At 58.4% G+C, this 115,343-nt stretch carries 100 protein-coding genes, 1 tRNA gene and 5 pseudogenes; 63 read left to right on the top strand and 43 right to left on the bottom strand.

The genetic code is table 11. From position 1 onward, the window contains the following. Positions 1-75: 75 nt before the first annotated feature. The 5 genes from FHX15_RS24655 to FHX15_RS24635 all read right to left on the bottom strand — a co-directional run bounded on the left by FHX15_RS24655 (position 76) and on the right by FHX15_RS24635 (position 5,034). Positions 76-1,143, bottom strand: coding sequence for an ABC transporter ATP-binding protein (locus tag FHX15_RS24655; RefSeq protein ID WP_184400995.1), 1,068 nt, complete (start codon positions 1,141-1,143; stop codon positions 76-78). Between the two features lie 11 nt (positions 1,144-1,154). Further along, on the bottom strand, positions 1,155-2,000 hold the full coding sequence (locus FHX15_RS24650; protein WP_184400994.1) for a carbohydrate ABC transporter permease: 846 nt from the start codon (positions 1,998-2,000) through the stop codon (positions 1,155-1,157). A gap of 3 nt (positions 2,001-2,003) precedes the next feature. Next, a complete protein-coding gene (locus FHX15_RS24645; protein ID WP_184400993.1) occupies positions 2,004-2,921 on the bottom strand; it encodes a carbohydrate ABC transporter permease in 918 nt (305 codons plus the stop codon). 67 nt (positions 2,922-2,988) lie between these two features. After that, complete coding sequence (locus FHX15_RS24640) at positions 2,989-4,230, bottom strand: ABC transporter substrate-binding protein (protein WP_210290835.1); 1,242 nt, start codon at positions 4,228-4,230, stop codon at positions 2,989-2,991. Between the two features lie 105 nt (positions 4,231-4,335). Further along, positions 4,336-5,034 carry a GntR family transcriptional regulator gene (locus tag FHX15_RS24635; protein ID WP_184400991.1) on the bottom strand — a complete coding sequence of 233 codons (699 nt, stop codon included), beginning with the start codon at positions 5,032-5,034 and terminating at the stop codon, positions 4,336-4,338. 62 nt (positions 5,035-5,096) lie between these two features. Between FHX15_RS24635 and FHX15_RS24630 the strand changes: the two genes are divergently transcribed. After that, on the top strand, positions 5,097-6,239 hold the full coding sequence (locus FHX15_RS24630) for a mandelate racemase/muconate lactonizing enzyme family protein (protein ID WP_184400990.1): 1,143 nt from the start codon (positions 5,097-5,099) through the stop codon (positions 6,237-6,239). 318 nt (positions 6,240-6,557) lie between these two features. Here the strand turns inward: FHX15_RS24630 and FHX15_RS24625 are convergent, their stop codons facing one another. Then, positions 6,558-7,718: a glycosyltransferase family 4 protein gene (locus tag FHX15_RS24625; protein ID WP_246779061.1), complete on the bottom strand. Its 1,161-nt coding sequence runs from the start codon at positions 7,716-7,718 to the stop codon at positions 6,558-6,560. A gap of 342 nt (positions 7,719-8,060) precedes the next feature. On the opposite strand from FHX15_RS24625, the gene FHX15_RS24620 reads away from it, so the two are divergent. Together FHX15_RS24620 and FHX15_RS24615 are read left to right on the top strand one after the other, a co-directional pair. Continuing rightward, positions 8,061-8,282, top strand: coding sequence for a hypothetical protein (locus FHX15_RS24620; protein WP_184400989.1), 222 nt, complete (start codon positions 8,061-8,063; stop codon positions 8,280-8,282). A 411-nt stretch (positions 8,283-8,693) separates the two neighbouring features. Then, on the top strand, positions 8,694-8,957 hold the full coding sequence (locus FHX15_RS24615; RefSeq protein ID WP_184400988.1) for a DUF982 domain-containing protein: 264 nt from the start codon (positions 8,694-8,696) through the stop codon (positions 8,955-8,957). Between the two features lie 62 nt (positions 8,958-9,019). Here the strand turns inward: FHX15_RS24615 and FHX15_RS24610 are convergent, their stop codons facing one another. Next, positions 9,020-9,625: a CGNR zinc finger domain-containing protein gene (locus FHX15_RS24610; RefSeq protein WP_184400987.1), complete on the bottom strand. Its 606-nt coding sequence runs from the start codon at positions 9,623-9,625 to the stop codon at positions 9,020-9,022. A gap of 79 nt (positions 9,626-9,704) precedes the next feature. Here FHX15_RS24610 and FHX15_RS24605 point away from each other — a divergent pair, with 79 nt between their 5' ends. Further along, a complete protein-coding gene (locus tag FHX15_RS24605) occupies positions 9,705-10,688 on the top strand; it encodes a DMT family transporter (RefSeq protein WP_184400986.1) in 984 nt (327 codons plus the stop codon). Positions 10,689-11,550: 862 nt separating this feature from the next. Further along, positions 11,551-13,143, top strand: a complete 1,593-nt coding sequence (locus FHX15_RS24600) for a gamma-glutamyltransferase family protein (protein ID WP_184400985.1) — start codon at positions 11,551-11,553, stop codon at positions 13,141-13,143. A 133-nt stretch (positions 13,144-13,276) separates the two neighbouring features. On the opposite strand, the gene FHX15_RS24595 is transcribed toward FHX15_RS24600, so the two are convergent. The 6 genes and pseudogenes from FHX15_RS24595 to FHX15_RS24570 all read right to left on the bottom strand — a co-directional run bounded on the left by FHX15_RS24595 (position 13,277) and on the right by FHX15_RS24570 (position 20,356). Next, positions 13,277-14,098, bottom strand: a complete 822-nt coding sequence (locus FHX15_RS24595) for an SDR family NAD(P)-dependent oxidoreductase (protein WP_246779072.1) — start codon at positions 14,096-14,098, stop codon at positions 13,277-13,279. Between the two features lie 340 nt (positions 14,099-14,438). Beyond that, positions 14,439-15,857: an MFS transporter gene (locus FHX15_RS24590; RefSeq protein WP_184400984.1), complete on the bottom strand. Its 1,419-nt coding sequence runs from the start codon at positions 15,855-15,857 to the stop codon at positions 14,439-14,441. 83 nt (positions 15,858-15,940) lie between these two features. Beyond that, positions 15,941-16,474, bottom strand: coding sequence for a TetR/AcrR family transcriptional regulator (locus tag FHX15_RS24585; RefSeq protein WP_312861900.1), 534 nt, complete (start codon positions 16,472-16,474; stop codon positions 15,941-15,943). Positions 16,475-17,579: 1,105 nt separating this feature from the next. Beyond that, positions 17,580-17,923, bottom strand: a pseudogene (locus FHX15_RS24580) (SfnB family sulfur acquisition oxidoreductase); the annotation flags it as partial. Between the two features lie 33 nt (positions 17,924-17,956). Continuing rightward, positions 17,957-18,694 (bottom strand): LuxR C-terminal-related transcriptional regulator, encoded by a 738-nt coding sequence (locus FHX15_RS24575; protein ID WP_409527032.1) that lies wholly within the window; start codon positions 18,692-18,694, stop codon positions 17,957-17,959. A 576-nt stretch (positions 18,695-19,270) separates the two neighbouring features. Continuing rightward, positions 19,271-20,356 carry a hypothetical protein gene (locus tag FHX15_RS24570; protein WP_184400983.1) on the bottom strand — a complete coding sequence of 362 codons (1,086 nt, stop codon included), beginning with the start codon at positions 20,354-20,356 and terminating at the stop codon, positions 19,271-19,273. A gap of 543 nt (positions 20,357-20,899) precedes the next feature. Here FHX15_RS24570 and FHX15_RS24565 point away from each other — a divergent pair. From FHX15_RS24565 to FHX15_RS24550, 4 genes and pseudogenes are all read left to right on the top strand, one after another. Further along, positions 20,900-21,472 (top strand): PE-PGRS family protein, encoded by a 573-nt coding sequence (locus tag FHX15_RS24565; protein ID WP_184400982.1) that lies wholly within the window; start codon positions 20,900-20,902, stop codon positions 21,470-21,472. A gap of 104 nt (positions 21,473-21,576) precedes the next feature. Beyond that, positions 21,577-23,292 (top strand): type I secretion system permease/ATPase, encoded by a 1,716-nt coding sequence (locus tag FHX15_RS24560; RefSeq protein ID WP_184400981.1) that lies wholly within the window; start codon positions 21,577-21,579, stop codon positions 23,290-23,292. Between the two features lie 14 nt (positions 23,293-23,306). After that, on the top strand, positions 23,307-24,752 hold the full coding sequence (locus FHX15_RS24555; RefSeq protein ID WP_184400980.1) for an HlyD family type I secretion periplasmic adaptor subunit: 1,446 nt from the start codon (positions 23,307-23,309) through the stop codon (positions 24,750-24,752). 7 nt (positions 24,753-24,759) lie between these two features. After that, positions 24,760-25,017: pseudogene (locus FHX15_RS24550) on the top strand (transposase); the annotation flags it as partial. Positions 25,018-25,660: 643 nt separating this feature from the next. On the opposite strand, the gene FHX15_RS24545 reads toward FHX15_RS24550, so the two are convergent. After that, positions 25,661-27,697, bottom strand: a complete 2,037-nt coding sequence (locus FHX15_RS24545; protein WP_246779059.1) for an autotransporter outer membrane beta-barrel domain-containing protein — start codon at positions 27,695-27,697, stop codon at positions 25,661-25,663. 459 nt (positions 27,698-28,156) lie between these two features. Further along, entirely contained in the window at positions 28,157-28,735 is a 579-nt protein-coding gene (locus FHX15_RS24540) for a hypothetical protein (protein WP_184400977.1), read from the bottom strand. Positions 28,736-28,949: 214 nt separating this feature from the next. Here FHX15_RS24540 and FHX15_RS24535 point away from each other — a divergent pair, with 214 nt between their 5' ends. Continuing rightward, on the top strand, positions 28,950-29,975 hold the full coding sequence (locus FHX15_RS24535) for an NAD-dependent epimerase/dehydratase family protein (protein WP_184400976.1): 1,026 nt from the start codon (positions 28,950-28,952) through the stop codon (positions 29,973-29,975). A gap of 14 nt (positions 29,976-29,989) precedes the next feature. On the opposite strand, the gene FHX15_RS24530 is transcribed toward FHX15_RS24535, so the two are convergent. After that, positions 29,990-30,604 carry a class I SAM-dependent methyltransferase gene (locus FHX15_RS24530; RefSeq protein WP_184400975.1) on the bottom strand — a complete coding sequence of 205 codons (615 nt, stop codon included), beginning with the start codon at positions 30,602-30,604 and terminating at the stop codon, positions 29,990-29,992. A 158-nt stretch (positions 30,605-30,762) separates the two neighbouring features. Between FHX15_RS24530 and FHX15_RS24525 the strand changes: the two genes are divergently transcribed. Both FHX15_RS24525 and FHX15_RS24520 read left to right on the top strand, forming a co-directional pair. Next, a tRNA-Val gene (locus FHX15_RS24525) sits at positions 30,763-30,838 on the top strand. A 179-nt stretch (positions 30,839-31,017) separates the two neighbouring features. Continuing rightward, positions 31,018-31,188 (top strand): hypothetical protein, encoded by a 171-nt coding sequence (locus FHX15_RS24520; RefSeq protein ID WP_210290834.1) that lies wholly within the window; start codon positions 31,018-31,020, stop codon positions 31,186-31,188. A 245-nt stretch (positions 31,189-31,433) separates the two neighbouring features. Here the strand turns inward: FHX15_RS24520 and FHX15_RS24515 are convergent, their stop codons facing one another. Further along, positions 31,434-32,753: a hypothetical protein gene (locus FHX15_RS24515; protein WP_184400973.1), complete on the bottom strand. Its 1,320-nt coding sequence runs from the start codon at positions 32,751-32,753 to the stop codon at positions 31,434-31,436. 635 nt (positions 32,754-33,388) lie between these two features. Between FHX15_RS24515 and FHX15_RS24510 the strand changes: the two genes are divergently transcribed. Continuing rightward, on the top strand, positions 33,389-34,102 hold the full coding sequence (locus FHX15_RS24510) for a class I SAM-dependent methyltransferase (RefSeq protein WP_184400972.1): 714 nt from the start codon (positions 33,389-33,391) through the stop codon (positions 34,100-34,102). A gap of 256 nt (positions 34,103-34,358) precedes the next feature. On the opposite strand, the gene FHX15_RS24505 is transcribed toward FHX15_RS24510, so the two are convergent. Continuing rightward, positions 34,359-35,495 (bottom strand): acyltransferase family protein, encoded by a 1,137-nt coding sequence (locus FHX15_RS24505; protein WP_184400971.1) that lies wholly within the window; start codon positions 35,493-35,495, stop codon positions 34,359-34,361. A gap of 535 nt (positions 35,496-36,030) precedes the next feature. Here FHX15_RS24505 and FHX15_RS24500 point away from each other — a divergent pair. From FHX15_RS24500 to FHX15_RS24425, 16 genes are read left to right on the top strand one after another with little or no spacing between them, the layout of a single operon-like run. After that, positions 36,031-37,014, top strand: a complete 984-nt coding sequence (locus FHX15_RS24500; protein WP_184401068.1) for a GDP-L-fucose synthase — start codon at positions 36,031-36,033, stop codon at positions 37,012-37,014. Continuing rightward, positions 37,011-38,129 carry a GDP-mannose 4,6-dehydratase gene (gene gmd, locus FHX15_RS24495; protein WP_184400970.1) on the top strand — a complete coding sequence of 373 codons (1,119 nt, stop codon included), beginning with the start codon at positions 37,011-37,013 and terminating at the stop codon, positions 38,127-38,129. The genes FHX15_RS24500 and gmd overlap by 4 nt, the downstream gene beginning before the upstream one ends. Before the next feature lie 32 nt (positions 38,130-38,161). Further along, the gene (locus tag FHX15_RS24490; RefSeq protein ID WP_184400969.1) at positions 38,162-39,226 is read left to right on the top strand and encodes a Gfo/Idh/MocA family protein; all 1,065 of its coding nucleotides are present in this window, start codon (positions 38,162-38,164) and stop codon (positions 39,224-39,226) included. Next, positions 39,223-39,714, top strand: coding sequence for an acyltransferase (locus FHX15_RS24485; RefSeq protein WP_184400968.1), 492 nt, complete (start codon positions 39,223-39,225; stop codon positions 39,712-39,714). The genes FHX15_RS24490 and FHX15_RS24485 overlap by 4 nt, the downstream gene beginning before the upstream one ends. A 46-nt stretch (positions 39,715-39,760) precedes the next feature. Next, on the top strand, positions 39,761-40,864 hold the full coding sequence (locus FHX15_RS24480) for a DegT/DnrJ/EryC1/StrS aminotransferase family protein (protein ID WP_184400967.1): 1,104 nt from the start codon (positions 39,761-39,763) through the stop codon (positions 40,862-40,864). Further along, on the top strand, positions 40,861-42,432 hold the full coding sequence (locus FHX15_RS24475) for an oligosaccharide flippase family protein (RefSeq protein ID WP_184400966.1): 1,572 nt from the start codon (positions 40,861-40,863) through the stop codon (positions 42,430-42,432). Before FHX15_RS24480 ends, FHX15_RS24475 begins: the two co-directional genes overlap by 4 nt. A gap of 23 nt (positions 42,433-42,455) precedes the next feature. Continuing rightward, complete coding sequence (gene hisH / locus FHX15_RS24470; protein WP_184400965.1) at positions 42,456-43,067, top strand: imidazole glycerol phosphate synthase subunit HisH; 612 nt, start codon at positions 42,456-42,458, stop codon at positions 43,065-43,067. Then, complete coding sequence (locus tag FHX15_RS24465; RefSeq protein ID WP_184400964.1) at positions 43,067-43,825, top strand: HisA/HisF-related TIM barrel protein; 759 nt, start codon at positions 43,067-43,069, stop codon at positions 43,823-43,825. Before hisH ends, FHX15_RS24465 begins: the two co-directional genes overlap by 1 nt. Continuing rightward, positions 43,818-44,981 (top strand): N-acetyl sugar amidotransferase, encoded by a 1,164-nt coding sequence (locus FHX15_RS24460; RefSeq protein WP_184400963.1) that lies wholly within the window; start codon positions 43,818-43,820, stop codon positions 44,979-44,981. The genes FHX15_RS24465 and FHX15_RS24460 overlap by 8 nt, the downstream gene beginning before the upstream one ends. Further along, positions 44,971-46,311, top strand: a complete 1,341-nt coding sequence (locus FHX15_RS24455; RefSeq protein ID WP_184400962.1) for an O-antigen polymerase — start codon at positions 44,971-44,973, stop codon at positions 46,309-46,311. Before FHX15_RS24460 ends, FHX15_RS24455 begins: the two co-directional genes overlap by 11 nt. A gap of 26 nt (positions 46,312-46,337) precedes the next feature. Beyond that, a complete protein-coding gene (locus tag FHX15_RS24450; RefSeq protein ID WP_184400961.1) occupies positions 46,338-47,429 on the top strand; it encodes a glycosyltransferase in 1,092 nt (363 codons plus the stop codon). Continuing rightward, positions 47,426-48,016 carry an acyltransferase gene (locus FHX15_RS24445; protein ID WP_184400960.1) on the top strand — a complete coding sequence of 197 codons (591 nt, stop codon included), beginning with the start codon at positions 47,426-47,428 and terminating at the stop codon, positions 48,014-48,016. The genes FHX15_RS24450 and FHX15_RS24445 overlap by 4 nt, the downstream gene beginning before the upstream one ends. After that, entirely contained in the window at positions 48,013-48,870 is an 858-nt protein-coding gene (locus FHX15_RS24440) for a class I SAM-dependent methyltransferase (RefSeq protein WP_409527031.1), read from the top strand. Before FHX15_RS24445 ends, FHX15_RS24440 begins: the two co-directional genes overlap by 4 nt. 3 nt (positions 48,871-48,873) lie before the next feature. Beyond that, positions 48,874-49,824 carry an NAD(P)-dependent oxidoreductase gene (locus FHX15_RS24435; RefSeq protein WP_184400959.1) on the top strand — a complete coding sequence of 317 codons (951 nt, stop codon included), beginning with the start codon at positions 48,874-48,876 and terminating at the stop codon, positions 49,822-49,824. After that, positions 49,821-50,993 carry a glycosyltransferase family 1 protein gene (locus tag FHX15_RS24430; RefSeq protein WP_184400958.1) on the top strand — a complete coding sequence of 391 codons (1,173 nt, stop codon included), beginning with the start codon at positions 49,821-49,823 and terminating at the stop codon, positions 50,991-50,993. Before FHX15_RS24435 ends, FHX15_RS24430 begins: the two co-directional genes overlap by 4 nt. A 56-nt stretch (positions 50,994-51,049) precedes the next feature. Continuing rightward, entirely contained in the window at positions 51,050-51,844 is a 795-nt protein-coding gene (locus FHX15_RS24425; protein ID WP_184400957.1) for a glycosyltransferase family 2 protein, read from the top strand. Between the two features lie 41 nt (positions 51,845-51,885). Here FHX15_RS24425 and FHX15_RS24420 read toward each other — a convergent pair whose 3' ends face one another. Together FHX15_RS24420 and msrA are read right to left on the bottom strand one after the other, a co-directional pair. Continuing rightward, on the bottom strand, positions 51,886-52,698 hold the full coding sequence (locus FHX15_RS24420; protein ID WP_184400956.1) for a Wzz/FepE/Etk N-terminal domain-containing protein: 813 nt from the start codon (positions 52,696-52,698) through the stop codon (positions 51,886-51,888). A gap of 247 nt (positions 52,699-52,945) precedes the next feature. Further along, a complete protein-coding gene (gene msrA, locus FHX15_RS24415) occupies positions 52,946-53,656 on the bottom strand; it encodes a peptide-methionine (S)-S-oxide reductase MsrA (RefSeq protein WP_184400955.1) in 711 nt (236 codons plus the stop codon). Between the two features lie 199 nt (positions 53,657-53,855). Between msrA and FHX15_RS24410 the strand changes: the two genes are divergently transcribed. The 5 genes from FHX15_RS24410 to cueR all read left to right on the top strand — a co-directional run bounded on the left by FHX15_RS24410 (position 53,856) and on the right by cueR (position 67,148). Then, positions 53,856-59,336: an alpha-2-macroglobulin family protein gene (locus FHX15_RS24410; RefSeq protein WP_184400954.1), complete on the top strand. Its 5,481-nt coding sequence runs from the start codon at positions 53,856-53,858 to the stop codon at positions 59,334-59,336. Continuing rightward, the gene (gene pbpC / locus FHX15_RS24405) at positions 59,333-61,414 is read left to right on the top strand and encodes a penicillin-binding protein 1C (RefSeq protein WP_184400953.1); all 2,082 of its coding nucleotides are present in this window, start codon (positions 59,333-59,335) and stop codon (positions 61,412-61,414) included. Before FHX15_RS24410 ends, pbpC begins: the two co-directional genes overlap by 4 nt. Before the next feature lie 60 nt (positions 61,415-61,474). Then, on the top strand, positions 61,475-64,084 hold the full coding sequence (gene treY / locus FHX15_RS24400) for a malto-oligosyltrehalose synthase (RefSeq protein WP_184400952.1): 2,610 nt from the start codon (positions 61,475-61,477) through the stop codon (positions 64,082-64,084). Positions 64,085-64,190: 106 nt separating this feature from the next. Then, on the top strand, positions 64,191-66,743 hold the full coding sequence (locus FHX15_RS24395; protein ID WP_184400951.1) for a heavy metal translocating P-type ATPase: 2,553 nt from the start codon (positions 64,191-64,193) through the stop codon (positions 66,741-66,743). A gap of 12 nt (positions 66,744-66,755) precedes the next feature. After that, positions 66,756-67,148 carry a Cu(I)-responsive transcriptional regulator gene (gene cueR / locus FHX15_RS24390; RefSeq protein WP_184400950.1) on the top strand — a complete coding sequence of 131 codons (393 nt, stop codon included), beginning with the start codon at positions 66,756-66,758 and terminating at the stop codon, positions 67,146-67,148. Between the two features lie 44 nt (positions 67,149-67,192). On the opposite strand, the gene FHX15_RS24385 is transcribed toward cueR, so the two are convergent. The 3 genes from FHX15_RS24385 to FHX15_RS24375 form a co-directional block, all read right to left on the bottom strand. Continuing rightward, positions 67,193-67,501 (bottom strand): hypothetical protein, encoded by a 309-nt coding sequence (locus FHX15_RS24385; RefSeq protein ID WP_184400949.1) that lies wholly within the window; start codon positions 67,499-67,501, stop codon positions 67,193-67,195. Between the two features lie 130 nt (positions 67,502-67,631). Beyond that, positions 67,632-68,327, bottom strand: a complete 696-nt coding sequence (locus tag FHX15_RS24380; RefSeq protein ID WP_184400948.1) for a dimethylsulfonioproprionate lyase family protein — start codon at positions 68,325-68,327, stop codon at positions 67,632-67,634. Between the two features lie 462 nt (positions 68,328-68,789). Then, a complete protein-coding gene (locus FHX15_RS24375) occupies positions 68,790-69,263 on the bottom strand; it encodes a DUF992 domain-containing protein (protein WP_246779057.1) in 474 nt (157 codons plus the stop codon). Positions 69,264-69,760: 497 nt separating this feature from the next. Here FHX15_RS24375 and FHX15_RS24370 point away from each other — a divergent pair, with 497 nt between their 5' ends. The 10 genes from FHX15_RS24370 to FHX15_RS24325 all read left to right on the top strand — a co-directional run bounded on the left by FHX15_RS24370 (position 69,761) and on the right by FHX15_RS24325 (position 82,750). After that, positions 69,761-70,594 (top strand): formate/nitrite transporter family protein, encoded by an 834-nt coding sequence (locus tag FHX15_RS24370; RefSeq protein WP_184400947.1) that lies wholly within the window; start codon positions 69,761-69,763, stop codon positions 70,592-70,594. Positions 70,595-70,602: 8 nt separating this feature from the next. Further along, the gene (locus FHX15_RS24365; RefSeq protein WP_184400946.1) at positions 70,603-71,745 is read left to right on the top strand and encodes an HlyD family secretion protein; all 1,143 of its coding nucleotides are present in this window, start codon (positions 70,603-70,605) and stop codon (positions 71,743-71,745) included. Continuing rightward, positions 71,742-73,358: an MFS transporter gene (locus tag FHX15_RS24360; RefSeq protein ID WP_184400945.1), complete on the top strand. Its 1,617-nt coding sequence runs from the start codon at positions 71,742-71,744 to the stop codon at positions 73,356-73,358. The genes FHX15_RS24365 and FHX15_RS24360 overlap by 4 nt, the downstream gene beginning before the upstream one ends. A gap of 324 nt (positions 73,359-73,682) precedes the next feature. Continuing rightward, a complete protein-coding gene (locus FHX15_RS24355) occupies positions 73,683-74,870 on the top strand; it encodes an efflux RND transporter periplasmic adaptor subunit (protein ID WP_184400944.1) in 1,188 nt (395 codons plus the stop codon). Between the two features lie 3 nt (positions 74,871-74,873). Next, a complete protein-coding gene (locus FHX15_RS24350) occupies positions 74,874-77,999 on the top strand; it encodes an efflux RND transporter permease subunit (protein ID WP_184400943.1) in 3,126 nt (1,041 codons plus the stop codon). A 29-nt stretch (positions 78,000-78,028) separates the two neighbouring features. Then, a complete protein-coding gene (locus FHX15_RS24345) occupies positions 78,029-79,279 on the top strand; it encodes an oxalate decarboxylase family bicupin (protein WP_184400942.1) in 1,251 nt (416 codons plus the stop codon). A 181-nt stretch (positions 79,280-79,460) separates the two neighbouring features. Beyond that, positions 79,461-80,000 (top strand): sigma-70 family RNA polymerase sigma factor, encoded by a 540-nt coding sequence (locus FHX15_RS24340; RefSeq protein ID WP_184400941.1) that lies wholly within the window; start codon positions 79,461-79,463, stop codon positions 79,998-80,000. Continuing rightward, positions 79,987-80,754 carry an anti-sigma factor gene (locus FHX15_RS24335; protein ID WP_184400940.1) on the top strand — a complete coding sequence of 256 codons (768 nt, stop codon included), beginning with the start codon at positions 79,987-79,989 and terminating at the stop codon, positions 80,752-80,754. The genes FHX15_RS24340 and FHX15_RS24335 overlap by 14 nt, the downstream gene beginning before the upstream one ends. A 21-nt stretch (positions 80,755-80,775) precedes the next feature. Continuing rightward, the gene (locus tag FHX15_RS24330; protein WP_184400939.1) at positions 80,776-81,492 is read left to right on the top strand and encodes a Bax inhibitor-1/YccA family protein; all 717 of its coding nucleotides are present in this window, start codon (positions 80,776-80,778) and stop codon (positions 81,490-81,492) included. A 316-nt stretch (positions 81,493-81,808) separates the two neighbouring features. After that, positions 81,809-82,750, top strand: a complete 942-nt coding sequence (locus FHX15_RS24325; protein ID WP_184400938.1) for a HEPN domain-containing protein — start codon at positions 81,809-81,811, stop codon at positions 82,748-82,750. Positions 82,751-82,853: 103 nt separating this feature from the next. Here the strand turns inward: FHX15_RS24325 and FHX15_RS24320 are convergent, their stop codons facing one another. The 7 genes from FHX15_RS24320 to FHX15_RS24290 all read right to left on the bottom strand — a co-directional run bounded on the left by FHX15_RS24320 (position 82,854) and on the right by FHX15_RS24290 (position 88,789). Beyond that, the gene (locus FHX15_RS24320) at positions 82,854-83,570 is read right to left on the bottom strand and encodes an amino acid ABC transporter permease (protein WP_210290832.1); all 717 of its coding nucleotides are present in this window, start codon (positions 83,568-83,570) and stop codon (positions 82,854-82,856) included. Further along, complete coding sequence (locus tag FHX15_RS24315; RefSeq protein WP_184400936.1) at positions 83,570-84,220, bottom strand: amino acid ABC transporter permease; 651 nt, start codon at positions 84,218-84,220, stop codon at positions 83,570-83,572. The genes FHX15_RS24320 and FHX15_RS24315 overlap by 1 nt, the downstream gene beginning before the upstream one ends. After that, positions 84,213-84,992, bottom strand: coding sequence for an amino acid ABC transporter ATP-binding protein (locus FHX15_RS24310; protein WP_184400935.1), 780 nt, complete (start codon positions 84,990-84,992; stop codon positions 84,213-84,215). Before FHX15_RS24310 ends, FHX15_RS24315 begins: the two co-directional genes overlap by 8 nt. Positions 84,993-85,053: 61 nt before the next feature. Continuing rightward, the gene (locus FHX15_RS24305; RefSeq protein ID WP_184400934.1) at positions 85,054-85,935 is read right to left on the bottom strand and encodes a transporter substrate-binding domain-containing protein; all 882 of its coding nucleotides are present in this window, start codon (positions 85,933-85,935) and stop codon (positions 85,054-85,056) included. Between the two features lie 27 nt (positions 85,936-85,962). Then, a complete protein-coding gene (locus FHX15_RS24300) occupies positions 85,963-87,114 on the bottom strand; it encodes an NAD(P)/FAD-dependent oxidoreductase (protein ID WP_184400933.1) in 1,152 nt (383 codons plus the stop codon). After that, positions 87,111-88,490, bottom strand: coding sequence for an NAD(P)/FAD-dependent oxidoreductase (locus tag FHX15_RS24295; protein WP_246779056.1), 1,380 nt, complete (start codon positions 88,488-88,490; stop codon positions 87,111-87,113). The genes FHX15_RS24300 and FHX15_RS24295 overlap by 4 nt, the downstream gene beginning before the upstream one ends. Then, entirely contained in the window at positions 88,487-88,789 is a 303-nt protein-coding gene (locus tag FHX15_RS24290; protein WP_184400932.1) for a (2Fe-2S)-binding protein, read from the bottom strand. Before FHX15_RS24290 ends, FHX15_RS24295 begins: the two co-directional genes overlap by 4 nt. A gap of 110 nt (positions 88,790-88,899) precedes the next feature. On the opposite strand from FHX15_RS24290, the gene FHX15_RS24285 reads away from it, so the two are divergent. Further along, the gene (locus FHX15_RS24285) at positions 88,900-90,270 is read left to right on the top strand and encodes an MmgE/PrpD family protein (protein WP_184400931.1); all 1,371 of its coding nucleotides are present in this window, start codon (positions 88,900-88,902) and stop codon (positions 90,268-90,270) included. A 289-nt stretch (positions 90,271-90,559) separates the two neighbouring features. Continuing rightward, the gene (locus FHX15_RS24280; RefSeq protein WP_184400930.1) at positions 90,560-91,390 is read left to right on the top strand and encodes an IclR family transcriptional regulator; all 831 of its coding nucleotides are present in this window, start codon (positions 90,560-90,562) and stop codon (positions 91,388-91,390) included. On the opposite strand, the gene FHX15_RS24275 is transcribed toward FHX15_RS24280, so the two are convergent. The 3 genes from FHX15_RS24275 to alr are packed head-to-tail and all read right to left on the bottom strand — an operon-like array spanning position 91,373 to position 94,183. Then, positions 91,373-92,242 carry a TIGR01459 family HAD-type hydrolase gene (locus tag FHX15_RS24275; RefSeq protein ID WP_184400929.1) on the bottom strand — a complete coding sequence of 290 codons (870 nt, stop codon included), beginning with the start codon at positions 92,240-92,242 and terminating at the stop codon, positions 91,373-91,375. The two genes, FHX15_RS24280 and FHX15_RS24275, sit on opposite strands and share 18 nt — an antisense overlap. Before the next feature lies 1 nt (position 92,243). Next, positions 92,244-93,104: a DMT family transporter gene (locus FHX15_RS24270; protein WP_184400928.1), complete on the bottom strand. Its 861-nt coding sequence runs from the start codon at positions 93,102-93,104 to the stop codon at positions 92,244-92,246. After that, positions 93,101-94,183, bottom strand: coding sequence for an alanine racemase (gene alr / locus FHX15_RS24265; RefSeq protein ID WP_184400927.1), 1,083 nt, complete (start codon positions 94,181-94,183; stop codon positions 93,101-93,103). The genes FHX15_RS24270 and alr overlap by 4 nt, the downstream gene beginning before the upstream one ends. 180 nt (positions 94,184-94,363) lie before the next feature. Here alr and FHX15_RS24260 point away from each other — a divergent pair, with 180 nt between their 5' ends. Beyond that, positions 94,364-95,479, top strand: coding sequence for a hypothetical protein (locus FHX15_RS24260; protein WP_312861893.1), 1,116 nt, complete (start codon positions 94,364-94,366; stop codon positions 95,477-95,479). Here FHX15_RS24260 and FHX15_RS24255 read toward each other — a convergent pair. After that, positions 95,476-96,504, bottom strand: coding sequence for a C45 family autoproteolytic acyltransferase/hydolase (locus FHX15_RS24255; RefSeq protein ID WP_184400925.1), 1,029 nt, complete (start codon positions 96,502-96,504; stop codon positions 95,476-95,478). The genes FHX15_RS24260 and FHX15_RS24255 overlap by 4 nt on opposite strands. 292 nt (positions 96,505-96,796) lie before the next feature. Here FHX15_RS24255 and FHX15_RS24250 point away from each other — a divergent pair, with 292 nt between their 5' ends. The 5 genes from FHX15_RS24250 (at position 96,797) to FHX15_RS24230 (ending at position 100,240) form a co-directional block, all read left to right on the top strand. Then, positions 96,797-97,525, top strand: coding sequence for a LuxR family transcriptional regulator (locus FHX15_RS24250; RefSeq protein WP_312861892.1), 729 nt, complete (start codon positions 96,797-96,799; stop codon positions 97,523-97,525). Positions 97,526-97,601: 76 nt separating this feature from the next. Next, a complete protein-coding gene (locus FHX15_RS24245; RefSeq protein WP_184400924.1) occupies positions 97,602-98,231 on the top strand; it encodes an acyl-homoserine-lactone synthase in 630 nt (209 codons plus the stop codon). 12 nt (positions 98,232-98,243) lie between these two features. Next, the gene (locus FHX15_RS24240; RefSeq protein ID WP_184400923.1) at positions 98,244-98,441 is read left to right on the top strand and encodes a hypothetical protein; all 198 of its coding nucleotides are present in this window, start codon (positions 98,244-98,246) and stop codon (positions 98,439-98,441) included. Between the two features lie 296 nt (positions 98,442-98,737). After that, entirely contained in the window at positions 98,738-99,184 is a 447-nt protein-coding gene (locus FHX15_RS24235; protein ID WP_184400922.1) for a helix-turn-helix domain-containing protein, read from the top strand. Positions 99,185-99,601: 417 nt separating this feature from the next. Next, positions 99,602-100,240 (top strand): hypothetical protein, encoded by a 639-nt coding sequence (locus FHX15_RS24230; protein ID WP_184400921.1) that lies wholly within the window; start codon positions 99,602-99,604, stop codon positions 100,238-100,240. A 292-nt stretch (positions 100,241-100,532) separates the two neighbouring features. Here the strand turns inward: FHX15_RS24230 and FHX15_RS24225 are convergent, their stop codons facing one another. The 5 genes from FHX15_RS24225 to FHX15_RS24205 all read right to left on the bottom strand — a co-directional run bounded on the left by FHX15_RS24225 (position 100,533) and on the right by FHX15_RS24205 (position 104,482). After that, positions 100,533-102,554, bottom strand: coding sequence for a relaxase/mobilization nuclease domain-containing protein (locus tag FHX15_RS24225; RefSeq protein ID WP_184400920.1), 2,022 nt, complete (start codon positions 102,552-102,554; stop codon positions 100,533-100,535). Then, positions 102,514-102,912 (bottom strand): hypothetical protein, encoded by a 399-nt coding sequence (locus tag FHX15_RS24220; RefSeq protein WP_184400919.1) that lies wholly within the window; start codon positions 102,910-102,912, stop codon positions 102,514-102,516. Before FHX15_RS24220 ends, FHX15_RS24225 begins: the two co-directional genes overlap by 41 nt. Positions 102,913-102,916: 4 nt before the next feature. Further along, positions 102,917-103,249: a hypothetical protein gene (locus FHX15_RS24215; protein WP_312861891.1), complete on the bottom strand. Its 333-nt coding sequence runs from the start codon at positions 103,247-103,249 to the stop codon at positions 102,917-102,919. Between the two features lie 77 nt (positions 103,250-103,326). Continuing rightward, positions 103,327-104,076, bottom strand: a complete 750-nt coding sequence (locus FHX15_RS24210; protein ID WP_184400917.1) for a ParA family protein — start codon at positions 104,074-104,076, stop codon at positions 103,327-103,329. A 7-nt stretch (positions 104,077-104,083) separates the two neighbouring features. Continuing rightward, positions 104,084-104,482 (bottom strand): hypothetical protein, encoded by a 399-nt coding sequence (locus tag FHX15_RS24205; RefSeq protein ID WP_184400916.1) that lies wholly within the window; start codon positions 104,480-104,482, stop codon positions 104,084-104,086. A gap of 127 nt (positions 104,483-104,609) precedes the next feature. On the opposite strand from FHX15_RS24205, the gene FHX15_RS24200 reads away from it, so the two are divergent. From FHX15_RS24200 to FHX15_RS24180, 5 genes are all read left to right on the top strand, one after another. Beyond that, a complete protein-coding gene (locus tag FHX15_RS24200; protein WP_184400915.1) occupies positions 104,610-105,290 on the top strand; it encodes a thermonuclease family protein in 681 nt (226 codons plus the stop codon). Positions 105,291-105,307: 17 nt separating this feature from the next. Continuing rightward, on the top strand, positions 105,308-105,940 hold the full coding sequence (locus tag FHX15_RS24195) for a thermonuclease family protein (RefSeq protein ID WP_184400914.1): 633 nt from the start codon (positions 105,308-105,310) through the stop codon (positions 105,938-105,940). After that, complete coding sequence (locus FHX15_RS24190; protein WP_184400913.1) at positions 105,937-106,560, top strand: thermonuclease family protein; 624 nt, start codon at positions 105,937-105,939, stop codon at positions 106,558-106,560. The genes FHX15_RS24195 and FHX15_RS24190 overlap by 4 nt, the downstream gene beginning before the upstream one ends. Continuing rightward, positions 106,561-106,872 carry a hypothetical protein gene (locus FHX15_RS24185; protein ID WP_184400912.1) on the top strand — a complete coding sequence of 104 codons (312 nt, stop codon included), beginning with the start codon at positions 106,561-106,563 and terminating at the stop codon, positions 106,870-106,872. Positions 106,873-106,964: 92 nt separating this feature from the next. Beyond that, complete coding sequence (locus FHX15_RS24180) at positions 106,965-107,510, top strand: hypothetical protein (RefSeq protein WP_184400911.1); 546 nt, start codon at positions 106,965-106,967, stop codon at positions 107,508-107,510. A 34-nt stretch (positions 107,511-107,544) separates the two neighbouring features. On the opposite strand, the gene FHX15_RS24175 is transcribed toward FHX15_RS24180, so the two are convergent. Further along, entirely contained in the window at positions 107,545-107,880 is a 336-nt protein-coding gene (locus FHX15_RS24175; RefSeq protein WP_184400910.1) for a helix-turn-helix domain-containing protein, read from the bottom strand. A gap of 27 nt (positions 107,881-107,907) precedes the next feature. On the opposite strand from FHX15_RS24175, the gene FHX15_RS31100 reads away from it, so the two are divergent. Next, complete coding sequence (locus tag FHX15_RS31100; RefSeq protein WP_246779054.1) at positions 107,908-108,567, top strand: hypothetical protein; 660 nt, start codon at positions 107,908-107,910, stop codon at positions 108,565-108,567. Positions 108,568-108,576: 9 nt separating this feature from the next. Next, complete coding sequence (locus tag FHX15_RS24165; protein WP_184400909.1) at positions 108,577-109,923, top strand: hypothetical protein; 1,347 nt, start codon at positions 108,577-108,579, stop codon at positions 109,921-109,923. Positions 109,924-110,317: 394 nt separating this feature from the next. Here the strand turns inward: FHX15_RS24165 and FHX15_RS24160 are convergent. From FHX15_RS24160 to FHX15_RS31095, 3 genes and pseudogenes are all read right to left on the bottom strand, one after another. Further along, positions 110,318-110,727, bottom strand: a pseudogene (locus FHX15_RS24160) (GNAT family N-acetyltransferase). Next, positions 110,724-111,002 (bottom strand): DUF1778 domain-containing protein, encoded by a 279-nt coding sequence (locus FHX15_RS24155; protein WP_184400908.1) that lies wholly within the window; start codon positions 111,000-111,002, stop codon positions 110,724-110,726. The pseudogene FHX15_RS24160 and the gene FHX15_RS24155 overlap by 4 nt, the downstream one beginning before the upstream one ends. A gap of 213 nt (positions 111,003-111,215) precedes the next feature. Continuing rightward, positions 111,216-111,523 (bottom strand): annotated as a pseudogene (locus FHX15_RS31095) (hypothetical protein); the annotation flags it as partial. Between the two features lie 2 nt (positions 111,524-111,525). Here FHX15_RS31095 and FHX15_RS24150 point away from each other — a divergent pair. From FHX15_RS24150 to FHX15_RS24135, 4 genes and pseudogenes are all read left to right on the top strand, one after another. After that, positions 111,526-112,608, top strand: a pseudogene (locus FHX15_RS24150) (ABC transporter substrate-binding protein); the annotation flags it as partial. A gap of 23 nt (positions 112,609-112,631) precedes the next feature. Further along, the gene (locus tag FHX15_RS24145) at positions 112,632-113,810 is read left to right on the top strand and encodes an LLM class flavin-dependent oxidoreductase (RefSeq protein WP_184400907.1); all 1,179 of its coding nucleotides are present in this window, start codon (positions 112,632-112,634) and stop codon (positions 113,808-113,810) included. A gap of 11 nt (positions 113,811-113,821) precedes the next feature. Further along, positions 113,822-114,859 carry an ABC transporter substrate-binding protein gene (locus FHX15_RS24140; protein WP_184400906.1) on the top strand — a complete coding sequence of 346 codons (1,038 nt, stop codon included), beginning with the start codon at positions 113,822-113,824 and terminating at the stop codon, positions 114,857-114,859. Positions 114,860-114,873: 14 nt separating this feature from the next. Then, positions 114,874-115,343, top strand: a 470-nt coding sequence (locus tag FHX15_RS24135; protein WP_184400905.1) for an acyl-CoA dehydrogenase family protein, incomplete at its 3' end; no start/stop codon positions are given.

Here is a 115,343-nt window from a genome sequence, read left to right as displayed (position 1 = left end):
CGTCGATCAGTTTTCTATCCGGGTTGGTGCTGGCGCGTCTCTTGCCACAAGGCGACGCTCCGCAGCAAGCCAGCGCTATAGCCTTAACTGCGTCTCTGCATCGAAGAGATTGACGCTCGATGCATCCACGGCAAAGGCAACAGGATCCCCCCTTTTTCCGGAAAAACGAGGTCCTACCCGGGCAATTACGGTTTGGCGGCCGATAACCGTCGTCAGGATCGTATCCGGTCCCGTGGGCTCGACCACGTCGATGACGCCACGAAAGGCGCCGTGCCCTTGTACAATCTTCAACTCCTCCGGACGAACACCGAGGATCAGGTCGCGCTCAGTCAATTCGCTTTTGCCGGCTTCAAGTTCCAGTCCAACGCCTTCGGCGCTAAACTGCCAGCCACGCTCGCTTTTGACGACGCGTCCCCGCAGGAAATTCATCGCCGGCGAACCAATGAAACTGGCGACGAACATATTAGCGGGGCGCTCGTAGACAGTTCGTGGATCGGCCAGTTGCTGAAGGTGACCACCCTTCATCACCGCCACCTTGGTAGCCAGTGTCATGGCTTCGATCTGGTCATGTGTCACGTAAACGATGCTGGTCCCGAGCCGCTCGTGGAGCCTCTTGATCTCGGTGCGCATCTCAACCCTGAGCTTAGCATCGAGATTGGAAAGCGGCTCGTCGAACAGAAACAAGTCCGGATTGCGGACAATTGCGCGCCCCATCGCCACACGCTGGCGCTGACCGCCCGACAGGTTCGCCGGTTTGCGATCGAGGAGATGGGCAACCTGCAGCATGTCGGCAGCCTGCGTCACGGCTTCGCGCCGCTGGTCCGCCGGCACCCCACGCATCTCCAGACCAAAACCGATGTTGCGTTCTACCGACATCGTCGGGTAGAGCGCATAGGACTGGAAGACCATCGCGATGTTGCGATCTTTCGGCGGCAGAGCCGATACCGAACGCCCTCCGATGGCGATATCGCCGCTCGAGGAATCGTCAAGGCCTGCGATGATGTTGAGCAAGGTTGACTTGCCGCACCCGGACGGTCCGAGCAGGACGAGGAAACCGCCATCCTCAAGCTCGACGTCTATGCCGTGGAGGACCTCAAGCGCACCGTAGGACTTTCGGATGTTTTTGAGTGACAGTGTAGCCATTATCTTCCCCTTCATCCCTTGATCGCACCGGCAGTCAGTCCCTGGACCATCGCCCGTTGGACGATCGCGAAAAGAAGCATGACCGGCAGAATGCTGAGAATGCCTCCGGCGGCCAGGACACCCCATGGCAGCTGGAATTCACCGACCATCAGTTGGAGCCCGACGGGCCATGTGCGCGATCCCTGTCCGGTGGTCAGCATGAGGGCGAAAATGAACTCGTTCCAGGCGGCGATGGCGATGAAGACCGAACTGGCGAGCAGACCGTTGCGTGCCAGCGGCAAGACGATGCGGACCATGGCGCCAAGCCGCGTCGATCCGTCAATGCGCGCGGCACTTTCAAGCTCCCTCGGCGCAGCGTCCAGAAAGCCCTTGAGCATCCACACGAAGAGCGGCAGCAGGAAACTCGTATAGGCAAGGGCAAGACCAAACCGGCTGTCCACCAGGCCCACGGTTTTCATCATCACATAAAGCGGGATGATCATCATCACCGCAGGGAACATGCGGATCAACAGGTAGCTGAGCATGAGGCTGTTGCGGCCGCGGAACGTCATCCGCGCGAACGCGTAGGCAGCCAATGTGCCGGCAACAACGCAGATGGCCACTGTGACGATGGTGACGACCAGACTGTTACTGATCAAGACCGGAAAGTTGGACTGCGTCCAGATCGCCACGTAATTCTGAAATGTCACGTGCCGGGGAATATACTGCATCTGCGAGGTGACGATGTCCGTTTCGCCCTTCAACGAGGTGAGGAACATCCAAAGGATCGGGCCAAGGCAAAATATGCCGAGCCCGCAGAGGACGATATAGGTGAGAAGGTCTGCTGCCAAGCGCCTGCTATGTTTGGTTCGCAACATCGATCATTCTTTGGTTATACGTGACAGGCGGATGTAGATCGTCGCAAAAATCATCAGGATCAGGAACATCACGACCGACAGGGCGCCGGCGTAGCCAAAATTGAAATCCCTGTGGGCCGTCTGAAACGCGTAGAGCGACAGCACTTGCGTTGCGTTTCCCGGGCCGCCGCCGGTCAGGACCAGCAGAAGATCGGGTGAATTGACAAGGCTTATGACGCGCAGGATGACCGCAGCGGCAATCACTGTTTTAAGCATCGGCACCGTGATCAACCGGAATTTCGTGAATGATCCGGCGCCGTCTACGGCGGCAGCCTTGTAAAGGTCTTCAGGAATGCCTTTCAGGCCAGCGAGAAACAACAGGGCGAAAAAGGGAAACCCGTGCCAGGCTTCGACGAGGATCGTGGCGGCAAGCGCGGTATTCGGGTCGGCGAACCATGCCTTGTAGGTATTAAGCAGGCCTATCCGGACGAGGATGTCATTGATGACGCCAAGCCGCGGGTCGAGAAGCAAGGCCCACATGTGTCCGGCGACCACATTCGGAAGGAAATAGGGCAGCAGGATCAGGATGCCGAAGATCTTCGTCCCGGGCAGATTTCGGTTCAGTGCGACGGCAGCGATGAAGCCGAGCGTCATCTCGACGGCAATCGCTGCCGTTACCCATATCGCGGTGTTCTTCAACGAGATCCAGAAGATCCGATCGGACATCATCGCCACATAGTGCTTCATCCCTACCCAGCCGTTGAGGCCGGGCCGGGTAAGGCGCATTTCCCGCGTACTGATGACGAAGCCGTAGATCGTTGGATAGGCGACGACGAGGAGGACAAGAAAGAGGCTCGGCAACAGCAGAAGATAGACCCAGGAACCTGTCTCCGAGAGTTCGCCAAGGCGGTGGAGCGGTCGGCGGTATGAGGTTGATGTCATTGAATATCGGCGATGGCGCCGTCCCTGATTAAGGCGCGCCCTGTTTGGACACCGCGCCTGAACGAGGTTAGCGAAGGGCGGCTTCGAGGCCTTCGATAAAGCGGTCCACGGCCTGTTCCGGCGTCAACTGCCCAGTCAGGACTGCCTGGAACGTCGGATTGACGACGTTCTCCGACCAACCGGCGGCACCGACAAAACTGTTGGGCAACCGGCCGAACTCCAGCGTTTGCGTTGCCGCGCCATAGATCGGGTTGCCCGTTATGCGTTCGTCCTTCAATGCTGCCGTGGAGGCCGGAAAATATCCCGTTGCCTCGAGAAGCGCGATAGCCGCATCCGTCTCGCCCCAGAAGCTGATCCACTTCCACGCGGCCTCGACATTGTCTTCCTTGAAGATCCCGTTGCCGGCATAGGCGACGCGGGCAATGTGGGCCTTGGGACCCGCAGGCATCGGCGCGGTCGCGAACTGTTCGCCTTGCTTGAGCGCTGCCGAGATTTCGATAAGCGAGCCGGTATGGTGCCAGACCATCGCCGTCTGACCGGTCCTGAAACCTTCCATAATCTGCCGGTAGCTATCATTCGGGGCGCTGGGCGGAACCACCTTCTCCTTGCGGAAAAGGTCGGCATAGAAAGTGATCGCCTCGACGGCTGCCGGCTTGTCGATGGCCGGTTGGCCATCTTTGACGAGCGGCGAGCCGAACGCTTCCATCACGTCGATAACATATTTGAAGGCGCCGGCGCCGCCGCGCATCCCGAACGCGTAGCGGTTCTTGGAAGGGTCCGTCAGCTTTCGGCAAGCGACTAGGAATTCCTCGAAGGTTTTCGGAGCGGAAAGCCCGGCTTCCTCGAAATAGTCTTTTCTGTAGTACATCCAGTCGACGAAGGCATAGGCTGGCACTGCATAGATGGCGCCGTCCTGCGACATTCCCGTCCAGCGGTTGTCGGGAAGGTTGGCCTTGCCGGCCCAGGTATTGACGCGTGCGCTGATATCAACAAGCGCTCCCATTGCCGTAAGATCGGCAAAACGCTCGGCGATCACCATGCCGGTATCGGGGCGCCCGCCGGCAACGACCGCCGACGAAACCTTGGCCATATATTCGGAATTGGGGATGCCCTCCTGCGTCACCGCCACATCCGGATTTGCGGCTGTAAAGAGCTGGATGATCTTTGCGAGACCAGCCATCTCCGACTGGCTGGCGAAATGGTGCCAGTAGTTGATGGCGGTGGCGGCGTTGGCGCTGCGAAGACCGGCCGCCAGGCTCAACGCGGCCGAAGCTATCAGAAATTCACGCTTACTGAGTTGCACTACCATCTCCTCCCGAGATATCAGATCATCAATCTGATCGATCAGACGGCAATATCATCGTTTTGGAGATCCCGCAACACGCTCGATCGAAGACAGCAAGCGTCGAAGGGATTAAACGAGACCGAGATTGCGTTGCACCGCTGCCTGGAAATGCGCGATCAGGGCCTTTTCGGCGGCATCCGGGTCCCTCGTACTGCATGCTTCGAGTATATCGAGGTGCTCCTTCAACGTGCGCACAAGGATCGGCACCGTGACCTTCCGCTCCAGCCGCAGAAGACGCAGATAGTTGTGCATGCGCCGGTAGGCACTGTCGATCAGCGGATTGCGCAGGGCCTTGATGATCTCAGCGTGAAGTTCCAGCTCGAGCGCGTCCGTCTCCAAAAGCTGCTCAGGCCCTATGCCGTTACGCTCGAGCTGGCGAACAAGCCTGGAATGCCTAATCTCCAGCGCATTCATCAGGCTCTCGTCGCCCTCCTCGGCAAACACCCTGATAGCCGCGCGCTCGACAATGGAGCGAAACTGATAGGTGGAGCGGGTGAGTTCCATGCCCGGCCGGACGAACTGAATGCCCGAGCGTGGATGGATGGTCAAAATGCCCTCCGCTTCCAGCACGCGCAGCGCGTCGCGCAAGGGTGCCACCGGAACACCAACGATTGCCGACAGCTCGTTCTGCGAGATGAATGCACCCACCGGTACCTTGCGTTCGAACAGGCTTTCGAGGACGCGCTCGTAGGCCAGGTCGCTGAGGCGGATCGCCGTCGCATCTCCAACCATCGACTTCGCGCCATGCAGCTCTTGCAGTTTCTTCATAGGTCCGATATCACCTTTCTGATCGATCAGATCAACATTTTAAACGATCAGCGAGCGCACTAATGTCTCTCTCCCGCTTCCGTATAACCCGATTTCAGTTTGCCCGCGACCGCGTAATCGGCGACAGCCAGGTTCGCGCTGACGAGACCAACGTGGCCGCGCTCGAACTGATCTCGGATACAGGCGAGGTGGGGCTCGGCTTCATCCAGACGCTTTTTTATCCGTTGCCGGATCAGGCCGAGATCGAGGCCGTTTTCGAGAACGAAGTCTGGCCAGCGATCAAGGGAGAAAAGGCGATCGGACTGGTTCATCGGGTGAACCGACCGCGCGGCGGCAATCAGCGCGCCTACTCCCTGCCGTTTCACGAAGCGCTGCAGGTGGCTCTTTGGGATCTTGCCGCCAAGCAGGCAGGCATGCCCTTGCACCGCCTCCTTGGAAGCCGACGCAACCGTGTGCGCGCTTATGCGAGCGGCCTCGACTTCCACCTGAGCGACGACGCCTTCAGCGCGCTGTTTGCGCATGCTGCGAGCGTCGGCTACACCGCCTTCAAGATCAAGGTCGGCCATCCTGATTTTGCCCGCGACCTTCGCCGCCTCGAACTCTTGAAGAAGGTCGTGCCGGAGGGGTCGCAGATCATGATCGATCCGAACGAAGCCTGGAATTCCAAGGAGGCCCTGGTCAAGCTGACGGCAATACGCGATGCAGGACATCATCTCCTCTGGGTGGAAGATCCCATTCTGCGCCACGATTTCGAGGGTTTGCGAACCCTGCGTCATGCCGTCAACTGGACCCAGATCAACAGCGGAGAATATCTCGATCTGTCCGGCAAGAGGATCCTGCTCGACCATCACGGCGCCGACATCCTGAATGTCCACGGGCAGGTAACGGATGTTATGCGCATCGGCTGGCTGGCTGCCGAACTTGGCATCCCGGTCAGCCTCGGCAATACCTTCCTGGAAATCGGGGTTCACATGGCTGTTGCCCTGCCGGAGGTCGAATGGCTGGAATATTCCTTCCAGAACTTTGACCACCTAGTCGAGACGCCAATCGAAATCCGCGACGGCTTCGCCTACGCACCCGACCGCTTGGGTCATGGCCTGGTGCTTTCGGAGGATGCGCGGCGCGAATGGGCGCGGCCATATCGGCTGGAGCGGTCCAAGCTTGGCCCGGCACCAACAAACAACCGGCTTCCTCGCCTAATGTGAGGTAAGTTCGCAGCATGCGCGCAGTGCCGTCCTAATCGGCCTCGCGGCCGCGATCACAGGCATTGCATTTGCCGATCAATCCGCACTCGCCGGTGCCGCCGATGCGCCACTGGCTCCTGGGGGAGTTCGAGGCTGGGTGGCGCGAGGAACGGTTGCGTTGTAACTCCCCAACACGTCCTTCATCGTCATCGTGCCATCAATCCCTACACATCGTCTGACGACACATTTGCCGATCAAGTTAAAAGTTTGCGAGTTCGAAAACGCGCTGGTCGACGATGGGTCTTCCGGCAAATCATGCTTAGCTATTGCAAACATATATCAGGGGCGCCTTGGTGGGGCATTCATCCGTGTGCCTTTTCTCGCAGCAACTTCGCGATAGAATTCGAGCACGTTTGCGATACCCGTCGACCGGGAAAAGGCACTCAGATCATATGCGAGGCGCCCTTGGCCCACGGTGCCGTGAGGCTTGAGGGCATCAGTCAGCGCCGCTGACATGTCATCGACGGAACCGGGTTGCACCAGAGTGACCGGATGGCGATGCAGATATTCCGAGGGTCCCTTCGTTGCTGTTGCGATAATGGGAAGCCCCTCACGCATCGCCTCAAGTATGGCCAGACCGAACGTTTCCTCGCGAGACGGAGAAACGAACAAGTCGAGATTACTCAGAAATCCAGGCACATTGTCTGTGTAGCCCGGCAAGCGAATTCGACCGTCGCCTGCCGCCATTTTTTCCAGTTCGCCGCGCTGCGGCCCCTCGCCGATTATGACCAGCGCCGCATTTTCTGGCGCAGATTGCCTGAAGGCTTCGATGAGGACGTCGTTTCCCTTGCTTGGATGCAGTCGCCCTACGGCGCCGACCAACCGCGTTTCACGGGGCAGATCCAATTCGGAACGCAAATCAACGGCCTCCTCGCCCGTTGCATCTGGCAGCCAGTTCGGAATCAAACCTGCTTGGCCGGCGTACCCGTTAAGGTGGGACAACTGATCGCGGTTTACGCAGATCACGCCGTCCATGCGCGCGTGTCGCTTCGGCCTGTAGCCGACGTGCAGGGTCGCAATCGTCGTCACGGCACTAGAAACGGTGGCAAGCGCTTTGCTGCCTGGGCTGTGGTGCGCATGCGCGACCTCGATTCCGGCTCTCGCAATCAACCGTCGCAATCGCATTCCTCGCAGAAGCGCTGTTGAGAACCCGTGAAAAATGACGTTGTCGCCGAGAAGCGGGATGATCGGCGAGCGGCGATATCCGGCAACGTGGACCTCATGCCCGAGAGCTGCCTGCCCGTTCGCAAGGTCGATACAGTGCCTCTCCGATCCTGCAATTTCGTCTGCGAAAAGCAGATGCAGGATGCGCAGCTTGCGCATCGCCGAAGATGAGACCTTCCCGTCAATGGAAGGTGACAACAAGTTTCTGCTTCTCGCACCGATGCGTTGCAAGTTAACAGGCATCAGACCCCCGTCTGCCAATTGATCTCTCTTCATGTCCCCGGCATGCTCCAGCCTAGTGGGTGATATATGAATGTTTGGTGGATTTAAACTCAAAGAGACCGGCGGAAGTGCCGCCAGTGCTTTCACGAAGCCTTGGCTTTGTCGGGATCACTTGGCGCGGCTTCGCTAACGATAAGGACACTCAGCGCGTCTCGATGTCATGGGGCATCGGACGACGCCGTTCCGCTGATGACGGTGGGATAGGGTCAGGCTCCGGTTGCGGGTGATTGACGGTCAAATATCAAAATCGTACGCGACGAGCCGCCACGATCACCCTGACGGAGTGGCGATCGGAGAGGCTTGGTCTGCCCGAGGGGTCGGGCCTCGGAGGAACCAATGAGCGCACGTCAAATAAGTCAGCGTGATCAGGCCTTGACGTCGGAAGACCTGGACGTCTGTCAGCAGGTCGTGGATGCCGCAAAGGCGGAATTCCAGCTCTTGGACGACGATGAGGAGACATCTCGAGCAGCCGCGGTTGCGATCGAACTTTATCGCCAGGGAGTGCGGAATATTGACCAACTGAAAGTTCTTGTTTTTGCCGCCAGAGGCAAGATTTGACGGGAACCTTTGAGGACCGGTGAAGTTTGGGCGGCATGGGTCCCGCGGCGGATCTACGCATGTGTCACCCTTCCTCAACTCCGCTGCGTGGGCCCTCCTTCCTCACTTAGGGTAGCCCGCTTCGGCAGGCTTCCTTTGCCCGTCATATTGGGGTTAGACCCGCGGACGCCATGCTCTTCGTATGGCAAACGGATGGCGTCTGTGAACTGGTTCGACGTGCTTTCAGATGACGGCACCCATGCCAATAATTTTCATCCACTCGAACAGCACGGTCCAGCGATCTGGTCCAGGATCAGGCCAAGGCGCCGCCCCGACACGCGCTGTCACGCGCTTTTCACGCGACAGTCTGCAACCTTCTGATTAGTTTTTCATCCAAAACGTGTTCGACCGTATCGCTTGGGGTACCGCGTAATGAAACTGGACCTGCCGACCGAGATTGATCAAGTCGTCCTCATCTTCAAAGACCCCAGCCGACGCTTGGTCGTTCGCACCGTCCACGAGGCTGCCAACGCTTTGATCAAAGAATGGCCTTCGGACGACGGAGAAGAATTCTTGTCAGCCGTTAAAGCCTGTCTCGACGTCATGATCGGCAAAGCCAGCAGCACCGAATTGAGAAGCGCTATCCTGCGGGCCGCCAACGAAGCTGGCGTGGCCGCGGTCGCCGTTCTTCATTGACATTCATACTCCGCGTGATGACGGAGACCGTCGCTTGACCCGTGGCGTCGGGACGCAAAGGATCATGTTTCCTTGCTTCGGAAGCGCTCCACGCGGCTGCGAGTGCCGCAACTTGCTTCGGAACACCACTTGCGCCGTCCGGCCTTTGAGTGATCGAGAAAGAGCCAACCGCAATTGTGTCCTTTGCATTCTCGCACCGGACGTCGCAGTTCTCTACCCGTCAACAGGTCGGCCGCGGCTATCGCAAACACGGCAAGGACATCTTCAGGCTCGTTTAACGGCAGGCTCCACGCCCATAAGCCATCGGTGAAGACTAGCCGCTGTCGCAAACGCGCCTTCTGCGCCTCGGCCTCGACCGTGGCAACGTCCCTGTTGTCAAAATCCTGAGCAGCAGTCTCTGCGATAAACAGCCGGTAGGCCGCCTCCCTGAGCTTTCGTGCTCGTCTTATGAACGATGCAGTGCCACCGGGATGTGAGGCAGCATCATGAAGTAAGCGACCGGCATCTGCGGGCGAAATCAGTCCAACTCGCTGCGCAAGCGTTGCAAGATCGGCGAAGGAGACCAAAAAATCAGGTCCTAAGCGCCCTCGCCTGCTGTCGACCGTATTTACGAAATCAAGGGCCGGATGTCCGCCGCTCAATCTCATATCAGCTGTTGAAGAGGCCATCTCTTGGGAACTCGACTTTGGCTGGCTCGTTGTAACGGTATATATGCACTTAAACCGTTACACGCCAGAGGTTAGTTCAATGGTTTCGTCGAACTTGCTAAAATTCCTTACACTCTGCCTCGTCTGGGGCCTCACATGGATAGGGGTCAAAGTCGGCATCAGCTCCGTCCCGCCCACGGTTTTTGCCGCGACACGGTTCATGGCTGCCGGATTGATACTTCTCGGATACACCTGCGTCATTCGAGGCTTGCCGGCATTCTTCATCGAGGACGCCCCCCGCCTGATGGTCGGCAGTCTACTGATGATCACCCTTTGCTATGGCCCGCTGTTTTGGGGCATGCAGTTCGTTTCGTCCGGTACGGCGGCCGTCGTTGAGATGTCGCTGACGCCGCTCGCCCTGCTTGGGTTCGGAATTTTGCTCGGTCAGGAGATATGGAGTTGGCGTCGCGCTTCTGCCATGGCCGTCGGCATCGCAGGCCTTTACCTGCTATTTGACCATCCAGTGGAAGAGACACAAACGGATGAACTCATCGGCTATCTTGCGGTGATCTTCGCTGCCTTGTCGTCTGCATACGGCTCGGTCATCGCAGGGCCACTGATCAGCCGTTACGGAAGCATTTTCGTGGCGGGATCGACGACCCTGATCGGCGGCACGATATTGCTTGGCTGCGCTTTTCTCGCCGGCGAAGGCCCAGTCCGTGCCTTTCCTATCTTTTGGAGATGGGAGGCATTGGCGGGTTGGGCGTTCCTTATCGTTTTCGGATCGCTCGTTGGATACAGTCTGTACCTGCAGCTGTTACGCGACGCGGGACCGGCACGGGCGGGAAGTTTTGCGTTCGTCTCACCAGCGATCGCGGTCGCGGTTGGGGTTTTGATCGGCGGAGAGACTGTCAGTGCCATAAATCTTCTCGGGATGGCGCTTATGTTGATCTCCGCCTCCGTTTGCCTTTACTCCGATCAGTCACTCCGGCCAACCGCGGGCGAACGGCAAGCGCCACCAATCCCAGTTGATACCCTCAGGACCGCTTGCAGCCCCTCAAGACCACCTGCTGACCCGCAATGACGCTCTTGCCTTTCGCGTCCGTAACCCACCATCTTACTGGTTTCGGATCGTTGACGGTCAAACAGGCAGAGATACGCTCGATTCCTTCCAAGCGATAAGCTGCCAATGCTGGACGATATGGGCCAAGCGGTTCTTGCTTGGCATCGGCGGATGATGACAGTAGCAATAAAACAGCCGCCACGGAAACAATTCTCAACCGTTTATTTGACGTAGTCGCCATCAATGCGCCTCAGACTTCATTGCCGCGGTCTAACGGGCGGTTCAGCGTCAAAGTACAGATGGGAAACGGCCGCCGGATTTCTAGTTGCGAACCGGCGATTTCCTTTTTCATTGGCGCCCTTCCCTCTCGCCCACGCTCGTCCGTGACATGCGTGATCAACTTTGTGTCTGGTCGTCAGATCACAATTCCTCGGGTAACTCCCTCTTCCTCTATTTTGCCCCTTGTGGAGAAACACGGCCTTGCTGGCGATTTCGCCTCCGCGCTTGAAAGGCTGAAGGTTTACCAAGAGCGAGAGATATCGGGTCATGTCCAGTCGGTCATGCCTGTGTTTCAGCGACGACCGAATGCACTCGGCAACACCCTCTCGTTGGCGACGTGGGTGGTCGCGGCATGATCGGCACGCTGGAACTCGTTCGTAACAAGTCCAGCAAGGAAGCCTTCGAAGCGATTGCGTTGCGATCCATACCGGCAAGCGTGCTCAGGCCCATGGCGTCATTACCCGTGCGCTTGGCGACACCTTCTCCTTCTGCCCGCTCATCATGATCGGGCCGGAAATTGACGAGATGTTCGATCGCTCGACCAGAGCGCTCGATGAAACATATAATTGGGCAAAGACCAGCAATCTCATCAGACGGGGAAAATATGCGCAATTTCGAACATCCTGGACGTTCGCTCGCCGTGGCGCGCAATGGTATGGCCGCCACCTCTCACCCTTTGGCGACTCTTGCGGCGATTGAAATCCTCAAGGCAGGCGGTGCGGCCATCGACGCGGCGGTGGCGGCCTGCGCCGTTCAATGCGTGGTCGAAGCCGGATCGACGGGCATCGGGGGCGATTGCTTTGCCCTATTGGCGGCAAACGGAGGCGGCAGGGTTTTTGCCTTCAATGGTTCCGGCCGCACGCCGGCGGCGGCCGACCTCTCGTGGTACAGGCAGGAAGGCATCACGGCGATCGATCGATCTTCTGCGCACGCCGTCACCATTCCGGGCGCCGTCGACGCCTGGACACGCCTTGTTGCTGACCACGGCCGCATGCCGATGTCCGACATTCTTTCGCAGGCCATTGCACTTGCGAGGGACGGGTACGGCATCACGCCCCGCGTCGCGTCGGACATTTCACACCAGAAGGCCCTGCTTATGCGGGAACCTTCGACGCGCCGTACGTTTCTTGTTGGCGACGCCACGCCGCCGGTCGGATCCGTGCAGTATCAGCCGGAACTTGCCGACACCCTCGAAGCGATCGGCCGGGAGGGTCGCGACGCTTTTTACCGCGGTGCCGTTGCCGAGGAAATGGTTTCCTACCTTGCTGCAAAGGGAGGCCTGCACACCAAGCAGGATTTCGCCGAGGCGGCAGGCGAATATGTCACGCCGATCAGTGCGGACTATCGCGGTTGGACCGTGCATGAATGCCCACCGAACGGGCAAGGCGTCATTGCGTTGATGATCCTGAAGATTCTGGAACGCCACAAACCCGCCGGAGATCCGCTCGATGCCGACAATCTCATAAGGGAGGTCGAAGCGGCACGGCTTGCCTATGCTGCCCGCGACAGATGGCTTGGCGATCCTTCGTCATCAGCCGTGCCGATTAAGTTCCTCTTGTCGGATGCGCTCGCTGACGACCTCGCCTCGAAGATCGACCTCAAGCGCCCGGTCGATGCTATAACGACGATCGGCGGGACCGCGCATGCCGACACGGTTTATATTTCGGTCGTCGATAAGGACCGAAATTGTGCAAGCTTTATCAACTCGATCTTCCATTCCTACGGCAGTGGCCTGATGACGCCGAAGTCGGGCGTGCTTTTCCACAACCGCGGCCAAAGCTTCGTGCTGCAAGAAGGGCATCCGAACGCGATCGGCCCCCGCAAGAGGCCGATGCACACGATCATTCCGGGCATGGTGACCAGAGACGGCAGGACCTGCCTGTCGTTCGGCGTTATGGGGGGACATTACCAGGCGATGGGCCACGCCCAGTTTCTGTCGAAGCTGTTTGACTACGGCATGGACATGCAGGCGGCAATCGACCTACCTCGCCTGTTTCCACTGCCGGGGACTTCCAAGGTGGAGATGGAAGAAAGGCTTCGTGTGACGGTCGGCGAGGTCTTCAAGGAACGCGGTTTCGCCGTACAGGCCGCCAATTGGGCAATAGGCGGCGCTCAAGCGATCTGGGTCGATTGGGATAACGGTACTTTGCTTGGCGCATCCGATCATCGCAAGGACGGTTGCGCGCTTGGATATTGATCGGCCCCGGATCTTTGCTGCTTCTCCGCATCCGGCCGGAATTTCAAGCAGTTCGATGTTCCGCAGACAGAGGCTTTAGAGGCGCAAAAGCCGGCATGAGATTTCCCTCGAGCACGTCAGTCTGCAGCAGCCCTCATAGCTTTGCTTGTTCAACCGCACTGAAGCGCAATGCCCTACCGTCCGCAGCAACTATGGCGTCCATGTCCTCTGCGAGCGCATCGCGGTCATCGATACCACGCAAGAGACGGCCGGCAAGGGTATCGAAACGCCCGGCGGCGATATCGGCAATCAAGAGCGCAGCGCGCGCCGGTTCGATGTCGACACTATCGTCGAAAAGCTTCTGAATACCGGGCAGGTAGGTCTTTCCCGCCTCCGATGAAAGCTGCATTTCGGTCATCGCAGTGCGAACAAGACCGGGATCGACGGCGAACGCGCGCACGTTGTTGCCAATGGTTGTGTCGTTCAGACACTCCGTGAAACGCATGATGGCGGCCTTGCTGGACGCGTAGCCAGAGCCATGCGGAAAGCTGTTGCCCGTTCCGCCACCAACAAGGTTTACGATCCGGCCACTGCCCCGCGCCAACATCACAGGGGCTGCCGTGCGGCAAGTGTTGAATGTGCCTCGAAGATTGATCTCGACATCCCGCCACCAAACAAGGGGATCGCAGTCCCAAATAGGACCAAAGCCCTGAAACGAGCCGTGGTTGTTGATGAGAATGTCGATTGGGCCTAATTCGCTCGCAACGCGAGCAAAGGCACTTTCAACGGCGGCAAGATCAATCAGGTCCGTCGAAACAGCGATCGCTTCACCGCCCGCTTCCTCAATGAGAGAGACTGTTTCCTCAATCTCGGTCACCGTGCGCGCCAGCACCGCGACCTTTGCCCCTTCCCTCGCCTGCTGTAGAGCGATTTCTCGACCTATTCCTCGGCCACCGCCAGTTACGACGGCGACCATGTTTGAAAGGCGGGCCATGCTTACTCCGTGTGGCATCGTCAGATTTTGATCTGCTTGGGGCACTATGGGTGCGGCAGTGACTGATGACAATGCCGCGCCGTATCTTTTTGGACTTCGAGCGAACACAATCGTCGTTCGACGCTATCTCCGTGCCTCGCTCGGGTAAAGGCAGACGATCCGCCCGCTTTGCGCTGCAGATACCGCGTGGGCTACCCAGGCTCCGGATATAACGTCTGCCCAATTGCCGCGGGAGAAACCCGCACGTGAGCATCGAAGGCGCAGAAAATCGTTTGACGCCGTCAACGGACGCATCGATGACTAACCCCACCAATGGTCGCGCTCATCGGTGGACCTCTCTGTTCGATGCAAGACCGGCGGAAAGCCATCCTGCAACGAGAAGGCAGAGTGCAATTGCGACTGCTGCAACGCTGTAGGCATGGCCGATGGATCCCACATCTGTTGACGGACCCAGGATCGAAAAAAACAATCCGCCGATAAGAGCTGTGGCTAAAGCGCCGCCTATCTGAAGCATCGAATTGACGAGGCCTGAAGCCAAACCGGACTGCGCCAGGTCAACACGCTGTACGACTGTCTTCACGAGATTTGGAAGTGCAACCCCCTGTCCGGCGCCAACGAGGAACAGTGCAGCGAATAGGAACTCTGGCACCCCTGATGAGATCAGGGCAGCAGTCCCCAACAATCCGGCAGCTTCCAAAGTCATGCCTGCGGCGGCGGAATACCGACCGAAGACGCGCAGAACGCGCCCACTCGCGAATGGCCCAAGAACGAAGCCGACTGCAGCGGGAAGGATTGCAACGCCGGCCTCGAAAGGTGTGCGACCAAGGCCGCCCTGCTGATAGACCGAGAATGTGAGCCAGAACGCCGCAAAGGCATAGAAGAACAGTGCGGCTAGCAGTCCGCGCTTCAATCCCGGATTTTGAAGCAGGCTCGGTGCGAAAATGGGATCTCTCCCCGTCGACTCCAATTTTTTCTCATGCCGCCAGAACAGGAGGAAAAACGGTCCGGAAGCGGCAAGCATCAGAAGTAACCAGATCGGCCACCCCTGCTCCCGGCCCTCGATCAGCGGCGCAAGCAGCGCAAAAAGCGCGAGCGCGATCAGCAATGCTCCGCTGAGATCCAATTTGCTTGGGTGCTCAGATCGGGTTTCCCGCAACATGATGAAGGCCGATGGCGCCGCGATCGCGATTACTGGAAGATTGATGAGGAAGATGGCTCTCCATCCAAGGCCGAGGATATTCAACGCAATCAGCGCTCCACCGAGAAACAGGCCGGCCATCGATGCCACCCCGAATGTCAGGGCGTAGAAGCTGAGTGCCTTTGATTTTTCGCGGTCGGGAAAAATTGCATTGATCGACGCCAAAGCCTGCGGTGCCATGATTGCCGCAGCAAAACCCTGGAGGACCCGGCCGACGATCAGTACCGATGGGGACCAGGCCGACCCGCACAACGCAGATGCGGCGGCAAACCCGACCATTCCGGCTAGGAAGACATTTCGTCGACCATAGAGGTCCCCAAGCCTGCCACCGGTGATCAGCATAGCCGCATAGGTCGTGGCGTAGCCTGAGATAATCAGCTGCATTGTGGATGCGGAGGCCTGGAAGTCCTCCCGGATCGACGGCAGCGCCACGTTGACGATGAAGAAATCGAGTGGTGGCAAAAATGCCCCGGCCAACAGGATGATCAGTGCAGTCCATCTACGCGGGTCAAGTGTATCATTGGGATCGTAGCTATGTCTCACGTTTGTCTCCAGACCGGCCGAGGAATTGGCCGACGACTTTTGTAACAATCTACATTTTGGAACTGTTTGGTTCCTAATTAAGGTCAGTCAAGCGTCCTTAGGGCAAGGTCGACCATGGCCCTCGTCTCCTCGCGGTCCGCTCCCGCTTTGCCCAGGACCCGCATGCCTTGGATCTGGCACACGAGGAACCTTGCAAGTGTCCGCTCATCCAGGCCGGGGTCGATTTCACCTAAGGCTTGAGCTCTTATGATCGCAGCCGCATAAAGATCTTGCAGCCGGCGAAACAGGCGGGAAATTCGGGCCGAAACCTCTTTATCCTCTGGAAGCATTTCCACTGCTGCCAAGACAACAAAGCACCCGCGTAATCCGTCCGTACCCGATGAAAGATCAACCTGTCGCGAAAATGCTTCGCGAAGTGCAGCTTTTGGCGAGGGGTTGGAATGCAGCGTTTCACCAACTGTGCGAATAGCATCCTCGATATAGGCATCAAGGGCACGTAGATAGGCGCCTCGCTTGTCCACGAAGGCTTTATAGAAACTGCCTCGGGACAGATCCATGCCTTCGAGCAGGTCCGGAAGAGACGCATCGTAATACCCACGGTTCCAAAACACGTCCATCGCCTTGCGAACTGCATCATCGAGTTCGAATTCGCGAGGGCGACCAACGGACGGGGATGTCTGGGTGCGTTTAACCATGCCGACCATATGGAACCATTCGGTTCCTATTGCAAGGAGTATTTCAGAATCAAAAGGACCGCCTTGAAAAGAGACGACCCTGAAGTATCCGGGACTCACTCTTCAGTCGAGCAGTTCCGCGCTGACCGCAGGCCAGCCTTTGCCGGATCCCAAGACGGGCGCCGGACTTCAACCGACACCCGGCACGTCGAGCGGAAAGAAGCTCGCATTTATGGACGGTAAGATGGAAACACACCTCGGCATTTTTAAAGAGAAGGATTCTTCGGCATTGCAATACTAAATAACGCACTGCAATATGGCTGTCACAAATCTGTGCAGTTAGGGTTCCGTGTGATGAGGATTTGTATCTATAAGTCGGAAAGAGCACCTGAGCTTACCCTCCTGCTGCGCGAAGGGTTGCCTCTCCCACGCGATACAAAGATAGACAAATGGACCAAAATCAAGGTGGTCACCGATGGGGAAATGAGAGCGGACCTTCTGATTGAGATTGGCGGGGCCGGGTATGCGGTAGTTCGGCTTGGCGCGATTAGACAACATTAGGCAGTAGCACCTCCCCTGCTGCCGCGTCATCACCGGACGACCGTCACATGGTGGGCTCTGTCCGCTGCAAACAGGCACACCCGGCACTCACGAACCAATTGGCCGCCAATTGTCCCTCTCGGATTGAAAGCACCCCTGTTGAGTTGATGGTCTTGGGATCCGAATTACGAGCCTTGAGCCGCTGTCCTCATTCGTTCGTCTTAGGGATAGGAGCGGACTACACGCTGCTCGAAAGAGCCTCCTCGGATGGTCCGCAAATGCAAGTGGTGCTAAAACTCAGGCAGAGCTTGCTGCGGCACTGATCGCCGACTACGCAGACGATGTCGCGGACATATCACCAGATTTCGTGCCCCCGATTTTAAGAATGAGACCTGAGAGGAAGGATCGCATTCTGATGTCACTAGCAAGACGATCGAGTAGCCGGAAACGGTGCCAAGATCTTGCTCTCGCCACCATATCTTCTGACTTTTGAAGCGCCCGTGGCGCCCTAGCTCCAGGGGTGCAGAGGCGGCTTCTCTCCATTGAGGACGTACTTACCGAGGATCGAATATTTCCATCGCACCGGATCGTGCAGGGTATGCGTCCGGGCATTGCGCCAGTGGCGGTCGAGATTGTGTTCGGCAAGCGTCGAGCCGGCCAATTCGAGTAGCTTATTGTTTGCCTCGATAGCGCTCTCAGTCGAGACAATCTTGGCCTCGGCCGTGAAGATCTGCGCTGCCGCAACAGGATCGGCATTGGGATCGGCAACCGCCCGATCGATGGCAAGCCGGCTTTGCCGAGCAGCGCCTGCACCGCATGCAGCCTGAGCTGGTGTCTCCCGACCGCCTGGATTATGGATCATCCCGGGCATGATCCATCCACCGCCTAATTCGCCGAAACGTCCTGTCCGCCGGCGGCTCTCTGGACCAGGCGAGCCACCACTTCAGTGCGGTTCTGCGCCTGCAGCTTGCGCATGATATGCTGCAAATGCATCTTTACCGTATGGCCCGACAAATTGAGTTTTCCGGCAATCACCTTGTTTGAAAAGCCGCATTGCAGCGCTGCGAGGACATCGGCCTCGCGTGGCGTGAAATCGGCAATCGCCAGGTATTGGGTCCTGTCCTCGAGGCGCTTTTCGGCCTCGCTTCTGGCTGGGATGTGCTCGCTTGAGCCGCTCGTGACGGCTCCGAGCAGTTGCGGGAAGAATGTTCCTCCTGCCAGAACGAGGCGAAGACCGGCAAGGGCGATGTCAATGCCAAGTGAAGTCGAGAAAAAGCCGCGTATGCCTATCTTCAGCGCCTGACGGGCTATGTCGACGTCATCACTATTTGAGAGGAACGTGATAGGAGCCTCAGGAAACCGTGCGGCAATTGCCGCAAGATCGTCGCGCAGGCTGATACTCTCAATATCTCTGCCGGCCAGATCCAATGCAATCAAACGCACCTCGGCACCGAGAGCTCTATCGAGAGTCTCGGTCGAGGCCATATCGATAAAATTCCACCCGATGAATTCGCGCTCGAGAAGCTTCACCACGGTGGTGCGGGCTAATGTAGAATGCTCTATGACGACGACAGTTGGTGCATTGCGCCCCGCGCGGCGCTTCGTTCCAGCATTGTTGGACACTGGCGTGCTCCTGAGAATTATGTGCAAACCCAACAGCGCTATATATTATTCCTGATCTTGCCTCATGTCATGACAAAAAACGAGTGTATTCTCGATATCTATAGCCTGACCTCTCATGATAATTCTTATAGTCTATAAGTTTACGGTGAGAGATAACCTGGACATGTAAAGTTCGTCGAAGAGCTTATTCCTGAGAACACGGGATTCCACTTGCCGCTCTAGACTTTCCAGTCTTCGCCGAACTAACGTCCGGCAAGCTGCTCAACAAAGCTTGCAAAGGCACTGAAAAGACAACCGATCTGTGCAAGATCCTTTCAGGTGAGCGGCCCCGGATATAGTGGGCTTCCGATCAGCTCCGCCTTGTTTCGTAGATCAATTCAAAGCAGTCGAAGGCGTCGACAGCAAAACAGCTGACGGGAAAAACAACAAAAGCGTGAGAGCGCTAATGACCCGTTATGATTAGTGAAAAACGCGCTCTAATCCCGCATTGATGCCACAGCTGGCATCGCTTTCGATCCCATAGCAGCCCACGGCACCGACGGATACCGGCTTATAATGAACGGGGGAACTTCTGCGCTAACTGTGCATGAAGCTTAGAATGTCGTCTACGAGAGCCGAATGGGCATCCGTGAGATTGCCCCCTCCGCCATGGCCCCCGATGCCGGCCAGCTGAAGCGCGTGTTGATCATAGAGAATATGATCGATCTGCTGGGCATCCGCCGTCCCGCCGGCGGGAACGGCAATGTTGATGGGATGGAAATAGCCCAAATTGATGTCGACCATGCTGCCGGTCGACAGCCCCGCCCCACCACCGCCGCCGGCATGGCTGCCGGTAAAAATCGTGTCCGATGACAGGTTGAAACCACCGCCATTGCCGCCGATGCCGGCGATCTGCACGGCGCCCTGATCGAAAATGACATTGTTCGTCTGATGAGCCTCCGCCGAGCCACCAGCCGCACCGATCGCGATGTTGATCGGCGAGAAGATGGCGATGCTGACGTCGACGATGCTGCCGACGAAATACCCGTTGCCGCCATGGCCGGCATAAAAATCGCCGGTCAATGTCAGCGCGGTTCCTTGTCCCAACGAGCCATGGGTTGCGGCGTTATGATCCCCACCCGAGCCGCCCATGCCGCCCATCTGGGTTGCGCCCTGCAGGAACAAGGCGTTGTTCGATTGGTCGGCATGAGCGGCTGTGCCGGGGCCTGCGGCCACAGCCATATTAACGGGGGCAAAGACTGCGGCCTCGGTGCTGACGAGCCCGCCGTAGAAGAGCCCGTTGCCTCCGGTGCCCGCATGATTGCCGCCTTCGCCGCCGCCGACGACGGCGTTGCCGTGGCCGCCATTCCCGCCTATCCCGGCCATTTCGGTGGAATGCTGATTGATGAGCGCATTATTGCCCTGAAGGGCGTCAGCCGTCGAATGCGGTCCGGCAATAGCGGTATTGGACGGCATGAAGACGGCCAGTGCATTGCTGCCGATCACGCCTTCGCTGATCCCGTCGCCGCCGCTGCCGGCTGAATTGGGGCTCGGACCGGAAGCGACATCCAGCGGAAGCCAGGTCGGCACAAGCGCCAAATGCCCTGCGGCCACGTTGTAGGCGGGGTTTTGGTCGGCACCCGCTTTGGGCAAATCTTCCAGCAAGGAACGCAGTTCCGTCATTACCGTCTCCATTCCGCGGCTATTTGCGCATCCACCGAATGCGTCACGCAGGCAGTCCGAAATGCCCAGCCCCTTAATTGTTCAACCGGCGGATTTCTCAACCATTGTGCCTGTGAACACGGGAAAAGCGGAGCCTGCAATTCGTCTACATCCGCTCGGCTAGGGTCTAGCCATTTGGCTGCCATCACCGCGGTATTGCGTTTATGCGGCTTCTCGGCGAGCAGATCCCACCCGCTTCCACCCGGCCCTTCCGGCAGAATGCAGGGGGATTTCAGACTAAACAGGCTTTCCCTGGTACCCGTTGCGTGGGACGGGGCTGCAGATCACGCCCTGCCTGCAGCCATAATAACGATAAACAATTGCTCAGAGCCTCCAAGTATACGCCCAAAGGAACGTCACCGAATATCTATATAGCTCGACGTTTAAATCGAAGGCAATATTCGGCCGCGGTTGTATTGGCTGGCGGCGACATTGAATAACTACGCCGTAAGGGGGACTCCGTACAATATTCACAGTCGAAACGAAGTAGAAGGAGCGACATCAATGCCTATTCCACAATTGTCTGACACGATCTATCTCCATAACCCTGATGCCGGCGACGCCAATGCTGGCAATGGCGGCGATGGCATCAATAATGGCAACATCAACTATAACCCGGTTGCCTATGTGGACCCCACGCAGACGGTCTACGGGGCTGATACCCATCTGCACAACGGCGATCACGTTTGGCAGACGGCAGATTGGGACGCCGGCGGCGGCGGAGCCGGTGGCTTCAGCCAGGCCCAGAACGGTTTCCTCGCATCGCTCACCAGCGGCGCTGGCGGCGCGGGCGGAGCAGCCCACTCCAACGGCGATCAAGGAAATACGAGCGGCGGCGACACAGCGACGGTGAATGCCGGCACGACTGCGACGCAATATACGCAGCTTGTGGCAGACCAGCATGCCACCATTCTTGCCGGCGTTGGCGGCAACGGCGGCAACGGCAACAACGCTCTCGGCGGCGATATCTCGTCAGCAGTGGTTCACACAAATCCGGAAACGACGACGGTGAACAATGCTCTCGATCATTTCATAAACGCCTTCGGCCATATCGATGTCAGCCATCTTGGCTCATGAACTCATCGCCCTTGGGGTCGCCGGTTTCGACTGGCGACCCCCAAGGGTTGCTGAACCAACCGGCAGCTTTTTCTTGTCAGTATCAAATGCAGCGAGATCTGATAATGGCAACGATTTCCTTAAAGCCATCGCGCCCGCAGACACATCTCGTTGTTGCGCTCAGGGCCTGTGTCGGAGCCTTCGGGCTCGTCTTCCTCTATAGCTGCGGCTACAATCTTTTTCTTCTGGCACCATCCATCTACCTCCTGCAGATCTACGACAGGGTCCTTTCAAGCCGAAGCGTCGACACGCTCCTGATGCTGACGATGATCATTGCTGTCGCCGTGCTCGTCGGATCCATGCTGGATATCCTGCGCAGGGCAGCTCTTTCGCGCATCGGCAGCTGGCTCGACCACAGGCTGCGGCCGATGGTGCTGACGGCATCGTTCGAATATGCCGCTTGCGCGGACGCCGGCGCCGCCACGGAGTGCTATCGGGACCTCGCCGTATTGCGTCAGTTTCTCGATTCGCCGGCCAGTTCGCTGTTTTTCGACGTGCCCTGGGCGCCGTTATTCCTGCTCCTGCTTTTTCTCGTCCATCCGCTGCTCGGGACCATCGGCCTCCTGAGCGCGCTTGCGCTTCTGCTGTTTGCCTTCCTGACGGAACTGGCAACGCAGGGGCCGCTTTGTCACGCCAATCTCGCGCTTTCGCGCAGCTATCTGCGATTTGCGACCGCGCTCAAGAACATTGAAGTCATCAGAGCAATGGGCATGCAGGATGGTGCCGCGCTGATGGTCTATCGCGATGCCGAAATGGCAAGAAAATCACAAGACGTCGCAATGCATCGCACCGAGATCATTCTTGGTTTCTCCAAATCGATCCGCACACTCGCCCAAATCCTCATGATGGGATCGGCAACATGGCTGGTGCTCGTCAACAGCGGCAGTCCCGGCATCATCTTCGTTGCAAGCCTGCTCCTCGGGCGTGGGCTCGCACCAATCGAGGGTGCAATAGGAGCATGGCGCTCCTTTACCTTTGCGCGCAATGCCTTCAACCGCCTGAACAATATGCTGATCACGGTCGCATCGGAACGCGACGCCCGCATCGTGCCGCTGCCGGAACCGAACGGCCTCGTTCTACACAATGTCAGCTATACCCTGCCTGTCGCCAACAGGCAGATATTGACCGATATCTCATTGCGCCTGGCGCCTGGCGATTGCGTCGCGCTCATCGGTCCGTCCGGATCGGGAAAGTCGACGCTCGGTCGCGTCATGGCTGGTGTGGTGCAGGCAACGAGCGGATGCGCTCTTCTCGGCGGGGTCGATATCTCTGCTTTGCGCCTTTGCGGGGGAACCCGTCACGTCGGATACCTGCCGCAGGATATCGAACTTTTCGGGGGCGCCATCAAGAATGTGATCGGCCGGCTCGATGGAGGAGATCCCGGCAAGGCGATCGATGCCGCAAAGCTGGTCGGGCTGCACGACGCGATCATGCGGCTGCCCCAGGGCTACGAGACCGACATCGGCGAAGGCGGGAACCTGCTTCTGCGCGCCCAGCGCCAGCAACTGGGCCTGGCGCGGGCGGCCTATGGAAGTCCGTCCCTGATCGTTCTCGACGATCCGAACTCGAGCCTGGATTATGACGGCGAACGCATGCTGTTTGCGGCAATCGAGCGCATGAAAGCCCGGCGGATGATCGTCGTCATCATAACGCACCGCATGGGCATCCTGCCGGTCACCAACAAGATCGCCATCATGCGCAACGGAACTGTGGCTGCCTTCGGCGACAGCGACCGGATTTATGACACCTATCTGCAGCCGCCGTCTCGGACAGGAACGTAGGGAAGGATGCGGCTATGACCCTTGTTCAACTGGACGCAAAGGTGGCGACATCTTCGAATTGGTCGAGGACCGTCCAGCGGTTTGCGCGGCGATCGCCAGCGCCGACAAGGCAGCCGAAGATCTATACGCCCGTCATAGAGGCGAACCAGCGCGGACCCGCTCCCCCCTCGCCCATGCCGGTGCTCAGCGGCGTCGTCTGGACGGGCAATCTGTTGCTCCTTGTCTTCGTCATCGGATTGGGGATCTGGTCGGTTTTCGCGCCGCTGAAAAGCGCTGCGGTCGCCTCTGGCGTCATCGAACCGGAGACCAGCCGCAAGACCATCCAGCATCTGGAAGGCGGCATTGTTAGGCGCATACTCGTCAAGAACGGCGATGCGGTCATGGCCGGGCAGATCGTCATCGAACTCGACGACACAAAATCTCGCGCGGAGCGCGACAGCATTCAGGGCCAGCTCTGGGACGCCGAAGGAAGCCGCGCCCGCCTGTTTGCGGAGCAGACCGGCGCCGACCATGTCGACTATCCTGACGATCTCAAGGCAGCCATGGCGACCTATCCCACGGTCGGCGCGATCCTGAATGGGCAACAGAAGATATTCGAGGCCCGCCGGCGCGTAATGCAGGCCGAAATCGGCATTACCAACGAGAAAATCGCTCAGGTGCGGCAAGAGATCGTCGGGCTTCGCGCACAGAAGGCATCATTAGCCGACAGGGCCGCAATTTCGAGCCAGGAACTCGATCAGGTGAGCGAACTCAATGCCAAGGGACTGGAAAAGAAGAGCAGGCTCCTCAACCTCCAGCGGGAAAAAGCCGATCTCGACGGCCAGCAGGGCGAAGTCGACGCCCAGATCTCCCGCGCCTTCCAGGTGATCAGCGAGGCCCAGGCCGATATCGCAAAGCTCGAGAGCGACCGGTTGAACGAGGTCGCCCAGGGCATGCGCGAGACGGAAAGCCAGATCATGCAATTGCGCCAGCGCCTGCGGGCGATCGACGACCAACTTGCACGAACCGATATCCGGGCTCCCGAAGCTGGAACGATCATGAACCTGCGCGTCCACACGGCAGGTGGGGTGATCGGCGCGGGCGAACCGCTCGTCGATCTCCTGCCCCGCTCCGACCGCCTCATCGTCTCCGTCCATGTCAGACCGGAAGACATGAACCTCGTCCGCGCCGGGCTTGAGGCGCAGGTTCACCTCCTGCCCTATAATCAGCGGCGCGTTCCGCTCCTGAAGGGTCGCGTAGAATACGTGTCGGCCGACCGTCTCACCGATCCGCAGAGCGGCCAGTCTTATTTTGCCGCAACGATACGCGTGACGGACGAGCGGCTGGCAAAAATGAGGGATGTCGAACTGATTGCGGGCATGCCGGCGCAGACACTGATCGAAACGGGCCAAAGCAGCGTAGCGTTTTATGCCATCAGACCACTGCTCGACAGTTTCAACAGAGCATTTCGCGAGGATTGAAGCGGTGATGGGCAAGCGAAAATTCGATGACGATCAGATTTCGGGCATTTTGAAGGAGCACCAGGCCGGGGTGACGGTGGCGGATGTTTGCCACAGGCACGGGATCAGCGAGCCTACCTTTTATCGGTGGCAATCCCGGCAGGGCCGAAATGTCGGTCTTGATGTAAAGAGGGTGAGAGCACTGGAGGAAGAAAACCAAAAGCTCAAGAAACTTTTGGCCGAAGCCATGCTGTCTGCCGCAACGCTGAGCGAGATGCTGGCGAAGACGTCGAAAGGGTAGAACTAAATCTCGAGACAGAGGGGTTGTCGTCCGTCCTCTGGTTCATCCACCCGCGGAGCCTCGTGTAAGGGTCGCGCCGATGGAAAGACCGCCTCGTCCGACAGATATATCATTTGGCCTGCTGATCGGGAATCTTCTGCCTGAATCATGGCAGAAATCCTCCGAGCGACCGTGTGCATTCTGGTTTGACGGCGGCGCCAGTGCAGACGTGACGCAAGCCGCGCGAGAAAGCATCGACTGATCGCCGAAACGTTGTTGGCTGGGGCCAACGTGTCAGCAACCGCACGTGCCGCGGGATTGGATCATCGCAACTTACGGGTGGCGTCGCAAAGCACTGTGGTCGGGTATGGTCACGCCTTCGGCGAAAGCCCTAAAGGAGGAGGTCAAGTTTTGCACGCGACGTGCGCGTCGCGAGCAACAGGGAGTCCCTTCGCTTCCGAATACCTCTGGCGGTCGGTAAGGCATGATCGATCCGGTGTCGTTGTTTGCATGTCGTGCCTGCTTGTCCGGCGGCCGGTCCTGATAGATTGAAGCCAACTGTGGCAAGATGAATCATGCAGCTAAACCGATCGGGGAGTGACGCTCGGAATTTGCGAGCGTCACCCCGCTCCCGCGAGATGGCGTGCCCCTACCACGTATAGCGCAGGCCGAAATCTCCGCGAACACCCTCGCGCCCGTGGCCGTCAGTGTCCCCGACCGCGAATTGATAGCCGGCCTGAGCATAAAAGTTCAGCCGGGCGTTGATCCTGGTCGTTACCCCGGCGCTCAGATCCACTCGCGTTCCTTCCTTCAGCAAAGGAACCCGATCGATGCTCGAGAACGTCGTGGTCGCTCGTGTACCCCAATCGTGCCAGAGGTTGGCGCGTACATAAGGTTGCCAAAGCTGCCCGCCATCGCTGATGATCGTCCAGCGGCCGCGCAGACCGAGCCGCCCGCTCGCCCCCGATGTCGAGCCGAGCGCGACGTCACCCAGGCCGTCATTGTCGTCGTCGAATGACACATGTTGCCAGACGATCTGGGCCTGCGGCTCCAGGACAAAGCCCGGCCCGAGCGCCAGCACGGGAATCGGATAGCCCGCTTCCAGCGAGGAGGCGAAACCCGCACCATTGGTCGAGAGGCTGGCTGACGTCGTCGATGCCGACCCCTCATAGGCAGTTGCCTGCACCACCGCATCGAGATACCAGCCGGTCGGACCATAATGTGTCCAATAGGCGCCGCCCGACCAGGCATTGAGATCGAGGCGCCCGGTTTTGCGCAGTGCATAGTTGGTCACCGCCTCGTTGGTGACGAGACCGGTCACGTCGACGTTGGCGTTGGCATAGGCGAAGTAGATGCCGGCAACGTCGCGATGACCGGGCAGCCATTCCCCGCGCAAGAGATCGATACCGCTCTGAAAGCCGCCTAGATAGCCGTCGGTGCGCGGGTCAGCGAAGGCGCGGTAATGCTGGTTTATCTGCTCGCCAAAACCGCGTGCCCAACCCGAATTGACCGGGTTCGCGCCGTCGTTCTCCGGAGCTCCGATCGCGAGCGTATCGCCGATGCGCTCATGCAAGGTGGCTAGCGTGGCGAGCCCAAGCAGCCGGGACGTTGGCTGTACCACGCCATAGGTCGCAATCTCCGGTCCGATGATTGGATAAACGCCAGGCGGCAATACTGACGGCAGATCCTCCGGCAGCGCCTCCGGTGGCAACTCGTCGGGCGGCGTGATCGGTCCGTTCCCGCCGTCACCATTGCCGTTGCCATCGCCGCCATTGCCTCCGTTGAAGCCCGAACGCAGGAACCAGTCATCCGGGTTGCTGCCGTCAAAACCGCCGCGGAACAGACGATAGTCAATGAATCCGCCGCGCACTTCGCCGGCAAGCGTGAAGGCGCCATCCGCTGTCGTGCCGCCGTTCGTCGAATCGATGACCAGGATGCCGTCTGCCACCGTGTAGGCTCCGGGACTGTTCGGACCAGGGGTAATGTTCAAGAATGTGGTGCCGGTGGCTTGGGCCGGACCATCGATAGTGGCCGTGCTGCCATCGATCGCCAGCCTGTCGGACGGCGAGCCGTCGCCCGCCAGATCCGTTCTGAGGTAGATGGCGCCCCCACTGCCATTATAAGGTCCGAAGACAGTCAGTTCGTTGCCTACGCTACTGGCGTTGCTGTTGGCGATGATGATCCTGCCGGCATTGTCAATCGCGCCCGCTGTCATCCCGGTTGTCGTCGAGCGGCCCGACATGTCAAAAATGCCATTCGAAGCGATCACGAACTTCGCCAGATCTCCGGTAGAGGCATTGTTGAATTTGATCGTGCCGCTGCCGACGCTGCCGACCTGGACGGTCGGCCTGTTGGCCGGAACGTCGATGACGAACCCGGCACCGTTGACGGTCAAGATGGTGCCGTTCTCCAGGCTCAACACATAGAGCGGGGCTGTGAAATTGAGTGTGCCGATCGACTGACTGTTTTGATCGCGGACCACTCTATTGCCTATCGTGGCGAGGCCAGTGAAATTCGCAATCACCAGCGGAACTGCATGTCCGCCCGACACCGTCGTCCAGTTGTTTTGATTGCTCCACTGATTTGTCCCCGTGCCACCGATCCACGTCGCGGGCTCGGAGGTCGTGCCGAGGGCCGTCTGTGCCACTGCCGGCGCGGAGATGCCGAGCGATGCGACCACAGGCATCACAAGCCACCACGATCGCCGCCATCTCGACAGCCCGTGACCGACCAGCAGCGGCCGATGTCCGCTGAAGATAGGTTCGTCATGGAAGCAGTGTGCTTCTGGACAAAATCCACGCATGTTCATCTGCCCCCGGATAGAGGTAACGGGAACATCACGAGCGCGTCTACGGCCGTGTCGTTCGGGCGCGCACCACACCACGCGCCGGACCCGATCGTCTGCGGCAGCAGGATTCGACATTCAGAGCCATCATATGTTAAGGACACGGGGATGCAATTTTCAAGTGCATTATAACCGCAAATCGCAATCAAGGTTCTGAACGGTTGTTGCTGTCGCGCCACGCGTATTTGGATAAGTGAGAAGCCGTTCTGTCGTCACGTGCCCTCAATGACGTGTGTCATGTAACTTCAGGTCACACGCCTCAGCTAATCCCTTACGATAGATAGCGTGTCTGCTTCGATTTCAGCTCACGCAGAGCTTCTTCAGCGCGCGCTCCACACCCTTGCGAAGGGCCTCCGAAATCTCCGGTTCGAATGTCGTGACAACGTCGCCAAATTCTCCTTTTGCCTCGATGATATCGATCGAGCTTGCGTTCATCACGCAGGTGGCGAGATTCGCCTGCAGGTGAATTCGAGCCTTTGCTGAAAATCCGCCCTGGAGAGGAGCATCATCCGAGGTCTTGCATGCAAGCGTGCCGATGGCGCTCGCCTCGGCCAAATCCCCGTTCACTCTGATCTCAACGGTGTCGACTTTGACGAAGTCGAGCTTGTCGATGCCCAACTCGACCTTCACGCCCAAGACCGACTGCTTGACCTTCAAAGGCTTGCAAGGCTGCGCGGCCTCGATCGCTCGTTCAAGAACATTGGCGGCAGATGCTGGCGAACTCAAAAACGGTGCGGCAACAGCGATCACGCTGGACGCTATGCATCGTAGGCGGTGCCCGCCGCCCCAGTATCTTATTACCTGACCCTTCATGGCGCCGCGTGAATCGGTCGAGCCAGACCCCGTCTGCGAACGAAATTCAATATAGTCGATACGCATACGCTTCCTCACGTCGAAGTGTGTGTGGCGACATCAGAATACAGCGTGCGCATGCAAAGGGAAGAATGTGTTGCATCAACTCCTTCCCTGCGATGTCTTTCCAGGTGAATCGACCGATCATTGTTGATCTTGGAAGCGCCTATCCGATAAGGGAAGCGATCTAATACGGATTCGGTTCTTTGCCATCGGCAGGAGAGCCAAGAAAAAGGTAGAAATGCGGTACTTCATTACGGGAACGGCAGGCTTCATTGGCTTCCATCTGGCTCGCCGGCTGTTGCAGGATGGGCATGAAGTCACCGGCTTCGACGGACTGACACCCTATTACAATGTCAGGCTGAAGGAGATGCGTCATGCGGCGCTGGCGCAATACCCTGCCTTCCGTCCCGTCGTGGCCATGCTCGAAGACAAAACAGCACTGGAAACCGCCGCCTCAGCTGCAAAACCCGACGTTCTTATTCATCTGGCCGCGCAAGCCGGGGTGCGCTACAGCATCGAAAATCCGCAAGCCTACCTGCGCTCGAACATAGAAGGTTCGTGGAACATCCTGGAGCTGGCAAGCCGCATCGAATTGCGCCATCTCATGCTCGCTTCGACGTCTTCCATTTACGGCGCCAATCCGACGGTTCCTTTCCGCGAAACCGACCGCGCCGACGAGCCACTGAGTTTCTATGCCGCCAGCAAGAAGTCCATGGAGCTGATGGCGCATAGCTATTCGCATCTCCACGAAATTCCGACGACTGCTTTCCGCTTCTTCACCGTCTACGGCCCGTGGGGCCGGCCCGACATGGCGCTCTTCAAGTTCGTCAAGAACATGATCGAGGACAAGCCGATCGAGATATATGGCGAAGGCAACATGAGCCGCGATTTCACGTATATCGACGATCTGGTCGAAGCGGTGGTCAGGCTATCGGGCGTCATCCCCTCGGAAATCAACCGCGTAGCCGATGCAAGAATTGAGACGCTTTCGCATCAGGCACCCTTCCGCATCGTCAATATCGGCGGCGGCCAACCGATCAGCCTCATGGACTTCGTCGAGAGTGTTGAGAATGCGATGGGGCACAAAGCAAAGCGCATCATGCTGCCGATGCAAAAAGGCGATGTTCCGCGCACCTTCGCAAGCCCCGATCTTCTTCTGGCCCTAACAGGCTACCAGCCGGACACTCCTTTGGATACGGGCGTGAGGGCCTTTGTCGAGTGGTATCTGGAAGCCAAGCGGGAACTTGGCACGATCAATACATAAGCTGCTAACGGCTATTACGATGCCCCAATGCGCTTGAGGCAGTATGAAAAATGCGCATCCGGCTCGAGTGTCAGAAACTCGAACCGCCAGCCATATTCGACGCAGAATTTATTGACCGCCTCGACAACCCCGTAGACCACGGGCTTGACCGTGTTTCCGGTGCAGAAATCATGCCCGGCGATCCTCCCATCCTGCTTCACTTTTCTGTTCGCGAGCAGTAGTTCGTCCCATGTCAGTGCAAAGGAGTGATCGGTATCGATGTAGATCCAATCGAAGGTCTCGTCATCGAACTGGGACAGCATATCGATCGAAGTGCCCTGCCGAACCACGACGCTGCCTCGAGCGATCTCGGACCGAAATTTGCTATTGATGATTTCCAGACCTTCGGAATAGCGGTCCATATTCCATGGGTCGATGAGATAGAGCTGCTCAGGCTGGTTGCGCGACAGAATCTGCTCACTGAATTCCCCCTCGGCAACGCCGAGTTCCACCACGATCCCGCCCTTGGGCAGATTGTCGAGAAGCTTTGCTCGGTCAGGCAGCAGTCTCGCCTGTTCCGTATGAGCGTATTCCAAAAAGGTCCGGGGCGTGCTCTGCCGCAGGGCCCCTCGCTGCTCTCGCGTCGTCATTTTCACTCCATTTCTTGCTGACGCACGTCTACAGAGAATGCTCGCGATGGGGAAGAGCGGCGTGCACAGGCAAATTGCTCGGAAATTTAAAAAGAGGCTTGCGGTTCTTTCGCAATATCGCTAGAGACGCTGCACCGAACGATGACATAGAGCATCGAGGGCGATTAGCTCAGTTGGTAGAGCGCCTCGTTTACACCGAGGATGTCGGGAGTTCGAGTCTCTCATCGCCCACCATTTTCCGTAATATCCCTTGGTGTGATCAGTGATTACAGTTGCGAGCACTTTTGCTTCGTCGAAACCTTAGGCTTGCGCACCCGGCCATAGGTTGACCCCATAGACAGGGGAGACGTTTTCTCTGTATGTTCCGCTCACTTCGGTCAGATCTGCCGGCTGTGAGCGGCGGAATTTTTGGCGTGTCGATCGATTACACCGAGATCGACACGGGCGAGGCCGACGAAGAAATCTTTGGCTTCGATTCGGCTGGGCCGACGAGTTCGCTACGCCTAGCTGATGAAGATCAGATCGCCCCTTCATTTGATCTCACCGGACGAGCGCACCGTCGCACGGCATGTCCGGCATGGTGATCACCGATAAGGCGCAATCTTCTCGCAAGCTTGGGGATTCGCTATAGCCCATTGACCGTTTGGTACCGCGCAGCGATCAATCCTACCGTTCCGCAACCGATCCTACTGGTTTCATGCTTCGTCAAAGGACAACCTCTGCAGGAAATATCTGCCGGCGCCACTCACCTGGCGGCCACGCACAGGTTTCAGCGAAGCGCTAAGAATTGGGGTTTTGATCGCTTTCATTAAAATCCAAAGCAATAGGATCAATGGACCTCGATGAGGCTTTTTCCCTCCTGCGCTGATGACGCAGCGCCAGCGAGGAAAAAGAGCGTGTAATTCAGAGCTATCCCTCCGGAGAGAAACGCCGCGCCGAAAACGAGCAAATACATGCCGACGATCGACTGCGCACCACGTGAACACTTCGGTTCCGAAAAAGAACGCCAGAACGGAAACAGAAGTACAAGCCCCAGAAGCAGAACAGCGACCGCACCGCCTTCATATCCCGCCTCTAGGATCCAGTTGTGGGGATAGACTTCGCCTTCGTGCGGCGCTGGAAGCCAGCCCGGATAAATGCCCGTCAGGTCAAGAGAATATGAGCCGAGACCGTGGCCGAAGATGAAACTTGCAGGATCAGCAAGCCAGCCTTTGAGGGCGAAGTCGAACAGGGTACGCCGAGACCAGGTGCGATGGTCGCCTCCATCTCCGGCATCGAACGCGCCGGCCGCATCATATGGATCTCCGCCATCGGTCTTGGGCCGGAATATCGCGCCCTGTGCGTATCGTTCGGCTTCGCCTTCCATGCGCTGGGCGACGGCGACATCACGGCCTAGAGGCGTATAAAACACCCCAGTGGCGAGCGCCACCGACAGGCCTAGAAGGACTACGGCGTGTGCGTGGCGCCCGGTGTGAAATAGCAGCGTCGTAAACACGAGAGGCAGCAGCAGGAAGATCGTCCGCGACCCTAACTCGGCAAGCAGAAGCGTTATCGCCAGGCCGAACACTATGGCCACTGCAGTACGCGTCCATGAGAGCAACCAAATAAAGACAGGGATTGCAGCAAGGGCGATGCCGTAGGCAACAAGCTGATAGTAGCTGTAATAAGGCACCCTACCTGGGATTTGCGGGATGCCAAGAATATTGCGGAAGTCGTCACCCTTCCACAGAGATCCATATTCGATCCACGCGACTGGCAGGGCAAGCAGCAGAGCACCACCGGCGATCAGGACAACGCAGATGACGCCAGCCGGTCGCCGCCCCGCCAAGACGCCGGCTCCTGCAAATGCAATCACCGTCAGCAGAAACTGACAGAGATAACGGATATTAAACTCCGGGCCGCGGAAAACAAAGTAACCCGCGAGTGTGTATCCACAGTAAGCGAAAACGATTACGCCCAACACCAGCAATCGGCGCGAATCGCGAAATGAAAAAATCGCGAAAGGCGCAGACACGACGATAAATCCGACAACCCAGAGCCGGCTACCTGAAAGCTGATACCATTTTAGAAAATAGAGATAGTTGAAAAACACCAGCGTCGCCGCCGAAAACGAGAATACAAGTCCCGCTTTTAACCTAATGCCCTGCATGCCTTGCCCCTTAGTTGCGAGACTAATTGCGCAGTCGGAAATCTTTGTCACCCCCAATAGGGTTCGCACTTAGGTTTTTCAACTGATGTTCGGGAGCGTCGCCCCGGTTTTCAAGACGGGGAGGAGGTATTCAATCGCCGAAGAGGCGGCAACTCTGCGTTGTACTGCTTGTCACGGGGACACTTATAAAAGGCTGTCGCAGTCGCACTTAACGTCTGCGTCCGAATCTCTCTATCAATCGGCGCGGCTTCCAGGCCTCGTTGCCCTTGCTGGGGATTCACCGGAACGGACGTGTTGGAGGGGTATTCGTCGGGACAATTGTTGGAGATGCCCGAGGTTCCCTCCGTATGGGGTAAGCGCGATTTTCCCCGCACCTTCTGCAATTGAGTGAGCTTTGGCATGTATCACGCGAGCTGGTGAGGTTCAAGGCAGGCCGCAATAAGGCTGGCCAGCGACGAGTTTGAGTTTGGTGAAGTGCCGAAAGATCACTCGACCGGCGTCATCAACAGCCTTGCTGTCCTGGTCTTCGTTGGAGAGTTGGGTGCGGTTGCGGATCAAACGGTCATGTTTTCAAGAAAATTCTAACTTGCTTATGCACGCCTGGTACGCATAATCCTCCCGGAGGAGGAACAGGGATGATCAGTAGTGCCGAAATAGTCGAGATGTATACCGACTACTATCTTAACCCAGAAGTTAACCAGAAGCGCGAAATCGCTGCAAAGCAATCAGTCGGCCACATCAAAGAGGTCGCTGCAAATCAAAAATTCCATTCGGTAATCGATATAGGGGCCGGAGAGGGGGCAGTTCTCGCGGAACTTGCCGAGAACGACTTTGCCAGTTGCTTAGCCGCGGTTGAGTTATCTCGGTCCGGTATCGACGCCATACGGGCGCGCCAGATCAAAAATCTTTCATCAGCAGACCATTTTGACGGATATACTATACCGCATCCGGATAAATCCTTCGACTTAGGTCTGGCCATTCATGTTCTCGAACATGTCGAACACGAACGCATGTTCTTGTACGAGGCCAAACGGATAAGTCGGAAGCTTTATATCGAAGTGCCGTTGGAATTGACACGGAATCTTGCGAAGTCCATCCGTCAGTCCGGACCGTATGGCCACATCAACTTCTACACGCCTGGCTCTTTCGAAAACATTCTGAAGACCTGTGGTCTGAGTGTCGAACGACTCACGGTTTTCGCCCATTGCCTCGAATACGAACAGTATCTCGCCGGGCGGGCAAAGGGTTGGCTCAAATACCAAATTCGCCGCAATCTATTAAGCGTGGCACCGACGTTTGCAGTCCGAAATATGGTCTATATGGCGGGAGCTCTGTGCGTAGCTGACTAGCGACGGCCGAGCTCGCTGCGGCACATTTTAACCGCTGTCAAGGCTGTTGCGGCCTCGCGATATAGAAGCTCGTTGGAAAGGTTTCCTGGCGGCAACTGCGCGTACCACCTAGCTCATTAAGTGGCGTCCAGCCGAACGAAGACTCGACAGGCTCGTAGCAGCTGTAGTGGCGCCCTCCCCGTAATCTGCGGAATTTCGCTTCAGTGTACTACAAAACTTTCCTCTGGAAACGGGTTGCAGGCCCTCCGACGAATTCTCAATAGCTCCATCTTCTGCCATAGTCCGTTAGAGGTCTCTCGAAAAAGCGGAAACTTGCATAAGACCATATGACAGACAGCCCGAGCGCCAACAAGGACAGGAGGACCGCGGTAGGACTGTCTAGTACTTCCGGCCGACCGGCTGCGATATACGTTGCTGACAATATGAGCGGGTGGAAAAGATAAAGCGTGTAGGATGTTCGTCCCAACTTACGCAGGCTGCCTTTCCTTAGCCAGCTAACATTCTGGGATCCGAGGGACCCTAGGATATGGACAAGCACAGAACCATAAAACAGTGTAAGATAGGTGTGGCCCCATGACGCGGTGGTAGAAGCAACATCATGGGCCATTCCGATCATCAGCGGTATGAAACCAAAGGCGAGCGCTTTGGTCAATTTGGACCAGATGACGATGTTTTGACGAAGCCAGCCTCTGAAACGATCGTCTCGCCAAAGAACAGCAATGATCCCGCCCTCCGCAAGCCCATCCAAGCGGCTGAGAGTGTGGACATACATCGTAAATACACTGCCAAATCCGAAATAGCCCACTGCCCGATATGTAATTGAAGCCACGGCCACGGCTCCAAGCATTGGAAGTAGTATTCGGCGCGGAAGGAGCAAGATCATTAAGGGAAAGACAAGGTAGAACTGCTCTTCAATCGCGACCGACCAAGTTACGGAGATACCGTCTGGACCCCATTTGTTGTGAGCGGCCATCCAAAGGTTTTGAGTAAATGTCAGATGGCGCCATAGCGGTGTGTCAGCGTTGAAAACAGCGCCTTTGGCGCCTGTATACACCGCTGCCCAGAATATTACGACCAGCAAAATGTAGGACGGAGCAATGCGCAAGAAGCGCCGAATATAGAAGTTCTTCAGAAATAACAGTGGCGACTGCTGCCGGTCCAGTATGATCCCAATGATGAGAAAACCGGAGAGAACGAAGAACAGATCTACGCCAGTTCGTCCGAGAATAGTCACGTCATAGAGAGCCTTAAATGCAAAGCCATGGCGCGATGGCAGCGAGGCGCCGACGAAATGCCAAATCAGCACTATAGCAACTGCAACACCTCTCAATCCATCGAGCTCAGCGAGCCGCGGCACTGTCGAAAGAGCAGAGCTTTTATTGATTTGAAGCATGCGATAGCGCCTGGATTATTTAGCTTCCTTCCCCTATTAAGGGGCGTGCCGCGCATTTAGCATCAAACCGCCACCCCCGCAAATCGTCATCGCTTTCCACCATCAGCTAGCGATGGAGCCGCGGCGTCAGGGCCATAGTCCATTTTGGGCTCGGTTCGTCCTAAAGGCAGGAGCACGTTTGTTGCAGCTCCTCGCCGCGCCGGCCTGCACAATAACGACAGTGATAAGGCTTGGCCTCGGATCTTTGCAGGCTGACTGCTCCACTCCATCCAGAGTCGGAGGTGGTGCATTTTTCGCGAACAAGATCACCTTGCCCTTGGCACTATTTTTGAAAACTCGGCAGCCGGCTCCGCGACCGCACGTGCGCCTTTTTTTAGAAGATAACCTAAACGTGTAAGAAGTGGACTGATTGACATTTTCGGAAAGAACACTCAATGAGGCTCATCCTGTAGAAAGCCAAGTCGTAAGACTAGGGAATTCTCAGTTGAAGAGCACACCAGCTCATAATTTAACCGGGAAAACATCACACTCAGTTATGGTCAATTTTCCGAAGATATTTGTAGCGGGACACAGGGGTATGGTCGGGTCGGCTATCGTACGACGTCTCCTGGCTAACGGGCATCCCGCGGATCGAATTATTGCGGCGACACATCAGGACCTCGATCTTGTTGAACAAGCCGGCGTGCGTCGCTTCTTCGAAAAGGAACGTCCCGACGAAGTTTACCTAGCTGCCGCAAAGGTTGGCGGCATCTACGCAAACAGTGTTTACCCAGCGGACTTCATCTATGATAATTTGATGATGGAGCTGAATGTCATCCACGCAGCGTTCAGAACCGGCGTTAAGAAGCTGCTGTTCCTTGGCTCGAGCTGCATTTATCCAAAGCTCGCAGATCAGCCTATTAAAGAAAGCGCACTTCTGACCGGTTCCTTGGAGCCGACCAATGAGCCCTATGCCATTGCAAAGATTGCAGGCATCAAACTCTGCGAGAGCTACAACCGTCAGTATGGGGACACGCATGAGGTTGATTACCGGGCAGTAATGCCGAGCAATCTCTACGGTGTCGGCGACTCATACCACCCCCAAAATTCACACGTTATCCCCGCACTCTTAAGGCGCTTCCACGAGGCGAAGGTGAGTGGAGTCGCAACGGTAACGCTATGGGGCAGCGGTAAGCCGCTCAGGGAATTTCTCTATGTCGACGATATGGCCGCAGCGAGCGTTCACATTATGAACCTACCTCATGAAGACTACAAAAGGCTGATGCCGAAGGGGAAGACGCACATCAATGTCGGGTACGGAAGCGACGTCACCATCCTTGAAGTTGCGACCATCATTAGTAAGATCGTTGGCTTCAACGGTGACATTGACTTCGATATAACCAAGCCCGACGGCACACCCCGGAAACTGATGGACAGTGAAGTCGCGAGAAATCTCGGCTGGTCGCCAAAAATCAACCTCGAGCAAGGCCTGAAGTTGGCTTACGAAGATTTCCTGTCCCGAGAGAAAGTCGCGTCATGAGCAAAGTTGCACTTATAACCGGCGTCACCGGCCAGGACGGTTCTTATCTTGCGGAATTCCTTCTTTCGAAAGGATACGAAGTCCACGGGATCAAGCGGCGCATGAGTTCGTTCAACACCCAGCGGATTGATCACATCTATGAGGATCCGCACAACGACAACATGCATTTCAAGCTGCATTACGGCGATTTGACGGATACGAGCAATCTCATCCGCATCATTCAGGACACACAACCTGACGAGATTTACAACCTTGGCGCGCAAAGCCATGTCGCCGTGAGCTTTGAAAGTCCCGAATATACCGGCGATACCGACGCCTTGGGAACGCTCCGACTGTTGGAGGCTATTCGGATTCTAGGCCTCGAAAAGAAGACGCGTTTCTATCAGGCAAGCACCAGCGAACTTTATGGGCTGGTCCAGGAGACCCCGCAGAAGGAAACGACCCCCTTCTATCCCCGCAGTCCTTATGCGGTCGCAAAGCTCTACGCTTACTGGATAACCGTGAATTATCGTGAATCCTACGGGCTGTATGCGTGCAACGGCATATTGTTCAATCATGAGAGCCCTCGCCGCGGCGAGACATTCGTGACGAGGAAGATTACACGCGGAATGGCGAATATCGCGCAGGGGCTCGAAAAGTGCCTTTACATGGGTAATCTTGATGCATTGCGGGATTGGGGACATGCAAAGGACTATGTCCGCATGCAGTGGATGATGCTTCAACAGAATAATCCACAGGATTTTGTCATCGCCACCGGCAAGCAATATAGCGTGCGCCAGTTCATCGAATGGGCAGCGGAGGATCTGGGCATTAAACTCCGCTTTGAGGGAAGCGGATTGGAGGAGCAAGGCATCGTGGAATCCGTCTCCGGGGATAGTGCGCCGGCGCTGAAGTCAGGCGATATCATTCTCAGGATCGATCCGCGATACTTCCGCCCGGCTGAGGTCGAGACCCTGCTTGGTGATCCCAGCAAGGCCCGCGAGTTGTTGGGATGGGTTCCGGAGATTTCCGCAAGAGAAATGTGCATAGAAATGGTCTCGCACGATCTCGTGGAGGCGCAGCGACACGCCCTCCTCAAACGTCACGGGTTTGACGTCAGGGTCAGCACCGAATAATAACGGCCCCCAAACTCAGCAGGGAAGAGATCGTGATAAATTTCGCTATTGTTGGTTGCGGGCGGATCGCAAAAAGACATTCGGAACTGCTTGGCCTTGAGCAGATCGCAGGCGCAAGATTAGCAGCGGTTTGCGATGTTGTTCTCGAAAAGGCAAAGGAATTCGGCGAACGTTTCGGCGTGCCTTATTACCAGTCGTTTGACGAGATGATGCAGAACGAGCGGATTGACGTCGTCTCGGTTTTAACGCCGAGCGGCATGCATGCTGAGCACGTGATCGCGTTGGCCAAGTATAAGCGCCATATCGTCGTCGAGAAGCCAATGGCACTAACGCTCACGGATGCGGAAGCCATGATCAAGGCCTGCGATGACAATGGGGTACGCCTGTTCGTTGTCAAGCAGAACCGCTTCAACGTCCCTGTAGTGAAGGCACGCGAGGCACTTGATGGCGGCCGTTTCGGCAAGCTCGTCCTTGGCACAGTCCGGGTCCGCTGGTGTCGCGACCAAAGCTATTACGATCAGGACAGCTGGCGCGGGACCTGGGCATATGACGGAGGTGTTCTTGCCAACCAGGCAAGCCATCACATCGACATGCTAAGCTGGTTTATGGGCGAAGTGGAGAGCGTACATGCCCGTGCCACCACAGCGCTCGTCAACATCGAAGCCGAGGATACGGCCGTTGCCACACTGAAATTCCGCAACGGTGCCCTGGGGATTATCGAGGCGACCTCGGCGACACGCCCCAAAGATATCGAGGGCTCGATCTCCATCCTTGGCGCCGGAGGGTCGGTCGAAATTGCAGGTTTTGCGGTCAACAAGATCAGGACCTGGCAATTCGGCGACAGTCATGTGGCCGATGCCGAGGTCATGGAAAAGTATTCGGTAAATCCGCCGAACGTCTATGGGTTCGGCCATCAGGCATATTATGAGCATGTCGTTGATTGCCTGACGAATAGCACCAAGGCTCTTGTCGACGGCCATGAAGGCCGACAAAGCCTGGAGCTCATTATGGCGCTCTATGAATCGATTGCATCCCAACAGGAAGTCAGTCTTCCCCTCGAGGTCAAGCGTTCCAAATTAGGAAGCCGATCCTCGTGACGGGTCGTTCGCCCACACTCTGGAAGGCGCAGGTCCGGGACGTAACCTGCGGCGATCGCGTGAAGATCGTGGAACCCGCCAACGTGTATGAATGTACCCTCTCCGACGACTGTTTCGTGGGGCCTTTCGTCGAGATCCAGAAGGGTGTCCTAATCGGTGCTCGTACCAAGGTACAGTCACATAGCTTCATCTGTGAGCTCGTTGAGATCGGTGAAGATTGCTTCATCGGCCATGGCGTGATGTTCATCAACGATCTTTTCTCCAATGGCGGACCGGCAAGAGGAAATCGGACACTGTGGAAAGAGACACGAATCGGAAATCGGGTATCCATCGGATCGAATGCTACAATCCTGCCGGTAAACATTTGTGACGATGTGGTCATCGGCGCCGGAGCGGTCGTGACCAGTGATATCGAAGTCTCGGGCATCTACGCAGGCAATCCAGCGCGGCTCATACGAAACGCGGGCTCGGCGTCTGCCGAGAATTGAACTAGAGCGGACGCATCAACATCAATCGACTATCGAGAGCGACATCATGAAAGTCCCCTTCGCCGATCTTCATCTGCAATATCTGTCGCTAAGGAACGAGATCGATGCCGCTATTGCTGCGGTCATCAAGTCCTCGGCATTTATCCGAGGTCCCTTCGTACAGAAGTTCGAAGATGAGTTTGCTGCCGCGGTGGGCGCCACACATTGCGTTTCCTGCGCGAATGGAACGGATTCCCTTTATATCGCCATGCATGCACTAGGCGTAAAGCCTGGCGACGAAATCATCACGACGGCGCATTCGTGGATTTCCACCAGCGAGACGATTACGCAAGCGGGGGGTAGGGTGGTCTTTTGTGACACCGATGCCACGACCTTCACGATAGATGCCACCAAGCTTGAAGAAAAGATTACCTCGCGTACTGTCGGCATCATCCCTGTCCACTTGTATGGTCAGCCAGCCGACATGAGCGCGATAATGGCAATCGCTCGAAAGCACGGCCTCTGGGTCATCGAAGACTGCGCCCAGGCACATTTGGCGGAAGTTGACGGACGTATGGTCGGAAGTTTCGGGGATGCGGCCTCCTATTCGTTCTATCCGGGGAAGAACCTGGGCGCGATGGGCGACGCCGGGGCGATCACTTGCAAGGACAAATCGCTCGCCGACAAAATGGCGATGTTTGCCCGTCATGGTGGTTTGACAAAGGGTGATCACCGCATCGAAGGCATCAACAGCCGGCTTGACGGGCTTCAAGCTGCCATTCTGTCAGTCAAACTTCCCCGCCTTCCCGAATGGACCGCAAAGCGGCAAGAGGTTGCGGCGCGCTATGCCGCGGCCCTCGGCAACGTCGGCGGGCTGGAACTGCCGGGAACTGCGCCCGGCAGGACGCACGTCTACCACCTTTTCGTCGTTAAGCATGAACGTCGGGACGCCCTCGCCGCTCACCTGAACGAACATGGCGTACAGACAGTCATAAACTATCCGGTCGCGCTGCCCTTTCTCGCCGCCTATGAACATCTGGGCCATCATGCGGAAGACTTTCCCAATGCCTTCCATAATCAATCGCGAATCCTATCGATTCCGATATTCCCCGAGATGACCGAAGATCAGCTCGCTTACGTGGCTGACGCCATCAGGGGATTTGCTGCGTGAGCAATCCGCAATCCGGCGACCGGGGAGAAGCACGCTCAAGCCTCCTCGGTAACTCGAGCTGGAATCTGGCTGCTTTCGTCTTCACGCTTATTGCGAATCTGGCCACGGTGCCTTTTGTCGTTCGCTGGATCGGGCTGCATGATTTCGGCAATGCAGGCATTGTCATCGCAGTCACCGCGCCCCTCACACTCATCGGTACCGTCCTCGGCCAGGCAACAGTCCGCGAGACATCGACGAGAGCAGGTCGCGGGGAATATAGCGCCGCATTTCACGTCGCAGCCGTTGCGTTGAAGGTCTGTCTGATCGCTTCGGCGATCGGGTGTATAGCCCTGGTCCTGACCGGACCATGGATCATGAGAAGCCTCGTAAATAACGAGGCCTCTAGCTCCCAGAACTTCACGGTTCCATTCTTGATCGCTGCAGCGGGCATTTTCGCCCAGCAGTTTTCACTGGTACTGCAGGCCATTTCCGTGGGGCGACAAAATTTCAAGAATGTCGCCAAGGCTTCCGCCTGGAGTTCTTTTGTCACGGTTTTCGTCACGTTGGGATTTACCTGGTTTATCCCAACGCTGAATGGCTATCTGTCCGGTTTCGCCGGAAGCCTCGTCCTGTCTGCGGCAGGATGGCTCCTTGTCACCCGTCATATCCTGCGCCGCGACGAACACGCAGGCTCAAAGGTCGGAGACGAACTAAACGCCCTGCTACATTTCGGGAAATGGCAAGGCCTATCGCAACTTGCAGGTATTTTCGGCAATCAGATGGATAGGTACGTACTTGCGTCCCTGGCCCCTGCCGCCGTGGTCGGACAATATAATATCTGCAACCGTGTACAGGAGGCCGGCTACATTGCGACGATCCGTGCATGCGAGGTGCTTTTTCCGCGCTTCGGCAGCATGTCCGCCAGTAGCGAGTCCGAACGATTTGATTTTTTCCTCGGTTCGTCATGGGTTAATGCTGCATTCGGCGCAATCATGCTGGCGCCGATCGCAATTCTCTCAAGACCCCTGCTCACGCTTTGGGTCGGGTCGGAAACGGCCGAGGCGGCCGGCCATTTGTTACAGGTTCTCATCCTTGGAGGCATGATAGGCTGCAGCTACAATGTGTTTTTCTACTATGCTGCGAGCATGGGGAAAAACGCGATCGTGACAATGGTCTCGCTGGCATATTCTATAATGACAGTCATCTTCTCGATTGTTTTCATAGGATATTTCGGCCCCGTTGCTGCAGGCAGTGGCCTGTTGGCTGCAACCATCATCCGGTTTGGCCTCACGCTCGTTGTGATCCGCCGCCGCTTCTTTGCGGCGTTCAGCGGTGAGCAGATGTTTGCGAGCACAGTTGGCCCGACTGTTGTTGGGTCCGTGCTCTCGCTCGTTTTCTATCAAGTCAAATTCCAGTGGATCGACAACTGGTTTCTGCTCGGCTTCGCCTACATCCTGTTCTTCGGCATCGTCGGAATGGCGATGGTACTTACCGCCATGTCGTCAAAAACCGGACGTATTATCTTGTCCCGGATTTATAGCTCCGTTAGAAGCACAATCGTAGATCGGTATTTCGGCCGGTTGGCCTGACGAAACATAAGAGAGGGCTTTGGGTGATCACTGTAGTGGACTACGGTGTCGGTAATATTGGTGCGATCATCAATATGGCGGACTATCTCGGGATCGATGCCGAGACAAGCAGCGATCCGGACAAGATCAGAAACGCCGCCAAGCTCATTCTTCCAGGCGTCGGCGCGTTCGACAAAGCCATGCTGACCCTGCAGAAGAAGGGACTGATTGACCCGCTCAACGAAGCGGCACTAAAGCGGCAAATTCCCGTTCTGGGCATCTGCCTTGGCATGCAGTTGCTGGCGCGCAGAAGCGACGAAGGCGTTCAGGCCGGCTTGGGCTGGGTCGCGGCGGATGTACTTAGGATCACCTTGCCGCCTGAATCCCCCCTTAAGGTGCCGCATATCGGCTGGCTTGAGGTGAAGCCGGCACGCACAAGCGCCCTTTTCGATCCGGCGGTACATGACGAGCGCTTTTATTTCGATCATGGCTATTATGTGCAATGCGACAACCCTCAGGACGTGGCGGCGACTATCGATTACGGCAGCGAGATCTGCTGCGCCGTGAGCTCCGGGAATGTAAGCGGGGTGCAGTTCCACCCGGAAAAGAGCCACCGCTTCGGCATGCGCGTGCTTGAGGCTTTCGGGAAGATTTGATGAGAAAAAGGCTTATCCCTGTTCTGCTGGTCGACGAAAAACATAGGCTCGTCAAAACTGTTGAATTCGGCGAGCGCACGTATATCGGCGATCCCTTCAATGTCGTGCGGCTTTTCAACGAGAAGGAAGTCGATGAGATATGTATCCTCGATATCGATGCCGCCAGGAAGGGTCGGGGGCCTGATATCGGCTTCATGCGTGAACTGGCAACCGAATGTTTCATGCCGCTGGCTTATGGCGGTGGAATAAGCCGACTGCAGGAGTGCGAAGACCTTAATCGCTTCGGCGTCGAAAAATTCGTCCTAGGAACGAGGGCGGGCGACCTGCAGTTACTCAAGGCGATTGCCGCAGATATGGGAAGCCAGGCGCTCGTTGCCTGCGTCGACGTCAAAGGACGAGGTTCTGCGGCAACTTGTGTCCAGCTGAGTTCTGATGTGCCGCAGGATCCGGTGGAGTTTTGCCTCCAGCTTCAAGATTTGGGTGTCGGTGAAATCATCCTTCAGTCTGTAACGCTCGATGGAAGACGATCAGGTTACGATCTCGAACTTATCAAGGCTGTTACGAGCCGGTTAAGTGTACCAGTCGTCGCGCTCGGCGGCGCAGGAAACTATGATCACTTGACCGAAGGTTTGCGCGCAGGCGCCTCGGCCGCGGCATCAGGAAGCACATTTACCTTTATTGGCCGGTTGCGCGCGGTTCTGGTCAACTATCCCGATCCGGAAATGCTTGAGGGTATGGAGCGCGAAGGCCATGCGTGAAACCCAAAGGATTTGTTCCTTCTGCATTATGGATGATTCCAATCCGGCAATCGAGTTCGACACCAACGGACAGTGCAATTGTTGCCGCGATGCACTCGCCAGGAAATCGCACGAATGGTGGCCCGGCCGCGAGGGCGATTTGAGGATGCAACGGCTTGTCGCCATGCTGAAGCGGGAAGGCAAAGATAAGCCCTATGATGCGATGGTGGGGCTCAGTGGAGGTATTGATAGCGCTTTCCTCGCCCACGTCGCCGCTCGGAATCATGGCCTCCGCTTGCTCGCCGTCCACATCGATGGCGGCTGGAATTCCGAGCCTGCCGTTCACAACATCGAAAGATTGGTGCGCAAGCTCGACCTCGACCTTCATACCTATGTCGTCGAATGGCAGGAAATGCGGGATCTTCAGGTCTCATTCCTGAAAGCATCCGTGCTCAATCAGGACATCCCGCAGGATCACGCGTTTTTCTCGACCCTCTATAGGACCGCGGCCAAGTTCGGTATTCGGCATTTTCTAAGTGGCGTCAACTTCGCGTCCGAGTCCGTCGTCCCTCCCGGCTTCGGCTACCCTTCCATTGACGGCACGCATGCCCGCGCCATTCAAAAGCGCTTCGGCTCCATGACGCTTGCCACCTATCCCTTCATGAGCTTTCCAGAATATATCTGGATGACACGAGTACGAAAGCAGCTGACAATTCATCGCCCGCTGAACTATTTCGATTACGACAAGGAGAAAGCACAACAAGAACTGCGTCGAGAATACGGCTGGCGTGACTATGGCAGCAAGCACAGCGAATCTCGTTTCACGAAATTTTACCAGGACATATACCTGCCGGCGAAGTTTAACTTCGACAAAAGGAGGCTGCATTTCTCGAGCCTGATCGTGGCTGGACAAATGACACGTGATGACGCATTGGCAGAAATTTCAAAGCCAATTATTCTCGAAAGAGATGCGCGCAGGGAAACCAGATTTGTCGCTAAAAAGCTGGGGCTGACCGAGCAACAGCTCCAATCTTATACCCTAGCGCCGCCAGTCCCTCATACTGATTATCCCAACGGTATGATGCTGCACAAGACACTGATGCAGTTGCGTCGTTGGGCCCGCAAAATGGTGCTGGCCCGCCATCGCGTGACTGCAAGGCCAGAAAATGTGGACTAGCCTCGTCTTTTCGATCGCGGTCGCTCTGTCCGCAGTCTTTTATTTCCGGCGCATCGGGGTAAATTTTACCATTTCCTCGCTGCTACTTGGGCTGATGCTCGTTCTGCATGGCCCTCTTTATCTCTACTATACGCGCGTATGGGGCCCGAAAACCGCATTCTTTGAAAAGATACTGTCTTCCGCTCCCGAAGGTCAGGTCATACCTGCTCTGGACCTCGCTTTGGCGCTATGTTTTGGATGCATATGCGCCGGAATGGCCCTCTCGGATGGCGTCTTTGGCATCAGTCGGTCGCAAATGCGAGCTGCCATCAGTAACTGGAACCTTCAAAATGTTCGAGTGTCGAGGGGATTTTCGGAGAGGCTTGCAGTTATCGCGGCGATTGGTGTGCTGGTTCTCACGTTTTTTATCGTGATCGAAAACAGTATCCCACATGTAATTGACTACTTCCGATCGGAAGCAGGTGAGATGGAAAAGATAGCAATGCGCCGCGAATTTGGCGGCAGCCGCTTTTATTTACTGAATCTCTTCAACTCAAACCTGCTCCCGTTTTTAGCATTTTCCTGTTTCATCGCATTGCGGGAGCGGTCCATCTGGCTCCGGCCCGTAGCCTCGGCGTTTATTGTCATCGTGCTTTTCGAAAAGGCGGCAACATTGAGCAAGGCACCGCTGGCGATCTTCATTTTGCAGCTGATGGTTGTTGAGTACCTTCGGCGATCACTCCAGGTACGCCTTGGGGCAGCTGTCGGCTTTGTCGTCATTTGCGTTTTGTTGTTCGGAGCGATGACGGCGGTCGCCATCCGAGAAGTGAGCGGAATCACGGAAACGTTAGATTTTCTATTTTATCGCGTTTTCATGATCGTTAATGAAAGTCTGCTAGAATATTTTGCGGCGATTCCAAACGTTATTCCGCATAGCTGGGGTAGTCAGTTCAGCTGGCTCGTTAACTTGCTGCAATCGGAGTCATCTCCGCCAACCTATCTGCTTGTGGGTGCGGTGCATCGCGGAGTGATGGGATCAACCACAACAGCGATGTTCATCGCTGATGCCTGGGCAGACTTTTCGTGGGCTGGCGTCCTTATCTTCTCACTTTTCGCGGGCTTTTTCGTGCGATGGCTCGATACAGAGCTGATCATAAAGCGCGGAAAGACGGCAGCGACAATTTCCGGTCTGACGCTCGGCCATTATGGGGTATTTGTCATGCTATCCACGGCGTTGCAAACAGCCATGGTTACAGGGGGATTGATCTTGGTTGTCCCATTGACCATCGCAATGTCATGCGCCTTCAAATGGCAACCGATCAACCGATATCTAGCGGCGCCCACAGTATAGCCGGACTAGAGCAGATGTAGAATGAAATGCGTATTTTTCAGAACTCAGGTGTTTATGCATCCTATCTGCCTCGCCTCGATCGCCTTGCACACCAGGCGGTAGAGTTCCGGAAGCGGTTGCGGGTCTTTTTGGATGACTCCTACGGGGCATGTCATATCCTCAAGCCGCCGACCGAACTAGCTGCCGAGGTATTCTTCACAAACGGCGACGATAAGAAGCTTCAGAAATACTGGGCAGCAGAACACGGTCTGCCAAGCTCGAGCAGCATGGAAGAGATCTTGCTCTGTCAGATAGAGCACCATCGAACCGAGATCTTTTACAACATGGACCCGATGCGCTACGGCAGCGAATTTCTGCGCAAACTACCCGGTAGCGTTCGAAAATCCATCATGTGGAGGGCCGCGCCATCCGGTAACGTTGATTTCGGGGCTTATGACCTTATCGTTTGCAACTTTCCGCTCATTTTGGAAAGTTACCGCAAGCATGGATGGCGAGCGGAGTATTTTGCGCCGGCACATGATCCTGCAATGGATAACTACGCCGCCAACGGCAACCGGCCGGTGGACGTTTTATTTGTTGGGGGCTACAGCCGCCACCATCGCAGGCGTGCCGAGATCCTGGAGGCGGTCTCTGAGCTCGGCAAGGAATTTCGGGTTGTATATCACCTCGACAGATCCCGCCTCACCCGCCTCGCGGAAAGCCGGATTGGCTGGCTCCTGCCTCTTCGTGAGCATAAACGGCCCAAGAGCATCCGAGCAGTTTCCCAGGCACCGGTTTTTGGGCGCGACCTTTATAGCGCGATATCGCAGGCAAAAATCGTGTTGAACGGTGCCGTCGACATGGCCGGTCCCGATCGGGGTAATATGCGGTGTTGGGAAGCACTTGGTTGTGGCGCAGCCATGGTATCCGATGCTGGGTATTACCCAAAGGGCATGGTGGATGGCGTGAATATATTAACTTATGATAACGCTCGAACTGCAGTATCGACCATACGCGAGCTGCTTACTGACCGACATCGACTACAAGAAATTGCAGCCCAGGGTCATAATATGATCAGGACGCTCTACAACAAAGATGCTCAATGGCAGCAATTTAATCGGCTGGTCGAGATCGCATGAAGTTCAGTCCATGGGCACTAGTTAATACCCTAACCGGAATCCTTGTGAGAAAGAGGAGTCGGTTTGTCGTGGGGTCACAGAGTTCGGTTCGCTGGCTGGCACTGCGCTCCATCCGCGGCGGCACTGTTCGGATTGGCAACGATTGCATCATAAACTGCGTCATCAATTTCGATGATCCGAAAGGACATGTTTCGATTGGGGATCGATCGTATGTGGGATCAAGCCATCTCGTTTGCCATTCGAATATTGAGATTGGCGATGATGTTATCATCTCGTGGGGTGTGACAATTGTAGACCACGACTCTCACTCATTAGACTGGGATATTAGACAGAACGATGTCCGGGACTGGCGCATGGGCCAAAAGAACTGGTCTGGAGTCGCTATCAAACCCGTTCGAATCCAAGATAAGGTGTGGATTGGCTTTGGCGCCAGTATCCTGAAGGGCGTGACAGTTGGCGAGGGTGCCGTTATTGGAGCGCAGGCCGTTGTAACGAAAGATGTAGCGCCCTACACAGTGGTCGCGGGTAACCCGGCTCGCATTATTCGACACTTAACACCGGAACCGATCTTAAACCAGGATAGATGATGACTTCGCAGCATCTGGATACGTGGGAACAAGCAGTCCAATGGCTCCGGGAACAACCCGACCAGCAGAAACTCGTCATCGATGCTTACTACGACGATCCTCTCTCCAAGGCAGCTGAACGCTATTGGCGTAGCGATGAATGGCAAGCAATACGGACCTTTCTTCCTGCACAACGTGGGAGTGCTGTCGATATCGGCGCGGGTAGAGGCATTGCGAGTTTTGCTCTCGCCAAAGAAGGCTTTAAGGTCATTGCGCTTGAGCCGGACAAAAGTGACCTTGTAGGCTCAGGTGCGATCAAAAATCTTGCCGCCGAAACGAAACTCCCGATCCAAGCGGTTGAAGAGTTTTCTGAAAAATTGCCGTTCCCTGACCAGGTGTTCGACGTTGTCTTCGCAAGAGCCGTTTTGCACCATACTTCGGATTTGGCAGCGGCATGCCGGGAGTTCTTTCGGGTTCTAAAACCCGGTGGCCGGCTGATTGCCGTGCGAGAACACGTCATTTCTTCAACGAGTGACCTTGCCGTGTTCCTCGACCAGCATCCGCTTCACAAGCTCTACGGTGGCGAGAATGCCTTCTTGTTGGCAGATTACCAGAATGCCATTGCTTCCGCTGGATTCGGCATCGACAAAGTTCTGGCCCCCCTTGAAAGCGAGATAAATTACGCGCCCTACACCAGAAACGAATTAAAAACTGAAATCGGAGCACGCATCAGCGCCAAGCTACCGTTGATCGGTGGCGCCGCTTCCGCGATGTTGGGCTTCGGCCCGATCTGGGCCGTCCTGGCGCGGATCGCACAGAGTTTCGACAACCGACCTGGACGGCTTTACTCCTTCATTGCCACAAGGCCCAGATAGAGAATGGCTCGAATACTTATCACTGGCGCCCACGGTTTTATCGGAAGACATTTGGCGCGGCATCTTTCGCAGAACGGGCATGTCGTGCTCGGTCTTGGTCACGGCATTTGGCCTCCTCTGCATGCGGAACAATGGGGTCTTACGCTTTGGCACAACGGTGAAATTGATGGCCCTAATCTTCGCCTGATACAGCGACAGTCGGGCACACCAGATATTGTATATCACCTTGGCGGTGGTTCTTCGGTCGGCGTCGCGATAGCAAATCCCCGCGAGGATTTTCACCGTACCGTGAATTCGACTGCCGAACTCCTGGAGTGGCTGCGGCTGGAAGCGCCTGACTGCCGACTGGTGGCCATTTCCAGCGCTGCGGTGTATGGCGCCAACCTGCAGGGTCCAATCTCTGAGACGGTGGCCAAGAACCCGTTTTCTCCTTATGGCCATCACAAAAGCATAATGGAATATCTTTGTCAGTCTTATTGCGACGCATATGGCTTGAAGGTGGTTATTGCTCGACTGTTTTCGGTTTATGGTCAGGGGCTGCGTAAGCAGTTGCTATGGGACGTGTGTTCGCAACTTGAGAAAAATCCGGATTACCTTCGACTTGGCGGAGGGGGTGGCGAACTTCGGGACTGGGTCGAAGTGGGCGACGTGGTGCGTGCACTGTCCTTGATCGAGGCACATGCTGACCAATCTCGAAAGGTCATAAATGTCGGCACGGGGATCGGCACGAACGTTCGCGCCGTTGTTCAGACGGTTGTCGATGCATGGTTCGAGAACGCCCCTTCTCGGCCGGAGATTGCTTTTTCAGGTGAGGCGCGAAAGGGCGATCCGCAAAGCCTCGTCGCGGATTCAACCTTTGTTAAATCACTTGGCTTTGAGCCGCGCATAGCGCTAAAGGACGGGCTTTTCGCCTATGTCGGCTGGTTTCGATCGGAAGCTGGCACGGCACGATGATCAATATCGGTTTTATCATGATCAGCGGTCGCAATTGGACCGGTGGCTATAATTATCTCCTGAACCTTGTCACGCTGCTGGCCCGTTACCGGAAAGATGAGATCCATCCGGTCGTTTTCTTTGGAACCGACGTCAGTGAAGATGAAGTAGCGCCATTTAGAAAGCTGAACGGAGTCACGGTTGTCTGCCACTCGCTGTTCGACAAATCTCGCAGCCTTCGCTCGCTGTTGCTGAGTGTCGCGACTGGTGCGGATAGAGGCATTCGGGCAGAGTTTAACAAACATGAGATCAATGTGGTATTTGAAGTCGCCCAATTTTTTGGCTTCAGGCTCGGCCTGCCTGCCATTGCGTGGTTTCCAGACTTCCAGCATCGTTATTTGCCACATCTCTTCAGCAAGTTTGGTTACTGGAAACGCGACATCGGGTTCTGGCTTCAGATTGGGGCTGATCGCTCGATTATGCTGAGCAGTGAAGATTCAAGACGCTCCTGCGAACATTTCTATCCGGCAGCTCGGGGGCGCACACACGTCGTCCGTTTTGCCGTGCCGCCAAAGGGTACAATAGACTACTCGGCCGCACGTGCAGTAGCAGATAAGTACCAATTGCCCGGGCGCTACGTTTTCCTGCCCAATCAATTCTGGAAGCATAAGAACCACCTTCTCGTCCTCGATGCATTGAAAATCCTGCGTGCGCGCGGCCTTGAGATCACCATCGCGGCCAGTGGCAATCAATCCGATCCTCGTGATCCGGCATATTTTCCAAGTCTTAAGGCGGGAATCGAAGACGCTGGCCTTGCCCGGAACTTCCGTCTGCTTGGGCTCATTCCCTATCAAGATCTCGCACCGCTAGGTCTGGCGAGCATGGCGCTTCTAAATCCTTCACTGTTCGAAGGATGGAGCACGACGGTGGAAGAAGCGCTCTCCTGGGGCGTGCCACTGATCCTGTCGGACCTAGATGTTAATCGAGAGCAAGCTGGCGAAGCCGCGAGCTATTTCGATCGCTACGACGCGCATTCGCTCGCGGATGCATTAGCCTCAGCTCGCCTGCGAGACCCCGCAGCGATCGAAACCGAGGGAGAGCTAGCACAGGCTATGGCCAATGAGCGGGTTCTGCGCTTCGTTTCCGACTTCACCTCACTTGTTCGCCACGCCAGCAATCAAGTGCAATAAGAATTTAGCGGCCGTGCGCTCGATATTCCTGGCTTGGTCGCCCACAGAGAACGCCAATGAATGAGCCCAAAATTTCCGTCATTACCGTTGTCTTCAACAATGAAGATACAATCGCCGATACTATCGAGTCTGTTGCTGCTCAGAATTATTCCAATCTTGAATATATTGTCATTGATGGCCTTTCGAATGATCGGACACTTGACAGGATCAAGGAGCGAAAAGAAATCGTCACCACGCTGGTCTCCGAAAAGGATGCGGGTATCTACGACGCGATGAACAAAGGTATCGCATTGGCGACGGGGGATATCATCGGCTTCATCAATGGCGACGATTTTTACATGCCAGGCACATTGGCGAAAGTCGCCAAGACATTCCAAGATGACCCTCACCTTGAAGCCTGCTACGGTGATTTATGCTACGTCAGACAAGATGACACTCAGATCATCGTTCGCCATTGGCGTTCTTCGCCCTTCGTCCCGACCTCTTTCGAAACGGGATGGGCCCCTCCCCATCCAACTTTCTTCGTGCGGCGCGACATCTATAAACGATTTGGCTCATTCGACCTCGGATACCGGATTGCGGCCGACGTCGAGCTGATGATGCGGTTCCTGGAACGCCATCGAATCCACGCACGATATGTACCAGGCGTGATGGTCAAAATGCGGATGGGTGGAACAACCAACCGCAGTCTCACGAACATTATCAAGCAGAACAAGGAAATTCTTCTTGCGCTTCGTAGCCACGGCTTGGACGCACGTCCGTTTCGCTTCCTGAGCAGAAAGGTTCTTTCGCGGGGCGCGCAGTTCGTCCGGGGGATTCTACATATGTCGACGACGGCAAAGGGAAAATAATGCTGGACGCGGCAAAAAATTAAGCAAGCTCCGACCGCAATTCATGCTTCGCGTTTGCGTAGCGAACCATATAGAGCCTGTGCCATAGCTCCCAGGATGCCAATAGCAAAGCCTCCGACGAGCCCGATAAGAATCCGCTTCAGGCGATTCGACGCGAGCGAAGGCGGCGCGGCATACACCGGAGATAAAAGCTTTGCTGGCTCATTCAACTGCAGCTGTGAATTGAGCTCAGTGATTTTCGTGCGAAGGAAATTGGATTCGTCCCGCGTAGCTAAATAGATCGCCTTTTGCCAATCCGTCCCCTGAGACGACTCCATGACTTTCAGATTGTCTGCAAGTTGCTTCTCACTTGCTGCAATCTCTGCCTTGACAGCGGATTCGCTTTGAGAGCTCAAGCTCGATTGCTGCTCCTGGATCAGCTGTACAACAGCAGTCACACAGCGCTCCGCAAGCTGCGCGCTCGATGCACTCGACGATATTGAAATCACGTCATCGGGCGTCGATGGAGCGGTGATTTTAATGCTTCGTGCCAATTGCTCGCGTGTAGCGGCGCCTTTTTCGAAACAACTAGAAGCGAGCTTCAGGTCAAATGCGGCCGGTGAACGCATTCGAAACAAAATACGATCTCGCGATTCAACCGGAACAACTAAGATGGTTCTGTCAGGTCCGGGCCTGCCGATCTTTGCTAGAGCCAATTGTGCCGAAGCCTCGAAAACCGGCGGCGCTTCACTACTGAAAACGCTTGCACCAATAAGGCCGATGATCGAGCACGCGCCAATCACCAGAATATGTTTCCTCACAAAGGAAGCTAAAACGAAGAGATTTATTTCTTCATCAAACCGCTTCTCGTGCATGCCGGCTCCCGATAAATTCCGCAAGTGGAACCCGAACGATACACCGCTCGTTCGAAGGCGTCAGAACCGCTTCAAGCCTATCCTCGCGCTTAAGTCAACGTTCAAAAGATCTCATCGCGCGTCGGTAGGGCCTTGTTCCCCCTGCCACACTTGACGGTTCCCTCGCTCACTGTTCGTTTAGGGCAGCTCTGGTCAAACAAACATAATCATCTGCTGCGCACACGCCGGCACGTCAGGCGTGAGCTTCTCAACCCTTGGCCTTCAGCACCAGAACAGGGTCCTTCCTGTAGTCCGCCGGGAAGATCTGCTTCAGGTTTTCGATCTTCGGTAGGTCGTTATAGACGATATAGGGATAGGACGGGTTCAGTGTCAGAAAGTCCTGATGATACTGCTCAGCTGGGTAAAAGCCGGTATAGTCGGTGACCTTGGTTACGATCGGCTGTTTGAAGACATGGGCCTTGTCGAGCTTGGCGATATAGGCTTCCGCGACCTTACGCTGCTCGGGCTCCGAGATGAACAGCGCCGAGCGATATTGGGTGCCTTCGTCCGGCCCCTGGAAATTGAGCTGCGTCGGGTTATGGGCGACCGAGAAGAAAATCTGAAGAAGCTTACCGTAGCTCACCTCTCTCGGATTGAAGGTCACCTGCACGGATTCGGCGTGGCCGGTCGTGCCCGTGCTGACGGTTTCGTACTGGGCGGTCGACGCTTCGCCGCCGGCGTAACCGGACACAGCGCTCTTGACGCCCTTCACATGCTGAAAAACGCCCTGGACGCCCCAAAAGCAGCCGCCGGCAAAGATGGCGGTTTCCGTGCTGGATTTTCCAGCCTCGTCGATGGTAGGTGCCGGAATAACCACGGCATCCTCAGCTGCTCGGCTGGCAACCGTACCACATCCTAGCGACAGGATTGCGGTTGCGAAAAAGGCTGCCAGGGCCTTGCTTGATGTGCGGATAGACATAAACGCTACTCCGGAGACGATGTGTCAGATCCTGACTGATCGACAAAAAAGCCGCAAATCAAAAGCCATTCACTCACGCCGATGTGACGATTGCACGAAAGCCAATGTGCGGAACTGAGACAGACCGCGAGGTGAGTTGACAATTTCCTGAGGAGTGAGGAGAGTGCCGCCGGTTCAGAGCCAGCATCCGGGGGGACCAATGTCTGTGCGCTCGTTCTTCGCTATTTTCGTCACCGTCTCATCTATCATTTTCTCGGGCCTGCCGGCTTTTGCCGCCGATGCCAAGCGCGATATCGTGACCGTCAAGGATGCCGATTATTTCGGCTTCGACCTGCGCACCGAGCAGAACCTGTCGCTCGACCAGTGCAAGGCTGCCTGCATCGGCGACAAGAGCTGCAAGGCCTTCACCTATAATCCCAAGGTGAAATGGTGCTTCCTGAAGTCCGATTTCAAGACGATGAACGCTGCCCCCGGCGCGATTGCCGGCCGGATCGTTGAAACGACCGCTGCCGCCACGCCAAAAGAGCCGGATATCGGTGCCGCCCCTCGCCTGCCTTTCCTGTCCAACGATCTCGTCCAGCAGGCCCGCGATTTTCGCAATGACCTCTCACTTGCCGACGACCAGCAGGGTCAGGGCGTTGATAGCCTGACGGCCGGTGCGCGTCTTGATCTGACCGGCGGCAATCTTGCCGACGCGCTGAAGGCCTTCCATGGCGCTCTGTCGATTACGCCTGACGACGGCGATCTCTGGATCGAAACGGCCCGTGCTGCCACCTCGCTCGGCGCACCCGACAGCGACGTTTTCGGCCAGGCGGTCATCGATGCGCTAAACGGCTATCAGCTCACGCGTACGACCAATAAGCGCGCCGATGCGCTCGCGGTACTTGCCAAGGCTTTGGAAAAGAATGCCAACTATCGCGAGGCGCTCAACGCTTACAAGGCAAGCCTGGCGCTCGTCAGCGCCAAGGATGTCCAGGCCGATTACCTGCAGCTTAAGGCGACGCAGGGCTTCCGCATTACCGAGCATACCGTCGATGCCGATAGCGCCACACCGCGCGCCTGCGTCACCTTCTCCGAAGCGTTGGTCAAGACGGTCGATTACGCGCCGTTCGTGACGCTGAACGGTGAAGCACCGAAGGCACTGGAAGCCAAGGACAAGCAGATCTGCGTCGAAGGCCTCACCCACGGCGAGACCTATAAGATCGGCTTCCGCACCGGCCTGCCTTCCTCCGTCGACGAGGTTCTGGAAGCGCCTGTGACGATCGATGTCTATATCAAAGACCGTAGCCAGATGGTCCGCTTCACCGGCGACAGTTTCGTGCTGCCGTCGACGGCGCGCCGCGGCATCCCGATCGTGACCGTCAATATGGCCTCGGCCAATCTGAAGCTCTACCGGATCGGCGATCGCGGTATTGCGCCACTCCTGACCGGTTCGCAGTTCCTGACGCAGCTTGATAGCTACAGCGCCCAGAACATCGAGGATCAGAGCGGCGAACTGGTCTGGCAAGGCTCGATCGACATCGCCAACGAGCTCAACAAGGACGTCGTGACCTCCTTCCCGGTCGACGAAGCGCTGCCCGAGCGCAAGCCCGGCATCTATGTGATGGTGGCAACCCCGGCGACCGGACCGGTGCAGGACTGGGATTCGCAGGCGACCGAATGGTTCCTCGTTTCCGATATCGGTATTTCCACCTATGCCGGCACCGACGGACTGAACGTCTTTGCCCGCTCGCTCGCTTCCGCCAAGCCCATGGCCGGCGTCGAGTTGCAGCTGCTTGCCAAGAACAATGAGGTGCTCGGCACGGCGACGACCGACCGGGACGGCCGCGCCACCTTTACCGCTGGTCTGATCCGGGGCACGGCAGCGCTCACTCCCGCCGTCATCACCGCCAAGAACGGCACGTCCGACTATGTCTTCCTCGACATGACACGGGCGGGTTTTGATCTTTCTGACCGCGGTGTCACTGGCCGAGCTGCGCCCGGCGCCATCGATGTCCTGCCCTGGACCGAGCGCGGCATCTACCGCGCCGGCGAGACGGTGCACGCCGCAGCCCTTGCCCGCGATACCGATGGCAAGGCGATCGAGAACCTGCCGCTTACCTTCATCTTCTCGCGCCCCGATGGCGTCGAAGACCGGCGCATCGTCAGCCAGACGAGCAATCTCGGCGGTTATCAGGTGGACTTGCAGACGCAGGAAACCACCATGCGCGGTACCTGGACGATGAATGTCTATACGGATCCGAAAGGTTCGCCGATCGCCACCAAGACGTTCCTCGTCGACGACTTCGTGCCGGATCGCACCGACATGGAGATCAAGACCAGCTCCAAGGAGATCGGCACGGATACGCCGGCAACGATCACCATCTCGGGCAAATATCTCTATGGCGCGCCTGCTGCCGGCCTCGCCATCGAGGGTGATGTCGTCGTCAAGCCGACGCGGACGAGTGCCGCCTACCCAGGCTATCAGTTCGGCCTCGTTGATGAAGAGGCGAGCGAGGATTCGCGCCAGCCGATCGACGGGCTGCCGGAGCTCGACGAGAACGGCGAGGCTTCGACCGATCTGACGATCGGTGAACTGCCAGCAACGACCCAGCTTTTGAATGCCACCGTCTATCTGCGCATGCAGGAGCCGGGCGGCCGCGCCATCGAGCGCTCGCTGGAGATTCCGGTCAAGACGGATGAGGCGGCGATCGGCATCAAGCCGGAATTCGACGGCGATCTGCCGGAAAATGCGCTCGCGAATTTCACGGTGATAGGCCTCGACTCCCAAGGCCAGAAGCAGGAGATGAAAGGCCTGCGGTGGAAGTTCTACAAGCTGCGCCGCGACTATCAGTGGTATCGCGAGGGAACGGCATGGAAATACGAGCCGACCTACACGCCGGAAGAAATTGCTTCGGGTTCGGTGGATGCGACGGCTGCCAACGGCGGCAAGATCCAGGCACCGGTCGAGTGGGGCCGCTACCGACTTGAGGTGGAAAGCCCTGATGCCGATGGTCCGACCTCCAGCGTCGAATTCGATGCCGGCTGGTTCGTCGCCTCGACCTCGACGGAAACGCCGGACGGCCTTGAGATCGCTCTCGACAAGGACAGCTATCATGTCGGTGAGACGGCCAAGCTGAAGGTGACGTCGCGTTATGGCGGCGAACTGATGATTACGGCCGGCACGGAAACACTGATTGCCGTGCAAAATGCTGCGATGGGTGAGACCGGCGGCGAGGTCGATATTCCCATTACTGCCGACTGGGGGGCAGGCGCCTATGTGACAGCCACCCTCTTCCGTCCGGGTGATTCCCTCGACACCCATATGCCGGCGCGTTCGATCGGCATCAAATGGCTGAAAGTCGATCCGGCCGAGCGCGCGCTGCAGGTCAAGATCGATACGCCGGAAAAGATGCTGCCGCGCGGGCCGCTCGATATCGGCCTCGAGGTTACCGGCGCCGGAGCGAACGAAGAGGCCTATGTCACGGTTGCCGCCGTCGATGTCGGCATCCTCAACCTGACCCGTTACGAGCCGCCGAACCCGGAGGACTGGTATTTCGGGCAACACCAGCTCGGCCTCGAAATCCGCGACCTCTACGGGCGGCTGATCGACGGTTCGCTCGGTGCAACCGGCAAGCTGCGCACTGGCGGCGACGGCGGCGCAATCGCCCTGCAGGCAAGCCCACCGACGCAAAAGCTCGTCGCCTTCTTCGCCGGCCCGGTCAAGCTCGATGCCGAGGGCAAGGCGAAGGTGAGCTTCGACGTTCCGCAATTCAACGGTACGGCCCGCGTCATGGCTCTCGCCTGGACAAAGACCGGCGTCGGCCATAGCGCCAGGGACGTCGTCATCCGAGATCCAGTCGTGGTGACCGCAAGCCTGCCGAAGTTCCTTGCCCCCGGGGACAAGGCCAATCTGAGGCTCGACATCGCCAATACCGATGCGCCGGCCGGCGACTACAAGCTGACGCTCAGCGGCAACAAGGCACTCACGATCGACGGGCCCGCCGAACGGACCCTGAAGCTTGCAGCCGGTGGCAAGTCCGACCTGACGCTGACCCTCGTCGGTGGCGAGCCGGGCGACGGCAGCGTGGCGATCAATCTATCCAATACTTCCGGCCTGTCTCTCGACCAGGTGGTCGATGTACCGGTCAGGCCATCGTCGCTGCCGGTCACCGTGCGGCGCGTCATTGCGCTCAAACCCGGCAAGAGCCTGACGATCGACAAGAACCTCCTGGCAGACAGCGTCCTTCCCGGAGCGTCGGTTGCCGTCAATGTCACACGCTCGGCAGCCTTCGACGTTCCGGCACTGCTGATGACGCTTGATCGCTACCCCTTCGGCTGCGCCGAACAGACGACGAGCCGTGCGCTGCCACTGCTTTATCTGGCTGAAGTCGCCAAGCAGGCCGGTATGGATGAGACGGATGACGACATCCACAAGCGTGTGCAGGACGCGATCTACCGCGTGCTTTCCTACCAGGCCTATGCGGGAAGCTTCGGCCTGTGGGGCCCGGATTCCGGCGACCTCTGGCTCGATTCCTACGTCACCGACTTCCTAACGCGGGCGCGCGAGCAGAAATATGACGTCCCGGATCGGGCGCTGGTGCAGGCGCTCGAAAATCTCCAAAATTCGCTCTCCTACACGACGGACGTCAAGGGCAAGGGCGATGAGATCGCCTATGCCCTCTATGTTCTCGCCCGCAACAAGAAGGCTGCCGTCAGCGACCTGCGCTACTATGCCGACACGATGATCAACGACTTCCCGACACCGCTCGCCAAGGCACATATCGCTGCAGCGCTCGCGCTCTATGGTGATGCAGCCCGTTCGAAGAACATCTTCGTCGATGCGCTGCAGATGTCGCAGCAGTCGATGGTGACCCGCGTGAACTTCTCGCGCACCGATTACGGCTCGGTGTTGCGCGATGGCGCGGCGATCCTGGCGCTTGCGGCCGAAAGCCGACCGGTCCCGCCCGTCATTCCCGACCTCGCCAAGGCTGTGGCGCGCGAATGGGACCGCAATAAATATACCAGCACCCAGGAGCAGGCATGGATGCTCTTGGCGGCGCGTGCCCTGCAGAACGGCGACGACGACCTGAACGTCAATGTCAACGGTGCCGAGCGGACCGGCGCCTATATGGCGAAGATGACAGGCGACGCGCTAATCGATCATCCGCTGACGTTGACGAGTGCTACCGGCGACACGGTCTCCGCCGTCGTTACGACCGTCGCCGCGCCGGTCAAGCCGCTTGCCGCCGGCGGCAATGGCTTTACCATCGAGCGGAGCTACTACACGCTCGATGGCGAGGAAGCCAGTGTCAGCGAGGCGCAGCAGAACGAACGCTATGTCGTTGTTCTGCATGTCACCGAGCAGAACGACTGGGCCTCACGCATCGTTGTTACCGACCTGCTGCCGGCCGGCTTCGAGATCGACAATCCGAACCTGGTCGACAGTGCCCAGATGACAAACTTCGACTGGCTCGGCGAAATGTCGGCTGCCCATACGGAGTTCCGCTACGACCGCTTCGTTGCAGCCTTCAACCGTGATGAGAGTTCGGCGCGCGATTTCAACGTCGCCTATGTGGTGCGCGCCGTCACCCCTGGCGTCTACGATCATCCGGCAGCAACGGTCGAGGACATGTACCGCCCCGACCTGTCTGCGCGCACGGCGACCGGCAAGATGGAGGTCGTTGCGGCTCAACAATGAGGCGGTGGCAGAAATTTGCGATCGGGACTGCGGCCGGCATTTTGATTGCCGGCGCAGCTCTCTTTGCGCTCGATGCCGCCGACCAGGCCTTTGCGCCGCCCCTTCAGATGGCAGAGATCGTCTCGCCGGAAGTGCTTGATGCTGACGGGCAATTGTTGCGCGCCTTCGCAACGCCGGAAGGACGCTGGCGGCTGAAAACGAACGTTTCCAACGTCGACCCGCAATTCATCCGCATGCTGGTCGCCTATGAGGATCAGCGTTTCTATGACCATCATGGCATCGATGTCTGGGCGCTCGGGCGCGCAGCACTGCAGTTCGTCAGCAATGGCCGCATCGTTTCCGGCGCTTCGACGCTGTCCATGCAGGTGGCAAGGCTGATCGAGCCGCGCGAGAGCCGGTCCTTTTCGGCAAAACTCCTGCAGATCGCCCGTGCCGTACAAATCGAACGGCGGCTTTCAAAAGAGCAGATCCTCGATCTCTATCTCACCCACGCGCCCTATGGCGGCAATCTTGAGGGAGTACGGGCCGCAAGCCTTGCCTATTTCGGCAAGGAGCCGAAGCGGCTAACGGTGGCGGAAGCAGCCCTTCTGGTCGCGCTGCCGCAATTGCCCGAAAAGCGCCGGCCGGACCGCAATCTGAAGGCTGCCGAAGCGGCGCGCAAACGCGTGCTCGACCGTATCGCGGTGGCCGAGGTCGTGGGTGATGGCGAGGCCGAGCGCGCCGAGGGTGTCGCCATTCCCGCCCGTCGTCTGCAGCTTCCGGCGCTTGCTGCCCATGTTGCGGAAGCTGCATTGCGCAAGGACCCGAAGGCCATTCAGCACCAGACGACGCTGAAGAAGCAGGTCCAGACCGGCCTTGAGTCCGTCGCGCGTGGGGCAACGATGAAGCTCGGACCGAAGCTTTCGCTCGCCATGGTGATGGCGGATGCTGAGAGTGGCGAGATCGTCGGGGAAGTCGGATCGGCCGATTATTTCGATGCCAGCCGCTCCGGCTGGATCGACATGACCCGCATCAGCCGGTCGCCCGGCTCCACCTTGAAGCCGTTCATCTACGGCCTCGCCTTCGAGCAGGGGCTCATCAGCCAGGAAACGATCATCGAGGACCGGCCGGCCGATTTCTTCGGCTATCGGCCGCGCAATTTCGACATGAGCTATCAGGGTGACGTGACCGTCCGCGAAGCCCTGCAGCTCTCCCTCAACGTACCGGCGGTCAAATTGCTCGATGCCGTCGGTCCCTCACGGCTGATGGTACGTTTCCGCCGCGCCGATGTTCGCCCCACCTTGCCGGAGAACGAGACACCGGGCCTGGCGATCGGCCTTGGCGGCGTCGGCATTACGCTCAAAGATCTCGTGCAGCTCTATACCGCACTTGCCAATCGCGGCCAGCCGGTCAGGATCGGCGATGGTGTCACGAATATGCCGGGCAAGATCGACGGCGAGCCGCTGCTGGAGCCGGTTGCCGTCTGGAATGTCGCTGACATACTCTCGGGCGTCATCCCCCCGGCAGGCGCGCCCCAGCGCGGTATCGCCTACAAGACCGGTACGAGCTACGGCTATCGCGATGCCTGGTCGGTCGGTTATGACGGACGCTATGTGCTTGGTGTGTGGGTCGGACGGCCCGACAACAGCGCCGTACCGGGATTGACGGGCTACGGCACCGCTGCCCCAATTCTTTTTGAGGCTTTGGCCAAGTCCGGCATCGCCACGACACCCCTGCCCCGTCCGCCGGCAGGCGCGGTGCGCATTGCCCAGACGGAGCTACCGATCAGCCAGCGGCGTTTTGCCCTGAATGCCAGCGGCCTGCTTGCCGCCTCCGGCCGGGAGGCGGCGCCGCAGATCGTCTATCCTCCCGAGGGCGCCCATGTCGATCTTGGCGCCAAGGAAGGAGACCTTTCGCCGCTGATGCTGAAGCTGCAGGGCGGCCGCGCTCCCTTCCGCTGGCTTGCCAATGGCAAGCCTTTGCCGGACCTTTCACGCCGGCGAACGCAGACCTGGATGCCCGACGGCGGCGGCTATTCCAAGCTGACGGTGATCGATTCCATGGGGCGTGCCGCAAGTGTGGGCGTCTTCATCGACTGAGGGAACAAAGGCCTTTTGCAACCGTTTGAAGGTACCCCTCCGAAACGGCAAAAAGGCCCCATGACGCTCCCCTCCGCCACCTACCGGATTCAGTTCCGCAACGGCATGACTTTCGATCGCGCCTGCGCGCTCGTCCCCTACCTGACGTCGCTCGGTATCAGCCATCTCTATGCCTCACCAATCTTTTCGGCGACGACAGGTTCGACGCATGGCTATGACGTCGTCGATGCCAATGAGATCGATCCGGCGCTTGGCGGCAGGGCCGGCTTCGACCGGCTGACAACGGCATTGTCGGAGGCCGGCATGGGGCTGATCCTCGACATCGTGCCGAACCACATGGCGGCGTCCACCGAAAATGCCTGGTGGCGAAGCGTACTCGAATTCGGAAAGCAAAGCCCCTTCGCGCACTATTTCGATATCGACTGGAGTGAACGGCTGACCCTGCCGCAGCTCGGCAAAAGCTTCGACGAGTGCCTGGCCGATGGTGAGCTGAAGATCGAGATCGATGAGGCGCAGGGTAATCTCGCCATCGGTTATTACGATACCCTTCTGCCGCTCAGCACGCAAAGCTACGGCCTGCTGGCGCAGCAGCTGGATGATCCGATCCTGAGTGGCATGAGCGAACTTGCGGACGCTTCCGATGGTGGTGATCTGCATCGCGGTTTTCGCGACCTGATCTTCGAAGCCGGTGATCTCGCTCGCCTGAAGGAGCGACTGGTGGCACTTTCACAGGACCATCAATTCATGCAAGAGCTGCACGAGGCGCAGCACTGGCAGCTCCTACCCTGGCAGGAGGCCGCCCGCCATCTGAGCTACCGTCGCTTCTTCGAGGTGACGGGGTTGGTCGGCCTCAGGGTCGAGGATCCTAGGGTTTTCGAGGCGAGCCACGCACTGGTGCTCGATCTGGTGCGAAAGGGCCAGGTGCAAGGCCTGCGCCTCGACCATATCGATGGGCTCGCCGAACCTGCAGCCTATCTGCAGCGGCTGCGGGGGGCCGTCGGTACCGACACCTATATCGTCGTCGAGAAGATCCTCGCCGCAGGTGAGAAATTGCCCGCGAGCTGGCCGGTAGAGGGAACGACGGGCTATGAATTCATTGCCGCCTTGAGCGGACTTTTCGTCGAAGGCAGCGGCCAGCAGGCACTGGATACGGCCTACCGTCATCTGGCAGACGGGAACGGAGATTTCGAGGAAGGGCGGCGCACGGCGAAGAAATTGATGGTCGAGCGCAATTTCGCGGGCGAGACGGCGCGCCTGACGCTGTTAGCAAAGGGCATCTTCCCGGAGTTCGCCGGCGAGAATATCGCGGACGTGATCCGAGAATTACTGATCGCCTTTCCCGTCTACCGGACTTACGGTGTGGATGGGCCGCTCGACGCCCGGGATAGAACGCTGCTGGAGACGGCCGTCGCCTCGGCCGGCGCACATGTGAATGATGCCGGCACGCTCGAACGTATCGCTGCGCTACTCGAAGGCCACGTTGACGGTAAGCCCGCGCGCGAATTCCGAATGCGCTTTCAGCAGCTCTCCGGGCCTGTCATGGCAAAGGCGATGGAGGATACGCTCTTTTACCGCTATAACCGGCTGCTTGCGACGAACGAGGTCGGCGGCGAGCCCGATCATGCGCCAGGCGGGGTCGATGCGTTTCACGCCGCGATGAGGGACCGTCAACGATCGCAGCCCTTTGGCCTTTCGGCAACATCGACCCATGATACCAAGCGCGGCGAGGATGCGCGCGCAAGGCTTTATGCTTTGAGCGAGGGCGCCGATGTCTTTGCCACCGCAGTCGAGCACTGGTGCAGGCTGAATGCTGGCTACCGCAAGGAGCTCTCGGACGGGACGGCACCTGAACTCAATCTCGAATGGATGCTCTACCAGGCGCTTGCCGGCGCCTGGCCGGAGGATTTCGACCGGCGCCATGCTGACCGCTTGCGCGACCGTTTCACCGCCTATGCCGAAAAAGCCGTCCGCGAGGCGAAGCTGCGCACCGACTGGACAGCGCCCGATAGCGACTATGAAGAGGCCGTCCGGTCTTATGCCGCAGCGCTCCTGTCGCCAGACAATGACGCCTTTCTCGAAGATTTCGCCCGCGTGACGCAGCCCTTCATCGAGGCTGGATATGTCAACAGTCTGTCGCAGACGCTAATCAAGCTGACGGCACCCGGCATTCCCGACATCTATCAGGGCGCTGAAGGCTTCGATTTCAACTTCGTCGATCCCGATAATCGCCGCGCGCCGGATTTCGACAGGCTCGTCGGCTGGCTTGCCGATGGCGGTCCGATCGCCTGGCTGCAAGCCGAGGCGCTGAAACAGCGCATCATTCAGATCGGCCTGACGCTTCGCCGGCAGCACGACGGACTGTTTGCGCACGGAGCTTACCTGCCACTTACCGTCAGCGGCACGAGGCGTGACCACGTCGTCGCCTTTGCCCGTGCGCAGGACGATGACTTTGCAATCACCGTCGTCCCGCGGCTGATGTTCGGCTGGCTCGATCCCGGCGTGCTCTTTGCCGGACCGGAATTCTGGGAGGATACGGCAATATCAGTGCCCCTGCGCCTCCGTGGTCTCAAGGCCGATCTCCTCACCGGCAAGATGCTGGAGTCGGGAAATAGCCTCCCGCTTGGCACCCTTCTTGGCGACCAGCCGGCGGCGTTGATCGTACCTGCCTGACGCCAAGACATAAAATCCACGTCTCTGAAAAAACCTGTTGACCTTCCAGTTGCGGGAAGGTTCATAAGGCTGTCCGGATGCCAGAACGGCATGAAAGGCACAGCATATGGATAGCAAGCACGATCATCATCACGACCACGATCATCATGGGCGTGGTCACGGCCATCACCACCATGAAGGCGGGCAACAATGTGGCTGCGGCCACGACAAGAACCCCGCAGAAACGATCGTGCGCGATCCCGTCTGTGGCATGGTGGTTGACCCCAATGCCGGGAAGCCTGCTCTCGACTACGAGGGGCACACTTATCATTTCTGCTCCGACGGCTGCCGGAAGAAATTCGAGGTGGCGCCCCAGGACTACCTGACAGCCAAGGACCCGGTCTGCGGCATGAATGTCGAGCGCGCAAGCGCCAAGCATTTCGTCAAACTGGAGGGTGAGAAGTTCTATTTCTGCTCGGCTGGCTGCAAGTCGAAGTTTGAAGCCGACCCCGAAACCTATCGTCATGGAAAGAAGCCGGCGGCAGCTGCCATGCCGAAAGGCACGCTCTATACCTGCCCCATGCACCCCGAGATCGTCAGCGATCACCCGGGCGACTGCCCGAAATGCGGCATGGCGCTTGAGCCGATGGGCATTCCGGCCGAAGATGAGGGTCCGAATCCGGAGCTCGTCGATTTCACGCGTCGGCTGTGGATCAGTGCCATCTTGGCGATCCCGCTTTTCATCCTCACCATGGGGCCGATGATCGGGCTTGCCTTGCCGCGCCAAGCGCTCGGCGAACCCTTGGTTAGCTATATCGAACTGCTGCTCGCAACGCCTGTCGTCCTCTGGGCAGCCCTTCCTTTCTTCCGCCGGGCTTTGGCATCGCTCGTCAATCGCAGCCCGAACATGTGGACGCTGATCGGCCTCGGCGTCGGCACGGCCTATCTTTATAGTGTCGTGGCGACTTTGGCGCCTGATCTCTTCCCGCACAGTTTTCGCGGTCATGGCGGATCCGTCCCCGTCTATTTCGAGGCGGCGGCCGTCATCGTGGCGCTCGTGTTCGTCGGCCAGGTGCTGGAACTGAAGGCGCGCGAACGCACCGGCTCGGCGATCCGCGCCCTGCTCGACCTCGCGCCGAAGACTGCGCGCCGCATCAATGCCGACGGCAGTGAAAGCGACGTGCCGGTGGACGAGATTAAGGCCGGCGACCGGTTGCGCATACGCCCAGGCGAACGCGTGCCCGTCGACGGTTCCGTCACCGAAGGACAATCCACGATCGATGAATCGATGATCACTGGCGAACCTTTGCCGGTCGAGAAAGCAAGGGGCGACGGACTGACCGGCGGCACCATAAACAAGAACGGTTCGCTGGTCATGATCGCCGAAAAGGTCGGCGCTGAGACGACGCTCTCGCGTATCGTCGACATGGTGGCGAAGGCACAGCGTTCGCGCGCGCCGATCCAAGGGGCCGTCGACCGCGTCTCGGCGGTCTTCGTGCCTGCGGTCGTCGCCGTTGCCGTCATAGCCTTCCTCGTCTGGTCCTTCGTTGGGCCGGAGCCGCGGCTTGCCAATGCACTGCTTGCCGCCGTTGCCGTGCTCATCATCGCCTGCCCTTGCGCCCTTGGGCTGGCGACGCCGATGTCGATCATGATCGCGACAGGGCGTGGCGCGCAGGAAGGTGTCCTGATCAAGGATGCCGAAGCGCTGGAGCGTTTTTCCAAGGTCGACACGCTGATCGTCGACAAGACAGGCACGCTGACCGAAGGTAAGCCCAAGCTGACCGACGTGGCCGCATCCTCAGGCGTTGACGAGGCCCATCTGCTGGCGCTTGCCGCAAGCCTCGAGCGCGGCTCCGAACATCCGCTCGCCGAGGCGATCGTCTCGGGGGCGCAAGAGCGCGGTCTGACCTTCGGCGACGTCACCGGCTTCGAGGCAAAGACCGGCAAGGGTGTGTCGGGCACGATCGGCGGAACGGCCGTCGCCCTCGGCAATGCCGCCATGCTTGCCGATCTCGGCATCGATCCCTCGGCCCTCTCCGAAAGGACCGAGACGCTGCGCGGGCAAGGTAAGACCGTCATGTTCGTCGCCCTTGACGGCGCACTCGCCGGCCTCGTTGCCGTTGCCGACCGCATCAAGCCGACGACGGCAACGGCCATCAAGGCGCTGCACGACAGCGGCCTTAAGATCATCATGGCGACTGGCGACAATGAACGCACGGCACGTGCGGTGGCCAAAAGCCTCGGGATCGACGAGGTGCGCGCTGACGTGTTGCCTGAAGACAAGAAGGCGCTCGTCGACGAACTCCGTGCCAGAGGCGCCGTCATTGCCATGGCAGGTGATGGGGTCAATGATGCACCAGCACTTGCGGCCGCCGATGTCGGCATTGCCATGGGTACAGGCGCCGATGTTGCGATGGAAAGCGCCGGCATTACATTGGTGAAGGGCGATCTCAACGGCATCGTCCGCGCAAGGCGGCTTGCCGAGGCGACGATGCGCAACATCCGCCAGAACCTCGGCTTTGCCTTCGGCTACAATGGGCTCGGCGTTCCCGTGGCCGCTGGCATACTCTACCCGGTCTTCGGCCTGTTGCTCTCGCCGATGATTGCCGCTGCCGCCATGAGCCTCTCCTCGGTCTCCGTCATCGCCAATGCGCTGAGGCTGAGGGTGGAAAAACTCTAAAGGAACCAGACGATGAATATCGGCGAAGCTTCAGAACGGTCCGGCCTGCCGTCAAAGACCATCCGCTATTACGAAGATATCGGCCTGATACGCCCCGAGAGGGGCGGAAACGGCTATCGCGACTATGCGGCCACTGACATTCACAAGCTGCGTTTCCTGCAGCGCTCACGCGGCCTCGGCTTCTCGGTGGAGGAGTGCCGCCAGTTGCTCGCCCTTTACGAGGACAAGAGCCGGGCAAGTGCTGATGTCAAGAGTATCGCCGAAGCGAAACTTTCAGAAATCGACCGCAAGATCCGCGAGCTGACGGAGCTGCGGCATACGCTCGAACATCTCGTGCATGCCTGCCACGGCAATGAGCGGCCCGACTGCCCGATCCTAGAAGAACTCTCCGACAGCGCAGCCTGATTGAACCGATGCCGCAAAGCTAAGGGCGCTTGCGCCCCTCGCAATCATGAAGGAGGCAGGCGGACCTCGGCGGCCAGGTGTGAGGCTTCCTCCTGCTCCTCGCCTTCTTCTCCGTGCTCGTCCTCGACCGTCGTCTCGTCCAGTCGATGCTTGATCGCCAGCGTATAGATGACGTCGAGGATATTGCGATCCTTCAGATGAGGATCGGCGAGCGCCAGTAACGAGGCGCGAACGATCTTCTTGCTGGAGGCTTTCGGACAGCGCTCACGGACAAAATCGTAAAGCGCATCACCCACCAGACCCTCCATGGCGCCGTCCACGAGAGCCTCGTAGACCCGCTTCTTCTCTTTCATCTTCTATGTTCCCCGGCAAGTCAGTGGGGCGCATAGTCTGTCATGCAACTGTCACAAACAACAGCAGATCCTCATATGTCGACAATAGACCAGCTGTGCGAACGTGGTGAATTTTGGAGCAAACAATCCGTCAACGCCGCGATCGTCCGATCTCTTCGACATGACACCAGACCGCCAACAGCGGGGCCGTGGTACAACGCATGGCAAAAGACTGTCCCGCCTCGGCCGCAAAGACACCGCCTGCTTTAGTGGAAAACCAGCTCTCTCCGGCAATCGAAAGCTCGCAGGCCGACAGCAATAGGAAAGCCCTCGAAAACCGCTGCACGTGATCTGGGAACCGGCTGTAAGGTTCCATATAGGTAAGGCCGATGCGGATATCTGTCCGGTCTTCCAGTCCACCCGGGCCCACAATGACGCTATGGGCATGAGCCGTCTCGAAGTTCAGGCTTGCAAACGGCCCGCTTCGGCCTCTAATCCACACAAACTCGTGAACGAGGCTGCGAACGCACTGCGCCACCTCGGCGCAAATACCTCCAGTTGCGATTGCATTTTGGAGAGCCGACTCGAGCCCTGAAGGAATGCCTGTATCCTGAAGCTGCTTGTGGTTCAGCGTTCCCGTGCGTTCAAGCTTCTGGAAGACCTTCCCGGCGACAAAGCTCGCCATCGTCGAGGCCGGCGGATGAAGCATCGCGCGTGCCAGAAGATTTAGTAAGTTTTCAAGCTCCGCCGGACGCTCCTCGGCGCCCCGCTCGCGAAGTCTGCGCTTTACCGGCTCTTTCTCGTCGGTGATGAGAAGATCTGCTTCTCGTCTGGGGGTTCTGCTCATGACCTTCTCCCTGGAGCGTCTTCCCTATAGCGCCCAGACCGGCTACGGCAAGGTTTCTGATTGATCAGACCGCAAGAAGCTCGACGCGACTGCGAAAACTCTCCGACATTGCCTTTACCTGAAACGCAAACGACGCCGTTTTCGCCGCAAGCTTCCCGGACGATTCTACCGATATCGATGAGCAGCGCGTGCCGTCCAGGATGTTCCTTTTGGAAGCGGCGAAAGCGGTGCGCTCATTGGCAAGGCCCCAGGAAAACTGAAAGCGATTTCAGATCGACATTGCCAGATCGTTCTTGATATCCCGGCTACGAGAACTGAGCGCAAGGCCGGAGGCCGAGTACCCCTGCGTGGACACAACAGCACGGTCGTTTGGCCGCTTGCGCCGAGATCGCGCCCCCTTGTACGTGCCGGCTTCTCAGGTGCTGCCCGCAAAGCCGGCCCGTCGGGTTCAGTTGACCAGGTTCAGTCAGCGAGCCGCAGCTTCAACGCCGCCACGCCGACGACGAGGTTGACGCCGACATCGCCTTCAAGCGAAACCGGCTGCAGCGAAATGGTCTTGCTCGTACCCCCGACCAGTACGTTGGCGCCGCCGCCGATGCCGACGCTGGCATCGGCCGTGACACCGGCATAATTGCCCTGAAGCCCTGCAATCGGCTCGCGCGTGGCGTTGAAGACGAGCCAGGCCATCCGGCCTTTTTCGACGGTGCCGATATCGAGGCCGAAATCGGTGATCGTACCGACATAATGCTGGCTGGCATCGCCGGAAGCGCTCGGGGTGAAGGTGCAGTCGACATCCTGCTTGGAGCCGACGATGACACCGATGCCCTTGGAAACGTCGCAGTCGAGCTTGCCGACATCGGCCTCGGCGGCGTTTGCAATGGCAGGGGCAGCCAGCGTGGTGGCTGCGAGAAGGCAAAGGGGAATAGTTTTCATCATAGTTCCGTCCGTGTTAGTGCTTCGGCATCAGCGGTGCGGCCAAAGAAGGCTGCTGTTGCCGCCTGATGGTGTCGACGAAATCACGTCGATCGCGGACGAGGATAGGCAGTCCTCCGAGCGGCATGAAATCGCCTGCTCGTTTAGGCAGACCAATACGTAAGTTTAGTTTTGCGGACCCGGGGATCGGTGTACTTTCCACCCATCGCCTGAAGCCTCCTCCTGACAGGCGATAAAGTCTCGGTTAGGCTTCGCCGGTGTCCCTCCCCGCCGCCCGAAGCTACGGATTGCCCGAGGATCCGCAAATGGCCGCCTTCCGCATATCGGAGGCGGCCTTTTTTCTTCGCTATTGGGAACGGCCACCGGAACGGCAAGACCCATCTGAACCTATCGGCAGGCAGTCTAGACGTAGGTATGATTCAGCAGCGCAGCCTATGGGATTAACGTTTGCTCGTTCGGGACCAAGCCCGGTTCGACCGTCACAAACGCGAGCTGCCGTCATGTATCAGGATTCAATTGATCACTTCGCCCGGTCGGGCGAAGAAAAAGCCGATGCCGTCCGTCACCACTTTGCGGCCTTCCTGATCGGGGCGGCCATGGCTGGCGCCTATACCGGTTTCGGCGATATCATCATGTTCACCGCCGGCGCACATGCTGATCCCGCCTGGGCGCATCTTATCATGGGGATTGTCTTTTCCTCCGCGCTTACGATCGTCGTCTTTGCCGGCAGTGAACTCTTTACCGGAACGGCCATGTATATGCCGCTCGCAGTGCTGACGCAGCGAGTTCACATTGCCGATATGCTGCTTGTCTGGGTCACGGCCTGGATCGGCAATTTGGTCGGCGCGATCGTGCTTGCCGGCCTCTTCCATCTGGCCGGCGGCGGCGTGCTTCTGGGTGACGGAAGTCAGGCATTTTTCTCCATTGTCTCGGCCAAGATGTCGGCCGGATCACTGGAGCTATTTGCCCGCGGCATCCTCTGCAACTGGCTTGTTTGTCTTGCCATCTGGATGGCGGGACGCACCGAAGACACCGCTGCCAAGATCATGCTGATCTTCTGGCCGATCACCATCTTCGTTGCCGCCGGCTACGAACACAGCGTCGCCAATATGTTCACCTTCTCGATGGCATTGATGGGCAACCATCCGGCTAATATCACGCTTGTCGCCGCCGCCCATAATCTCATCTGGGTCACGCTCGGCAACCTCATCGGCGGTGGTGTCTTCATGGCGCTCGGCTACTGGCTGCAGGTCCTTGGCACCGGCCATGTCTCCTTCACCCCGGCACCGGTGCGTATCCGCGCGAAAATCCCTACCGACCGCAGCCAAAAGTGAGGTGTGTCATGGCCAACCAGATTGCGATCACCAGCTTTAGCCCGTCCGAGCCTTCCCATTCCCCTCAGGCACCGGAAATACCGGCTGCCCCCGCCTCGGCGACCGTGGTGTCATTGAGGCGGCTCGCCATTCCGCTTTTGGCCATCACTCTCGTCAGTGCGGGGGTGGCGATCGTCAGTATCGACTGGAACCGTTGGGTCGCGGGCGCATCGCAACAATCGACCGACGATGCCGTCGTCAGCGCCGATGTCTCGACGCTGAGCGCTCAGATCAGCGGCATCGTGCGCAGCACCCCGGTCAGCGACTATCAGAAGGTGACGAAGGGCGAGCTTCTGGCGGAAATCGATCCACGGGAATATGATGCTGCGGTCGCCGTCTCGAAGGCCAATCTCGCAGCCGCAAACGCCTCCCTTGCCAATCTCGCAAACCAGATCGAACTGCAAAAGGCCGTCGTGCAGGTGGCAGAAGCGCAGAACGCATCCGCCCGGGCACAAGAGACCCAGACCGAACAGGAGTTTCACCGCCAGACCAGCCTTGGCGGAGCGACCACGCAACAGTTGCTGCAGCAGGCAGAGGCCGCCTATCTGCAGGCGCAGGCTTCAGTTAAATCGACCGCCGCCGCCATCGAGCAGCAAAAGGCCGAGCTCAACGTCCTGAACGGCCAATATCCGCTGCTGCAGGCGCAGGTGAACGCCGCTCAGGCCTCACTGGATACGGCCCTCATCCGCCAGGGCTATACCCGCATCTACGCGCCTTTCGACGGCGTCATCGGCCGCAGGCTCGTCCACGAAGGTGATTTCGTCGCTGCCGGCACCAGTCTCGTGTCGGAGGTTCCGCTTCCGAACGTCTATATCACCGCGAATTTCAAGGAGACGCAGCTTTCCCGGATCACGCCCGGCCGGCCGGCGGAGGTTAGAATCGACACGTTCCCCGGCCAGAGGCTGCATGGCAAGGTGATCGGTCTGTCTCCGGCAAGCGGGTCTGTCTTTGCACTGCTGCCGCCAGACAATGCGACCGGAAACTACACCAAGGTCGTGCAACGGGTCCCGGTCAAAATCGTCTTTGATCCCGGCCAGCCGCTGGTTGAGCGACTGAAGCCTGGAATGTCGGCTGTCGTGACGGTCGATACCAAACCGGGCGTCGATCAATGAGCACAGCTCCCCGAGCCTTTGGTCCGCTGACCCGAGGCAAGACGGCCAGCCGGCCCCTTCTCATCGTCGCAGCGCTTTTGCTCGCCTCCTTCGTGGTCGGCTTCGACACACGCGTTTTTGCCGTCGGCCTGCCGGATATCCGCGGTGCCTATTCGCTGGGCTTCGACGAGGCGTCGTGGCTAAGCACGGTTGCCAACGCCCCGCAGATCCTGATTTCCTCGGCAGTGGCGTGGCTTGCGACCGTCTTCGGCGTGCGGCGGGTGATGATCCCGACGACATTGGTCTATGCTGGCATTTCCCTCATTATTCCGATGGTCCACGACGGGGCGCTGCTCTTTGGGCTGCATGCGGCGCGAGCCCTTCTTCTTGGCGTTTTCATCCCCGCCACCATCATGGTGATCTTTCGTAATCTCGATACCAAGTACTGGCTGATCGGCCTTTCGATCTACGCGCTTCGCGTTCCGCTGTCGCAGAATCTCGGCTTCGTGCTCGTCGGCATCTACGACGATTATTTGGGCTGGCAATGGGCCTACTGGCAGGATGTGATCGTCACGCCGATCATCGCGCTGCTGCTCATCATCGGGGCCCCGAAGGAGGAGGTCAATGTCAGCCTGCTCGAAGGCGCCGATTGGGGCGGCATGATGCTGCTTGGGTGTTCAATGGCGATGATTTACGTCGGTCTCGATCAGGGCAACCGGCTGGACTGGTTCAATTCCGGCATCGTCACTTCGTTGCTTATAGGCGGCGCCATCCTCTTCATCGGCTTCCTGATCAATGAGAGCCTCGTTGCCAACCCATGGGCGCATGCAAGCGTGATCCTGTCGCGCAATATCGGCATTGGCTATGCGATCATCATCGCCTTTACCTTTTCGAGTTCCGGTGCCTCGCTTTCCATTCCAGGCTTCCTGCAGACCGCCCTCGGCTTGCGGCCGATCGCCATATCTGAACTCTATATCTTTGGCGCCGTCATCCCGGTCTTTTTCTTCATTGCCTTGGCGATCTTCCTCTTGCGTCGGATCGATGCACGGCTCTGCATCATCATAGGATTGTCGTGCATGTCGCTCGGCTCCCTGTTAGGATCGCACCTCGCCATCTCGTGGGGACCCTGGAATTTCCTGCCGGTCGTGCTGCTGCACACCGCCGGGCAGTCCTTCGCCTTCTTCGCGACGGTCGTCTATCTGATCGCCAATTCCGATCCCAAACGGTCGACCGCAGTTTCGGCCTATATCCAGGTCATTCGGCTCGGCAGCGTCGAGCTGGCGCTCAGTCTCTTGAACACCTGGCTGCGGCAACGTGAACAGTACCATTCGAATGTCCTGACCGGCCCGATCTCGTCGTCTTCGGACAGTCTCCACGGAGTATTGGCAAAGCTGGAGACGCTGTTCGGCGCCAGCCATCAAGGAAGCTTGAAGGCTCTCTCGACAGTTGCAGCAACTGTCCATGCGCAGGCGAGCGTGCTTGCCTATGCCGACGTCTTTATCCTCTCCTTCTGTTTTGCGATTGCCGGCATTGGGCTGGTTGCCTGCATGGGCACGATGCCCTTCGGACCGCTGCACCCCGATTTTCATAGGAAAGCACCGGCCACCGGCCCTCAGGCCGCGATCACAGGCTGAGCGGGCGACACTCCAGGTGCTGTTGAAGAGCTTGATACGGGCGCAAATGCGTTCCCCGACCGTCTGCGCGCGCCAGCACAATCGGCGCGGATGGCCTGACGTATACCAATGGGAAACCGCGACTAGACCTGCGTATAGATGCGCTGATGCCCGCCCGGTCGTAGCCTCATTACGTCAGAACTGATCGGCTGCAGACACCTCATCTGGACGACAAACACTCGTCCCCCGACCTTCGGGTCAGCTGCTCAATTCACCAGACAGATGCAAAGCCGCCGATGCCGGCGGCGCTAATATTGCGGTCCAACTCTAGCCATGGAGCCGGCAGTGACATCCATCCGCACCGTGATTAAACCCCATCGTCGCCGCAAACCGGCGGCCCTTGCCGCCGCAGCCATTCTTACCATTGCCGGCGGGTCGGCAGCCGCCTTCTGGTTTGCAGGCACCGAGCCGACCGCTGCCGCAACTGAGCCTGGCACGCTAGTGGTGCCGGTCGAGATCGCCGCCCCTGTCCTTACCGACGTTCCCGTCTATCTCGACGGCCTCGGCACCGTGCAGGCGAACTACACGGTCAATATCACGACGCGCCTCGATGGCGAGCTGCAGAGCGTGATGTTCGACGAGGGGCAGGCTGTCAAAAAGGGCGATCTTCTTGCCATTATCGATCCGCGGCCTTTCCAGGCAGCCGACGATCAGGCAGCTGCAAAGATCAAGCAGGACCAGGCCGATCTCGCCAACGCCCAATATCTGCTGACAAAAGATCAACGCCTGTCGCAGCAGCAGATCGTGACACAGGAAACGCTGGAAGAGCAGCAGGCCCAGGTGGCAAGCGCTGAGGCGCAGCTTGCACAGGACCAGGCCGCCAAGGAGGCGGCTGATGTCTCGCTCTCCTATACCGAGATCCGTTCACCGATCGACGGGCGCACAGGTATCCGTCGGGTCGACGCCGGCAATGAGGTCCACACGACCGATACGACACCGATCGTCACCATCACCCAGACGCAGCCGATTACTGTCGTGTCTACGCTGCGCGAAGACGATCTAGATGCGGTGCGCAGCGCACTGGAGACCGGTCCAGTCGAGGTGATGGCAATGTCAATGGATCGGTCGCGGGAGCTTGCCTCAGGCAGCCTCTCGCTGATCGACAACGTCATTGATCAGGCAAGTGGCACGATCCGAATCAAATCGACATTCGAAAACAAGGACGATGCGCTGTGGCCGGGCCAGTTCGTGATGCTGCGGATCAAGCAACAGACGCTGCGAAAGGCCGTGACCATTCCCTCTGCCGCACTTGAGCGGGGCGAAGACGGTTTCTTCGTCTATGTCATCGATGCCACTGGCGCGGCTGCCGTGCGCAAGGTGACGCCCGGCCCGATCGAGAGCGGCCGCGCAGTCATAGAAAAGGGTCTTTCCGGCAACGAACAGGTGGTCACGTCAGGCCAATATCGCCTCGATGTCGGCACCCATGTCAGCATTCAACAGACGGCCGCTTCGCAGGCCGTCAGCAAGGAATAGGCCATGTCTATCTCCTCCTGGTTCATCGAACGGCCCATCGCCGCTTCGCTCTTGATGGCAGCCCTCTTCGGAATTGGCGTCGTCGCCTACCCGCTCCTGCCCGTCGCCCCCCTGCCGCAGGTCGATTTTCCGACGATTCAGGTCTCGACGCAATTTCCGGGCGCCGATCCGAAGACCATGGCATCCGCCGTGACGCAACCGCTGGAGCGGCAGTTCGGCCAGATCCCGGGCGTCACCCAGATGACGTCGACAAGCACGCTCGGTTCGAGCTCGATCACCTTGCAGTTCGATTTATCGCGCGATGTCGACAGCGCCGCCCAGGATGTGCAGACCGCAATCAACGCAGCCGGTGGGCAACTGCCGACGGGGCTCCCTTCGCCACCAACCTATCGCAAGGTCAATCCCGCCGATCCGCCGGTCATGGTTCTCGCGCTCACCTCGGACACGCTGCCGCTGACGCAAGTCGACGATTTTGCCGAAAGCGTGCTCGCCCAGCATGTCAGCCAGCTCGACGGCGTTTCGCAGGTCCTCGTCTTCGGCCAGCAGAAGCCGGCGGTACGCCTGCAGATAGATCCGGGCAAGATCGCCGAGATGGGGCTTTCGCTCGAAGATATCCGCACTGCGGTGATAGGAATCACCAGTAACGCACCGAAGGGCAGCGTGCAGGGTAGCGAACACACCTACACGATCTACGACAATGATCAGCTCTTAAAGGCCGCCCCCTGGAACGACGCAATCGTTGCCTATCGCAACGGAGCGCCGGTGCGCATCAGCGACATTGGCCAGGCGATCGACGGTCCGGAAAACGATCAGCTGGCCGCCTGGGCCGACGGCAAGCGAGCGATCCTCCTGCCGATCTTCAAGCTGCCGGGTGCTAATATCATCGATACGGTCGGTGCGATCCGCGCTGCCCTGCCGCAGCTGCAGGCGATCGCGCCGGCCGCCATCCACCTGTCTATCCTCAGCGACCGGACGACCACCATCCAGGCTTCGGTAGCAGACGTCGAGACGACGCTCATCATCACCATCGCCCTCGTTGTCATGGTGATCTTCATATTCCTGCGCAACGTCTGGGTGACGGTGATCCCGAGCGTGACCGTGCCGCTGGCGCTTCTGGCAACATTGGCACTGATGTATGTCGCAGGCTTCAGCCTCGATAACCTCTCGCTGATGGGCTTGAGCATCGCCGTCGGCTTCGTCGTCGACGATGCGATCGTCATGGTCGAAAATATCCATCGCCATATGGAGATGGACAAGACACCGAGACAGGCGGCCATCGACGGCGCGCGCGAAATCGGCTTCACCATCATTTCGATCAGCATCTCGCTCGTCGCCGTCTTCATACCGCTGCTTCTGATGGGCGGCATCGTCGGCCGGCTGTTCCGCGAGTTTGCAATCACCGTGACGATGACGATCGCCGTCTCAGCGCTCGTCTCGCTCACCATCACGCCGATGATGAGCTCGCGCTTCCTGAAGCCGGAAACAGCTGCCCGCCACGGCAAGCTCTACAATCTCAGCGAGAATATATTCGACGGGCTTCTGGCAGGCTATCGCCACACGCTCGAGGTGGCGCTGCGCCATCATCGGCTGACGATGACTGCCTTCCTTGCTTCGCTTGCGGCAACCGCCTTCCTGTTCGTCAATATTCCGAAGGGCTTCTTCCCGACCCAGGACACTGGCCTGATCACCGGTATCCTCGAAGCCTCGCAGGATATTTCCTTCGCCGAAATGTCGCGCCACCAGATCGAGGCAGGCAATATCGTCGCCAGCGATCCCGGTGTTGCGACCGTGGGCATGGCCGTCGGCGGCGGGGCGGGCCAGACCGTCAATACCGGCCGCATGTTCATCACGCTGAAGCCGGAAGGTGAGCGCGATGCTTCGGCAAGCGAGATCATCAACCGGCTTCGCCCAAAACTCGCTCAGATGCAGGGTGCAGAACTCTTCCTGCAGCCGGCGCAGGATATCAATGTCGGCGGACGCGCCTCAGCCACGCAGTTTCAATATACGCTACAGGACGGCGATGCCGGCGAGCTCGACGACTGGGCAGCCAGGCTGCTTGCCAAATTCAAGACCCTGCCGGAGCTGACCGATGTCGCCACCGACCAGCAGAACGGCGGCGCGACCGTGACGCTTACGATTGACCGCGACCAGGCATCACGCTTCGGTATCGAACCGCAGACTATCGACAACACGCTTTATGATGCCTTTGGTCAACGTCAGGTCACGCAGTATTTCACCGACCTGAACAGCTATCACGTGGTGCTCGAACTCGCGCCTGAGTTCCGGAATTCACCCTTGGCGATCAATGGCCTCTATATCAAATCGCCGTTGACTGGCGAAGAGGTTCCCCTGAACCAGCTCGTCAAGCAGACGAGCGAGCCCACTGCCGTGCTTGCCGTCAACCACCAGAGCCAGTTCCCGGCTGTTACCCTTTCCTTCAACCTGTCGAAGGGTACGGCACTCAGCCAGGCGGTCGCAGCGATCAGCAAGGCGGAGATGGACCTTGGCAAGCCGGCGACCGTCATCGGAACCTTCCAGGGCAACGCACAGGCATATCAGAGCTCACTCGCAAGCGAGCCGCTGCTGGTGCTTGCTGCAGTCGCAGTGATCTATCTGATCCTCGGCGTGCTCTACGAGAGTTATTTCCACCCGCTGACGATCCTGTCGACGCTTCCCTCCGCCGGTCTCGGCGCCCTCGCGATGCTCTGGGCCTTTGGCTTCGACTTTACCGTCATCGCGCTGATCGGCGTGATCCTCTTGATCGGTATCGTCAAGAAAAACGGCATCATGATCGTCGACTTCGCGATCGCCGCTCAGCGCGAGCAAGGGCTTGCACCGCAAGAGGCGATCCGTCAGGCCTGCCTCCTGCGCTTCCGCCCAATCATCATGACGACATCGGCAGCACTTCTTGCCGGCCTGCCGCTGATGCTTGGCCACGGCACTGGTTCTGAGCTCCGCCAGCCGCTCGGTTACGCAATGGTCGGCGGCCTGCTCATCAGCCAGGTGATGACGCTCTACACCACCCCGGTCGTCTACCTCTATCTCGAAAAGCTCAGCGAGCTCGTCAGCCGAAGACGGCCCGCGATCACCGGCGGCCGCCCAGCCCCAACTCAGGCCCCGGCTGAATAACCCCCGATCGACTCGAAAGGAATAAAACCATGGAACCTCTTTCCAGACGCACGGTCCTTGCCCTCGGCGCAATGGGCGGAACGGCACTTGCAGCGAGTGCCGCCCATGCCGCAACCTTCGGCAATCCCGACCAGCCGGCCGAAGGTGCGATCAATGCCAATCCTGCCGGTCTTTCCGATCCCGGACCGAAGAATCCTGCCATCAACGACCAGTTTCCTTCCTTCGAAAGCCCGCCGGCAACCGATATCGGCGACATGCAGCTTTTCTGGGGCTCTTTCAACAATGCAGCAAAGCGCATCCAAAACGGCGGTTGGGCACGGCAGGTGACCAAATCGGACTTTGCAATTTCCGAAGCTGTCTCCGGCGTCAACATGCGCCTCGGCCCCGGTGGTATCAGAGAGATGCACTGGCACCGGGCAGCCGAATGGGCGATCATGACCAATGGCCGTTGCCGCGTGACCGTGCTCGATCCGCAGGGGCGCGCCTATGTCCAAGACGTCGAAGCTGGCGATCTCTGGTATTTTCCGGCCGGATACCCTCATTCCCTGCAGGGGCTTGGACCGGAGGGCTGCGAATTCGTGATCGTCTTCGACGAGGGCGACCAGTCCGAATATGGCACGCTGCTCCTGACCGATTGGCTGGCGCATACATCGCCAGAGCTGCTTGCAAAGAATTTCGGCGTGCCGCAGGAGACCTTCAAGAACATCCCGTTGCAGGATCTCTGGATCTTCCAGGGCAAGGAGCCAGGCCCGCTTTCTGCCGACCAGGAAGCAGTCGCTTCAGCAGGCCTGCCGCCCTACCCGTTCACCTACCGGCTGACGGCATCGGCTCCGTTAAAGCAGAATGCCTCGGGCTCGATCCAGCTGGCAGACAGCTCCAGCTTCAAGGTCTCCAAGACAATTGCCGCCGCGATCGAGACGATCAGGCCCGGTGGCGTGCGCGAGATGCATTGGCATCCGAATGCCGACGAATGGCAGTACTGGATCAAGGGCGAAGGCCGCATGACTGTGTTCGATGCCGGACCGCGCAGCCAGACCGCCGATTTCCGCCCCGGCGACATCGGCTACGTCAAAAGGAGCCAGGGCCATATCATCGAGAATACCGGCAAGACTGATCTGCAATTCGTCGCCGTCTTCAAGGTCGCCGAATATCAGGAAGTGGGGCTTTCTTCGTGGCTGACGCATACGCCGCCGGCTCTCGTTGCCCAGCACCTCAATGTCAGCGTTCAGGACATTGCGAAATTTCCTTCCGACCAGCCGGGGATCATGCCGAAGGGATGAGCCTTGGGATTGTGCCGAAGCGCTGACTTCTTGCATCATGCCTCCAAAACACCACCTTCGCTGTGGCCGACGGCGGAGGTTTTCGAATGGCCCTGTCGGGGCGCGCAGGTCATTTGCGGCCGATTGAAAAAAATCCGCATGCGCGCGGAATAAAATCTCAGGTGTTTTCGTATACTCAATCATGGAACGGAAAGAACGCCCCTTCGATGTCATTGGTCAGCTCGCAGCGCTTCGGCGCTACGCCCGCTCGCTGGTGCGCAATTCGGATGAGGCGGAAGATCTGGTGCATGATGCACTGGTCCGCGCTTTCGAGAAGCGCAAGAGTTTCCGCAGTGGCGCAAACCTGCGCAACTGGCTGCTTTCCATTCTGCACAATGCGCATATCGACCGCGTCCGCCAGAACCGCTCGCTGACGCGCCGCCATGACGGGGCGGCAGTCGAGGCGGAACAATCGCTGCCGGCCGGACAGGAACATGCGGTCCGCCTGCAGCAGGTGCGCAACGCCTTTTTCGATCTGCCGGAAGAACAGCGCGAAGCGCTGCATCTCGTGGCAATCGAGGACTTGTCTTATCAGGAAGCCGCCACTGCGCTCGCCATTCCTGTCGGCACGCTGATGTCGCGCATTTCCCGTGCCCGCGCCCAGTTGCGCGAGTTCGAGGAGAAGACACCGCGCGTCGCGCATCTGAGATTAATTGAAGGGAACGGCAATGAAGGCGATTGATCCAATCATCGATGCCGATCTCGACGCCTACGTGGACGGCGAGCTCGGTGTCGCACGGCGCATCCAGGTGGAATCCTACTTGTCCGAGAATCCGGCAATTGCGGCCAAGGTAATGGCCGATCTCAGCATGAAGGGCGAGTTGCGCCTGGCGCTCGCGGGCGAAAACGCCTTTGGCCGTGCCGAAACGCGTGATGCCGCCCGCAGGCTTGAGCGCGGCCTTTCTTATGGCCGTGTCCTTCATTCAATGCAGCGCATTGCTGCCGTCGGTGTTTTGCTGGGGGCCGGGTGGGTGGCGCACAATTCTTTCGGCGCTTTCACGGCAACCAAAGTCAATGCTTCGGTCCCGGCTCCCGCCTTCGTCGAGGATGCGGTGCGCGCTTATCGAACGGCCGCTCTTCGCCAAACAATGCCGTCGCAGACGGCGCCGACCTATAGCGCCGAGGACATCCGTGCTGCGACGGCGATCGTGATGCCCGAATTGCCAAAGGACTGGAAGGTTGCCGATGTGCAGATCTTCCCGTCGGAATTCGGGCCGAGTGTCGAAATGGCACTCGAGGAGACAGACGGCAAACGCCTGTCGCTCTTCGCCGTCCGGCCTGGCGCCTTCGAGGTGAAGCCGGTCAGTCATATCGCGCTCGAAAAAACAGAAGCCGCCTACTGGCAGATCGGCGAGGTCGCTTATGCGCTGATCGCCGACAACAGCGGCACCAATCTCGATCAGGCGGCCGAACGGCTCGCCCGATCGCTCTACTAGTTCAACCGAGGAGATCAGTTTATGAACCCGATCAATCCCCGTTATGGTTACGGTTCCGGCGCGCAAACGCAGGCCCTTTTCGATGAAGGTCTGCGCCAGCACATGCTGCGCGTCTACAACTACATGGCACTTGGCCTAGTGATCACCGGCATCGTCGCCTTCATTGTGGGCTCGACGCCGGCGCTTTACGTCCCGATCTTTCAGACGCCGCTCAAGTGGGTGGTGATGCTGGCACCGCTCGCCTTCGTCTTCTTCTTCTCGTTTCGCATCCAGTCGATGTCGTCGAGCACCGCACAGATGACCTTCTGGGCCTTCTGCGCCGTGATGGGTCTGTCGCTTGCCTCGGTCTTTCTGGTCTTCACCAAGACGAGCATCGCTCAGACCTTCTTCATCACCGCTGCCATGTTCGGCGCGATCAGCCTCTATGGTTACACGACCAAGCGTGATCTCTCGAAGATGGGCTCCTTCCTGATGATGGGCCTGTTCGGCATCATCATCGCCGGTATCGTCAACATCTTCCTTGGCTCGTCCGCGCTGCAATTCGCCATCTCGGTGATCGGCATTGTCGTCTTCGTCGGCCTCACCGCCTACGACACGCAGAACATCAAGGAACAATATTCGGAAAACTACGATCAGGAATCGAACCAGAAGCTCGCCGTCTTCGGTGCTCTGTCGCTCTACCTGAACTTCGTCAACATCTTCCAGCTTCTGCTCAACTTTACGGGCGAGCGGGAATAAGAACCGCGCTTCTGGGGGCAATGGAAGCGCACGAGCGCCCGGTTCAAAATCTGTGACAGGATGACGGATCGGGTGCTCACCCTAGAGGAAACGGCCGGGCTAGATGTCCGGCCGTTTTCATTTGTCTTTTGAACTTGGTGCACGGACCCATAAATTGTCGGACGCGGCTCTTGCCGCCGGCACCCTAATATTTCTTTGCCTTTTGACAGAGTGAGTTTTGACTCGAGCAACCTGGACAGTTCCAATCGCTTTGATTGATTTGTTGATAAGATTCTCGTAAAACGTTTAGATGCGAAACATCGGGTGAGCCGTTACGATGGACACGATTCCCACCGAAGGCTTTGATGCGGCTTTGACCCTGACCGATACGCTCGACCATCTTCCAGCAAAAAAGCGGCGCGAGCTTGCCCGCGTCCTGGAGATCGTCTTTGACGAGGTCGAGCAGTTCCGCGCCACCAAATTGTCGGCCAAGCGGGCAAATAACCGGATCCTGAAGGTCATCCTTTACGGTTCATATGCGCGCGGCGACTGGGTGGAGGATCGGTCGAGTGGTTATCGCTCCGACTACGATCTCCTCATCGTCGTCAACTCCGAGAACTTTGCTCAGGAACAGGAGCTGTGGCTGTCGCTCGACGAGCGACTACTGCAGGAACAGATCGCCCACCGGATCGAAACGCCGGTCATCCCGATTGTCCACAGCCTGCACGATGTCAACGATCAGCTGTCGCGTGGCCGACCGTTCTTTGTCGATATCGCAAGGGACGGAAAGGTGCTCTACGAAGAGGAAGGCCATTCGCTTGCCCAGCCGAAGCCGCTCACGGACGTCGCCGCGAACGCCGAGGCGCAACGATATTTTGAGCAGTGGAGTCAGCTTTCGAGAGAAGCCGTTATTGGCGCAGAGCTTATTCTCGCAAATAATATCTGGCGCGACGGCGCTTTCATGCTCCACCAAGCTACCGAACGTGCCTATCACTGCGTTCTTCTAACCCTCACGCTCTACAGTCCGAAATCACACCGCATCAAGGTGTTGCGTTCCAAGGCCGAGGACGTCGATAGAAGACTTGTCGAGGCGTGGCCACGCGACAATCGCATCGCTCGCCGGCGGTTCGAACTTCTGTCCCGGGCCTATGTCGAAGCCCGTTATTCGCCGAACTACGAGATCAGCGCAGAGGACCTCGCATGGCTCGTCGAGCGAGTGAAGGTACTCCAGGAAACGGTTACGCTGATATGCGAAGAGAGGCTGGCGAACGCCGGTTAGGTGGAGCGAAGAGCGGGCGTCGACCAGATGTGAATCGTCACATTCAGCGGCATCGCCGCATACCTTTTCATCCCGTTCCCTCTTGGCGACAGCAAATAGGCCGTCACGAAGACAGTTTGGCGGGGGTCAAGGCATCGGTCGGTGATGATGGTGCTTTCGAAGCAGGGAAGCGGAAGCGCCATTCGATGTGACGGGCTACGAGCGAGGCCGGCCAGGCAAGGCAGAAATAAAGCACTGCCGTGAGCGCAAAGACATGAAGAGGCATAAAACTTTCCGACATGATTTCACGAGAGGCTAACGTCAATTCTGGGACGGCAATGAGGGCAGCGATCGAGCTGTCCTTCAAGAGCGACACGAGATTGATCAAGAGCGGAGCGACTGTGTGGCGGATCGCCTGCGGCAGGAGGATCAGGCGGAAAGTCTGAAACGGCGTCAGTCCGCTTGCGAACGCTGCCTCCCGTTGGCCCCCCGGGATCGCATCAAGGCCGGCTCGGAACACTTCCGATAGATAGGCCGCATAGACCAAGGCAAGCCCGATCACGGCGGCCGCCTCCGCCGGCAGTGTGATCCCTGCACCCGGTAACGCGAAATAAATCAGATAGAAGATGACGAGGATCGGTAGGCCGCGCGCGACGGCTATATAGACGCGGGCGACGAGGCGTAACGCCGCCAAACGGCGCGAGCGAAAATATTCAAGCACGAGCGCCAGCAGGAACGCGAGGCAGAAGCCTGCTGCCGTCAGCACCAGCGTCTGACGCAGGCCTGAGAGCATGCGCGGCCCCCAATCCCCGAGATTGGCCAAGATCGTATCGAAAAACATCACGGTGTCTCCAGTTTGCGTTCCACGAGGGAGACCGATCCGGCGACAACCATCGTCAGGACAAGATAGACGGCTGCAGCACAGCCATAGATCAACGCGGTTTCGAAGGTTTCGTTGACCAGTTGACGCGCGTTGAACATCACCTCTGGCGCTGCGATTGCCGCAACAAGCGAGGTGTCCTTGACAAGGCCAACGGCGTAGTTCCCAATCGACGGAAGGGCGAGCCGCAGGCCCTGCGGCAAAATGATATGCCTGAAGCAGGCAAAGGGGGTCAGCCCTATCGATGCGGCGGCCTCCTTCTGACCAACGGGAACCGACTGGAAGCTCGAACGGAAGATATCGACGGTAACAGCGCCGCCGATCAATCCGAGCCCCGTAACCGCGGCTACCATTGAGGAAAGCCTGATCCCCGCCGCCGCAAGCCCGAAATAAAGAAGAAACAGGAATGTCAGGCTCGGCACGTTGCGCAGAGCCTCAACATAGATACGGATCGGTAGATGAATCCAGCGGCTCTTCGACAGGACTGCGATCGTCGCAAGGCCAAGACCGATGACGATCGCCACGCTCAGGGCTCCGATCGTCACTTCGACAGTGACCCATGCACCCGTCAACAGTGCTTCGGTAATTCTCTGCAGGAGGAGCTTATCCATCGCGGCGCCTTCCCTGCGACAGGTTCACCAGGAATTGCCTGAGGCGTGGCGATTGCGGATGATCGAGAAGATCTCTCGCCGGTCCGTGCTCGACAACGCGACCGCCATCGATGAAAAGGATGCGATCGGCGACTTCGCGTGCGAAGGCGATTTCGTGGGTGACGAGCATCATCGCCCTTCCCTCCACCGCGAGTTCCTTGATGACGCTTAAAACCTCACCCACGAGCTCTGGATCAAGCGCCGAGGTCGGCTCGTCGAACAACAGGAGCTTGGGTTGCTGGGCAAGTGCCCGGGCGATCGCCACGCGCTGCTGCTGACCGCCGGACAGGCGCTCGGGCATCTCGTCGACCTTATGGCTGAGATGGACCTTGGCGAGCATCGCCTCCGCCAGGCGGCTGGCTTCGCCGCACGGCACACCGCGTACCTTTCGCGGCTGCAATGCGACATTGGCGCGAACGCTCAGGTGGGGCCACAGATGGAAATGCTGAAACACCATGCCGATCTCGGCGCGCTGCGGCGCGAGCTCCAGATCGCTCATGCGACGACCGTCCGCGTGTCTGCCGATTGCGCGCCCATCCAGGCGGATATCCCCCGCCGTCGGGGGTTCGAGATAGTTGATGGCCCTAAGGCAAGTCGACTTGCCTGAGCCACTCGGGCCGATGAGTGCGACACGTTCACCGCGACTGAGCGCAAAAGACACGTCACTCAGGACCGTGTGGTGACCATAGGCCTTGCCGAGGCCGACGACGTCGAGAAGATATTCGGCGGCCATGTCCGCCTCCTTGTCGAAATGAGAGGAAGATGAGCGGCCGGCTTGACCGGCCGCGACCCAGCTACTTCCCGCAAACCGGCGGTGTCCAGTCGGCCGGTCGGTCGATGCCGACGCGAAAATTCACGGCTGAGGGAGTGTAGTTCGCTCGATTGAGATTGCCGTAGCGCTCGCCGATCGCGTTGATGGTGCAGGAGGTCCAGAGGTCACGGATCTGCGCACTCACCGCAGCCGCGAGCGGCGCGTTCTCCTTCGACAGGCCAAAGACATATTGCCGTCCGAGACCGGTCAACAGCGGATAGTCAGGATTGTCATCAGTGAAGGGCAGGTTGACCAGCCCCCAGCCGGGGTTCTTGGCAAGCGCGTAGTCGATCACCGGCGGGTCGCCGACAAGCGCTTCAATACGACCGGCGAGAAGATCGCGCAGGGCAGCGTCGGAACTGTCATAGAGCGACAGCTGGAGGCCGCTGATCCTCCTAAGCTCGGGCAGGAAGGAAAACCCGGTCATCGACCCGACCTTGCGGTTTTCAAGATCCTTCAGCTCGTGCCAGGCGGCTTCCTTGGGCGAGGTGATGCCATTCTGGAAGTAACCGGTCGGGTCGGTCAAGGACAACGTCTCGGCACGCTGTTTCGTCCAGGCGACGTTGCCGCCGATAATGTCGACACGGCCGGTTTGCACGGCGGCGATCGCACCCGACCATTCCATCGGCACCGGTCGGATCTTTAGATTGAGCCGTTCGGCGACGATCTGCAGGATATCTCCATCATAACCGGCAAGCTTGCCGTTGCGTGTCACTAAACCCGGCATGTCGCCGGTGATGGCAACCGACAGGACCCCGGCTTCAACAAGATGATAGGCAGGATCCGTCGCCACCGATGGATCCGCTTGGAGTGCGACGGCGAACCCAATAGCGCCACCGAGCAATCCACAAATGAAATGCTGCATGTCTGTTCCCTCATTTGTTCATGGTTGTCAGGCTGAATAAGGACCTGCCGCGGGCGATGCGGCAGAGCGCTTCTCGAAGCGGCTCATCGAGAGCCCATCGATATCTGTCGGCGAGTGACCGCAGAGACTGAGTTCGGCGAGCACAGCACCGACTGCGGGACCGAGCTGGAAGCCGTGACCGGAAAAGCCGAAGGCGTGAAAAAGTCCCTTAACGCGCGGGCTCGGCCCGACCACAGGCAGGCCATCGGTCATGCGCCCCTCTATGCCTGTCCAGGTCCTGACGAGCAGAACGTTGGCAAGCTGCGGGACCATGGCGATCGCCGATCGCGCTGCCTCCCGCGTGACGTCGGCAAGAGGCCTTGCCTTCAATCGGTCTCGGTCGGCAACCCCGAGCCCGCTTCCGAAGACGACGCTTCCCTGCCGGGTCTGGCGGATATAAATGCCGCCGCCACAAATGCCGAGATTGGGGCCGATCAGCGGTGCAATTGGTTCCGTCACAGCCATGTTTGGCGCCATCACCGTTTCGTCGACGTAGTCGCCGAGTAACGCTGCGATTGCAGCGCCCCAGGCGCCGGCGGTATTGACCAGCCGACGCGCCCTAACCGGAACCGGATCGCCCCTGAGCCATAGCAGAAAGCCCTGGTCCGAGACCTCGATCTGATCGACGGCGCAGCACTCCCGGATATCAGCGCCGAGAGCGGCGGCGGCCCGCGCGAAGGCCGGAGCGACAAGGCGAGGATTGGCCTGGCCATCTTCAGCGCAGAAGGATCCCCCGGCGTAGGTCGGCGCGACATAAGGGAAGCGCCGGCGCAGGTCGGCGGCGCCCAAGAGATCGGCCTCGATTCCATGGGTATGAAGTTCCGCCTTGTGGACCAAGAGATCGTCCATGTCCGTCTCGTCACGTGCGAGCTTCAGATGGCCGGTCACCCTGAATTCGCAGTCACTGCCGACCAGTTCATGCAGATTTCCCCAGATCGAACGGCTGCGGCGGGAAAGCGCGAGTTCGGCCGAGTGCCGCCCCTGCTGGCGCACGCCGCCATAGTTCACACCGCTCGCCTGGGCGCCGCAGCGACCGCGCTCGAGAAGCACGGCCGAGCCACCCATGCGGCATGCATGCAGGGCTGTCGAACAGCCAGCGAGACCACCACCAACGATCGCGATGTCGAAGGACGCAGTCATGCTCCAACCTCCGTCAGATCCCGCAGAGGGATCGGCTTGATCGGCGCCTGGCCGCGCAGCCGGCCGACCGCGCTCACATCTATCCGAGCAACCGTCGCAATGAGCTCGGTGGCCGCTGGTCCGCAGATACGCCCCTGGCACCGTCCCATCCCGAGGCGGCAGAAGGCCTTGATACGATTAATGTCGAATTCGCCGGATGTGACGACGGTGTGGCGGATATCACCTGCTGTCAGTCCCTCGCAGCGGCAGATCATCGTCTTGTCCGGTAACGTTCCGGCGATATCAGATGGAAACGGAAAGGCGCGGTCGAGGGCATTACGGAAGCGCATCGATCTTGCAATCATGCGCCGGTCGCGGCTCGCTATCCCTTCGTCTCTGTGTCCAGCGTCCCGAAGCAGGGCCGATGCTGCCAGCCTACCACTCGCTGCGGCAACAGCGCTCCCGCGAACAGAAGCCCCATCCCCTGCAAGATAGACATTCGGGATCGACGAGCGCCCGTCCATGTCGATCGTCGGCAGCCATTGCCTCTGCTGCGAATTGAAATAGAAGTCGACGCCGAGGAGGTCGGCGATCTGGGTCTCCGCTTTCAAACCGTGCCCCAGCGCAAGCGCGTCACAGCCGAGGAATAGTCGGCGCGCTCCGTGGCGGAACGCCAATCCGTTCACGCGCCCATCACCTGCACGCGTCACCTCTAGGGGAACGACGCCCGTCAGCACCGGAATGCCGCGGGCGTGAAGCCAGGCGATATAATAGAGACCGCGCGCAAACGTTGCGCCGCCAGATGCCAGTGCTGGCAGGAGCGACAGATTGTCGAAAGGTTTTGCAGTCTCGAGCACGGCCGGGACATTCGCCCCCGCCTTGGCATATTGATAGGCGACCAGATAGAGGAGCGGTCCGGTGCCTGCAAAGATGACGTTCCGACCAATCAACGACGCCTCGGCTTTGAGGGAAATCTGGGCGCCACCGAGACTGTAGACGCCGGGCGCCGTCCATCCCTCGGTCGGTAGTACGCGGTCCATGGCACCGGCCGCGACGATCAACCGGGACCAGGGCTGGACGAACGCGCGCCCGCGGTTCGCCAAATGGAGCAGACCGGTTTCGGCGCTCCAGACTGTCGTTTCGGATCGATAATCAACGGCGGGATTCAGATCTGCGACATCGGCCCGGAAGGCCTGTTCTCGCCTTGCATCGAAACCATAAATATCGCCGGGAGGCCGCAGGAATTCCGGATGAGGCTGACGAAAGATCTGACCGCCCGCCGCCCGCCCTTCGTCTATCATGACGGGACGATGACCGGCATCGGCGATCATCGTGGCCGCAGCGATGCCGGCCGGACCGGCGCCGATGATCACGATTGGCTGTGCCTGTTTCATCATAGCGCCTCCTGCAATCGAGTCAGAAGACGCATGTCAGCTTCGACCTCACTTGTGCACGCCCGCAGACGTTCACCACCCTCGCGCCAGAGCCAACAATCCTGGCAGGCACCCATCAGGCAGAAACCGGCTCGGACTTCGTCCATGAATTCGAACTCGCGGACGTGACCGGGATCAGACCTCAGGGCTGTCAACACGGTTTCGCCGACACGGGAGCGCACCAACCGGCCGTCAACGAAGATGTTGAGTGAGGTCCCCTCGCGTATATCAGGCCGAACCCGGCCGCCTCTGACCAATGCCATGATTAAACTCGCCACTCCGATTCCGTGTTGACAAGATCTATATCCACAATATGAATTTATATATTCACAGCTATTCGGGCAATCGGCTTCTAACCTGGGATGTTCTAAAGTTGACTACTACCTGTGAGAGTAAGGCGCATGATGAGATGGCCTTCGTAACCAGCCACCTCGCAACCCTGTGCACGTCGGTTTCAGTCGCACCGGCTCACGTGCTGGACGCCACCCGACGAACGCTTGTCGACACGATCGGTGCCGCCGCTGCTGGAGCCGCAACCAAGGCTGGAAAGGCTTCCCTGATAGGTGCTCCGCTCGTTTGGGGAGGCGGAGACTGCAGCATCTGGTTTTCCAGACGGCGCTCGACCGCTGCTGGAGCCGCCTTTGTTAACGCCACCTTCGCTGCTGCGCTCGATCTCGACGACGGCCATCGACTGGCCTCCGGCCATCCGGCCGCTGCCATCGTCCCCTCGGTGCTCGCCTGCGCTGAGCACAGCGGAGCAGGCGCGGTAGCAATCTTGACCGCCATCGCGCTTGGCTACGAGGTAGCCGTGCGTGTATCGGGTTCGCGCGATATCGATGCGCTTCGAACTACCGACAGCGGCCTATGGTGCGGATATGGGGTCGCGGCGGCAACCGCGTGGCTATGCGGGCTTTCGGCGGACATCATGAGTCATGCACTCGCGATCACGGGCCAGACGTCCACGTCTCAGCCTGCGACCGGTTTCACCCGCATCGGACATACGGTGAAGGAGGGAATACCGTGGGCGACGGCAAACGGCATCCAGGCGGTGATGCTGGCCAAGGCCGGTCATCGCGGACCTACCGACATATTGGATGACACCGACATCTATGACAGGGAACGCCTTGTTGGCTCGCTGAACGACGCTTGGGCGATCGAGGGCGCCTATTTCAAACTCTACAGTTGTTGCCGCTGGGCCCATGCTGCGATCGACGGGGCGCTGGCGCTTCAGGTTCGAATGTCGTTACGCGGGCGCGAGATCGATACGATCCTCGTGGAGACCTTCGAAAGAGCACTGTCCTTACCCAATGTTCCAGACCCCTCAACGAGTGAGGCCGCGCAATACAGCATACCCTTTTGTGTTGCGCTCGCGCTCGTCCATGGCGAACAGGCGCTGCTGCCACTGAAGGAAGAACATCTGGGCGACGCTTCCGTCATCGCGCTCGCCCGTCGGATCAAGCTTGTAAGCTCCAGGAATTATGAACATGCCTTTCCTGCATCGACCCCGGCGCGCGTGACGATTGTGGGGAAGGGTCTGATCGAACAGCAAGAAGTGCTCTCACCGCGAGGCGAGCCGCTGAGCCCGCTTGCCCCTGCGATGTTCGAGGCCAAATTCCGAGCTCTTACGAAAAAATCCCCGGTTGACGGGAAGCAGGCCGAGGCACTGCTTGAGGCGGCAAGCCGATTTGGCATCGACCGCGGATCCTCCGATCTCTACAGCGCCCTAAGCGTATACAATGCATAGTCACCTCTCGCTTGCTCTGGTTGCCGGTTTGAGACGGCCGCGGGAGGCAATTCTTATGCTGTAAATATTTGGTTTCAAAAGGCAGGCAGTTCACGAACTGAAAGGCCGCTTCTTAAAAGGCTTCTCGCCGAAATTTCCAATCCTTCTGCCGCTCATGGGCTCGACATAGCCGATCTGGCGGTAGGGGAGCTCGGGGAGTCCCGCGTGTGCCCGACCCGTGTCCTCTCAAGCGTTTACAATGGCGCCGTGTCGTATAAGGAATCACACGGGACGTGGAACGAGGACCGACATGGCGAAGGAAGATGGTACGGCGACGGGCACGCAGCTGCTCGACAGGGCGGTGGCGATCCTCAAGCTCTTAGGAGACAGTGGGCAAACCGGACTGACCATGACCTCGATCGAGGAGGTAATGGGACTAAAACAGCCGACCGTGCATCGCATCGTCACGGCGCTCGAACGCCACGGGCTCGTCGAACGCGAACGGCAAACCAAGCGCTATCGGCTCGGCCTTGCACTGTTTGCGATGGGTGCAACCGCCGCCGATGGCACGGGCCTGCGTCAACTCGCTCGCCCTGCCCTGATGCGGCTTGCGGCAGCAACCGGCGACCCGATCTTTCTGATGGCACGTTCCGGTTTCAACGCAGTCTGCGTCGACCGTCAGCAAGGATCCTATATGATTGATAGTCTGACCGGCCATGTCGGTGGCCAGATTCCGATGGGCGTCGGGCCGGCGAGCCAGGCAATCCTGTCCTTCCTACCGGAAACGGAGATTGAGATTGTCCTTGCGACCAACGAACCGCTCTTCGGAAAATACGACGGCTTGACCGTCAGGAAGGTCAAGGATGACATACAAAAAATTCGCCAGACTGGATTTGCCCTTGATGACGGCGAGCTCGTAGCCGGAATTTCCGCAATCGCCCTGCCGATCCTGCCACCAGGGCGCGATGCTGTCGCTTCGATTGCGATCAACTTGACGAGCGCGCGTTTGACGCCGGAGCGCATTCCTGAGCTTGTGACCCTGCTTTCACAGGAGATACGTGGCATCGAAGCTCGGCTCAATCCGCTTGAAGACCAGAGTTCGAGTGTCAGATCGTTGCCTACGTCAACGCCGCGCTCGTGAGGGCCAGCCTAGCGATGGTAAGACGAAATCGGGTTCGACATCGTGCTGCCGGAAGAGCTCCAAGAGCATGAAATGGTCCACGCCACCCGCAGGGGTCAGGCAGTTCTTGTGGACGCCGGTCAGCACAAGTGCCGTGTCGAGGCCAGCTCGCTGACCGCCGACGATATCAGTTGCGATACTATCTCCGATCGCCAAAGTCTGCTCCGGAGATAGGCAAAGAACCCCTAAGGCCTTCAAATATGCGGCCTGAAAGGGCTTTCCATAAGAGATGACGCGCCCTCCGAGCATTTCATAATCCCGTGCCAGCGCACCCGCACAAATGACCTTTTTGTCGCCGATGAAAACCTCCAAGTCGGGGTTAGCGCAGATCATCGGCAGCCTGCGGGCAAGACAGGCAGGAAGAAGCTTGCCTGTTAGTGTTTCATCTTCGGGCCATCCGGTGGCAAGGACGAAATCCGCCGTATCCAGGCTTCTGGACGCATTCATCGGAAGACCCGACGTGAGGCCCGCCAACTCCATCGGTCCGATGTGAAAATAACTGGATCCTGCCGGAAATTCGAAGAAATCATTAAGCGCCTGATAAGTCAGCTCGCCCGACGTGATCAGCCCCTGATACAGATCGCGTCCGATACCCATCGCATCCAGGCGCTTAGCAACCTCGTCGGCTCGGCGGGGCGAATTCGATAGAAGGCAGGTCTTAATGCCTCTCTTTTGAAGTTGACCAAGGGCTGCGCGTACCCCCGGGAACGCCGAGACTCCATCATGGATAACCCCGAAAACATCGAGAACGACGCCTCTGTAGGAAGCCGCAAGATCCGACACTGGGATCATTTCCACCGTGGGGACGGCCATCTCATTCCTCCGTTGGCACAATTCTGCCTTTTGGCACCGTCAGATGGGCGATCACTGCCGCAAGGACGATCCCCCCTCCGAGGATGGTCTGTAAGGTTGGTCGTTGATCAAAAGCGAGCCAGGCCCACAACGCCGACAAAGGCATCTCACAGAGCGACAGTAACGCCGTCTCAGGCGGAGGAAGCAGACGTGCACCTCTGGCATAGAGGATCAGGCCAAACGAGATTTGGAAGAGAGCAAAGCATGAAACGATGAGTGCCTGTTTGCCGTCAAGGGCAAGACTTGGAGCCATGATCGCGCCCCCCATCATTGCAATTGCGTTCGAAAGCGCCACCATCGGAAGGACCGACATGAGGTGCGAGCGCTTAAAGGCGATCGTCATCACCGCCATAAAGATTGTCATCATCAACGCCAATCCGTCTCCGGCGAGTCGCGTGCCTGACGTTGTCGAGCCGGCGAAGATAACGATCGTGCCGACAGCGACCAACACGCAAAGGCTGATCGTCCGGCGACATATTCGTTCGTCACGGATCAATCCGGACAGGACGACCGTAATCAACGGCAGTGCACCGTGAATGACAGCAACGTTTGCAACTGAGGTCAAACGCAGCGACGGAATGAAGGCAATCGTTGCGGCAGCCGAAGAGACCGCCGCAAGAATGGCCGGCCAATCGAGGTGCAGAAGTGTGAACCGAGCGGGCTGCATCGTGATGAAGAGCGACGTTAAACCGAGCGCAAACAAGCTGCGCCAGAACAGGATCGCCCACACATTCATATCGAGAAAGCCCACGAAAAAACCAGCCGAGCTGAAGAAGCCGGCCGCGAGCAGGATGGACAGCCTGGCTAGCAATTCGCGCCTCATGCATCCTGTCCACTGCCTATGGCTGCGTAAGAACGGCGGCAAGCTACGCCGATCCGGAGCATCACCTCCTGCGCAACGGTGGCGGCCGCATGTGCCATATCTTCGACAGGCCGATCGTGCGTAATCAGCTCGACCCATTGTCCGGGCTGACAAAGTTGTTCGGGTACATCCGTCAGGTCGACGGCGACATATTCCATGGAAACGCGGCCCACGAGCGGCGCGAGGTGAGAACCGATCTCTCCAGTCATCCTGTTTGAAAGCGACCAAGCCAGACCGTGCGCGTAGCCGATGGAGAGGATACCAAGACGTGTCGGTCGGCTCGCGCGAAAGGTGCTCTTATAGCCCACAGTTCCGCCGACGTGAACATGCCTGACATCAACGAGACAAGCTCGCAGCTTAAGAACATTCCTAAATGGATTGGGGGTGAGGTTTGCGGTGTTCAGGCCATAGAGAGCCGATCCAAGACGCACGAGGTCGAAAAGGTAAGCCGGCCCGAGGAATAATCCTGCCGATGCTGCGAGACTGCGCCGCGTCGGCCCGAGCAGCTCGGACAACGAGATGAACCTGTTTTTCTGCAATTCATTGAGCGAATTGGCGGGCTCATCGGCGCATGCCAGATGACTCATGGCCAATACAGGCGGAGGAAGAGATCGATGGATGAAACTTCGCACATCGGAAGGCTCTAATCCAAAGCGAGAAAATCCGGTCTCTAGATTAAGCGCGTAATCACAACGCCCTTCCGCTGCGGTGAGCGCTTCTGCCAGCGTGTTGCAGACCGGGACAAACCGATTTTTGCGGTAGTGCTCGACGTGATCGTCTTTCATTCCTGCCAATATGACCACGGTCTCCCCCTTTGCGCGCTCGCGTACACGATAGGCCTCGGAGAGATCCGCCACGAAGAAGCTTCGACACCCGACAGTGACCAAGGGCTCGATGAGGCTTTCGAGGCCAAGACCGTAGCCATCGCTCTTGACCACTGCACCGATATCCACATCCGGACCGGCCATCGAGCTCGCAATCGCAAAATTCATCTGGATCGCATTCAGATCAATGATCACTTCCGGGTCGTCAGGGCGCATGTCTATACCCCCTATAGGAGCGTTTTCGAGAGAATTAATTTTTAGTTGCAATCTAGCGCAGTCTGACCCATTATGCAATCTATTGATGCAATAGCAAAGGATATATCCCTTTAATTGTATGGAGGAGTGACTATGGCAAGACAGGCGGATCCCCAGAAGATATTGATCCTCGGTCAAGGCGTGCTCGGCGGCGACGTCCTTGATTTCCTGCTGCAAAGCGATGCTTCGCTTGCGCTGGTCGTCGGCGTACGAAACCCGGAGAAAGCACTGCATCGCGTCAATCTGGCACGGTATACCGCGATGAACCTCGGTCGATCCAAGCCGATTGAGATCGAAGCTATCGACCTTATGGACATCGAGAGGACAGCGGCAACGATCGATCGGCTAAGGCCGGATATCATCTTCAACGCGACGACCTTACATAGCTGGTGGGTCATCACTAAATTGCCGACAGAAGCCTTCAAAAAGCTTGATGAGGCCCGAGGTGGTATCTGGACCCCGATGCATCAGGTACTCATACGCCGCCTCATGAAAGCTGTCCGAATGGCGAACAGTCGAACGACTGTCGTGAACGCCTCGTATCCCGACGTTGTCAACGCTGCGCTCGCGGCCGAGGGCTTGGCACCCGCAGTCGGCATCGGAAATATCGCCAACGCGGTCCCGGGGATCCGGCTCGCAGCCGCTCACATGCTTTCGCTTGATCCTTCGTCGATCGAGATTCGGTTCTTTGCCCAACACTACCTCAGTTATCGAATGCCAAGCACTGGGGGTACTGACGGCGCGCCCTACCACCTGACCATCTATGCTAACGGGCTGGAAGTGGCGAAGTCCGAGATCGACCACGAGGTTCTTTTCTCGCTCGTCGCTGGGCGTTTCCGTCGGGTCAAAGGACTTGCCGGCCAGTCGGTGACGGCGTCATCTGCGACTGCGATGTTGCTTGCACTTGCAAGCCGGTCGGGCCAAGTGGTGCACGCTCCGGGCCCGCTGGGACTGGTCGGTGGTTATCCTGTCAGAGTTTCGCCGGCAGGGCTTCTCGTTGATCTGCCCAGTAAATTGACGATCGAAGATGCTGTAGAAATCAATAGGCAATGTCAGCGGTTCGACGGCATTGAAAGCGTCGATGAGGACGGGACGGTCCGCTTTACCAGCCGATCGAGCGACGTGTTACGTGATGTTCTTGGATATGAATGCGAAGCATACGGGCCCGAGGATTGTGAAGAGCGGGCCGAGGAGCTCGCCGCTCATTTTGCCAATTATGCCCGCATGCATGGCATGGAGGTCGCAAACGCAGCCTAAGCCATCGCACGAAAATCGAGCTTGAAGTGCCGGTAAGGCACTCTGTCCGGCTGCCCGAGCGCTATCATCATCTCGCGTCGACGGCAGTCGAAGATGACGGAAAGGACGGTCTCGGTATGTTCGCGTTGTGAGATGGACTTGCATATGGCGTCCGGGGCGCCTGCCCGGTCCCGGAGAAGCGCCTGAATATCTCGGGGGGTCTGAAGCGGCAGATGGTTTGCTGCTCGGAGCCGTTCGCGGCTCGAGGGGTAGAGCTGCGCGACAGCTTCGGTGTCCTCCCATAAGGCTATCTCTGGCAAGAGCGGATGATTGGTATGTCGAATAACCTCGTAAGCTGCATCGGCTACTCCGGCAGCGGGCGATATTTCCGCCATCGACAGGCGACCTGTCGCGTCGCCAAGAACAAAACAGCGCCCGGATAGATGATCGCTCTTCTTCAGAACTGCGAGCGCCTCAGGCACCGATCCTGTTGCAAGCATCAAACGCCGGATCACCAGACTCGGCATCCCATCCCGACTTTTGTCCACGATAAGATCATTGTTGACGAAGGCAAACCCCGCAGCATTCATGCCGACCCAGCCGAGCGACCCCGCCGAGGCTATCGTGACGAAGGGACGGTTCGGATCCTCATGAAGGAGCGTGACCAACTGATCACAGCTGCGCGCCGGCGCATCCCAGTTTTGAGCGACGAACGTTCCCTCGCTTGTTCTCAAACCGACGGAGGTACAGCCCGTTCGCGGTTCGCCGAAATATTCAAAGCAGGAGAGGAGGTACACGTCGAGGATGTCCAAGCACGTTGACTCGGCAAGACCGTTCAGCTCTGCCGTCAGGTCAGGGGCAATGGTCCGAAGGCGCGCCAAGGATTTTGCCCCCAAGCTCTTGGCGCGATCCCATTGTTCCCTTGTCGTCGATTTCCGCAGCTTTCCAAAGCTTTCAAGAATCAATTGCAAGAGAAGGGAGCCTTGTTGGCGGCCTCGTTCAGATGGCGAGCCGTTCAGCCTGAGGAATGGCGTTTGGGGGAGCACGCAATGGACCTATCGACCGTTAAAACCTCGACTATCCATATTGTGGATTCCTTCACCACGCTAGCATGGTACTCGTTAGGGATGTGCGAAACTCCGGTACATCGCTCGGAGAGTACAACACGAAAAAGAATTGTCACTGGCGGGTGGCGGCTAATCCGGCAGCTAACACTTTACATGCACAAGATATAAATACAAACTGTGGTAGTGCATTGAACGAATGCAATTATATAATGCATCACTAATTCTAAAGGGGCCGCCTGGGCGAGAGAGAGGGTCTTCAGAGGGATAGCCAGTGGATTTGTTTCACATAAAGATTTTGAGCGAGTTTTTTGCGACCTGTGAGGAGGTCAGAACTCGCTCCGAACTTATCCAGTGCATCGAGCAGGTCACATCATCCCTTGGGATCGATTATGCGGCGATGGTGTCGATGCCTTTACCCCATGAGCGGATCGATAATTTTTTCTTGTGGCAGAAATGGCCGGAAGGTTGGTTTGAACGCTATCTGAAACTGAACTATTTCAATGCCGATCCGGTCGCCATTCTGGTTCGGCAAACCGGTCGGTCGGTGATCTGGTCGAAGGCGCTGGACCGACGAACTCTGCCGACAAAAGCCAGAAGAATAATGAACGAAGCTCGTGATTTCGGCCTGGTCGACGGTCTGACCATTCCCCTGCATTCGACAACGGGCGACGGAGGAATTTTTTCCGTGGCCGGTAGGCGAAACGCGCTGACAGGACAGGAAGTAAAGCTCTTGCAGATGGTTGCGGCGAGTGCCTACAGCCGGCTGCATGAATTGGAAAGGATCGGGCACCCGTCCGACCTTTTGCCACACATCACCAGGGCAGAAAGTGAATGTTTGACATGGTGCGTAGCCGGCAAGACCGATCGCGAGATTGGACGCATAACGGGACGCTCGCCGCGCACGGTCCAAGACCATATTCTGCGCCTGCAGCGGAAGCTATCCGCTTCAAACAGGGCCCAAATGATCGCTGAAGCGTTTCGCCGCGGCCTGCAGCGCTGAAAACCACGGCAATTTACGGATAGTATTCCGTTATCTTTGGTTGCATAATTCAGGCATACAGCCGGGAGTGAGAATTATGTTACAAGTGATCCGCGAGTCCGACGACCCAGCATTGATGGAACGGGTTTGGTCATTTCGCTACACGCGCTTCGTTGAGCAACTCGAATGGGAAGCTGTGAAAAGAGCCGACCGCTACGAGCGCGACCAGTTCGATGGTGCTGCAGCAATCCATCTTATCCTTGAACATGAGAACGAAATTGCCGCCTATTCTCGTCTTCTACCGACATCGCGCCCATGCCTCGCCGCTAAATTTTATCCGCGCCTCTCAGCCACTCTGCCAGTCGAAAACTACCCTTTTGAATGGACCAGATGCGCAACAGCCAGCAACGCGCCAGTCATCAACGGCATCGCCGCTTCGAACTTGCTTATGACCGGTGTCCTGGAATGCCTGCTCGCACTCGGCGCACGCGGTGTTATTTTTCTGACTTACCCTCGCGTCATCGGAATGATGCGTCGCAGAGGTTACCAGTTCGACCTAGTAGAACCTGTTGCCGAAGAAAATGGCGTGCCGATTGAGCTCGCGGCTGCACGCTTGTCACGTGACCTACTGCAATTGCACCGCGACAAATATCGCATTTCGGAATCGATTCTTAGCTGGAGGGGCAGCGTCGCGAGCGATCGCGACTCCTCGTTGGCGGCTGCGTGAGGAATTGCACCAGTGGCTCGTCGTGGCAAGTCGGCAATGGATGCCGACAGTGCGCGCCGTTTCATATTAGCGACGGTGCACAAGGAAACCGCGCAACTGCTGAAGGCGGTAGAGGAAATATGTCGCCGTTATCCGCCGAGCGACGACTTGAACTTCGTGCGCTACCTGCTGCGCATGATTGTGCTCGAGACAGATCGCGCCGACCTTTAGATCGCAAGGGGCGTCGGATCTGTGCTTCATGTTAAGGCTAGGCCTTAAGGTTCTTTGCAAACGTGAATCGGGTTGATAGAGTACAACTCAGGCGATCCTCTCGCCTTGGGGCGTGGAAACCCCATTTGGTTTGTTGTACGCACTAAGCGACTTCTTCGCGACCTTGAATGGTCGGGGAGCCTGTGGAGTATACAAGAGGCGTTCGCGCTAAAGTCCATGGGGGCCGCATCCAACGGCATTTCCAACTCCCCGGCGTTTCATTTGCCAGATCGGCTGGCCAGCGTGGAGCGCCGTAAATGCAACAGAATGTTTTTGCCAACTCTTTTCCGGCGGATGAACGCGCCGCGGTAGATGAGACAGCCTATCATGTGGTCGATGTGGAGATCGGAAGGCGTATCAAAAGGCGCCGTCAGCAACTGAAGATGTCGCAGACCGCGCTTGGCGCAGCTGTCGGGGTTTCGTTCCAGCAAATTCAGAAATATGAGCGCGGACATAATCGCGTGAGCGCCTCCACCCTCTACGAGATGGCGCTGCTTCTCAGCGTCCCAATGGCGTTCTTTTTCGAGGGCCTGCAGAATCCTTTGTCGCCTGCGAACGGGGATCTAAATCGAAAGGCGATCCTGCGCGAGGAATTCGTCGCAACGGATGAAGGCCAGAGGCTTGTCGATGCCTTCACGGCCCTGCCAAAAAAGATGAGACTGCGGTTCATATCGCTGCTATCGGCCTTCGAAACCGACGAATGATCGCTACGCACAACTCGCAATTGCTCTGACGGCTCTGCTCCTCGTCCGGCCATTGTTACGGGTCTGATTCCCAGTGCCCGTTTCATCGCCTGATATTCCTCATGTGTTCACGACATAGGCCGCTTCAATTAGCGGTGGGCGTATGCGCAGATTCCATTGAATCACGTCGCCGCACTCCTAATCGCCGAACCAAATCCGAATTCACCAAAATCGATGGGATCAGCGCCGTCATGGCGCTGCTCGCCGATAGTGCCGGTCCGATCTCTCTACGTCGTTTGGACAAGGGCATTGCCGTGAGGCTTGGGTCGGCGGCCGACGCATAGTTTATCCAAGATGGCCACGCTTCACCTGCCTGACGGGCTGACTTTTACGACACTCTTTTGAGGAGCAAACTCATTACAGCTTTGGTGACCCCTTATGACCGATGAACTTGACCTGTTTTGCATCTTTCGGAAAATCGGCTCGGCCGGCTTCGTCGTTCTCGAGCGCGATGATATCCTCTTAAAGCGCGAGAATCCTGCAAGGGATCTGACGCTCGGCGATATCAACGATGAACTTGTTGAGATGTTGAAGCAGTTGCGCGAACAGGATGTTGGCTTTGGGTTCATCTCGCACCAAACGGGAATGACCGCGGGGTCCGACGGGTGGTTGGAATATGCCGCCTTGACAAGGATGCTCGACGAGTTGCTGAGGGTCCGCGGAGCTTCGCCCGATTTCTGGATGGCATGTCATTGTCCCTCACATGACGGAACGGAATTTGCCCATCGAAATGATCCGCGAGCCAAGACCAACATTGAAATGCTCTTGAGAGCGACAGCATGGTACGGGGCCGACAAGAGCAGAACCGTGTTTGTGAGTAGCTCCCCAGCAAGGATTCTCGACGCCTTGGACGCAGACATCACAAGCATTCAATACCGCGGCTGGCGAACTGATCCGACTGTTTCTAGACCGCGAGATATATCCGGACTTTCTTATCTCGCGGACATCCCGGACGTGCAGAGCCTTCGGACCGCCATCGAAAGATCACTGGGGCTGGTTCTTCGACGAACAGGTTAGTCGCAGTTTTTAACCTAATCTGAGGCATGGGTTTTTATCCCCCGAACCTGCGGCCAGAACCAAATCTTAGCTCGATGAGCTTGGGGCATGGAATTTCACTCAGCAGAATAGCCCAGATCAGGATCTTGCGACCTCAACGAAGCCTCAGTGCTGGTCGAAGCCAATCGCAGCGATTCCCTCGGGATAGCGGTTCCAACTGCAGAGTTCCAGAATCCGTTGCGGGAGTGACCAGAACTGCTCCTCCAAGTTGCGCCGTGGATTGTCGGATTTATTTGTCATCAATCGTCGTCTCTCACCGGCTGCGGTCCCGATCCTTTTCCTGGGGTGGGCGAAGCTTGATCGATCTCGGTATCTCGCGGTTGTTCGTTCGAATCTGCTGGCGCTCCCGATCAGCCGGCTCGTTTTCTGACCTATCGTTTTCGGCATTTGACCAGGCGATGCGTGCAGCATCGACGGAGCGGTTGTTCGAAGTTTTGTTGACGACCCCTTGCTCCGCGATGTGGTCGCGTCCCACGGCCGATTTCGTTTCCGGGCCATCCGAGGTACGTTTATCCTTGCCTGGTTCGCCACGCTCCCGATTCTTCACAACCCGCGAATCGAGCTGCACTCCAACTACCTTGCCGATGATCTCCGTCGCCTGCTCGAAGAGCTGTCGATCGGCAGGATTGGCGATCCTCGCCGCGCCGCTGATGGCGGCGTTCGCCAGCGTCTCCTTTGCAGCTTCTGCCTGAGCGGCACTGATGGGTGTGGATCGCAACATATGTTCTTCACCTTTCTTTCGAGTGGGATCACGTCCTTCGCGCACGGCTATTTCCAACCGCCGGTATTCGCGCTGCAGGCCGTTCGACAGATCCTGACTGAGTTCCCGCGCCGTGCGGGGCGCTCCTCGATCCTTGGCGACGCCTTCCAGCATTTGAATGACGCGCGCGACTGAGCGCCGGCTTTGTTCGAGCCGCCGTCTTGCTTCTTCCAGCTTCGGCGCGGTCGGCGTATCGCGAAGCTTGGAGATCACCTTTTCGACGACATTGCTTGGGGCCGTCGCGCCCATACGGCGAAATATCTCCCATTCCCATCGTTTGATGGGCGGTGGACCAGCACGATCGGCGCGCTTTTGACGATCGAGCGCTATTCCGCGCGCTCGCGCCTTTTCGGCGAAGCGGGAGCGCCACTCGGTGAAGTCGCGGATATTGGGATTGAGCATCTTGCCGCCGGCGTTGCGCAGCGCAACGATCACATGCAGGTGCGGATGCTTGTCCGGGTTGTTGCGGTTATGGATCGCATAGGCATAGCGGTGACCTGAAAACTGCTCCTTCAGGAAGTCGCGGCCAGCCATGATAAACCGATCACGATCGACATTGGCCGGTCCCGACACCAACAGATGCATGAAGTCGCGAGGCTGGCGCGTCTGCATCAGCGTGCCGACGATCTTGCCCTCGGCCGTGAGCTGCTTGTGATCACTGGTGGTGACTTCGCGCCGATTTACGCCCTGGCTGTAACGTCCGCTCTTTCCCGGACGCTCCTCGATCTGCGTCTTCGTTGAAAGCGTCACCTCCGCGCCTGCGCGCTGCATCGCATGCAGCGTCGCGATCAATCCCTTTGGGCCGCTCGAAAACTCCGCCGGATAGCGCGAGACCGGCGTGATCCCTTGCGTGCGCAAAGCCTTGTTCACGCGCGCGTCGATCGCATGGACCTCATCAGTTTCCGCAGCGATGCGATTGCGGCTACTTCGATCCGACCTGTCTTTCTTTTCATGGGCGATGACCAGCGCGAATTGGAGACGGGTGTTGCCGTTCACGCCTTCGCTGACGCTGAACGCATAAGTCCGATCGATATCGCCGACATGCCGAAACCCTTCATCCGCGAGCGCGCCGAGGGCATGGGCGACGTGTTCCCGATTGGTATTTTCGAGCTCGTAGGTCAGCCGTAGAATGTCCTTGCTTCCTTTTCGGTTTCCGAACTCCCGCTCCCAAGAGCGCACCGCCGCATTGAGATCGTTGACTTCGCAGCCATTCTGATCATGGGCTTTTTCTTCCTTGCTTTGATAGGCAAGCACGTTGCGAGCCGAGGAAGCACCGGCGCCGTACGCCAGAACCTTGACGACGACGGCGTTATTGCCACGCGCCCGGCTGAATGCTGTTGCCGCACCGGCGTGGCGCACCGGCAGTCCCGCTTTTGTCCTCTCCGGCGTCTTTGTCGTTTTGCCGGCCCCACCGCCACCGCGCCGTCGAAGCTCGTCCTCGATGAGATCGAAATAACTCGGCAGCCTGCGGCCTTCAGGCCTGGACTCTGAACGACGTCTGGGCAGATCGTCCATCGTGTTTCCTGATCAGGTCGGCGATAAAGGTGGACGATCGAACGAAGGCTGCATTGCGGATGGAATCGAGAGCGCGCATCACGTCATCGAGCTTTGCCATGATGGCCTCGGCGAGAACGGCTTGCTCACCCTCTTCCGACAGAAACTCCTCGTTGCGAAAAGCGAGCTCGCGGAGGAACTGATGCATGTTTGCGAGCTGCCGGTCGTGCTCTTCAAGGATTGCGGGTATATGCATGATCTCCCTGGTGACGATGAGCTTTGCGACGAGGTTGACGGAAATGTCGAGCCGGCTGGCAAGCAACTCCACGTTGCCGAGGACATGGGCCGGTAGACGGAACATGATCGGCGGCTCACGCATCTGCCTACAGCCCCCTTGCCTTTAGCGCTTCGAGGATCAGTGTGTGGGTCGCCGAGGAGAGCTGCTCATGTCGTTCCAGCGATACGTGGAAAATCTTCGTCAGCACCTCGTCGTCGAGGTAGAGGGAAATACGCTTTCGCTTGACCGACGCCACGTTCACATCAGCTTGGACCCTTATCTGCCGCTCCTCCCGAGTTCTGCTTTTGGTTGGAGGACGGCGGTTCTCTGATCTTGGTTCCGCATCGACGCTCGGCTCCTGCGCCTGGGAAGAATCCCTCGGCATCAGCTTTTCGAGATCGAGGCTGGTCGGCATGTAGGAGGTTGCATCCTGCTCCACGTCCCTCGCCTGGTCTTCTCTTGATCGGGCAAGGGCGAGAATGTTGCCAGCCGGTGTTCTTTCCCTCGACATCGCGCTCAGGCAGCCTCCGCCTGGAGAAGGGTGATGAACTCGTTGTTGATCTTTTTTACGAGATCTATCGCGTCAAGCACGCTTTCTGAGGCGCGCCGCTTGGCCGACGGCGTCAGCGCCGGATTGTTCTCGATACTGGCGAGCTTGGAATAAAGCGACCCGAAGCCGGCGCCGACGTCGCTGAAATGATTGCTCTTCCGGATGACCGTCTCCGCGATCGGAATGCGGCCGCTCGTCAGGATGGCATGCACCTCCGGAAGGGAGCGGTTATGCTTAAGCGCGATCATGTCCACATAATTCCAGATCGCCGCATAGGGAATAGAACCCTGCACCCGCTTCCTGGAAATCTCTTTCAGGATCGTCGCCACCTTGATGGCCGATGTCGCGGCCGTCGGCTCGGGTATGACAGGAATAAGGACTGCATCGCACTCGTGATAGACTTCGATTGCCCGTTGGTGGACGTATCCGCCGACATCGTAGATGCGGATGTCGGCTGCAGGTGCTTGCTCGAGGCGATCTGCGAACCGGTCGTCCGGCGCGACCCGCAGATGCAGCAGCCTGCCGTCGGTCGGCAGCAGCCCTCTCTTCATCGAGATATTGTACCAGCGCGTCGAGGATTCCTGCTCGTCGCAATCGATGAGCAAAGTCCTGTGTCCCTGCTCGGCGAACTCGGCTGCAAGATTGACGTTCAAGGTCGACTTTCCGGCGCCACCCTTGAAGGTCGAAATGGAGAGCGAAAGTGGTTTGCCTGTCATAGAGCCCTCATCCTCGAAGCTTGGCTTGGCTCAGCGCCTGCAGCCGGGCCGCGGCCAGATCATCGTCGATCCTCTTGGCCTGCCGCTTGCGGGCCGCCTCTGTCTCGGGATCGCGGCCGGGCCAGACCTCCAGGATCGGCAGGAAAAGGAGCACGAAGAAGGTGATTACCGCGCCCTTGAACCAGCGGGACTGCGCATAAAGGTCCGCTGCCCAGTGCCAGAGCGCCCGCGTCCATTCCGTCGGTAGCAAGAGGTATGACATCGTCAGTGCAAATCCGTAGGCAAGGAAGGCAGCGATCATCGCGCATACAGTCGCGACGACCAGAAAGTTGACGACTAAAACGAGAAACCACATTGCCCTGAAGGGAAACATCACGATCCTGACGGCCTTTCGATGTACAGACATCTACCTTCTCCCTGCGCACCTTTGAGTGTCAGAGCAGACATATCGCAATCCTGACGGTATTTCCAGACTTGCACTGCAGTATAATTTTGTGTATGTATGCGACAGCCAATTGATGACGGATTGAAGCATGAACCCCGGTCCGCGGCAGCTTACTCGCCTCCTCGTCTGCGCCAGTATATGCACGCTGAACGCCCCAGTCCGCGCTCAAGGGGACGATGCCATCTCGAGAATCGTCAGCTCCTATCAGAAGGCTTACGCAGAGGGGCACGATCTGATCCCCGCCTCTCAGAAAATTCTCGATCCGTCATCGATCGCCGAGCGGCTCGACCTGCAAACGATCATGCCTGAAGGCGCACTAAGCGGGAGCGCGTTTCTTGCCTCCGACGGGACCATCGTCAAACTGGTGGGTGCTCAAGGCTGTCTGTCGCTCGAAGAGGTGGAATTCGCCGGCCTGCAGACGACATGCGCGATGGTCTCACTCGCCGGTTTGACGGCCACGCTCGGCGAGGCCAAGGCAGCCGCCGGCAATGCTTTCCCGTGTCATTTCCTTGGGCAAAACACGGGCACGCCGACCATACGCTTTGCGGAGTGCTTTTTCGTGAAGGACGGCCAAGCACAATCGCTGTCGGAGGTGCTTATCGCCAAGGGATTGGCGTTTGCTGCCCGTGACCGTGCCGGCCGCGCGGTATTTCCGGAATATGTTGCGGCAGAGGAAAGCGCCAAGACAACGAAAACCGGGCTCTGGGCAAACGCCCACTTCACGCATCCCTACGGTGAGCGCTATCGCGCCAATCCTTCAATGAACTGATCGCGATGAGGTTCCTGATGGTGATGTCCACGCTCGCGGTTTCCGGCCTCTTTGCAGGCCTATCGATCATGCCGATGCTCGCCGGCACTGGTCTTCGAGAACCACCTCACCTCAAGGGCCCGATCATCGCTGTCCAGGCGCTTAAGAGCGAACGGACCGCGCCAGGCAGTCAGGAAAGCGATCGAACCGATTTCGTCCCATTTCCCGCGCAAGCGCAATTCGAAACCGGCGACACCTGGCTTTCCGGCGGGCGGCGATATCGTCTCTACGGCCTGCAAACGTGTCTTCGCGGCTCTTCCGTCACAATTTCACCTGGGCTCGTCCGGGATTGCGGAGAGCTCAACCTGATCATGGCGCAGGCATTGATCAAAGACACGAGGCCCGTCTGCACGACCATCAAGGATCTCGATCAGAACAATGCCGTGGTCGCCTGCCAAACGACATCAGGCCAGCGGCGCTATGATCTGGCAACCTATATGATTGCTAAAGGGTGGGGATTTGCCGCCATCGACGCCAGCGGGCATCTGATCGTCCCCGGCTACAGGGTGGCCGAAGAAAGTGCAAGATCGGCACGCGCCGGCCTGTGGGCCTACTCCGACATGCCTCACCCCGTCGCAATCCTGGCCAGCCAAGAGGGCGCGCAAAGATGAGAATCGTTTCACTGTCGATCCTGTTGCTGACCATGACAGCGACGGCCGCGCCGGCCCAAAACGGGTCTGCCGATATCCCCCGGCAGATCTATGGAAAAGTTCAGGTCGTGGACGCCACGACGGTCGAATTCAAGATGAGCGGGCAGACCGTGCGGCTTGCTGGATACGAAGCCCCTCGCCTAGAACAGACAGCAACGAGCGATGGCGTCGGCTGGCCCGCCGGTCAGGTCTCTCGGGCCTGGATGATCCTCCGTACACTTGGGCAGGACGTCAACTGCGCACCGATCGCTCGTGACGCGAACGGCGTAATCCTCGCCCATTGCTTTGTCGGTGAGACGAACCTTGCCGCAACCGCGATCGCCGAAGGCATCGGCTACGCCTTCAATTATCGCGGCGAGCCGCAGGTTCCCGCTTATTTCGATATCGAGAGGAAAGCCCGCGGCCTCGGATATGGCGTCTGGTCGTCGCCGGATCTGCTTCCTCCCTGGCTCTACGCCGCCTCGATGGCTAATGGGGACAAGGCGAGGACATCTTTGTCGGAACCTGACGGCGACTTGCCGCTGCCCTTGCCCGTCGGCCCCGCCGCGTCACTGATCCCTAACGAAGTACATGGAGGTTGAATGAGCCGCCTTATTGGACCCGCTGTTGCGTTCATATTGGTGTCCGGATCCGCTCCGATAGCGACTGCGCAGGACGGTGCTACCCAGGAGCAGACCGAGCAGCGTGATCCCGACTTTTGCGGGGCCGGAGGCGCCGGTTGCGATCCTGCCGAGGTGCAACGGTGGAAAGCTGTCGGCAACAAGCTTGCCGATCTCTCGTCAGCCGATCTCAGCCAGTACGCCTATGCCTGTGCCAAGCATCGCGAGTGGAAGAGCCAGTGCGAGACCGATCCGGCCGCTATCCTGAAACGCCTTGGGATCGAGGGGTACTGAAGGTGGGCGTGCCAACCAGGCGTGCTGCTCTCATTCGCGAAAATTAACGGCACCTGGGCGCAGATCCAATGACCAATCTGTAGGAGCGAACAATGAGATCGACGCTGATATGGGCCGCAATCATGGCTGGTTCGGCCCTCGCGCCATCGGTGAGGCCGGCGAATGCCGAGGACGCATCCTGGGGATGCCAGGTTCTGCTTTGTGCAGCGTCGCAGAACCCGTCCTGGCACGGCGTGCCCTACTGCATACCGCCTATGACAAGACTCATTACGGCCATGAAGGAGCCGGGGTTTTCGTGGCCAATCTGCCATGAGGCCAATGCCGGCAAGCCGGGGCACGAGACCTACGCAGACTGCCCGGCGGGAACGACGGTGGGCTATAGTTCGCAGAAAGACGATGGCTGGAGGGGCGAACCTGATCAATGTATCAAGTCAGTCGATGTTTGCCGCTCTGCAGGCCAGCGCACTTACGACGCCAACGTAAGGGGTGTCGTGATGCGGCGGAGCATCGGGGAACGAGGCGATAGCTGCATCGAGCAGATCGCAACGCCGCGGCCACGTCGCACCGCCCCTTATTTCTTTGATATCCCTGACGAAAAAGGCGCTAAGCAGCGGTTCTGGTTCAACCTGAATCACTGACCCCCGTCGAAAGCGTTTCGCCGCAGGAATTATATCACTCGTCGGTGGCTTTGTTTTTCTTCTTTCGGGCTCGCCATACAGCTATCCGAGCAAGGTCACTTTCCGAGACTTTAAACAAATCCTCGATCGTGACCTCCCACTCGCGCTGCATCTTGTCGAGGGTCGAGAGCTTCACATCCCGCATGCCGCGGGTGACTTGCGACATATAGGCTTCCGACACGCCGAGTTGCTCGGCAAGGTCCTTGTTCGTCAACCGGCGCTCGGCCTTCAATCGCATCAGACCGATGGCGAGCCGCTCCTGAAAGGAAAGCGACTTCAGGTCGACCACATCCGAACGCTCGTCAGTGCCATCGTCCTTCAACTGCGGCATCGAATGACATCCTCTGCCGGAGGTCCCATGACCGCGTTGCCGAGCGGCAGGCGCCGACAAGGGGAGGCGAGAGCGCGCCGACAGCTGCGTGGAGATTTCAAAGTTCTACCGCTCATCCGATGCAAGAGGTTGTTCAGAGACCAAGAAGGCAAGCCTAAGCGCTCTCGTGTTCATATTTCGCATGCGAGTGTTCGCACGTCCGTCACGCCTCAATACACCGCGGCCGACAGCCGGCGCAAGAGACCGCTTGCAGGCTGCGAGACGGGCGTTCGCATTCAGGCTTTGCTTGCCGCTGTTATTGACCTTTCCGAGAGGTTTGCAAGCAATCTGCAATTGCCTCGAACTTTAACTGCGGTTAAATTTTTGATCTGTGCTGTGGAATGGAGAAAACGGATGGGACGGCTCGAACGGTTTGGCTATCGGTTTAACCCTCGGCAGTTGGGAATAGCGGCCCTCTTCCTCGCGCTCGCATTCGTCGCTGCTCGGGTGGTCTTCAGAGATAGTCTGGCCCTTGGCTATGGGATGGTCATCCCGTCCTATGTGTTCCTGTCGTTTGTGATTGAAGCTGCTCGGATGGGGAAAGGCAGCTTTTGGGACATTCGCGGTTGGGCGGAGACGGCCATCGCTGTGGCTGGATCCGTCGGTGTCGGATATATCGGCTTCAAACTTTGGTCGGTCGGATACTGACGGAAAACCATGCGTGTCGTGGTCCGCAACAGCCCGACCCACACGTTGGCGGTACTCGAAGACAGCGAGGCCGTCGCGTTACGGGCCTGGTACGGCAACGCGGCCTCCAGCGACGATGAGGCAATTGCGCTTGGGATTATCCGGCGCGCCAAGGTGATGAATGGCTGGATCGAATGCGACTGCCTAAACGGGGGACACCAGCCATTGCTCGCCCCGATCCAGCAGGAGCACACGTTCACCTTGCGCCGGCTGACGGCGAAGGATGTTGATCCCGGTCAACATGAGGAACGACCAAACCACGCGCCATCCTGTCCATTCCATGTCGACAAGACTGCCGAGCCCGCCCTCTTTGATCGCGGCTTTTACATTCGCCCACTGGCGAGATCCGATCGCACCTACATCGATGCACTGCCAGCCATTCCCGCTCGCCTCGCCGATGTCTCAGGTCAAGACCCCTCCCGCTCAAGGGAACGAAACGACCGGCCGTCAAGGCTCGGAGGCATCCTCTGGCGGATGCTCGAGAAGGCTGGCACGAACGTGATCCCGCCGCTGCAGGATGATCCCGATCTCAAACTCGCCAATCAGCTTGCTCGGCTGCGCTCGGCCGCCAGGCAGCTCAGGGTACTCAGGACCTGGACACTGAATGCGCTTCTATCGACCTGGGCTGCCGACTATTGGAACCCCGACAGCCGTTGGCAACGGTTGCTTGAAACCTCCCGCCCCGACTGGCCTGAAGGACTTCGTCGCACCGGCTTCATGCTGCTGTTTTCGAAGAGCGTTTCCACACACGCGATCATGCCGGCATCCTGCTTGCGACCGGTTGACGTTCTCGCCAAGGTTCGCCAGCCGCTGCGCGGCGATCCGGCACGTCGGGGCCCCTTCCTGACCCTGCTGAATGTGGATTTTCAGGACGACGACGAAGGACCGGTTCGCGCGGTACAGGCCTACGCCCAGCCGGTCTACAACGGCGATACGCTATTCCCGGTCGACTCGGGGTTTGAGCGGGATGTGTCCCATCTATTATTCTGGCTACAGCGATCTCTGTTCGACGCCGCACCCGAGCTGAGGATAAAGATCACCAAACCGCTCTTTGCGTCGCAAACGCCGATCGGAGCCTGCAGACCGGACTTCGTTTTGGAGGTCGCCTACAAGGACCATCCACCGAAAAGACTGATCGTAGAGGCTTTCGGGACGGAGACGGAAGAATATCGGGAGGCCAAGGAGAAGACCCTGGCGCTGATAAAGCACCTCGGGCCGATCTTCGCGATCCTTCCAGATCATTTCGACAAGGCCAATGCTGAAGAAACTGGCCGGCGGCTGCAAGAGTGGGTGATCGCGCAAATACGGGGCATGTAAGCGAGAACGTCCTATGGAAAAGGGCTCAGGGCGATCACGCAGTGTGCTTGACTCTCCTCTGCGTTCTTACCGCGAGCCCGATAGTGCATTGGACGATCTCAGCGAGACCAACCCAAACGGAAACCTTTACAGATACCTTCTCGGCCTCGAGAGTGACTGACATCATTGTGGAGAACATGATCCGCCGTCCGAGGTCGAACTCGGCAATCGGGTCATTCATTTCTACGGAATGGCTGATGAAGGCCGCTTCCGCCTTTTTCCTCTCTAGCCGGGCCGCTGGAGGCTCGCGGCTCTCCATATGACCATTGATTGTATAGCTTGTCCTCAAGCTGATCACCACGATGCGATAGTTCGCTTTTCGCTGAAATCAATCGTGTCCCCGCGCCTTACGGGATCAAAGGAGACCTTTGGCGCGCAAGTCGGCCGCGAAGGTGATGAGCGGCAGCACGAGAGTTAGCGGCTTGTCCTTCAGCGGTTCGGCGCCATGGGAAGCGTACCAGTTGGCCGCACGGTCGGTAGCCAGTCGCGCAAGCATAAAGCCCGGCACATCATGACGGCAAGACAGCGTGTCGTTGCATCAGGCACAGTTGCATGCTCGAGTGCCGAAGGCGCGATCGTATAGAACCCAAGAATGCGGTCGGGCACTGCGTCATCGATAGCACAGAAGGTTTTCGAGGCAGTCTGCTCATGGCTCTGTCGGGCAAACCGGAGCAGAAACTCGTTCATCTGACCGTCGCCGCAATCGAAGGCGGCGCGACCGTGAGACTTGGCGATCGGTTCCTCATGCCATGCAAGAAAAGTCATAGTCTGTCAGGCAAACCGGCCATCGCCGCGCGCAGCTTGGCGTTGGGTTTGGGCAGATTTTCCAGAAGCTCAAGAATGCGAAGATGATCGCGCTTTGACACTTTGATCGTCTCGGCTTCTTCGATCACAGCCTCTGCTTCTCGCAGGGCGGATTGCGTTACGAAATTCGTCAGATCGGTATTGCGAAGTGCCGCAGCGCGCACGAGTTTAGCTTTGTCCGCGGCAGGCACCCTCAAACTCATCCGCTCACTGTTCTCATTCGCTTTGCTCGGCATGTCAGCCTTTATCTCTCAAGTGGAACATAGGCGAAAGTCCTCTCGTCGCCAATGGCGTGCGCCTTCAAGGCGTACAGGCCAAACGCGCAATTCTATATCTTCTTGGCTTGCCTCACGGACCGGCGTCGCGGTCTCATTGAGACTAGGCGCGACGCTCCTCAACGAAGGCAATGGATTGCGAGGACTGCAGATATGCTGCGTGCACTGGTGTGATCAGTCACGGGCGACGAGATTGTCTGATTGGGTTTTGCGAGCTGCTGTTCGGTCGTTTCCAACCTTGATCCCGAAAGCCGCTAGTGCTGTCTCGCTGCACCCCGCTTCCTCAAGAAGTCGCCGCGCAAGCTCCATTGATGGTGCGCCTAACTGTCGCAAATCCGCACCAGGCGGCCGGACGCCATTGCTGCATCCGATAGGGGCGGCCGAGCCAATGCGACACCGACGCCCTGTTGGCAGGCGTCAATAACAAGGTTGTAATCCTCGAAGCGACGGTCCTGACCGCGGGGTAAATAATGGAAATTCTCGACGCCATATCTATGAGGGAACGAAGGTCGCGGAAAACCCGGCCAACCTCGCGCCGATCGGCACCGGTCCCTTCAAATTCAAGGAATGGGTTCGCGGCAGCCATCTCGTCTACGAGCGCAATCCTGAATACTGGGATCAGCCGCGTCCCTATCTCGACCAGCTGATCGTCCGCTTCATCCCGGACGCGGCGGCCCGCTCGATCGCGATCGAAACCGGCGAGATCGATCTTGCACCCTCGACACCTGTTCCCCTCAGCGATCTGGAACGCCTGAAAGGCGTCGACGGGATCGCCTTCGAGCCGCGTGGCTACCAATATTCGAACGGCGTCAGCCGTATCGAATTCAATCTCGAGCGCCCGTTCTTCAAGGATATTCGCGTCCGCCAAGCGTTCGCCCACGTGATCGACCGCAAGGTCATTCTCAACACTATTAACTACGGCTACGGCGCGGCCATTCCCGGCCCGATCAATCCCAATCTCGCCAAATGGTATGACGGCAATCTGAAGACCTATCCGATCGATCTTGCCGCCGCCGCGAAGCTGCTCGACGCGGCAGGCTATCCGCGCGGCAGCGACGGCGTGCGCATCCGCATCAATCTCGACTATGTGCCGAGCGGCGAAACGTACCCGCGTGGCTCCGAATATATCCGCCAGGCGCTTGCCAAGGTCGGCGTCGATGCCACGGTGCGCAGCCAGGACTTCGCCACCTATACCAAGCGCATCTACACCGATCGCGACTTCGATTTCGCCTTCGAGGGAATGAGCAACCTCTTCGATCCGACCGTCGGCGTCCAGCGTCTCTACTGGAGCAAGAACTTCAAGCCGGGCGTGCCCTTCTCCAACGGTTCGGCCTACAGCAATCCGAAGGTCGATGCCTTGCTCGAGGCCGCCGCGATCGAAGTCGATCCCAAGAAGCGTGTCGATCAATGGCGCGAGATCCAGAAGATCCTTGTCGAGGACCTGCCGGCGATCGACATCGCCAGCCAGCCGGAGCTGACCATCTACAATAAACGTATCGCTGACCACACAGTGGGTGGAGAAGGCGTCTCGGGCAGCCTTGCCTACGCTTATCTCGCCACAGCCTGAGCCAAGAGGAACACGGATCCGTCATGTCCATTCAACACCCTCCCGGCTCCATCGTGGGTCTCCCGAAATTCTCCGCCCCCACCGACTTTGCCGAAAGCCCGCTGTCGCAGGCGCTCAAGCAGCCGGTGCTGCTCGGCCTCTTCCTGCCGATCCAGGCCGGCGGCTGGACGCAATCGACCCTCGAACGATCGACCGACTGGCGCTTCGATTACAACAAGGCGCTGACGCTGAAGGCTGAGGAACTCGGCTTCGATCTAGTTTTCGCCCTGTCGCAATGGTTGCCGAAAGGTGGCTATGGCGGTGTCTTCAACGGCCAGGCGCTCGACAGCTTCACGACGACGGCAGCGCTCGCCGGCCTGACCAAGAAGATCATACTGATCTCCACCATGCATGTTCTCTACGGGCCATGGCATCCGCTGCATCTGGCAAAATTCGGTGCGACGCTCGACCACATCACTGGTGGCCGCTGGGGCATCAATGTCGTGACCGGTCACCGTGCCGTCGAGCATGAAATGTTCGGCTGGCCACGCATCGAGCACGACCGGCGCTACGAACTGGCGGCCGAATTCCTCGAAGTCGTCCAGCGCCTTTGGAGCGATACCGAGAATTTCTCCTTCGAGGGCGAGAGCAGCTGGAAGCTCGGTGGCGGCTTCGTGACGCCCAAACCGCATTTCGGCCGGCCGATCCTCGTCAACGCCACGGGATCGGATGCGGGCATTGCCTTTGCCGGCCGCTATTCGGACATCGTCTTCATCACCAGTCCGACGGGCGCCGATATCAACAGCGCGCTTCAATCGCTGCCGGCCCACACGAAAAGAGTGAAGGATGCGGCCAGGGATGTCGGACGCACGGTGCGCACCCTACTCAACCCGATGGTCATCTGCCGGCCGACCGACAAGGAGGCCTGGGAACTCGCCGACCGGATCGTCGCCCATGGCGATCAGCGCTCGCCGCAAGGCTTTTCGTCACTGAACTCGGATGCGCATGCCTGGAAAGGCCGCGATCCGCAGGATCCCTACCGCTTCGTCGGTGGCAATATCCGCGTCATCGGCTCGCCCGAAAGCGTGGTCGACCAGTTCCTGAAGCTGAAAGCCGCCGGTATCGACGGGTTGCAGCTCAGCTTTTTCGATTTCCGAGATGAACTCGAATTCTTCGGCACAGACGTGCTGCCACTGATGAAGCAGGCCGGCCTGCGCCACTGAAAGGGACGATCATGACCAGCAATGCCATTTCCGAAATCTGGTATACGCGCTGCCCGGTGCCGACCCCGGTCGGGCTCGCCGCCCAGCTCGGCTATCTCGAGGAAGGCTTCCGCAAGGAAGGCGTGACGCTGAAGTCGATTATCGACTCTCCCGACCGCGCCATCCGCCAGAGCCATTTCAACCACACGCTCGACTGGTCCTTCCGCCATGGCGGCAATGTTCCGCCGATCCGCGCCCGCTCGGAAGGCCGCAAGACCCGCCTCGTCGGCATTACCTGGACGGACGAATTTCAGTCGATCATCACCCTGCCGGGAACCGGGATCAACACCACGAGGGATCTGAAGGGACGCCGCTTCGGCATCGCCCGGCGCCCGGAAGGCATCGTCGACTTCATGCGCGCAACGGCCTTGAAAGGTCTCCTGTCGGCACTGTCGCTGGAGGGCCTGGCGCTCGACGACGTCGAGATCATCGACATCGCGCTTGCCGATTCCGTCCTCGCCACCCAGGAGGGGCCATCGCTTTTCGGCCTCAAGCGTCGCCAGGCCTATGGCGAGGAAATCGCAGCTCTGCTGTGCGGTGACGTGGATGCGATCTATGTGAAGGGTACGGCCGGCATTAGCGTCGCCAATCTGATCGGCGCCGTTCAGGTGGCGGAATTCGGTTTTCACCCCGACCCGAAGATCCGCATCAATTCCGGTTCGCCGCGTGTCCTCACGGTCGACGAACTGCTGACCGAGGAACGGCCCGATCTCGTCCACCGGCTTCTGGAAGCGATCTACAAGGCGGGCGACTGGGCGCAAGCCCATCCCGATGAGACGCGCCGCTTCGTCGCACGCGAGGCCGGTGCCACCGAGGAGCAGGTGCTGGCGGCAAATGGGCCGGAAGTCCACCGCCATCTCGGCCTTGGCCTGGAGCCGGAGCTCGTCGAAGCGGTCGGCCACTACAAGAATTTCCTGCGGGACTTCGGCTTCCTGGCCGCCGATTTCGATATTGCCGACTGGGTCGACCGCCGTCACGTCGACGGTTTTCACACCCGCGCCGTCGCCTGAGAGGAGGTTCCATCATGCTGCAGGAAGCAATCGATCCGCTCGACAGGGCACGAAGACTTGGCAAGGATTTTGCCGAAGGCGCCGCCCATTTCGACGTGACCGGCCAATTTCCCTTCGAGAACTTCACCCGACTTTTCGAGGCGGGCCTGCTCGGCCTGGTGACGGCGCCCGAGCATGGCGGCCATGGCGGCGGCCTTGCGGATGCCCAGGCAGTCATCAGCGAGACTGCCCGCGGCGAGCCATCGACGGCTCTCGTGCTTGCGATGCATTACAACAGCCACTATACGCTGCGGCGATTCGGAAAATGGCCTGCGCATCTTGCCGAGCGGGTTCTTCTCGCCAACCGGCACGGCCCGGCGCTCATCAACGCCGCCCAGGCCGAGCCACGTATCGGCTCTCCCGCACACGGCGCCTTGCCCGAGACAATTGCCAGGCGCGACGGTGACCACTGGCGTATTTCCGGGCGCAAGACCTATGTCACCGG

The organism is Rhizobium sp. BK650, from assembly GCF_014195325.1.
Taxonomy (GTDB): domain Bacteria; phylum Pseudomonadota; class Alphaproteobacteria; order Rhizobiales; family Rhizobiaceae; genus Rhizobium.
Note: the sequence above shows the minus strand (reverse complement) of the source record. Positions and strands in the feature narration are given on the sequence as shown.

Bases quoted from the DNA above. Each gene is read 5' to 3' on its own strand.
- FHX15_RS24190 (WP_184400913.1), top strand. From the start codon at position 105,937: ATGAGAATCGTTTCACTGTCGATCCTGTTGCTGACCATGACAGCGACG.
- FHX15_RS24480 (WP_184400967.1), top strand. From the start codon at position 39,761: ATGAAAGTCCCCTTCGCCGATCTTCATCTGCAATATCTGTCGCTAAGG.
- FHX15_RS24560 (WP_184400981.1), top strand. From the start codon at position 21,577: ATGGCAACGATTTCCTTAAAGCCATCGCGCCCGCAGACACATCTCGTT.
- FHX15_RS24300 (WP_184400933.1), bottom strand. From the start codon at position 87,114: ATGACTGCGTCCTTCGACATCGCGATCGTTGGTGGTGGTCTCGCTGGC.
- FHX15_RS24430 (WP_184400958.1), top strand. From the start codon at position 49,821: ATGATCAATATCGGTTTTATCATGATCAGCGGTCGCAATTGGACCGGT.
- FHX15_RS24650 (WP_184400994.1), bottom strand. From the start codon at position 2,000: ATGTTGCGAACCAAACATAGCAGGCGCTTGGCAGCAGACCTTCTCACC.
- FHX15_RS24235 (WP_184400922.1), top strand. From the start codon at position 98,738: ATGCAACAGAATGTTTTTGCCAACTCTTTTCCGGCGGATGAACGCGCC.
- FHX15_RS24335 (WP_184400940.1), top strand. From the start codon at position 79,987: ATGAAGGCGATTGATCCAATCATCGATGCCGATCTCGACGCCTACGTG.
- FHX15_RS24425 (WP_184400957.1), top strand. From the start codon at position 51,050: ATGAATGAGCCCAAAATTTCCGTCATTACCGTTGTCTTCAACAATGAA.
- FHX15_RS24330 (WP_184400939.1), top strand. From the start codon at position 80,776: ATGAACCCGATCAATCCCCGTTATGGTTACGGTTCCGGCGCGCAAACG.
- FHX15_RS24610 (WP_184400987.1), bottom strand. From the start codon at position 9,625: ATGGCCTCTTCAACAGCTGATATGAGATTGAGCGGCGGACATCCGGCC.
- FHX15_RS24465 (WP_184400964.1), top strand. From the start codon at position 43,067: ATGAGAAAAAGGCTTATCCCTGTTCTGCTGGTCGACGAAAAACATAGG.
- FHX15_RS24275 (WP_184400929.1), bottom strand. From the start codon at position 92,242: ATGGCCGTCCCCACGGTGGAAATGATCCCAGTGTCGGATCTTGCGGCT.
- FHX15_RS24220 (WP_184400919.1), bottom strand. From the start codon at position 102,912: ATGCGTGAGCCGCCGATCATGTTCCGTCTACCGGCCCATGTCCTCGGC.
- FHX15_RS24530 (WP_184400975.1), bottom strand. From the start codon at position 30,604: ATGACGACGCGAGAGCAGCGAGGGGCCCTGCGGCAGAGCACGCCCCGG.
- FHX15_RS24505 (WP_184400971.1), bottom strand. From the start codon at position 35,495: ATGCTTCAAATCAATAAAAGCTCTGCTCTTTCGACAGTGCCGCGGCTC.
- FHX15_RS24540 (WP_184400977.1), bottom strand. From the start codon at position 28,735: ATGCGTATCGACTATATTGAATTTCGTTCGCAGACGGGGTCTGGCTCG.
- FHX15_RS24595 (WP_246779072.1), bottom strand. From the start codon at position 14,098: ATGGTCGCCGTCGTAACTGGCGGTGGCCGAGGAATAGGTCGAGAAATC.
- FHX15_RS24640 (WP_210290835.1), bottom strand. From the start codon at position 4,230: ATGGTAGTGCAACTCAGTAAGCGTGAATTTCTGATAGCTTCGGCCGCG.
- FHX15_RS24175 (WP_184400910.1), bottom strand. From the start codon at position 107,880: ATGCCGCAGTTGAAGGACGATGGCACTGACGAGCGTTCGGATGTGGTC.
- FHX15_RS24155 (WP_184400908.1), bottom strand. From the start codon at position 111,002: ATGCCGAGCAAAGCGAATGAGAACAGTGAGCGGATGAGTTTGAGGGTG.
- FHX15_RS24570 (WP_184400983.1), bottom strand. From the start codon at position 20,356: ATGACGGAACTGCGTTCCTTGCTGGAAGATTTGCCCAAAGCGGGTGCC.
- FHX15_RS24435 (WP_184400959.1), top strand. From the start codon at position 48,874: ATGGCTCGAATACTTATCACTGGCGCCCACGGTTTTATCGGAAGACAT.
- FHX15_RS24510 (WP_184400972.1), top strand. From the start codon at position 33,389: ATGATCAGTAGTGCCGAAATAGTCGAGATGTATACCGACTACTATCTT.
- cueR (WP_184400950.1), top strand. From the start codon at position 66,756: ATGAATATCGGCGAAGCTTCAGAACGGTCCGGCCTGCCGTCAAAGACC.
- FHX15_RS24380 (WP_184400948.1), bottom strand. From the start codon at position 68,327: ATGAGCAGAACCCCCAGACGAGAAGCAGATCTTCTCATCACCGACGAG.
- FHX15_RS24635 (WP_184400991.1), bottom strand. From the start codon at position 5,034: ATGAAGAAACTGCAAGAGCTGCATGGCGCGAAGTCGATGGTTGGAGAT.
- msrA (WP_184400955.1), bottom strand. From the start codon at position 53,656: ATGTCTATCCGCACATCAAGCAAGGCCCTGGCAGCCTTTTTCGCAACC.
- FHX15_RS24345 (WP_184400942.1), top strand. From the start codon at position 78,029: ATGGAACCTCTTTCCAGACGCACGGTCCTTGCCCTCGGCGCAATGGGC.
- FHX15_RS24230 (WP_184400921.1), top strand. From the start codon at position 99,602: ATGACCGATGAACTTGACCTGTTTTGCATCTTTCGGAAAATCGGCTCG.
- FHX15_RS24535 (WP_184400976.1), top strand. From the start codon at position 28,950: ATGCGGTACTTCATTACGGGAACGGCAGGCTTCATTGGCTTCCATCTG.
- FHX15_RS24305 (WP_184400934.1), bottom strand. From the start codon at position 85,935: ATGCAGCATTTCATTTGTGGATTGCTCGGTGGCGCTATTGGGTTCGCC.
- FHX15_RS24630 (WP_184400990.1), top strand. From the start codon at position 5,097: ATGTCTCTCTCCCGCTTCCGTATAACCCGATTTCAGTTTGCCCGCGAC.
- pbpC (WP_184400953.1), top strand. From the start codon at position 59,333: ATGAGGCGGTGGCAGAAATTTGCGATCGGGACTGCGGCCGGCATTTTG.
- FHX15_RS24625 (WP_246779061.1), bottom strand. From the start codon at position 7,718: ATGAAGAGAGATCAATTGGCAGACGGGGGTCTGATGCCTGTTAACTTG.
- FHX15_RS24600 (WP_184400985.1), top strand. From the start codon at position 11,551: ATGCGCAATTTCGAACATCCTGGACGTTCGCTCGCCGTGGCGCGCAAT.
- FHX15_RS24225 (WP_184400920.1), bottom strand. From the start codon at position 102,554: ATGGACGATCTGCCCAGACGTCGTTCAGAGTCCAGGCCTGAAGGCCGC.
- FHX15_RS24140 (WP_184400906.1), top strand. From the start codon at position 113,822: ATGACCAGCAATGCCATTTCCGAAATCTGGTATACGCGCTGCCCGGTG.
- FHX15_RS24200 (WP_184400915.1), top strand. From the start codon at position 104,610: ATGAACCCCGGTCCGCGGCAGCTTACTCGCCTCCTCGTCTGCGCCAGT.
- FHX15_RS24445 (WP_184400960.1), top strand. From the start codon at position 47,426: ATGAAGTTCAGTCCATGGGCACTAGTTAATACCCTAACCGGAATCCTT.
- FHX15_RS24360 (WP_184400945.1), top strand. From the start codon at position 71,742: ATGAGCACAGCTCCCCGAGCCTTTGGTCCGCTGACCCGAGGCAAGACG.
- FHX15_RS31100 (WP_246779054.1), top strand. From the start codon at position 107,908: ATGACCGCGTTGCCGAGCGGCAGGCGCCGACAAGGGGAGGCGAGAGCG.
- FHX15_RS24365 (WP_184400946.1), top strand. From the start codon at position 70,603: ATGGCCAACCAGATTGCGATCACCAGCTTTAGCCCGTCCGAGCCTTCC.
- FHX15_RS24545 (WP_246779059.1), bottom strand. From the start codon at position 27,697: ATGCCTGTGGTCGCATCGCTCGGCATCTCCGCGCCGGCAGTGGCACAG.
- FHX15_RS24500 (WP_184401068.1), top strand. From the start codon at position 36,031: ATGGTCAATTTTCCGAAGATATTTGTAGCGGGACACAGGGGTATGGTC.
- FHX15_RS24420 (WP_184400956.1), bottom strand. From the start codon at position 52,698: ATGCACGAGAAGCGGTTTGATGAAGAAATAAATCTCTTCGTTTTAGCT.
- FHX15_RS24395 (WP_184400951.1), top strand. From the start codon at position 64,191: ATGGATAGCAAGCACGATCATCATCACGACCACGATCATCATGGGCGT.
- FHX15_RS24375 (WP_246779057.1), bottom strand. From the start codon at position 69,263: ATGATGAAAACTATTCCCCTTTGCCTTCTCGCAGCCACCACGCTGGCT.
- FHX15_RS24460 (WP_184400963.1), top strand. From the start codon at position 43,818: ATGCGTGAAACCCAAAGGATTTGTTCCTTCTGCATTATGGATGATTCC.
- FHX15_RS24295 (WP_246779056.1), bottom strand. From the start codon at position 88,490: ATGATGAAACAGGCACAGCCAATCGTGATCATCGGCGCCGGTCCGGCC.
- FHX15_RS24440 (WP_409527031.1), top strand. From the start codon at position 48,013: ATGATGACTTCGCAGCATCTGGATACGTGGGAACAAGCAGTCCAATGG.
- FHX15_RS24195 (WP_184400914.1), top strand. From the start codon at position 105,308: ATGGTGATGTCCACGCTCGCGGTTTCCGGCCTCTTTGCAGGCCTATCG.
- FHX15_RS24515 (WP_184400973.1), bottom strand. From the start codon at position 32,753: ATGCAGGGCATTAGGTTAAAAGCGGGACTTGTATTCTCGTTTTCGGCG.
- FHX15_RS24605 (WP_184400986.1), top strand. From the start codon at position 9,705: ATGGTTTCGTCGAACTTGCTAAAATTCCTTACACTCTGCCTCGTCTGG.
- FHX15_RS24245 (WP_184400924.1), top strand. From the start codon at position 97,602: ATGTTACAAGTGATCCGCGAGTCCGACGACCCAGCATTGATGGAACGG.
- FHX15_RS24410 (WP_184400954.1), top strand. From the start codon at position 53,856: ATGTCTGTGCGCTCGTTCTTCGCTATTTTCGTCACCGTCTCATCTATC.
- FHX15_RS24645 (WP_184400993.1), bottom strand. From the start codon at position 2,921: ATGACATCAACCTCATACCGCCGACCGCTCCACCGCCTTGGCGAACTC.
- gmd (WP_184400970.1), top strand. From the start codon at position 37,011: ATGAGCAAAGTTGCACTTATAACCGGCGTCACCGGCCAGGACGGTTCT.
- FHX15_RS24180 (WP_184400911.1), top strand. From the start codon at position 106,965: ATGAGATCGACGCTGATATGGGCCGCAATCATGGCTGGTTCGGCCCTC.
- FHX15_RS24565 (WP_184400982.1), top strand. From the start codon at position 20,900: ATGCCTATTCCACAATTGTCTGACACGATCTATCTCCATAACCCTGAT.
- treY (WP_184400952.1), top strand. From the start codon at position 61,475: ATGACGCTCCCCTCCGCCACCTACCGGATTCAGTTCCGCAACGGCATG.
- FHX15_RS24340 (WP_184400941.1), top strand. From the start codon at position 79,461: ATGGAACGGAAAGAACGCCCCTTCGATGTCATTGGTCAGCTCGCAGCG.
- FHX15_RS24270 (WP_184400928.1), bottom strand. From the start codon at position 93,104: ATGAGGCGCGAATTGCTAGCCAGGCTGTCCATCCTGCTCGCGGCCGGC.
- FHX15_RS24370 (WP_184400947.1), top strand. From the start codon at position 69,761: ATGTATCAGGATTCAATTGATCACTTCGCCCGGTCGGGCGAAGAAAAA.
- FHX15_RS24280 (WP_184400930.1), top strand. From the start codon at position 90,560: ATGGCGAAGGAAGATGGTACGGCGACGGGCACGCAGCTGCTCGACAGG.
- FHX15_RS24205 (WP_184400916.1), bottom strand. From the start codon at position 104,482: ATGTCTGTACATCGAAAGGCCGTCAGGATCGTGATGTTTCCCTTCAGG.
- alr (WP_184400927.1), bottom strand. From the start codon at position 94,183: ATGCGCCCTGACGACCCGGAAGTGATCATTGATCTGAATGCGATCCAG.
- FHX15_RS24615 (WP_184400988.1), top strand. From the start codon at position 8,694: ATGAAACTGGACCTGCCGACCGAGATTGATCAAGTCGTCCTCATCTTC.
- FHX15_RS24185 (WP_184400912.1), top strand. From the start codon at position 106,561: ATGAGCCGCCTTATTGGACCCGCTGTTGCGTTCATATTGGTGTCCGGA.
- FHX15_RS24310 (WP_184400935.1), bottom strand. From the start codon at position 84,992: ATGGCCGCCGAATATCTTCTCGACGTCGTCGGCCTCGGCAAGGCCTAT.
- FHX15_RS24165 (WP_184400909.1), top strand. From the start codon at position 108,577: ATGCGTGTCGTGGTCCGCAACAGCCCGACCCACACGTTGGCGGTACTC.
- FHX15_RS24315 (WP_184400936.1), bottom strand. From the start codon at position 84,220: ATGGATAAGCTCCTCCTGCAGAGAATTACCGAAGCACTGTTGACGGGT.
- FHX15_RS24320 (WP_210290832.1), bottom strand. From the start codon at position 83,570: ATGTTTTTCGATACGATCTTGGCCAATCTCGGGGATTGGGGGCCGCGC.
- FHX15_RS24585 (WP_312861900.1), bottom strand. From the start codon at position 16,474: ATGGACGTGTTTTGGAACCGTGGGTATTACGATGCGTCTCTTCCGGAC.
- FHX15_RS24145 (WP_184400907.1), top strand. From the start codon at position 112,632: ATGTCCATTCAACACCCTCCCGGCTCCATCGTGGGTCTCCCGAAATTC.
- FHX15_RS24555 (WP_184400980.1), top strand. From the start codon at position 23,307: ATGACCCTTGTTCAACTGGACGCAAAGGTGGCGACATCTTCGAATTGG.
- FHX15_RS24325 (WP_184400938.1), top strand. From the start codon at position 81,809: ATGGACACGATTCCCACCGAAGGCTTTGATGCGGCTTTGACCCTGACC.
- FHX15_RS24655 (WP_184400995.1), bottom strand. From the start codon at position 1,143: ATGGCTACACTGTCACTCAAAAACATCCGAAAGTCCTACGGTGCGCTT.
- FHX15_RS24210 (WP_184400917.1), bottom strand. From the start codon at position 104,076: ATGACAGGCAAACCACTTTCGCTCTCCATTTCGACCTTCAAGGGTGGC.
- FHX15_RS24350 (WP_184400943.1), top strand. From the start codon at position 74,874: ATGTCTATCTCCTCCTGGTTCATCGAACGGCCCATCGCCGCTTCGCTC.
- FHX15_RS24290 (WP_184400932.1), bottom strand. From the start codon at position 88,789: ATGGCATTGGTCAGAGGCGGCCGGGTTCGGCCTGATATACGCGAGGGG.
- FHX15_RS24385 (WP_184400949.1), bottom strand. From the start codon at position 67,501: ATGAAAGAGAAGAAGCGGGTCTACGAGGCTCTCGTGGACGGCGCCATG.
- FHX15_RS24620 (WP_184400989.1), top strand. From the start codon at position 8,061: ATGAGCGCACGTCAAATAAGTCAGCGTGATCAGGCCTTGACGTCGGAA.
- FHX15_RS24450 (WP_184400961.1), top strand. From the start codon at position 46,338: ATGCGTATTTTTCAGAACTCAGGTGTTTATGCATCCTATCTGCCTCGC.
- FHX15_RS24455 (WP_184400962.1), top strand. From the start codon at position 44,971: ATGTGGACTAGCCTCGTCTTTTCGATCGCGGTCGCTCTGTCCGCAGTC.